This window comes from Streptomyces sp. NPDC054887 (genome assembly GCF_053610585.1).
The window spans coordinates 1-109,532 of the sequence record NZ_JBSGYQ010000016.1 but is presented as its reverse complement, the minus strand read 5'-3'; the positions used below and the strand labels follow the sequence as shown (position 1 = coordinate 109,532).

At 72.8% G+C, this 109,532-nt stretch carries 115 protein-coding genes and 1 pseudogene (1 of these 116 running past the window's edge); 58 read left to right on the top strand and 58 right to left on the bottom strand.

Annotated features, from left to right (window positions below; genetic code table 11):
* Window positions 1-157: the beginning of a PhzF family phenazine biosynthesis protein gene (locus ACWGH0_RS12340; RefSeq protein ID WP_453404107.1), read on the bottom strand. It extends 659 nt beyond the left edge of the window; the window shows 157 of its 816 coding nt (coding positions 1-157); the start codon lies at window positions 155-157; its stop codon lies off the left edge, out of view.
* Window positions 158-308: 151 nt separating this feature from the next.
* On the opposite strand from ACWGH0_RS12340, the gene ACWGH0_RS12335 reads away from it, so the two are divergent.
* Window positions 309-896 (top strand): PadR family transcriptional regulator, encoded by a 588-nt coding sequence (locus tag ACWGH0_RS12335; RefSeq protein WP_453404106.1) that lies wholly within the window; start codon window positions 309-311, stop codon window positions 894-896.
* A 106-nt stretch (window positions 897-1,002) separates the two neighbouring features.
* On the opposite strand, the gene ACWGH0_RS12330 is transcribed toward ACWGH0_RS12335, so the two are convergent.
* Window positions 1,003-1,431 (bottom strand): type II toxin-antitoxin system Rv0910 family toxin, encoded by a 429-nt coding sequence (locus ACWGH0_RS12330; RefSeq protein WP_453404105.1) that lies wholly within the window; start codon window positions 1,429-1,431, stop codon window positions 1,003-1,005.
* Window positions 1,432-1,681: 250 nt separating this feature from the next.
* On the opposite strand from ACWGH0_RS12330, the gene ACWGH0_RS12325 reads away from it, so the two are divergent.
* From ACWGH0_RS12325 to ACWGH0_RS12315, 3 genes are all read left to right on the top strand, one after another.
* Window positions 1,682-2,242, top strand: a complete 561-nt coding sequence (locus ACWGH0_RS12325) for a Clp protease N-terminal domain-containing protein (RefSeq protein WP_453404104.1) — start codon at window positions 1,682-1,684, stop codon at window positions 2,240-2,242.
* A 40-nt stretch (window positions 2,243-2,282) separates the two neighbouring features.
* The gene (locus tag ACWGH0_RS12320) at window positions 2,283-3,350 is read left to right on the top strand and encodes an EamA family transporter (RefSeq protein ID WP_453404103.1); all 1,068 of its coding nucleotides are present in this window, start codon (window positions 2,283-2,285) and stop codon (window positions 3,348-3,350) included.
* A 303-nt stretch (window positions 3,351-3,653) separates the two neighbouring features.
* Window positions 3,654-4,580, top strand: coding sequence for a DMT family transporter (locus ACWGH0_RS12315; RefSeq protein ID WP_453404128.1), 927 nt, complete (start codon window positions 3,654-3,656; stop codon window positions 4,578-4,580).
* A gap of 140 nt (window positions 4,581-4,720) precedes the next feature.
* On the opposite strand, the gene ACWGH0_RS12310 is transcribed toward ACWGH0_RS12315, so the two are convergent.
* Window positions 4,721-5,383: a pyridoxamine 5'-phosphate oxidase family protein gene (locus ACWGH0_RS12310; RefSeq protein WP_453404102.1), complete on the bottom strand. Its 663-nt coding sequence runs from the start codon at window positions 5,381-5,383 to the stop codon at window positions 4,721-4,723.
* 35 nt (window positions 5,384-5,418) lie between these two features.
* Here ACWGH0_RS12310 and ACWGH0_RS12305 point away from each other — a divergent pair, with 35 nt between their 5' ends.
* Entirely contained in the window at window positions 5,419-6,756 is a 1,338-nt protein-coding gene (locus tag ACWGH0_RS12305) for an aminotransferase class I/II-fold pyridoxal phosphate-dependent enzyme (protein ID WP_453404101.1), read from the top strand.
* A 213-nt stretch (window positions 6,757-6,969) separates the two neighbouring features.
* Here ACWGH0_RS12305 and ACWGH0_RS12300 read toward each other — a convergent pair whose 3' ends face one another.
* On the bottom strand, window positions 6,970-7,986 hold the full coding sequence (locus ACWGH0_RS12300) for a DMT family transporter (RefSeq protein ID WP_453404100.1): 1,017 nt from the start codon (window positions 7,984-7,986) through the stop codon (window positions 6,970-6,972).
* 74 nt (window positions 7,987-8,060) lie between these two features.
* Between ACWGH0_RS12300 and ACWGH0_RS12295 the strand changes: the two genes are divergently transcribed.
* Window positions 8,061-8,966, top strand: coding sequence for a LysR family transcriptional regulator (locus ACWGH0_RS12295; protein WP_453404099.1), 906 nt, complete (start codon window positions 8,061-8,063; stop codon window positions 8,964-8,966).
* 46 nt (window positions 8,967-9,012) lie between these two features.
* On the opposite strand, the gene ACWGH0_RS12290 is transcribed toward ACWGH0_RS12295, so the two are convergent.
* The gene (locus ACWGH0_RS12290; RefSeq protein ID WP_453404098.1) at window positions 9,013-9,480 is read right to left on the bottom strand and encodes a pyridoxamine 5'-phosphate oxidase family protein; all 468 of its coding nucleotides are present in this window, start codon (window positions 9,478-9,480) and stop codon (window positions 9,013-9,015) included.
* A gap of 105 nt (window positions 9,481-9,585) precedes the next feature.
* Here ACWGH0_RS12290 and ACWGH0_RS12285 point away from each other — a divergent pair, with 105 nt between their 5' ends.
* Window positions 9,586-10,251 (top strand): cysteine hydrolase, encoded by a 666-nt coding sequence (locus ACWGH0_RS12285; protein ID WP_453404097.1) that lies wholly within the window; start codon window positions 9,586-9,588, stop codon window positions 10,249-10,251.
* Here ACWGH0_RS12285 and ACWGH0_RS12280 read toward each other — a convergent pair.
* The gene (locus ACWGH0_RS12280) at window positions 10,238-10,723 is read right to left on the bottom strand and encodes a Rieske (2Fe-2S) protein (RefSeq protein ID WP_453404096.1); all 486 of its coding nucleotides are present in this window, start codon (window positions 10,721-10,723) and stop codon (window positions 10,238-10,240) included. The genes ACWGH0_RS12285 and ACWGH0_RS12280 overlap by 14 nt on opposite strands.
* A gap of 175 nt (window positions 10,724-10,898) precedes the next feature.
* Between ACWGH0_RS12280 and ACWGH0_RS12275 the strand changes: the two genes are divergently transcribed.
* The 7 genes from ACWGH0_RS12275 to ACWGH0_RS12245 all read left to right on the top strand — a co-directional run bounded on the left by ACWGH0_RS12275 (window position 10,899) and on the right by ACWGH0_RS12245 (window position 17,005).
* Complete coding sequence (locus tag ACWGH0_RS12275; RefSeq protein WP_453404095.1) at window positions 10,899-11,753, top strand: HipA family kinase; 855 nt, start codon at window positions 10,899-10,901, stop codon at window positions 11,751-11,753.
* Window positions 11,750-12,136: a DUF3037 domain-containing protein gene (locus ACWGH0_RS12270; protein ID WP_453404094.1), complete on the top strand. Its 387-nt coding sequence runs from the start codon at window positions 11,750-11,752 to the stop codon at window positions 12,134-12,136. The genes ACWGH0_RS12275 and ACWGH0_RS12270 overlap by 4 nt, the downstream gene beginning before the upstream one ends.
* 157 nt (window positions 12,137-12,293) lie before the next feature.
* Window positions 12,294-13,055 carry a 3-oxoacyl-ACP reductase FabG gene (gene fabG, locus ACWGH0_RS12265; protein ID WP_453404093.1) on the top strand — a complete coding sequence of 254 codons (762 nt, stop codon included), beginning with the start codon at window positions 12,294-12,296 and terminating at the stop codon, window positions 13,053-13,055.
* Window positions 13,056-13,093: 38 nt separating this feature from the next.
* On the top strand, window positions 13,094-13,861 hold the full coding sequence (locus ACWGH0_RS12260; protein WP_453404092.1) for an SDR family oxidoreductase: 768 nt from the start codon (window positions 13,094-13,096) through the stop codon (window positions 13,859-13,861).
* A gap of 118 nt (window positions 13,862-13,979) precedes the next feature.
* Window positions 13,980-15,560, top strand: a complete 1,581-nt coding sequence (locus ACWGH0_RS12255) for an ABC transporter substrate-binding protein (protein WP_453404091.1) — start codon at window positions 13,980-13,982, stop codon at window positions 15,558-15,560.
* 69 nt (window positions 15,561-15,629) lie between these two features.
* The gene (gene ung, locus ACWGH0_RS12250) at window positions 15,630-16,313 is read left to right on the top strand and encodes a uracil-DNA glycosylase (protein WP_453404090.1); all 684 of its coding nucleotides are present in this window, start codon (window positions 15,630-15,632) and stop codon (window positions 16,311-16,313) included.
* 218 nt (window positions 16,314-16,531) lie between these two features.
* Window positions 16,532-17,005 carry a hypothetical protein gene (locus tag ACWGH0_RS12245; RefSeq protein ID WP_453404089.1) on the top strand — a complete coding sequence of 158 codons (474 nt, stop codon included), beginning with the start codon at window positions 16,532-16,534 and terminating at the stop codon, window positions 17,003-17,005.
* Window positions 17,006-17,062: 57 nt separating this feature from the next.
* Here the strand turns inward: ACWGH0_RS12245 and ACWGH0_RS12240 are convergent, their stop codons facing one another.
* From ACWGH0_RS12240 to ACWGH0_RS12230, 3 genes are all read right to left on the bottom strand, one after another.
* Complete coding sequence (locus tag ACWGH0_RS12240) at window positions 17,063-17,572, bottom strand: hypothetical protein (RefSeq protein WP_453404088.1); 510 nt, start codon at window positions 17,570-17,572, stop codon at window positions 17,063-17,065.
* A 253-nt stretch (window positions 17,573-17,825) separates the two neighbouring features.
* Window positions 17,826-18,350, bottom strand: coding sequence for a DinB family protein (locus ACWGH0_RS12235; RefSeq protein WP_453404127.1), 525 nt, complete (start codon window positions 18,348-18,350; stop codon window positions 17,826-17,828).
* Window positions 18,328-19,011 carry a TetR/AcrR family transcriptional regulator gene (locus ACWGH0_RS12230; protein ID WP_453404087.1) on the bottom strand — a complete coding sequence of 228 codons (684 nt, stop codon included), beginning with the start codon at window positions 19,009-19,011 and terminating at the stop codon, window positions 18,328-18,330. The genes ACWGH0_RS12235 and ACWGH0_RS12230 overlap by 23 nt, the downstream gene beginning before the upstream one ends.
* Before the next feature lie 77 nt (window positions 19,012-19,088).
* Between ACWGH0_RS12230 and ACWGH0_RS12225 the strand changes: the two genes are divergently transcribed.
* Window positions 19,089-20,330, top strand: coding sequence for an FAD-dependent monooxygenase (locus tag ACWGH0_RS12225; RefSeq protein ID WP_453404086.1), 1,242 nt, complete (start codon window positions 19,089-19,091; stop codon window positions 20,328-20,330).
* A 12-nt stretch (window positions 20,331-20,342) separates the two neighbouring features.
* The gene (locus ACWGH0_RS12220) at window positions 20,343-21,251 is read left to right on the top strand and encodes a Gfo/Idh/MocA family protein (protein WP_453404085.1); all 909 of its coding nucleotides are present in this window, start codon (window positions 20,343-20,345) and stop codon (window positions 21,249-21,251) included.
* Here the strand turns inward: ACWGH0_RS12220 and lnt are convergent.
* The 3 genes from lnt to ACWGH0_RS12205 all read right to left on the bottom strand — a co-directional run bounded on the left by lnt (window position 21,172) and on the right by ACWGH0_RS12205 (window position 23,676).
* Window positions 21,172-22,743: an apolipoprotein N-acyltransferase gene (gene lnt / locus ACWGH0_RS12215; RefSeq protein ID WP_453404084.1), complete on the bottom strand. Its 1,572-nt coding sequence runs from the start codon at window positions 22,741-22,743 to the stop codon at window positions 21,172-21,174. The two genes, ACWGH0_RS12220 and lnt, sit on opposite strands and share 80 nt — an antisense overlap.
* A 133-nt stretch (window positions 22,744-22,876) precedes the next feature.
* Entirely contained in the window at window positions 22,877-23,365 is a 489-nt protein-coding gene (locus ACWGH0_RS12210; RefSeq protein ID WP_453404083.1) for a nuclear transport factor 2 family protein, read from the bottom strand.
* 137 nt (window positions 23,366-23,502) lie between these two features.
* Window positions 23,503-23,676, bottom strand: a complete 174-nt coding sequence (locus ACWGH0_RS12205; protein WP_453404082.1) for a hypothetical protein — start codon at window positions 23,674-23,676, stop codon at window positions 23,503-23,505.
* Between the two features lie 133 nt (window positions 23,677-23,809).
* On the opposite strand from ACWGH0_RS12205, the gene ACWGH0_RS12200 reads away from it, so the two are divergent.
* On the top strand, window positions 23,810-24,712 hold the full coding sequence (locus ACWGH0_RS12200) for a pentapeptide repeat-containing protein (RefSeq protein ID WP_453404081.1): 903 nt from the start codon (window positions 23,810-23,812) through the stop codon (window positions 24,710-24,712).
* A 10-nt stretch (window positions 24,713-24,722) separates the two neighbouring features.
* On the opposite strand, the gene ACWGH0_RS12195 is transcribed toward ACWGH0_RS12200, so the two are convergent.
* Window positions 24,723-25,598: an undecaprenyl-diphosphate phosphatase gene (locus tag ACWGH0_RS12195; RefSeq protein WP_453404080.1), complete on the bottom strand. Its 876-nt coding sequence runs from the start codon at window positions 25,596-25,598 to the stop codon at window positions 24,723-24,725.
* Between the two features lie 201 nt (window positions 25,599-25,799).
* Window positions 25,800-26,513, bottom strand: coding sequence for a TVP38/TMEM64 family protein (locus tag ACWGH0_RS12190; RefSeq protein WP_453404079.1), 714 nt, complete (start codon window positions 26,511-26,513; stop codon window positions 25,800-25,802).
* Between the two features lie 367 nt (window positions 26,514-26,880).
* Here ACWGH0_RS12190 and tuf point away from each other — a divergent pair, with 367 nt between their 5' ends.
* Window positions 26,881-28,062 (top strand): elongation factor Tu, encoded by a 1,182-nt coding sequence (gene tuf / locus ACWGH0_RS12185; protein ID WP_453404078.1) that lies wholly within the window; start codon window positions 26,881-26,883, stop codon window positions 28,060-28,062.
* Between the two features lie 214 nt (window positions 28,063-28,276).
* The gene (locus ACWGH0_RS12180; RefSeq protein ID WP_453404126.1) at window positions 28,277-29,122 is read left to right on the top strand and encodes a spermidine synthase; all 846 of its coding nucleotides are present in this window, start codon (window positions 28,277-28,279) and stop codon (window positions 29,120-29,122) included.
* On the opposite strand, the gene ACWGH0_RS12175 is transcribed toward ACWGH0_RS12180, so the two are convergent.
* Window positions 29,084-30,391 (bottom strand): MFS transporter, encoded by a 1,308-nt coding sequence (locus tag ACWGH0_RS12175; RefSeq protein ID WP_453404077.1) that lies wholly within the window; start codon window positions 30,389-30,391, stop codon window positions 29,084-29,086. The genes ACWGH0_RS12180 and ACWGH0_RS12175 overlap by 39 nt on opposite strands.
* Window positions 30,392-30,526: 135 nt before the next feature.
* Entirely contained in the window at window positions 30,527-31,591 is a 1,065-nt protein-coding gene (locus ACWGH0_RS12170) for a hypothetical protein (protein WP_453404076.1), read from the bottom strand.
* A 108-nt stretch (window positions 31,592-31,699) separates the two neighbouring features.
* Between ACWGH0_RS12170 and ACWGH0_RS12165 the strand changes: the two genes are divergently transcribed.
* Both ACWGH0_RS12165 and ACWGH0_RS12160 read left to right on the top strand, forming a co-directional pair.
* On the top strand, window positions 31,700-32,137 hold the full coding sequence (locus ACWGH0_RS12165) for a DUF4442 domain-containing protein (protein WP_453404125.1): 438 nt from the start codon (window positions 31,700-31,702) through the stop codon (window positions 32,135-32,137).
* 132 nt (window positions 32,138-32,269) lie between these two features.
* On the top strand, window positions 32,270-32,944 hold the full coding sequence (locus ACWGH0_RS12160; protein WP_453404075.1) for a DedA family protein: 675 nt from the start codon (window positions 32,270-32,272) through the stop codon (window positions 32,942-32,944).
* A gap of 13 nt (window positions 32,945-32,957) precedes the next feature.
* Here the strand turns inward: ACWGH0_RS12160 and ACWGH0_RS12155 are convergent, their stop codons facing one another.
* Window positions 32,958-33,488, bottom strand: a complete 531-nt coding sequence (locus ACWGH0_RS12155; RefSeq protein ID WP_453404074.1) for a gamma carbonic anhydrase family protein — start codon at window positions 33,486-33,488, stop codon at window positions 32,958-32,960.
* A 72-nt stretch (window positions 33,489-33,560) separates the two neighbouring features.
* Between ACWGH0_RS12155 and ACWGH0_RS12150 the strand changes: the two genes are divergently transcribed.
* On the top strand, window positions 33,561-34,388 hold the full coding sequence (locus ACWGH0_RS12150; RefSeq protein WP_453404073.1) for an acyltransferase: 828 nt from the start codon (window positions 33,561-33,563) through the stop codon (window positions 34,386-34,388).
* 25 nt (window positions 34,389-34,413) lie between these two features.
* Here ACWGH0_RS12150 and ACWGH0_RS12145 read toward each other — a convergent pair whose 3' ends face one another.
* Window positions 34,414-34,821, bottom strand: coding sequence for a CoA-binding protein (locus tag ACWGH0_RS12145; RefSeq protein WP_453404072.1), 408 nt, complete (start codon window positions 34,819-34,821; stop codon window positions 34,414-34,416).
* A 217-nt stretch (window positions 34,822-35,038) separates the two neighbouring features.
* On the opposite strand from ACWGH0_RS12145, the gene ACWGH0_RS12140 reads away from it, so the two are divergent.
* From ACWGH0_RS12140 to ACWGH0_RS12125, 4 genes are all read left to right on the top strand, one after another.
* Complete coding sequence (locus tag ACWGH0_RS12140) at window positions 35,039-35,593, top strand: DoxX family membrane protein (protein WP_453404071.1); 555 nt, start codon at window positions 35,039-35,041, stop codon at window positions 35,591-35,593.
* A gap of 32 nt (window positions 35,594-35,625) precedes the next feature.
* Window positions 35,626-36,252, top strand: a complete 627-nt coding sequence (locus tag ACWGH0_RS12135) for a YigZ family protein (protein ID WP_453404070.1) — start codon at window positions 35,626-35,628, stop codon at window positions 36,250-36,252.
* A 225-nt stretch (window positions 36,253-36,477) separates the two neighbouring features.
* On the top strand, window positions 36,478-37,644 hold the full coding sequence (locus ACWGH0_RS12130) for an exonuclease SbcCD subunit D (RefSeq protein ID WP_453404069.1): 1,167 nt from the start codon (window positions 36,478-36,480) through the stop codon (window positions 37,642-37,644).
* Complete coding sequence (locus ACWGH0_RS12125) at window positions 37,641-40,940, top strand: AAA family ATPase (RefSeq protein WP_453404068.1); 3,300 nt, start codon at window positions 37,641-37,643, stop codon at window positions 40,938-40,940. The genes ACWGH0_RS12130 and ACWGH0_RS12125 overlap by 4 nt, the downstream gene beginning before the upstream one ends.
* Here the strand turns inward: ACWGH0_RS12125 and ACWGH0_RS12120 are convergent.
* On the bottom strand, window positions 40,930-41,376 hold the full coding sequence (locus tag ACWGH0_RS12120) for an Lrp/AsnC family transcriptional regulator (RefSeq protein ID WP_453404067.1): 447 nt from the start codon (window positions 41,374-41,376) through the stop codon (window positions 40,930-40,932). The two genes, ACWGH0_RS12125 and ACWGH0_RS12120, sit on opposite strands and share 11 nt — an antisense overlap.
* 94 nt (window positions 41,377-41,470) lie before the next feature.
* Here ACWGH0_RS12120 and ACWGH0_RS12115 point away from each other — a divergent pair, with 94 nt between their 5' ends.
* Window positions 41,471-41,977 (top strand): rhodanese-like domain-containing protein, encoded by a 507-nt coding sequence (locus ACWGH0_RS12115; protein ID WP_453404066.1) that lies wholly within the window; start codon window positions 41,471-41,473, stop codon window positions 41,975-41,977.
* Between the two features lie 227 nt (window positions 41,978-42,204).
* On the opposite strand, the gene ACWGH0_RS12110 is transcribed toward ACWGH0_RS12115, so the two are convergent.
* From ACWGH0_RS12110 to ACWGH0_RS12100, 3 genes are all read right to left on the bottom strand, one after another.
* The gene (locus ACWGH0_RS12110; RefSeq protein WP_453404065.1) at window positions 42,205-43,125 is read right to left on the bottom strand and encodes an ATP-grasp domain-containing protein; all 921 of its coding nucleotides are present in this window, start codon (window positions 43,123-43,125) and stop codon (window positions 42,205-42,207) included.
* A 90-nt stretch (window positions 43,126-43,215) separates the two neighbouring features.
* Window positions 43,216-44,907, bottom strand: coding sequence for a DUF885 domain-containing protein (locus tag ACWGH0_RS12105; protein WP_453404064.1), 1,692 nt, complete (start codon window positions 44,905-44,907; stop codon window positions 43,216-43,218).
* 77 nt (window positions 44,908-44,984) lie between these two features.
* Window positions 44,985-45,479, bottom strand: coding sequence for an Lrp/AsnC family transcriptional regulator (locus ACWGH0_RS12100; protein WP_453404063.1), 495 nt, complete (start codon window positions 45,477-45,479; stop codon window positions 44,985-44,987).
* Window positions 45,480-45,538: 59 nt separating this feature from the next.
* Between ACWGH0_RS12100 and ACWGH0_RS12095 the strand changes: the two genes are divergently transcribed.
* Window positions 45,539-46,768 carry a trans-sulfuration enzyme family protein gene (locus ACWGH0_RS12095; RefSeq protein ID WP_453404062.1) on the top strand — a complete coding sequence of 410 codons (1,230 nt, stop codon included), beginning with the start codon at window positions 45,539-45,541 and terminating at the stop codon, window positions 46,766-46,768.
* Here the strand turns inward: ACWGH0_RS12095 and ACWGH0_RS12090 are convergent.
* The 3 genes from ACWGH0_RS12090 to ACWGH0_RS12080 all read right to left on the bottom strand — a co-directional run bounded on the left by ACWGH0_RS12090 (window position 46,668) and on the right by ACWGH0_RS12080 (window position 51,174).
* Window positions 46,668-48,149: a GNAT family N-acetyltransferase gene (locus ACWGH0_RS12090; protein WP_453404124.1), complete on the bottom strand. Its 1,482-nt coding sequence runs from the start codon at window positions 48,147-48,149 to the stop codon at window positions 46,668-46,670. The genes ACWGH0_RS12095 and ACWGH0_RS12090 overlap by 101 nt on opposite strands.
* A 107-nt stretch (window positions 48,150-48,256) precedes the next feature.
* Complete coding sequence (locus ACWGH0_RS12085; RefSeq protein WP_453404061.1) at window positions 48,257-49,957, bottom strand: alkaline phosphatase D family protein; 1,701 nt, start codon at window positions 49,955-49,957, stop codon at window positions 48,257-48,259.
* Between the two features lie 386 nt (window positions 49,958-50,343).
* Window positions 50,344-51,174: an alpha/beta fold hydrolase gene (locus ACWGH0_RS12080; protein WP_453404060.1), complete on the bottom strand. Its 831-nt coding sequence runs from the start codon at window positions 51,172-51,174 to the stop codon at window positions 50,344-50,346.
* Between the two features lie 112 nt (window positions 51,175-51,286).
* On the opposite strand from ACWGH0_RS12080, the gene ACWGH0_RS12075 reads away from it, so the two are divergent.
* Together ACWGH0_RS12075 and ACWGH0_RS12070 are read left to right on the top strand one after the other, a co-directional pair.
* Window positions 51,287-52,186 carry an RNA polymerase sigma-70 factor gene (locus tag ACWGH0_RS12075; RefSeq protein ID WP_453404123.1) on the top strand — a complete coding sequence of 300 codons (900 nt, stop codon included), beginning with the start codon at window positions 51,287-51,289 and terminating at the stop codon, window positions 52,184-52,186.
* A gap of 139 nt (window positions 52,187-52,325) precedes the next feature.
* A complete protein-coding gene (locus ACWGH0_RS12070; RefSeq protein ID WP_453404059.1) occupies window positions 52,326-53,090 on the top strand; it encodes a GntR family transcriptional regulator in 765 nt (254 codons plus the stop codon).
* A gap of 161 nt (window positions 53,091-53,251) precedes the next feature.
* Here ACWGH0_RS12070 and ACWGH0_RS12065 read toward each other — a convergent pair whose 3' ends face one another.
* The 3 genes from ACWGH0_RS12065 to ACWGH0_RS12055 form a co-directional block, all read right to left on the bottom strand.
* Complete coding sequence (locus tag ACWGH0_RS12065; protein ID WP_453404058.1) at window positions 53,252-54,409, bottom strand: ROK family transcriptional regulator; 1,158 nt, start codon at window positions 54,407-54,409, stop codon at window positions 53,252-53,254.
* A gap of 110 nt (window positions 54,410-54,519) precedes the next feature.
* Entirely contained in the window at window positions 54,520-55,170 is a 651-nt protein-coding gene (locus ACWGH0_RS12060) for a response regulator (protein ID WP_453404057.1), read from the bottom strand.
* 4 nt (window positions 55,171-55,174) lie between these two features.
* Window positions 55,175-56,365, bottom strand: a complete 1,191-nt coding sequence (locus tag ACWGH0_RS12055) for a sensor histidine kinase (protein ID WP_453404056.1) — start codon at window positions 56,363-56,365, stop codon at window positions 55,175-55,177.
* A gap of 108 nt (window positions 56,366-56,473) precedes the next feature.
* Here ACWGH0_RS12055 and ACWGH0_RS12050 point away from each other — a divergent pair, with 108 nt between their 5' ends.
* From ACWGH0_RS12050 to ACWGH0_RS12040, 3 genes are read left to right on the top strand one after another with little or no spacing between them, the layout of a single operon-like run.
* Window positions 56,474-57,406: an ABC transporter ATP-binding protein gene (locus ACWGH0_RS12050; protein WP_453404055.1), complete on the top strand. Its 933-nt coding sequence runs from the start codon at window positions 56,474-56,476 to the stop codon at window positions 57,404-57,406.
* A 2-nt stretch (window positions 57,407-57,408) separates the two neighbouring features.
* Complete coding sequence (locus ACWGH0_RS12045) at window positions 57,409-58,146, top strand: ABC transporter permease (protein ID WP_453404054.1); 738 nt, start codon at window positions 57,409-57,411, stop codon at window positions 58,144-58,146.
* A gap of 40 nt (window positions 58,147-58,186) precedes the next feature.
* A complete protein-coding gene (locus ACWGH0_RS12040) occupies window positions 58,187-58,624 on the top strand; it encodes a hypothetical protein (protein ID WP_453404053.1) in 438 nt (145 codons plus the stop codon).
* 79 nt (window positions 58,625-58,703) lie between these two features.
* On the opposite strand, the gene mug is transcribed toward ACWGH0_RS12040, so the two are convergent.
* From mug to ACWGH0_RS12010, 6 genes are all read right to left on the bottom strand, one after another.
* Window positions 58,704-59,267 (bottom strand): G/U mismatch-specific DNA glycosylase, encoded by a 564-nt coding sequence (gene mug / locus ACWGH0_RS12035; RefSeq protein WP_453404052.1) that lies wholly within the window; start codon window positions 59,265-59,267, stop codon window positions 58,704-58,706.
* 10 nt (window positions 59,268-59,277) lie between these two features.
* Window positions 59,278-60,720: an adenylosuccinate lyase gene (gene purB, locus ACWGH0_RS12030; RefSeq protein ID WP_453404051.1), complete on the bottom strand. Its 1,443-nt coding sequence runs from the start codon at window positions 60,718-60,720 to the stop codon at window positions 59,278-59,280.
* A gap of 71 nt (window positions 60,721-60,791) precedes the next feature.
* Window positions 60,792-61,571: an SGNH/GDSL hydrolase family protein gene (locus ACWGH0_RS12025; protein WP_453404050.1), complete on the bottom strand. Its 780-nt coding sequence runs from the start codon at window positions 61,569-61,571 to the stop codon at window positions 60,792-60,794.
* A gap of 38 nt (window positions 61,572-61,609) precedes the next feature.
* On the bottom strand, window positions 61,610-62,632 hold the full coding sequence (locus ACWGH0_RS12020) for a hemolysin family protein (RefSeq protein WP_453404049.1): 1,023 nt from the start codon (window positions 62,630-62,632) through the stop codon (window positions 61,610-61,612).
* Window positions 62,629-64,221, bottom strand: coding sequence for a hemolysin family protein (locus ACWGH0_RS12015; RefSeq protein ID WP_453404048.1), 1,593 nt, complete (start codon window positions 64,219-64,221; stop codon window positions 62,629-62,631). The genes ACWGH0_RS12020 and ACWGH0_RS12015 overlap by 4 nt, the downstream gene beginning before the upstream one ends.
* A gap of 203 nt (window positions 64,222-64,424) precedes the next feature.
* A complete protein-coding gene (locus tag ACWGH0_RS12010) occupies window positions 64,425-64,868 on the bottom strand; it encodes a GNAT family N-acetyltransferase (protein ID WP_453404047.1) in 444 nt (147 codons plus the stop codon).
* 91 nt (window positions 64,869-64,959) lie between these two features.
* Here ACWGH0_RS12010 and ACWGH0_RS12005 point away from each other — a divergent pair, with 91 nt between their 5' ends.
* Together ACWGH0_RS12005 and ACWGH0_RS12000 are read left to right on the top strand one after the other, a co-directional pair.
* A complete protein-coding gene (locus ACWGH0_RS12005) occupies window positions 64,960-65,187 on the top strand; it encodes an antitoxin (RefSeq protein WP_453404046.1) in 228 nt (75 codons plus the stop codon).
* Window positions 65,184-65,555: a fic family toxin-antitoxin system, toxin component gene (locus tag ACWGH0_RS12000; protein WP_453404045.1), complete on the top strand. Its 372-nt coding sequence runs from the start codon at window positions 65,184-65,186 to the stop codon at window positions 65,553-65,555. Before ACWGH0_RS12005 ends, ACWGH0_RS12000 begins: the two co-directional genes overlap by 4 nt.
* Window positions 65,556-65,679: 124 nt before the next feature.
* Here ACWGH0_RS12000 and ACWGH0_RS11995 read toward each other — a convergent pair whose 3' ends face one another.
* The 5 genes from ACWGH0_RS11995 to bioB form a co-directional block, all read right to left on the bottom strand.
* Entirely contained in the window at window positions 65,680-66,357 is a 678-nt protein-coding gene (locus ACWGH0_RS11995) for a class I SAM-dependent methyltransferase (protein ID WP_453404044.1), read from the bottom strand.
* 38 nt (window positions 66,358-66,395) lie between these two features.
* Window positions 66,396-66,758: a VOC family protein gene (locus ACWGH0_RS11990; RefSeq protein ID WP_453404043.1), complete on the bottom strand. Its 363-nt coding sequence runs from the start codon at window positions 66,756-66,758 to the stop codon at window positions 66,396-66,398.
* A gap of 18 nt (window positions 66,759-66,776) precedes the next feature.
* A complete protein-coding gene (gene bioD / locus ACWGH0_RS11985; protein WP_453404042.1) occupies window positions 66,777-67,472 on the bottom strand; it encodes a dethiobiotin synthase in 696 nt (231 codons plus the stop codon).
* Window positions 67,473-67,602: 130 nt separating this feature from the next.
* The gene (locus ACWGH0_RS11980) at window positions 67,603-68,907 is read right to left on the bottom strand and encodes an adenosylmethionine--8-amino-7-oxononanoate transaminase (RefSeq protein WP_453404041.1); all 1,305 of its coding nucleotides are present in this window, start codon (window positions 68,905-68,907) and stop codon (window positions 67,603-67,605) included.
* Window positions 68,900-70,105 (bottom strand): biotin synthase BioB, encoded by a 1,206-nt coding sequence (gene bioB / locus ACWGH0_RS11975; RefSeq protein WP_453404040.1) that lies wholly within the window; start codon window positions 70,103-70,105, stop codon window positions 68,900-68,902. The genes ACWGH0_RS11980 and bioB overlap by 8 nt, the downstream gene beginning before the upstream one ends.
* Window positions 70,106-70,248: 143 nt before the next feature.
* On the opposite strand from bioB, the gene ACWGH0_RS11970 reads away from it, so the two are divergent.
* The gene (locus ACWGH0_RS11970) at window positions 70,249-71,397 is read left to right on the top strand and encodes an 8-amino-7-oxononanoate synthase (RefSeq protein ID WP_453404039.1); all 1,149 of its coding nucleotides are present in this window, start codon (window positions 70,249-70,251) and stop codon (window positions 71,395-71,397) included.
* A 27-nt stretch (window positions 71,398-71,424) separates the two neighbouring features.
* Here ACWGH0_RS11970 and ACWGH0_RS11965 read toward each other — a convergent pair whose 3' ends face one another.
* Both ACWGH0_RS11965 and ACWGH0_RS11960 read right to left on the bottom strand, forming a co-directional pair.
* Window positions 71,425-71,667 carry a DUF397 domain-containing protein gene (locus ACWGH0_RS11965; RefSeq protein WP_453404038.1) on the bottom strand — a complete coding sequence of 81 codons (243 nt, stop codon included), beginning with the start codon at window positions 71,665-71,667 and terminating at the stop codon, window positions 71,425-71,427.
* Window positions 71,668-71,676: 9 nt separating this feature from the next.
* Window positions 71,677-72,537 (bottom strand): helix-turn-helix domain-containing protein, encoded by an 861-nt coding sequence (locus tag ACWGH0_RS11960; protein ID WP_453404037.1) that lies wholly within the window; start codon window positions 72,535-72,537, stop codon window positions 71,677-71,679.
* A 237-nt stretch (window positions 72,538-72,774) separates the two neighbouring features.
* On the opposite strand from ACWGH0_RS11960, the gene ACWGH0_RS11955 reads away from it, so the two are divergent.
* Complete coding sequence (locus ACWGH0_RS11955) at window positions 72,775-73,218, top strand: ATP-binding protein (RefSeq protein ID WP_453404036.1); 444 nt, start codon at window positions 72,775-72,777, stop codon at window positions 73,216-73,218.
* A 311-nt stretch (window positions 73,219-73,529) separates the two neighbouring features.
* On the opposite strand, the gene ACWGH0_RS11950 is transcribed toward ACWGH0_RS11955, so the two are convergent.
* The 3 genes from ACWGH0_RS11950 to ACWGH0_RS11940 form a co-directional block, all read right to left on the bottom strand.
* Window positions 73,530-74,003, bottom strand: a complete 474-nt coding sequence (locus ACWGH0_RS11950) for a C40 family peptidase (protein ID WP_453404035.1) — start codon at window positions 74,001-74,003, stop codon at window positions 73,530-73,532.
* Window positions 74,004-74,502: 499 nt separating this feature from the next.
* The gene (locus tag ACWGH0_RS11945; protein WP_453404034.1) at window positions 74,503-74,811 is read right to left on the bottom strand and encodes a hypothetical protein; all 309 of its coding nucleotides are present in this window, start codon (window positions 74,809-74,811) and stop codon (window positions 74,503-74,505) included.
* Window positions 74,812-74,819: 8 nt separating this feature from the next.
* A complete protein-coding gene (locus ACWGH0_RS11940) occupies window positions 74,820-75,461 on the bottom strand; it encodes an ATP-dependent Clp protease proteolytic subunit (protein ID WP_453404033.1) in 642 nt (213 codons plus the stop codon).
* Window positions 75,462-75,522: 61 nt separating this feature from the next.
* Between ACWGH0_RS11940 and ACWGH0_RS11935 the strand changes: the two genes are divergently transcribed.
* The 8 genes from ACWGH0_RS11935 (at window position 75,523) to ACWGH0_RS11900 (ending at window position 82,470) form a co-directional block, all read left to right on the top strand.
* Window positions 75,523-75,804, top strand: coding sequence for a type II toxin-antitoxin system Phd/YefM family antitoxin (locus ACWGH0_RS11935; RefSeq protein ID WP_453404032.1), 282 nt, complete (start codon window positions 75,523-75,525; stop codon window positions 75,802-75,804).
* A 316-nt stretch (window positions 75,805-76,120) separates the two neighbouring features.
* Window positions 76,121-76,423 (top strand): urease subunit gamma, encoded by a 303-nt coding sequence (locus ACWGH0_RS11930; RefSeq protein ID WP_453404031.1) that lies wholly within the window; start codon window positions 76,121-76,123, stop codon window positions 76,421-76,423.
* Window positions 76,424-76,439: 16 nt separating this feature from the next.
* Entirely contained in the window at window positions 76,440-76,751 is a 312-nt protein-coding gene (locus ACWGH0_RS11925) for an urease subunit beta (RefSeq protein ID WP_453404030.1), read from the top strand.
* The gene (locus tag ACWGH0_RS11920) at window positions 76,744-78,465 is read left to right on the top strand and encodes an urease subunit alpha (RefSeq protein ID WP_453404029.1); all 1,722 of its coding nucleotides are present in this window, start codon (window positions 76,744-76,746) and stop codon (window positions 78,463-78,465) included. The genes ACWGH0_RS11925 and ACWGH0_RS11920 overlap by 8 nt, the downstream gene beginning before the upstream one ends.
* 2 nt (window positions 78,466-78,467) lie before the next feature.
* Window positions 78,468-79,175 (top strand): urease accessory protein UreF, encoded by a 708-nt coding sequence (locus ACWGH0_RS11915; RefSeq protein WP_453404028.1) that lies wholly within the window; start codon window positions 78,468-78,470, stop codon window positions 79,173-79,175.
* 22 nt (window positions 79,176-79,197) lie between these two features.
* Entirely contained in the window at window positions 79,198-79,875 is a 678-nt protein-coding gene (gene ureG, locus ACWGH0_RS11910) for an urease accessory protein UreG (RefSeq protein WP_453404027.1), read from the top strand.
* A gap of 92 nt (window positions 79,876-79,967) precedes the next feature.
* Window positions 79,968-80,711, top strand: a complete 744-nt coding sequence (locus ACWGH0_RS11905; RefSeq protein WP_453404122.1) for an urease accessory protein UreD — start codon at window positions 79,968-79,970, stop codon at window positions 80,709-80,711.
* A 226-nt stretch (window positions 80,712-80,937) separates the two neighbouring features.
* Window positions 80,938-82,470, top strand: coding sequence for an alpha/beta hydrolase (locus ACWGH0_RS11900; protein WP_453404121.1), 1,533 nt, complete (start codon window positions 80,938-80,940; stop codon window positions 82,468-82,470).
* 92 nt (window positions 82,471-82,562) lie between these two features.
* Here ACWGH0_RS11900 and ACWGH0_RS11895 read toward each other — a convergent pair whose 3' ends face one another.
* Both ACWGH0_RS11895 and ACWGH0_RS11890 read right to left on the bottom strand, forming a co-directional pair.
* Entirely contained in the window at window positions 82,563-83,606 is a 1,044-nt protein-coding gene (locus ACWGH0_RS11895; RefSeq protein ID WP_453404026.1) for an NAD-dependent epimerase/dehydratase family protein, read from the bottom strand.
* Between the two features lie 64 nt (window positions 83,607-83,670).
* Window positions 83,671-84,372, bottom strand: coding sequence for a lysophospholipid acyltransferase family protein (locus ACWGH0_RS11890; protein WP_453404025.1), 702 nt, complete (start codon window positions 84,370-84,372; stop codon window positions 83,671-83,673).
* 128 nt (window positions 84,373-84,500) lie between these two features.
* Between ACWGH0_RS11890 and ACWGH0_RS11885 the strand changes: the two genes are divergently transcribed.
* The 3 genes from ACWGH0_RS11885 (at window position 84,501) to ACWGH0_RS11875 (ending at window position 87,754) form a co-directional block, all read left to right on the top strand.
* On the top strand, window positions 84,501-85,013 hold the full coding sequence (locus ACWGH0_RS11885; RefSeq protein WP_453404024.1) for a DUF6153 family protein: 513 nt from the start codon (window positions 84,501-84,503) through the stop codon (window positions 85,011-85,013).
* Between the two features lie 94 nt (window positions 85,014-85,107).
* Window positions 85,108-85,752 (top strand): DUF305 domain-containing protein, encoded by a 645-nt coding sequence (locus tag ACWGH0_RS11880; protein WP_453404023.1) that lies wholly within the window; start codon window positions 85,108-85,110, stop codon window positions 85,750-85,752.
* A gap of 178 nt (window positions 85,753-85,930) precedes the next feature.
* Window positions 85,931-87,754, top strand: a complete 1,824-nt coding sequence (locus ACWGH0_RS11875; protein ID WP_453404022.1) for a glycoside hydrolase family 15 protein — start codon at window positions 85,931-85,933, stop codon at window positions 87,752-87,754.
* A 49-nt stretch (window positions 87,755-87,803) separates the two neighbouring features.
* Here the strand turns inward: ACWGH0_RS11875 and ACWGH0_RS11870 are convergent, their stop codons facing one another.
* Entirely contained in the window at window positions 87,804-88,541 is a 738-nt protein-coding gene (locus ACWGH0_RS11870) for a class I SAM-dependent methyltransferase (protein ID WP_453404021.1), read from the bottom strand.
* A 5-nt stretch (window positions 88,542-88,546) separates the two neighbouring features.
* Window positions 88,547-89,590, bottom strand: a complete 1,044-nt coding sequence (gene galE, locus ACWGH0_RS11865) for a UDP-glucose 4-epimerase GalE (RefSeq protein WP_453404120.1) — start codon at window positions 89,588-89,590, stop codon at window positions 88,547-88,549.
* A 233-nt stretch (window positions 89,591-89,823) separates the two neighbouring features.
* Here galE and ACWGH0_RS11860 point away from each other — a divergent pair, with 233 nt between their 5' ends.
* Window positions 89,824-90,528, top strand: coding sequence for a TetR/AcrR family transcriptional regulator (locus tag ACWGH0_RS11860; protein WP_453404020.1), 705 nt, complete (start codon window positions 89,824-89,826; stop codon window positions 90,526-90,528).
* 157 nt (window positions 90,529-90,685) lie between these two features.
* Window positions 90,686-91,087, top strand: coding sequence for a subtilase-type protease inhibitor (locus ACWGH0_RS11855; protein ID WP_453404019.1), 402 nt, complete (start codon window positions 90,686-90,688; stop codon window positions 91,085-91,087).
* Window positions 91,088-91,129: 42 nt separating this feature from the next.
* On the opposite strand, the gene ACWGH0_RS11850 is transcribed toward ACWGH0_RS11855, so the two are convergent.
* The 5 genes from ACWGH0_RS11850 to ACWGH0_RS11830 form a co-directional block, all read right to left on the bottom strand.
* Window positions 91,130-91,288, bottom strand: a complete 159-nt coding sequence (locus ACWGH0_RS11850; protein ID WP_453404018.1) for a hypothetical protein — start codon at window positions 91,286-91,288, stop codon at window positions 91,130-91,132.
* A 79-nt stretch (window positions 91,289-91,367) separates the two neighbouring features.
* Window positions 91,368-92,327, bottom strand: a complete 960-nt coding sequence (locus ACWGH0_RS11845; protein ID WP_453404017.1) for a cytochrome c oxidase assembly protein — start codon at window positions 92,325-92,327, stop codon at window positions 91,368-91,370.
* A gap of 106 nt (window positions 92,328-92,433) precedes the next feature.
* Window positions 92,434-93,459 (bottom strand): 6-phosphofructokinase, encoded by a 1,026-nt coding sequence (locus ACWGH0_RS11840; RefSeq protein WP_138896665.1) that lies wholly within the window; start codon window positions 93,457-93,459, stop codon window positions 92,434-92,436.
* Window positions 93,460-93,604: 145 nt separating this feature from the next.
* Window positions 93,605-94,333, bottom strand: a complete 729-nt coding sequence (locus ACWGH0_RS11835) for a type 1 glutamine amidotransferase (protein ID WP_028811872.1) — start codon at window positions 94,331-94,333, stop codon at window positions 93,605-93,607.
* Between the two features lie 31 nt (window positions 94,334-94,364).
* Window positions 94,365-95,603, bottom strand: coding sequence for a MurT ligase domain-containing protein (locus ACWGH0_RS11830; RefSeq protein ID WP_453404016.1), 1,239 nt, complete (start codon window positions 95,601-95,603; stop codon window positions 94,365-94,367).
* A 148-nt stretch (window positions 95,604-95,751) separates the two neighbouring features.
* Here ACWGH0_RS11830 and def point away from each other — a divergent pair, with 148 nt between their 5' ends.
* A complete protein-coding gene (gene def / locus ACWGH0_RS11825; RefSeq protein ID WP_453404015.1) occupies window positions 95,752-96,297 on the top strand; it encodes a peptide deformylase in 546 nt (181 codons plus the stop codon).
* A 28-nt stretch (window positions 96,298-96,325) separates the two neighbouring features.
* Here the strand turns inward: def and ACWGH0_RS11820 are convergent, their stop codons facing one another.
* On the bottom strand, window positions 96,326-96,973 hold the full coding sequence (locus tag ACWGH0_RS11820) for a TetR family transcriptional regulator (protein WP_453404014.1): 648 nt from the start codon (window positions 96,971-96,973) through the stop codon (window positions 96,326-96,328).
* 159 nt (window positions 96,974-97,132) lie between these two features.
* Between ACWGH0_RS11820 and ACWGH0_RS11815 the strand changes: the two genes are divergently transcribed.
* Complete coding sequence (locus ACWGH0_RS11815) at window positions 97,133-98,359, top strand: acyl-CoA dehydrogenase family protein (RefSeq protein ID WP_453404013.1); 1,227 nt, start codon at window positions 97,133-97,135, stop codon at window positions 98,357-98,359.
* A gap of 69 nt (window positions 98,360-98,428) precedes the next feature.
* Here the strand turns inward: ACWGH0_RS11815 and ACWGH0_RS11810 are convergent, their stop codons facing one another.
* Window positions 98,429-98,920 (bottom strand): glutathione peroxidase, encoded by a 492-nt coding sequence (locus ACWGH0_RS11810; RefSeq protein ID WP_453404012.1) that lies wholly within the window; start codon window positions 98,918-98,920, stop codon window positions 98,429-98,431.
* A gap of 238 nt (window positions 98,921-99,158) precedes the next feature.
* Here ACWGH0_RS11810 and ACWGH0_RS11805 point away from each other — a divergent pair, with 238 nt between their 5' ends.
* Window positions 99,159-100,415 carry an amidohydrolase family protein gene (locus ACWGH0_RS11805; RefSeq protein ID WP_453404011.1) on the top strand — a complete coding sequence of 419 codons (1,257 nt, stop codon included), beginning with the start codon at window positions 99,159-99,161 and terminating at the stop codon, window positions 100,413-100,415.
* Between the two features lie 17 nt (window positions 100,416-100,432).
* Here the strand turns inward: ACWGH0_RS11805 and ACWGH0_RS11800 are convergent, their stop codons facing one another.
* Window positions 100,433-101,311, bottom strand: a complete 879-nt coding sequence (locus tag ACWGH0_RS11800; protein WP_453404010.1) for an acyl-CoA thioesterase — start codon at window positions 101,309-101,311, stop codon at window positions 100,433-100,435.
* A gap of 25 nt (window positions 101,312-101,336) precedes the next feature.
* Complete coding sequence (locus ACWGH0_RS11795; protein ID WP_453404009.1) at window positions 101,337-103,850, bottom strand: DEAD/DEAH box helicase; 2,514 nt, start codon at window positions 103,848-103,850, stop codon at window positions 101,337-101,339.
* A gap of 121 nt (window positions 103,851-103,971) precedes the next feature.
* On the opposite strand from ACWGH0_RS11795, the gene ACWGH0_RS11790 reads away from it, so the two are divergent.
* The 5 genes from ACWGH0_RS11790 to ACWGH0_RS11770 all read left to right on the top strand — a co-directional run bounded on the left by ACWGH0_RS11790 (window position 103,972) and on the right by ACWGH0_RS11770 (window position 109,274).
* Complete coding sequence (locus tag ACWGH0_RS11790) at window positions 103,972-104,763, top strand: metal-dependent hydrolase (protein ID WP_453404008.1); 792 nt, start codon at window positions 103,972-103,974, stop codon at window positions 104,761-104,763.
* A 69-nt stretch (window positions 104,764-104,832) separates the two neighbouring features.
* Window positions 104,833-106,773 carry a flavin monoamine oxidase family protein gene (locus ACWGH0_RS11785; protein WP_453404007.1) on the top strand — a complete coding sequence of 647 codons (1,941 nt, stop codon included), beginning with the start codon at window positions 104,833-104,835 and terminating at the stop codon, window positions 106,771-106,773.
* Between the two features lie 228 nt (window positions 106,774-107,001).
* Window positions 107,002-107,388: a hypothetical protein gene (locus ACWGH0_RS11780; RefSeq protein ID WP_453404006.1), complete on the top strand. Its 387-nt coding sequence runs from the start codon at window positions 107,002-107,004 to the stop codon at window positions 107,386-107,388.
* A gap of 114 nt (window positions 107,389-107,502) precedes the next feature.
* A complete protein-coding gene (locus ACWGH0_RS11775) occupies window positions 107,503-107,766 on the top strand; it encodes a hypothetical protein (protein ID WP_453404005.1) in 264 nt (87 codons plus the stop codon).
* A gap of 8 nt (window positions 107,767-107,774) precedes the next feature.
* Window positions 107,775-109,274 carry a SulP family inorganic anion transporter gene (locus tag ACWGH0_RS11770; protein WP_453404004.1) on the top strand — a complete coding sequence of 500 codons (1,500 nt, stop codon included), beginning with the start codon at window positions 107,775-107,777 and terminating at the stop codon, window positions 109,272-109,274.
* Window positions 109,275-109,341: 67 nt separating this feature from the next.
* On the opposite strand, the pseudogene ACWGH0_RS11765 reads toward ACWGH0_RS11770, so the two are convergent.
* A pseudogene (locus ACWGH0_RS11765) lies at window positions 109,342-109,532 on the bottom strand (AraC family transcriptional regulator); the annotation flags it as partial.

The window sequence follows — 109,532 nt, the reverse complement described above, 5'->3', positions numbered from 1 at the left end:
GCGGGTGCGCGAAGGCGGTCTCCGAGAGGTTGACCTCGGCCGCCACCTGCTGGAGCCAGGTGTCGTCCGGGAAGGCGTCGGAGTCCAGGAGCAGTACTCCGGCCGGGTTGCCGGCGAAGGGCCGGTCGGTGAAGGCGTCGACGATACGAATCCGCATGGACGAGAACGTACGGGGACGGCAAAGCCGCAGGCCAAGGCCAATTCCTCATGTCTGGCCCCATTCGGCGTGCGGCTATCCTTGCCGAGCGAGCCATCCCGATATATCGTTTAAGTATCGCGACAGATCAATGACAGGAAGGAGCGCGGTGATGCGTTCACATGGACATGCGGACTGCGGACCCGGCCGTCACGGTCGGGGTGAGTTCGAGGGGCGGCGTGCCGCCTTCGGTCCTTTCGGGCCGCCGTTCGGCGGGCCGTGGGGCGGCGGCGGCCGGGGCAGGGGCGGACCCAGGGGCAGGGCGCGGCGCGGCGACGTGCGCTCGTCGATCCTGGCGCTGCTGGCCGACCGGCCCATGCACGGCTACGAGATGATCCAGGAGATCGGGGAGCGCAGCGGCGGAGCCTGGCGGCCCAGCCCCGGCTCGGTCTACCCCACGCTCCAGCTGCTGGAGGACGAGGGGCTGATCGTCAGTGAGAGCGAGGGCGGCAAGAAGCTGTTCACGCTCACCGACAGCGGGCGCGCCGAGGCCGCGGTGGCGTCGCAGGCCCCGTGGGAGGACGCGGGGCGCGGCGTCGACTGGGAGGCGATGAACGAGGTGCGCCAGGCCGGGTTCGGCCTGATGGAGGCGTTCGGCCAGGTCTGGAAGTCCGGCTCCGCCGAGCAGCGGCAGAAGGCTCTGGCCGTCATCAACGAGTCCCGTAAGAAGCTCTATCTGATCCTCGCCGAAGAGGACTGACGCGGGCCGGCGAAGGTGATGCGGCAGGGCCCGGAAGGGCGGCGGCGTCCCGCGGTTGTCCGCGGGGCGCCGTGGTGCGTGGGGGATCGCGGCTCGCGTACGGCTCTCAGGTGACCAGGCCGGCGAGCCTGTGCAGCGACTCCGTCAGGGCGGCGGCCGCCGAGTCCTTGAGCTTCGCCGCCATCAGGGAGACGGCGGCGCCGGTGAACTGCGAGTCGATGCGCACTCGGGTGCCGTCCCCGTCGGGTACGAGCGTGTAGCGCATGGCGAGGGTGACGCCCATCGGGCCCCTGCCCCGGATCGCCAGCGACCGGGCCGGTTCCAGTTCCTCGACCGTCCACGCGACCTCGGCGGGGAAGCCCATGAGCTTCATGTTCTCGTCGTACGTCGCCGAGACCTCCAGCACCGCGGGGCCGCCTCCGGGGAAGCCGGTGTGGGTCGCGTTCCACTCGGTGTACGAGGTGAAGTCCGTGAGCCGCGCCCAGATCTTCTCGGCCGGTGCTGCGATGCGTGTCTCCGCGCCGGCTTCGGCCATGCGAACCACCCCTTCGTGTCGGCTGCTCCCGGCGGGCTGTGCGAGCTGACCCCGGCTGTGTGCGCGGAACGTAGCCGGGGTGGGACGAACATTCAATGCTGATGGTCCGTCAGGTCCCGTGCTTGTCCCGGTATCCCTGGTCTCATCCGTAAGGAGGAGAGCATGGGAGGGGTTGCCCGTCTTCGGTGGGATGCGCGAATGCTCCCCGGCGCGGATGCCCGGGCCGCCGGCGGCTGATGAGGTGGGAGATGTGCAAAGCCCCACTCCGCGGGTCCCCCGCCCACCCGCGCCGCAGCGTGCCGACGTCGAAGCAGGGCTCACCGCAGAGCTCGCCTCGGTGGTCGCCGGTGCGCGCCGGAGGGCGCTGCGGGACGGCGACCGGCAGATCGACACCGCGCATCTGCTGCATTCGGTGCTGGAGGCGGACCCGGAGGTCAGGTCGGCGTTCGACGGCGGCCCTGCGCAGGTCGCCAGAGTGCTCGGCTATCTCGTGCAGCGCAGCATCGGGTACGGGCTGCGCTGGCAGGGGGCGGTGGAGGCGTCCGGCTCCGGGCCGGTGACGCCGGAGCGGGCGGGCGGGTTCGCAGCGGGCCGCGCGGTCGTGGCGGGCTGGTCGCCTTCCGCCGCCGCGGCCATGGAAGGTGCCCGGACGCGTGCCGCCGCGCGCGGCGACCGGCGGGCCGGCGGGCTCGACCTGCTCGCCGTACTGGCGTCGGATCCGGGCTGCCGGGCGGTCGAAGTGCTGCGGCGCGGCGGGGTCGACACGGAGCTGCTGGCCGGGCGCCTGCACCAGCCGTCTCGACAGGTGTAACAGAGGTGAGGCTCCTGACGGCGGCTGGCATGATGTGCCGATGCATGCGTCTCAGGGAAGGAGCGCCGGCCTGGGACTAGCCCTGGCCTCGGCGTTCGCATTCGGTGGTTCAGGTGTCGCGGCCAAGCCGCTGATCGAAGCCGGGCTCGACCCGCTGCACGTGGTGTGGCTGAGGGTGACGGGCGCGGCTCTCGTCATGCTCCCCGTGGCCTGGCGTCACCGTGATCTGCTGCGGCGCAAACCAGCCCTGCTGGCCGGTTTCGGTCTGCTCGCGGTCGCCGGTGTGCAGGCGTTCTACTTCGCCTCGCTGTCCCGGATACCGGTCGGCGTCGCCCTGCTCATCGAGTACCTCGCCCCCGCGCTGGTCCTCGGCTGGGTCCGGTTCGTGCAGCGCAGGCCGGTGACGCGCGCCGCCGCGGTGGGTGTGGTGCTGGCCGTCGGGGGCCTGGCCTGCGTCGTCGAGGTGTGGGCGGGGCTGAGCTTCGACGCGCTGGGCCTGCTGTTCGCGCTCGGTGCGGCCTGCTGCCAGGTCGGTTACTTCGTCCTGTCCGACCAGGGCGGCGCCGGCGAGGACTCCGCCGATCCGCTGGGCGTCATCGCGTACGGCCTGCTCGTCGGCGCCGCGGTGCTCACCGTGGTCGCCCGCCCCTGGGGCATGGAGTGGTCGCTGCTCGCGGGCGACGCGGACATGGGCGGAACGGACGTGCCGGCGGCGCTGCTGCTCGGCTGGATCGTGCTGATCGCCACCGTCGTCGCGTACGTCACGGGCGTCGTGTCGGTGCGCAGGCTGTCGCCGCAGGTGGCCGGAGTGGTGGCCTGCCTGGAGGCGGTCATCGCGACCGTACTGGCGTGGGTGCTGCTGCGTGAGCACCTGTCCGCGCCGCAGATCGTCGGCGGGGCGGTCGTGCTGATCGGCGCGTTCATCGCCCAGTCGTCGGCGCCGAAGGCTGCGGGCGGGGCGGTGGCGGGCGGGGCGCCCGTTGTCGGAGCCGGGGGAGTGGATGCCTTGCCGGACACCGCGCCGGATGCCGCGGCAGACGCCTCGTCGGACGCCTCGCCGGCTGCTGCGTCGGACGGGGAGTTGTCCGTCGGGCGGACCGGACCGTAGGGTGCTGATCATGCTTTCGACCGTGCTTCCGCCTCCCGCCGCGTAACGCGGGCGGCACCAGCCGAAGACGAAGACCGGGCTCGGGCAGTCCCCGAGCGGTTCGTCGCTGCCCGCGTGCGGAGTCGAGCGACCACCATCTGTCCCGTCTTCACGCGGAGAAGTCACGTGTCGAAAGCTTCCTGTACTGGCTCCGGGCTGCCCCTTTCGGGTCAGGCCCCGGCCGTTTCACCGTCCGCCGCGCCGGCTTCCGCCGGTTCCGCTCCCTCGGGGCCGTCGCCCTCCGGTCCGAGTGCCGGGCGTGGGATCGTCTGTCTGATCGTCGCGGGAACGGCGTGGGGCACCGCGGGAGCAGCTGCCTCCCTCACCTTCCTCGCCAGCGATCTCGGACCGCTCGCCCTGTCCTTCTGGCGGTGCGCCGGAGGGCTGGTGCTGCTGATGGGAGTGCGTGCGCTGTTCCGGCGGCGCCGGGCATCCGCCGCCGCGCCTCCCGAGCCGCGCGGCCGGCGGCTGAAGCGGATCGTCGTCACCGGCCTCGGGCTCACCGTCTTCCAGAGCGCGTACTTCGCGGCGGTCCAGATCACCGGCCTCGCGGTCGGGACCGCAGTCACCATGGGCTCGGGGCCGGTGCTGATCGCGCTGGGTGCGCGGCTGACCCTGGGGGAGCGGCTGGGTCGTGCCGGGGGCCTCACCGTGGCCGGTGCGGTCGTCGGGCTCGGCGTGATGGTGCTGGGCGGCGGTGGCAGCGCCGTGCGGCCCCTGGGTGTCTGTTGCGCGCTGCTCTCGGCGGGCGGCTACGCGGCGATGACGCTGCTCACGCGGCGGCTCGGGCGCGCCGGCGGCGGCGCCGATCCGTTCCACACTACGGCGTGGGCGTTCGCGATCTGCTCGCTGTGCCTGCTGCCGTTCGCCGCGGTCGAAGGACTGCTGCCGCACACCGCCGAGCCGGTGCGGGTGGTGTGGCTGCTCGTGTACGTCGCCGCGGTGCCGACGGCGCTCGCGTACGCGCTCTACTTCGCCGGGGCGGCCGTGGTCCGCTCCGCGACGGTGTCGGTGATCACGCTCCTCGAACCGGTGAGCGCTGCCGTCATCGCGGTTGTTCTGCTGGGTGAGCGTCTGGCGGCGGCCACCGTGACGGGGACGCTGATGCTGCTCGCGGCCGTGACGGCGCTCGCGCTCGCGGAGGCGCGGACGGCGGCCCTGGGGCGGCGGAGAGGGGCAGCGGTCGGCTAGCGGCGGGCCGGGGGGCGTTGGCATGGCTCGGACGGGCGGTTCGGGCGGGCGGGCGTTGGCATGGCTCGCCGGGCGGCTCGGGCGGGCGGGTCCGGTTGGCCCGTCCCCTCCCGCCCACGCCTGAATCCGACGGGCGCTGCTCAGAGCGTGGCGAGGTAGTCGGGGAGGGCGACGGCCGGGTCCAGGTCCGCTGCCGGGATCGGCGCGCCGTAGCCGCGGGTCAGGGGGACCACGCCCGTCCAGTGGGGAAGTGCGGCGTCCTCGGGCTCGTCGTTGGGGCCGCCGGCGCGCACCTTCGCGGAGACCTCCTGGAGGTCGAGGCGGATCACGGCGGTCGCCGCGAGCTCCTTGGCGTTGGCCGGGCGCGAGTCGTGGGAGCGGCCGGGAACGACGTGGTCGACCAGGGCGTCGAGCGCGGTGCGGCGCTCCTCCTCACCGGTCACCTCGTGCGCGATGCCGTGGACCACCACGGAGCGGTAGTTGATCGAGTGGTGGAAGGCGGAGCGCGCCAGCACCAGGCCGTCCACGTGGGTGACGGTCAGGCAGACGGCGAGGCCGGGGTCGCTCTTGCCGGCCATGCGCAGCGGTCGGGAGCCCGTCGAACCGTGTACGTAGAGGCGGTCGCCGACGCGGGCGTAGAGCGTCGGCAGGACAACGGGCGCGCCGTCACGGACGAAGCCGAGGTGGCACACGTAACCCTCGTCGAGTATCGCGTGCACCAGGGCGCGGTCGTACGAGGCGCGTTCCCGGGAGCGGGTCGGGACGGTGCGTTCGGACGGCGCGTACGAGGTGGTGTCCTGCATTGCGTTCTCCATTGTACTAGTGCATACTTTGTTTTGTGCTAGGGCGAGAGTATCGGATCAGTGGGCGGCGCGCGTCGGAAATTGCCGCGAGTGTGGAGCACGCGGTGGGCTCCGGGGAGCTGGCCCCCGGTGAACCGCTGCCGCCCATGCGCGAGTTGGCGGGGGAGCTCGGGGTCAATCCGAATACGGTCGCGGCCGCGTACCGGACGTTGCGCGAACGGGGGGTGATCGAGACCGCGGGCCGTCGGGGCAGCCGGGTGCGTCCCCGGCCGGCCAGTACGGCGCGGGAGTCGATCAGGGTCGACGTACCGTCCGGGGTGCGGGATCTGAGCGAGGGCAATCCCGACCCGGCGCTGCTGCCGCCGCTGCACGACGCGTTCGCCGCCGCCGTGCGGCACAACGCGGAGCGGCCCGTGCTGTACGGGCAGGATCCCGTCGACCCCGACTTCGCCCGGCTCGCGCGGGCGGCGTTCGACGCGGACGGGGTGCCGGGCGGATCCGTGGTCGTCACGTCGGGGTCGCTGGACGCGATCGAGCGCGTACTGGCCGCCCGGCTCAAACCGGGCGACGCGGTGGCGGTCGAGGACCCGGGATGGGCCGGCCTGCTGGACCTCGTCCCGGCGCTCGGACTGACGGCCGTCCCGGTCGGACTCGACGACAACGGACCGCTGCCCGGTGACGTCGAACGGGCGCTGCGCGGCGGAGCCCGTGCGCTGGTGATCACCAACCGGGCCCAGAACCCGACCGGCGCGTCCGTCGGCGTGGCACGCGCCCAGGAACTGCGCGGCGTCCTGACGATGTTCCCCGGGCTGCTGCTCATCGAGGACGACCACGGGCACGCGATCGTCGATCTGCCGGTGCGGCCGCTCGCCGGCGTGACCGACCAGTGGGTGTTCGTGCGGTCCGTCGCGAAGGCGTACGGGCCGGACCTGCGGCTCGCGATGATGACCGGGGACGAGGTCACGGTGGACCGCGTGGTGGGGCGTCAGCGGCTCGGCCCCGGCTGGGTGAGCCGGCTGGTGCAGCGGGCGGTCGTCGAGCTGTGGCAGGCCGGCGCCGTGGACGTACGGGCCGTCTCGCGCGAGTACGGCGAGCGGCGGGACGCGCTGATACGTGCGCTGGAGGAGCGGGGGATCGAGGCGCACGGGCGCAGCGGGCTGAACGTCTGGGTGCCGGTCGCGGACGAGACGGGGGTGGTGGCGCGGCTGCTGCACGCGGGCTGGGCCGTCGCGCCGGGGGCGCGGTTCCGGCTGGCCGCGCCGCCGGGTGTGCGGCTGACGGTGTCCGCGATGGCGCCGGCGGACGTCGGCCCCCTCGCCGACGCCGTCGCCGCCGCGGCCGGGCCGCCGTCGGCCGGCCGACGCTACGGGTGACGCGCGGCGGGCGACGGACGGGCTCGGTCCGGTGTGTTCCCCGGCCGCCGAGGCCCCCTGGCTGTCCTCGTACGCCTGGTTGCGGCGATCCGCCGCACGCCACCGGCGGCGCCCGTTCCAGCCGGCCGGCGCGGGCAACCGGGCCACCTGCGGGCAGCTCAGGTGGTCACGGCTCGGGGCCGCCCTCGGGGTCGGCCGCGGCCGGGTGCTGTGTCAGGTGGCGGCCGTCGGCGTTGCGGGTGCCGGGGTCGTCTGTCGGGCGCGGGGGCGGCTCTGCGTCAGTGCCGCGCCGGCGAGGACGATGAGCGCGCCCACCGGAGTGTTCCAGCTGAGGTGTTCGCCGAGCAGGGTGACACCGGCGACCGTCGCGATCACCGGGATGAAGTATGTGACCATCTGGGCCGTCGTCGGGCCGATCTCGGCCACCAGGCCGTACTGGAGCAGCATCGCGAAGCCCGTGCCGAGCGCTCCGAGCGCCACCACCGCGAGCAGCGGAACGACCGGGAACGACGTCGGCAGGGTCGTGAACAGGGGCGTCACCACGGCGAGCTGTGCCGTGCCGAGCAGCAGCTGGGCGCCCGTCATGGACAGCGCCGAGTCGCCGGTGCCGCCCAGCGTGCGGCGCAGGTAGATCCAGCCCACCGGATAGCTGAGCGAGGCCAGCAGCGCCATCGTCGTACCGCCGAAGTCCAGGCCGGAGAAGCCCTGCCAGGCACCGAGCACCGTCAGTACGCCGATGAACCCCAGGCCGAGCCCCGCGACGCGGCGGCGGGTCGGGCGGTCCTCCGAGAAGGCCACCAGCGAGAGCGCCATGCCCCACAGCGGCGACGTGGCGTTGCAGATGCCGGCGAGCGTGGAGGGGATGGTCAGCTCCGCGTACGCGAAGAGCGTGAACGGCAGCGCGTTGAGGAAGAACGCGGCGACGGTCAGATGGCCCCACGTCCGGGCGCCGCGCGGCAGTCCCACCCGCTTCACCGCCATCGCCGCGGCGAGCACGGCCGTACCGAAGAGCAGCCTCCCGAGGGTGACCTGGAAGGGTGCGTACGCCTGCGTGCCGACCTTGATGAGCAGGAAGCTGAAGCCCCAGATCAGTGCGAGCACTCCGAAGCGCAGGCGCCAGTCGAGCGCGGGGCGCCGGACGGGCGCGGGTGGGCCGTCCTGGGGGGTGGAGCCGGCGGGTTGCGCCGGTACGGGCCGTGCGGCGCGGCGGAGTGGGGCGACGAAGCTCATGGTGTGTACCCTCGCGCGCCACACCTCGTAGCACAAGCGAGATTTCGTGGATCGGTTCGCTTAGTATCGCTTACATGTTGAATCTGGAGCGCCTGCGTACGCTCGACGCCCTCGCCCGGCACGGTTCGGTGAGCGGGGCGGCCGACGGCCTGCACGTGACGACCTCCGCCGTGTCCCAGCAGATGGCCAAGCTGGAGCGCGAGGTCGGTCAGCCCCTGCTCGCCAAGAACGGCCGCGGTGTGCGCCTCACCGACGCCGGGCGGCTGCTCGCCGATCATGCCGCGCGCATCCTCTCGCAGGTCGAACTCGCGCAGTCCGACATCGAGGCGCAGCGCGGCCGCGTCGTCGGCGACCTCACCGTCGCCGCGTTCCCCACCGCCGCCCGCGGGCTGCTGCCGGCCGCGCTCGCCGCGCTGCGCGTCGAACATCCGCAGCTGCGGGTGCAGATGCGGGAGATGGAGCCGGACGAATCCGTTCGCGGGGTCGTGCGCGGCGACTTCGACCTCGCCGTCGTGCTCGACTGGTACAACCGCCCGCTGTCCGTGCCGGAAGGGCTGGCGAAGCAGGAGCTGCTGCACGATCCCGCGGACGTCGCGATGCACGTCGACCACCCGCTCGCCGACCGCGACTCCGTGGAGTTGGAGGACTTCGCCGACGACGACTGGGTGACATGGGCCGAGGGCGAGTTCTGCCACGAGTGGCTGATGTTCACGCTCCGGGGCAAGGGCGTCGAGCCCCGGATCGCTCATGTCGCCGAGGAGCACGCCACCCAGCTCGCGCTGATCGCCGAGGGCCTCGGTGTGTGCGTGGCGCCCCGGCTGGGGCGCGGCCCGGTGCCCGACCGGGTCCGTGTCGTACCGGTGCGGCACGCGATGCGGCGGCACGTCTACGCCGTCTGGCGCGCCGACGCCGACCGGCGGCCTTCCATCCGCGCGGCGGTCGACGCGCTGTGCACGGCGGGCGCGGCCGTCGTCGGCTGACGGGCGCGGGCGTCCGCAGGGCTCGGCGGCGCGGGGAGCCGAAGGCTCAGGCGCCGCCGAGCTTGCGGAAGTCCCAGGACGTCACCGCGTCCGGCGTCAGCCGCAGCCAGGCGTGCCGGCCGTCGTGCGGCATCCGCGTCATGCCGAAGTACTTCCGCGGGAACAGCCGCTCCGGTACGTCGAGTTCCGGGCAGTGCTCCCCGGTGCGCGGCGCCTCGCCGACGAAGACGGCGGTGCCCGACAGCTCGATGCCGCGCAGTTCGTCGTACTCCACGCCGTCGTCGACGACCACGGCCAGGCGGGCGTCCTTGCGCAACTGGGCCCACCGGCGGCTGCGGGTGATCGAGTAGAGCCACAGGGACTCCCCGTCCCAGACGAACCACAGCGCGCCGACGTGCGGGCTGCCGTCGGCCGAGACGGTCGCCACCCGGCAGGTGCGCTGTTCGGTGAGGAACGCGTCCCGTTCGGCGTCCGTCATCATGATGCGTCGGCCTCTGCGCTGTGTGGCGCTCATCGGCGTCCCTCCAGGGATTCTGACTGGGTGTCAGAAAGCATGGGGTCTCTTCCCCCGTCGCGCAATGCCCGTTAGCCTCGCGCGCCCAGACCCGAGGGGGGAACCGTGCCGTCGTACGAACAACTCGCGGAGCAGCTCGATCCGGCGACCACCGTCCTGCTCACCGTGGAGTGCCAGGAGGGCGTCGTCGGCCCGGACAGCGCACTGCCGGAACTCGCCCGGGAGGCCCGCTCCTCAGGGGTTCTGCTGCGCATCGCGCGGCTGGTCGCCACCGCGCACGAGGCCGGCGTGCAGGTGGTGCACGCGGTGGCGGAACGGCGCCCCGACGGGCGCGGCTCCGGCGCGAACGCGCGTCTGTTCCGCGCCGCGCGGCGGCTGCCCGTACAGCAGCTCTCGGGAACGACGGCGGTGCGCGTCGCGCAGCCGCTCGAAGTCGCGGACGAGGACCTCGTCGTACGGCGGCTGCACGGCCTTTCGCCGCTCTCGGGAACGGGCGTCGACGCGCTCCTGCGCAATCTCGGCTGCCGGAGTCTGGTCGTCACGGGGGTTTCGGCGAACGTGGCGATCCCCAACGCCGTCTTCGACGCGGTCAACCTCGGTTACACGGCCGTCGTTCCCTCGGACGCCATCGCGGGAGTGCCCGCCGACTACACCCCCGCGATGATCCGCAACACGCTTGCCCTCGTCGCCACGATCACGACGACCGACGACGTGCTCGCGTGCTGGAAGCGTCCGCGCCGGGCCGGCGGGCCGGGGCTCAGGCAAGGGTGATCGAGTCGCCCTCGACCTTGATGGCGGCCGCGGGCAGCGGCTGCTTCGCGGGGCCGCCCTTCACACTGCCGTCGGTCGCGTCGAACATGCTCCCGTGGCACGGGCAGTTGATCATCCCGTCGGCCACGTCCTTGACCGCGCACCCCTGGTGGGTGCACTTCGACGAGAACGCCTTGAACTGCCCCGCGGTGGGCTGCGTGACCACCACACCCTGATCGGCGAAGACCTTCCCGCCACCCTCCGGGATGTCGGCCGTCCTGGCCAGCACCGCGCCGCCGCCCTGTCCGCCTCCGCCGCCCGCCGCGCCCTCGCCGCCGACGGGCTTGTCGGCCACGGCGCCGGACGGGCTGTCGCCGTCCGAACCGCCGCACGCCGTCAGCGCCGCGGCGACCCCGGCGGCGCCCACCGCGGTGACGACCGTACGGCGGCCGAGCAGCCGCCCTGTCTCGTGAGATCCCGTGGTGCCCGTCATGCGTGTACTCCCCTTCGGTCAACGGCTGTGCGGTGTTGTACGGGGGGCCGGGCAGCGGCGTTCACCCGCCGGGCGACTTCTTCGGCGAGTCTCGCACCGGCGGCCCGCGAGCCAGGGCAACCGGGCACGCGAATATGTGAGCGAAACCCTGTCAGGGCGGCAGTAATCTGGGGAAATGCTCTCCGAAGTCACAGCGACCCGCTACGTCACGCCCCTGCGTGAGGGCGGCTCGCTCCCGGGAATCGTCGAGGCCGACGACCTCGGCACGTACGTCATGAAGTTCACCGGCGCGGGCCAGGGCCGCAAGACCCTGGTCGCCGAGGTCGTCTGCGGCGAACTGGCCCGCCGGCTCGGGCTGCGCGTCCCCGAACTGGTCACCATCCAGCTCGACCCGGTGATCGGCCTGGCGGAGCCCGACCAGGAGGTGCAGGAACTGCTCAAGGCGAGCGGCGGACTGAACCTCGGCATGGACTACCTCCCGGGATCGATCGGCTTCGACCCGCTCGCCTACGAGGTGGACCCGGCCGAGGCGGGCCGGGTGGTGTGGTTCGACGCGCTGATCAACAACGTCGACCGTTCCTGGCGCAACCCCAACCTGCTCGTCTGGCACGGCGACCTGTGGCTCATCGACCACGGCGCCACCATGATCTGGCAGCACAACTGGCCGACCGCCGCGAGCGCCTCCGCGAAGCCGTACAACGCCTCCGACCACGTGCTCGCGCCGTTCGGCCCGGACATCGCGGCCGCGGCCGCCGAGCTCGCGCCGCTGGTCACCGAGGAGCTGCTGACCGAGGTCGCCGCCGAGGTCCCCGCCGAGTGGCTCGTCGACGAGCCCGGCTTCGACAGCACCGACGCGCTGCGCCGCGCCTACGTCGACGCCCTGCTGCCGCGCGCCGCGACCATCCACGAGCGCGTCACCGTCAGCGCGCCCACCAAGGACAAGCCGTCGCAGGCCCCCGGCTGGCTGGCGGACCGCCTGACGCCGAGGCCCCGGCCGGCCGGGCAGAGCGCGAAGGACAGCGGCGCATGAGCACCGGGCGCGATGTCTTCGAGTACGCGCTGGTGCGCGTCGTGCCGCGGATGGAGCGGGGCGAGATGTTCAACGCCGGCGTGCTCGTCTACTGCCGGGCCAAGTCCTTCGTGGCCGCGAGGACACACCTCGACGAGACCAAACTGCGGGCCCTCGACCCCGGCGCCGACGTGGCGGGCGTACGGGCCGCCCTGCGCGCCGTGGAGGGCGTCTGCGGGGGCGGCGCGGCGGCCGGACAGGCGGCGGGCGACGACCCCGGACGGCGCTTTCGCTGGCTGATCGCGCCGCGCAGCACCGTCGTGCAGCCGGGGCCGGTGCACACCGGCCTGACGGCTGATCCGGAGGCCGAGATCGAGCGTCTGCTCGACCTGCTGGTGCGGTGATCTCCGCTACTCGTGCACCGGGTGGCCCCACGGGCCGTTGACACCGGGTGCCAGGGCTTCTAGCGTCACGTCTGCTGAAGCTACTAAGCGGTTGCTCAGTGATCGGGAACTCACTCCCGGTGACACGGCGGCCGCACCGAGGGCGAGGAGAACCAGCATGTCCACCACCGAGCAGCGTGTCGCGATCGTGACCGGGGCGGCGCGCGGCATTGGCGCCGCCACCGCCGTGCGTCTGGCCGCAGAGGGCCGCGCCGTCGCCGTACTCGACCTCGACGAGGCCGCGTGCAAGGACACCGTCGAGAAGATCACCGCGGCGGGCGGCACCGCCCTCGCGGTCGGCTGCGACGTGTCCGACAGCGCGCAGGTCGAGGCGGCCGTGGCGCGCGTCGCGGCCGAGCTCGGTGCGCCGACGATCCTCGTGAACAACGCGGGCGTCCTGCGCGACAACCTGCTCTTCAAGATGAGCGAGTCCGACTGGGACACCGTGGTGAACGTGCACCTCAAGGGCGCGTTCCTGATGGCCAAGGCCTGCCAGAAGCACATGGTGGACGCCAAGTTCGGCCGTATCGTCAGCCTCTCCAGCAGCTCGGCGCTCGGCAACCGCGGCCAGGCGAACTACTCCGCCGTCAAGGCCGGCCTCCAGGGCTTCACCAAGACCCTCGCCAAGGAGCTCGGCAAGTTCGGCATCACGGCCAACGCCGTCGCCCCCGGCTTCATCGTCACCGAGATGACCGCGCAGACCGCCGCCCGCGTCGGCATGGGCTTCGAGGAGTTCCAGGCCGCCGCCGCCACCCAGATCCCCGTGCAGCGCGTCGGCACGCCGGCCGACATCGCCAACGCCATCGCCTTCTTCACGGGCGAGGACGCCGGCTTCGTCTCCGGCCAGGTCATGTACGTCGCCGGCGGCCCGCTCAACTGACGCGCCGCACCGACCAGGGATTCGAGGGACTGAGGGACATGACTGCTGAGACAGAGGCACGGGACAGCGGCAAGGTCGCGCTCATCACGGGCGCGAGCCGCGGCATCGGCTACGGCGTCGCCGAGGCGCTCGTCTCGCGCGGCGACCGGGTGTGCATCACCGGACGCAACGAGGAGGCGCTCAAGGAGGCCGTCGAGCGGCTCGGCGCGGACCGGGTGATCGGCGTCGCGGGCAAGGCCCACGACGAGGCGCACCAGGCGATCGCCGTCGAGCGGGCCATGGAGGCGTTCGGCCGCGTCGACTACCTAATCAACAACGCGGGCACGAATCCGGTCTTCGGGCCGATCGCCGAGCTGGACCTCGGCGTCGCCCGCAAGACGTACGAGACGAACGTGATCTCCGCGCTCGGGTTCGCGCAGCAGACCTGGAAGGCGTGGCAGAAGGAGAACGGCGGGGCGATCGTCAACATCGCGTCGGTCGCCGGCATCTCCGCCTCGCCCTTCATCGGCGCGTACGGCATGAGCAAGGCGGCCATGGTCAACCTGACCCTCCAGCTGGCGCACGAGTTCGCGCCGGGGGTCCGGGTGAACGCGATCGCGCCCGCCGTGGTGAAGACCAAGTTCGCCGAGGCGCTCTACGAGGGCCGGGAGGCCGAGGCCGCGGCGGCGTACCCGCTGGGGCGGCTCGGCGTTCCGCAGGACATCGGCGGAGCCGCCGCCTTCCTCACTTCGGACCAATCGGACTGGATCACGGGGCAGACATTGGTCGTCGACGGAGGTATCTTCCTGAACGCCGGCGTCGGCTGAGTCGCTTTACCCGGTTTTACTGTGGATTATGCCTAAGCGCCCTGCCGGGTCTGCCCGTTGACCGGACAGGGCGCTGCGGTATGGTCTGCCGACCCATGGCTGATCGAGGAGCGTGCACGTGTTCAACCGGACCAGATGTCTGCAGTCCGCTGCAGCCCTTGCGTCCATATCCCTGCTGAGCGGATGCGGGATGCTGTCCAGTGATCAGTCCGACACCGAGCAGAAGCTCTCTGTCGGCACGACGAGCACGCCCAGCACACTCGACCCGGCCGGCGCGTGGGACGGTTCCTGGGAGCTCTACAGAAACGTCTTCCAGACGTTGGTGAGCTACCCCACGGGGAGCACCACACCCGAGCCCGACGCCGCCGAGAAGTGCGCCTTCACGGACACCTCGAACAAGGTTTACACCTGCACGCTCCGCGAGGGCCTCACGTTCTCCGACGGGACGCCGCTGGACGCCGAGGCGGCCAAGCACTCGATCGACCGGATCACCACCATCGGGCAGAAGGGTGGCCCGAGCGGCCTCCTCTCCAGCCTCGACAAGGTGGAGACGAGCGGCGACCGGGAGATCACCTTCCGCCTGAACAAGCCGGACGCCACCTTCCCCTTCGTCCTCGCGACGCCCGCGATGTCGATGGTCAGCCCCGCGGACTACCCGAAGGACAAGCTCCGCACGGGCAACCGGCTGACGGGTTCGGGGCCCTACACCCTCGCGTCGTACCAGCGGGACAAGATGGCCGAGCTCGTGAAGAACCCCAAGTACGACGGGTTCGCCGAACTCAAGAACGACGCCGTCACGATCCACTACTACCAGGACTCCGCGGTGATGGTCGCGGCCCTGAAGAAGAAGGAGATCGACGCGACGTTCCGCGGTCTGACCGCCGAGCAGGTCATCGACCTCGAGGACCAGCCGAAGGAGAAGCAGCTCCAGGTCGTCGAGGCGACGGGCGCCGAGATCCGCTACCTGGTCTTCAACCCCAAGGACCCGAACGCGCGCAAGCCCGCCGTCCGCCGGGCCATCGCCCAGGTGGTGGACCGCGGAGCCCTCGTCGACAAGGTCTACAAGGGCACCGCGGAGCCCCTGTACTCGATGATCCCGAGCGGGGTCGCCGGCCACGCGACGAGCTTCTTCGACGCCTACGGCGAGCCGAGCGTGCCGAAGGCGAAGAACATCCTCGCCGAGGCGGGCATCACCGAGCCGGTCCCGCTGACCTTCTGGTACACCTCCGACCGGTACGGCTCCGCGACCGCTCTGGAGTTCGCCGAGCTCAAGCGGCAGCTGGACGAGTCGGGACTGTTCAAGATCACGCTCAAGCACCGCCCGTGGAACGCCTTCTACAAGGGCTACCAGAAGGGCGAGTACCCGGTGTTCGGGCGTGGCTGGTCTCCCGACTTCCCGGACCCGGACAACTTCGTCGCCCCGTTCGTCGGCGAGAACAACGCCGTCGGCACGCCGTACGACACCCCGGAGATCACGGCCAGCCTGCTGCCCAAGACGCGGCAGGAGAGCGACCGCGCCGCGGTGGGCGACCAGTTCGGCCGTGCCCAGGAGATCCTGCTGGAGGACGTACGCCTGCTGCCCCTGTGGCAGGGCAAGCTGTACGTCGCCGCATCCGACGAGATCGCGGGCGCCGAGCGGGCGCTGGACCCGCAGACGATCATGCAGGTGTGGCAGCTGCACAAGAAGACCAGCTGGTAGGAGTCCGTTGTCAGTGGCCCCAGGTAGGTTCTTTGATGAGGAACTGATCGTTTACCGGAGGTTGTTGACGTGACCGACACCGACATGCTGCCCGAGTCCTGGCGCGGCGTCCTCGGGGACGAGCTGCAGAAGCCCTATTTCCAGCAGCTCACCGAATTCGTCGAGAAGGAGCGGGCGAACGGGCCGGTCTACCCGCCGCGCGAGGAGGTCTTCGCCGCCCTGGAGGCCACGCCGTACGACCGGGTGAAGGTCCTGGTCCTCGGCCAGGACCCCTACCACGGCGAAGGCCAGGGCCACGGCCTGTGCTTCTCGGTGCGGCCGGGCGTCAAGGTGCCTCCGTCCCTGCGGAACATCTACAAGGAGATGAACGCGGAGCTGGGCACACCCGTCCCGGACAACGGCTACCTCATGCCGTGGGCCGAGCAGGGTGTCCTGCTGCTCAACGCCGTGCTGACGGTGCGGGCCGGCGAGGCCAACTCCCACAAGGGCAAGGGGTGGGAGACGTTCACGGACGCGGTGATCCGCGCCGTGGCCTCGCGGCCCGACCCGGCGGTCTTCGTGCTCTGGGGCAACTACGCGCAGAAGAAGCTGCCGCTGATCGACCAGGAGCGCCACGTGGTCGTGAAGGGCGCGCACCCCTCGCCCCTCTCGGCGAAGAAGTTCTTCGGGTCCCGGCCGTTCACGCAGATCAACGAGGCGGTGGCGGCCCAGGGGCACCAGCCCATCGACTGGACCGTGCCGAACCTGGGCTGACCGGGCCCGGCCGTAGCCGCAGGGTGCACGGGGCGGCCGGCCCCCTCGGCCGCTCGTCCACCGGGCTGCTCCGTCCGGCCGGCCCGCCCCTCCGGTCACCGGCCTGGCGGAGCGCCGTCAGGGCGCCGCCCGAGCCTGAGCCCGATTGTCGGTGCCGGGGGCTAGCGTCGTGATCGTCGGTATTGGCTTTCACGTGCGGCGGGCGAGGAGAAACGGCGATGGGGCAGCAGGGGACGTCCGACGACGTCACGATGACGCGGATCGGACAGGCGATCATGCTTCTCCACGCCGGGGACCGCGAGGAGGCGCGCAACCGCCTCGCGGAGCTGTGGACGGAAATCGGTGAGGACGGTGACGCGTTCCACCGGTGCACCCTCGCCCACTACATGGCGGACACCCAGGACGACGCCGGTGACGAACTGGCGTGGGACCTGAGAGCGCTGGCGGCCGCCGACGGGCTCACCGGCGAACGGGTGGCCCGGCACGACGCGTCGGTCGCGGTACGCGGCTTCTACCCCTCGCTGCACCTCAACCTCGCCGCCGACTACCTGAAGCTGCACCGCCCGGACGCCGCGCGCACCCACCTCGGACGGGCGCGCGCGGCGTCGGACGCGCTGGGGAACGACGGCTACGGGGACGGTGTGCGGGCGGCGATCGACCGGCTGGAGCGGAGGCTCGCGGACGCGGGGTGAGGGACGGGGAGAGGCGCAGGACGCCGGGCGACGACCGCCGGCCGGCCGTCCCGTGCGTCAACGCCCGTACGTGTCGCGGCAGATGCGGGCCTGCGGGCTGTCGTGCTGCCAGCCCCCGTAGCCCTCGCCGAGCGCGCACACGTCGGCCCCGCCGGGGACGGGCGCCGGCAGGGACGGCAGGACGCGCGGCACCGGCACCGCGGCCTTCGGCGGCGCGGGCGCGGCGGGCACGGGCCGCGCGGGGGCGGGGTCCGCCGCCGGCAGCCGGGCCGGGCGGCGGGGCGGTGCGGGCCGCGCGGTCCGGCGTACCGCCGGGGTCTCCTGCCGCTCGGCACCGGGAGCCGCCTCCTTCGGCGGCCGGAGCGCGGCGTCCAGGGCCTCGCGGGCGGGAGCCTGGACGATCTGCGGCTCCACCGCTCCGCCCCGGGGGAGGGGCGGGGCGTCGGGAGCGGGTACGGCGGCGGGGGAGGCCGGGGGCTCTACCGCGACGCAGCCGCTGACGGTGGCGGAGACGGCCGTGACCGCCACTCCCACGAGGAGCTTCACTGTGGTTCTCGTTCGGTGCACCCGCGCAACTCTGGTGGGCGCGCGGAGGTTTTCGCGTACCCGCGTGGGATATTGGCCCACACGAGTGATGCCCGGGTCCGGGCCTGACACGTCCCGCCCGGCCGCGACGCCGCACGCCACGCATCCCCGCCCCTAACCGGAGTCGCGCGAGCGCCCGGCGGGTACGGGTGCGCGCAGGACGGTCTCCCGCCGCGCGCCCGCCCGCACCGGACGCCGCGCGGGCGGGCGGGAGCCGCCGCGCGCCGGACGAGTACTAGTCCCCGGTCGTGCCGTCGATGCGTTCCCGCAGCAGGTCCGCGTGGCCGTTGTGACGGGCGTACTCCTCGATCATGTGGACGTAGATCCAGCGGAGGTTGTACGGCTTCCCGCTGCGGTGCTCGCCCTTGCCGAGGTCGTCGAGGGAGTGCTGCGCGGCCAGTTCGCGTGCCCGGCCGATCGCGTCGCGCCAGGCGGTGTGCGCCTCGGCCCAGGTGTCCCGTTCGGTCACCTGGAAGTCGCCGTCCGGGTTCTCGTCGCTGTAGTAGAGCTTCGGGGCGTCCTCGCCGCCCAGGACCCGGTGGAACCAGCCCCGCTCGACCTCCGTCATGTGCCGTACGAGCCCGAGCAGGGACAGGGTGGACGGCGGCGCGGAGGTCTCCCGCAGCTGCTCGTCGTTCAGGCCGGCGCACTTGAGCGCCAGCGTCTCGCGGTGGAACTCCAGCCAGGTCTCGAGCATTTCGCGCTCGCCGGCGGTGGTGGGGGGATCGATGCGTACGTCAGGATGCGTCATGGCGGTCATCGTCACGCACTGATCCACTCGGCGCCAGCCCGTTCCGCGCCGACCCGGGCCCGGCCCCGGGCTCCGGCGTGCCGAGCATCCCGCGCAGCAGTTCGCCGAAGCCCTTGCGCAGCTCCTCCTCGCTGGGGACCGCCGAGTGGTACGAGCCGGCGGCGCAGGAGAACATCAGCCCCTCGCACCACGCCACCAGCGACAGGGCGTGCCGCTCGGGCTCCCGCGAACCCGCCGCCGTCATCAGCGCGTTCAGGGGTTCGCGGAAGCGGCGGCGGCCCGTCGCGTCGTAGAAGTCGCGCAGTTCGGGGCGGCGGGTCGCCTCGAGGCCCAGCTCGTACCGCGCGACCAGCAGCTCGCGGTGGTGTGCCAGATGACGGTGCAGGGCCGTCGCGAACGCCCCCACGACGGCGTCGAGTCCGGCCGCCGGGGCCGGCATCTCGTCCACGGCGAGCACCCGCGCCTCGCGCTCGGCCAGCCGGCGCACCGTCGCCTCCAGCAGCGCCTGCCGCGTACGGGCGTAGTTGGAGGTCGAGCCCTGCGGCAGACCGGCGCGTTCGTCGACCGCCCGGTGGGTGAGCCCGCGCATGCCGCGCTCGCAGAGCAGGGCCAGGGCGGTGTCGGCGATCAGTTCGGGGCGGGAGCGGCCCGCTGCGGCGCGTGCGGTCATGGGACCAACCTACCGCGCTCACTACACCTGTAGTACGCTCATGGGGTTACTACAGGTGTAGTTCCCGAGGAGTGGTCATGCCCATGAATCCCAAGAGCCAGCCGCACGCCGTAGTCGTGGGGAGCGGGATCGGCGGACTGACCGCCGCCGTCGCCCTCCACCAGCGCGGCTGGCACGTCACCGTCCTGGAACGCGCCGCCTCCCTCGAAGCCGTCGGAGCCGGGATCGGCCTCGCGCCCAACGGGCACCACGCCCTCGACGTCATCGGCGTCGGCGAGGAGATCCGCGCGCTGGCCGCCTGGCAGGGCGACGGGGGCATGCGCTCCCCGGGGGGCCGCTGGCTGTCCCGCACGAACAGCGCCGCCGCCGCCGAGCGCTTCGGCGGCCCCCTCGTGCTCCTGCACCGCGCCACCCTCGTCGAACGCATCGCCGCCCGGCTCCCCGACGGCGCGATACGCACGGGGTGCCCCGCGATGTCGGCCGAACCCGGCGTCGCAGGCGGCCGCCCCGCCGTGGTCACCACCCCCGACGGGGACATCGAGGCCGACCTCGTCGTCGGCGCCGACGGCATCGGCTCCGCGACCCGCCGCGCCCTCTTCCCCGAGCACGCCGGCCCCCGCTACTCCGGCTTCACCACCTGGCGCGTCGTCGTGCCCGCCGGCGCCGTTCCCGCCTTCCCGCCGCACGAGACCTGGGGGCGCGGGACGCTGTGGGGCAGCCAGCCGCTGAAGGACGGGCGCGTCTACGCGTACGCCGCCGCCGTCGCCCCCGCCGGAGAACGCGCGCCGGGCGGTGAGAAGGCCGAACTCCTGCGCAGGTTCGGCGACTGGCACGACCCGGTCCCCCAGCTCATCGAAGCGGCCGACCCCGCCCAGGTCCTGCGCCACGACGTGCACCACCTGATCGACCCACTGCCCGCCTTCCACCGCGGCCGGACCGTGCTGGTCGGCGACGCCGCGCACGCCATGTGCCCCATGCTGGGCCAGGGCGGGAACCAGGCCGTCGAGGACGGCGTCGTGCTGGCCCACCACCTCCCGGACGCGGCCGCACTTCAGGCCGGCCTCGCGGGGTACTCCGCCGACCGGCTGCCGCGCACCACCGGCATCGTCCGCAAGTCCGCGACGGTCGCACGGCTGGTGTCGCTGCGCGGCGCCCCTGCCGTGGCCGTGCGCGACACCCTGATGCGGCTGGCCGCGTTCGGCCCCGGCCCCGGCCTCGCCCTGCGCACCTTCGACGGCATCGCGAACTGGCGGCCGCCGCAGCGCACGTATGCTGCCGGGGCACGGGACCGCGAGGTCCGCGATCAGGCACAGCGTTAAGGGAGACCCTCCGTGAAGGTCGGCGTCATCGGGCTCGGAGACATCGCGCAGAAGGCATACCTGCCCGTACTGACCGCCCGCCCGGGCCTCGAACCGCACCTCCAGACGCGCACGCCGGCCACCCTCGCGCAGGTCGCCGCGACCTACCGGATCCCCGCGCCGCAGCGCCACACGAGCCTCGACGCGCTGCTCGCGCAGGGTCTGGACGCCGCCTTCGTGCACGCGCCCACCGCCGTGCACCCGCAGATCGTCACCCGGCTCCTGGAGGCGGGCGTCCCGACGTACGTCGACAAGCCGCTCGCCTACGAACTGGCCGAGTCCGAGCGGCTCGTACGGCTCGCCGAGGACCGCGGGGTGAGCCTCGCCGTCGGCTTCAACCGGCGGCTCGCTCCCCCGTACGCGCAGTGCGCCGAGCATCCGCGCGACCTGATCATCATGCAGAAGAACCGCGTCGGCCTGCCCGAGGACCCGCGCACCCTCGTCCTCGACGACTTCATCCACGTCGTCGACACCCTGCGCTTCCTCGTGCCCGGCACCGTCGACCACGTCGACGTACGGGCGAAGGCCGTGGACGGACTGGTCCACCACGTCGTCCTCCAGATGTCGGGCGACGGCTTCACGGCCATCGGCACCATGAACCGCATGAACGGCTCCACCGAGGAGATCCTCGAAGTCTCCGGCCAGGACACCAAGCGCCAGGTACTCAACCTCGCCGACGTCGTCGACCACAAGGGGCAGCCGACCGTCCGGCGGCGCGGCGACTGGGTGCCGGTGGCGCGCCAGCGGGGCATCGAGCAGTCCGTCGACACGTTCCTGGACGCCGTACGCGCGGGGAAGCGGATCAGTGCCCAGGACGCCCTGCTGACGCACGAGTTGTGCGAGCGGGTGGTCCTGGCGGTCGAGGAGCAGCGGGCCGTCTGAGGGCGCGTACGCCCGTCACCGCGCCCAGCAGCACCAGTACGGCGAGCGCGCCGTGCACCGCCCAGTCGCCCGCCCGGACGTACACCGTCGAACCCCCGGCGAGCGGAACGTCGTACACCGCCGAGGTGCTCTCCTCCGTCCCCAGCGGCGGGCCGACGCGTTCGCCGCCGGCGGCGTACACCGCGCTGACGCCGGTGAGCGTCGCGTGCACCACCGGCCGGCCGCTCTCGGCGGCCCGCAGCGCCGCGAGCGAGGCGTGCTGCTCGGGAGCCCAGCTGTGCTGGAACGTCGAGGTCGCCGACTGGGTGACCAGCACCTGCGCGCCCCGGCGGGTCAGCTCCCGGCTCATGTCGGGGAACGCCGACTCGAAGCACACCAGAGGACCGACGCGCAGCCCGTCGGCGAGCGTCATCACCACGGGGCTCGTGCCGCGCCTGCGGTCCTCGCCCGCGGCCTTGCCCACGGAGGTGGCCCAGCCGAGCACCGACCGGGCGGGGACGTACTCGCCGAAGGGGACCAGGCGCATCTTGTCGTAGCGCTGTCCGTCGACGCCGTTCGCGCCGACCAGCACCGAACTCTTGAAGATGCCGGGCCGGTCCGAGCGCCGCGCGTCGACGTTGACCAGGACGTCGGCGCCCACCAGCCGGGACAGGTCCGCGAGCCGGGCCGCGAGGTCGGGCCGGGCGGCCAGGTCCGCCCCGACGCTGCTCTCGCCCCACACCACCAGGTCCGGCTCCCGCTCCGCGAGATCGCGGGTGAGCGCCTCGCTCACCGCGAAACGCCGCTCGGGGCCGCTGACGACACCCGGCTGTACGACGGCCACGCGCACCCGGCCGGTCTGCTCGGGACGCGGCGCCCACGCCCAGACGGCGCCCACCGCGACGGCGCAGGCGGCCAGCGCCGCGACGACGGGCCTGCGGGCCGCGGGCACGGCCACCAGCACCACGACGCCGGTGTTCACGGCCACGACCAGCAGGCTCACCAGCCAGACACCGCCGACCGACGCCACCCGCAGCGCCGGGGCGACCTCCCACTGGCTGGAACCGAGCAGCCCCCACGGGCCGCCCAACCCCTGCCAGGACCTGACCAGTTCCGCCATCAGCCAACCGGACGGCACGACGGCGAGCGCGGCCGTCGCCCGGCGGGCCGACGGCGTCCCGCCCAGCATCGACCCGACCAGCCAGCCCCAGGGGAGCCACAGAAGTGCCAGCAGGGCAGCCAGGACCACGATGAACACATGGAGGCTCGGCATCAGCCAGTGATGTACGGCGATCATGAATCCGGTGGCTCCGAGCCAGCCGTCCAGCGCCGCCCGCCGGCACGTCGGCGCCGAGCGGATCAGCAGCATCCACGGCACGAGGGCGACGTACGCGAACCACCAGAGGGAGGGCGCGGGGAAGGACAGCGCGGGCAGCGCTCCGAGCACCACCGCGGCGGCGCCGCGCCACCAGGGCGACGACAACCGGTCCAGCAGGCCGGCCGGCATCCGCATACGCGCGCCTCCTCGTCCCGCCGACTGCGCCCCCGAGGGGAGCCCGGGAGCGGTCCCTGCTCCCAGTGTGGGGCAGCGCGGCGATCGCGGACAGTGTGCCCGCGACGGGCCCGGCCTAACAGATTCCCGCACGTCAGGGGGTGGTGCGCCGCCACTTCTCGCGAACGACCACCGAACTGAGCCGCCAGCCGTCCTCCATACGCAGCAGCCCGAACGCGTAGCGCCCGCCGGACACGAAGTCGGGCTCGTTCCACGGCCGAGAGACGTCGCCGGACGAACCGTCACCGGGTGCCGCTTCCCGCCTCATCGGGTTCACGTAGTCGGCCTGGACGGCCGCGCGGTCCCCGGCGGCGCCGCTCGAATGCTCCAGCCGCAACCGCCTGTTGACGATGAGGTGCTGGCGCACGGAGAAGAGGCGCATCGCCCGCGCGAGCCAGTCGGCGACCTCGGCAGCCGGCCCCTCGATGCCTCCGGCGCTGCGGTAGTCGGCCCGCCCGCCCGGAGTGAACAGGGCGCGGTACGCCGCCCAGTCGGCGTCGTCCACGGCCACCGCGTAGCCGGTGACGACCGCGTCGACGGCGAACCGGTCGATGAGGGTGGCGACCTCTTCCCGCTGCGTCATCGGCCCAGTCTCCGGCAGCGGGCGGCCCACGCCAAGAGCCCGTACGGGCCGGAGGTGCCCCGTACGCACGGACGAGGGCAACGGGCGGCCGTCGGGCGGTGCGGCACCGGCGAAGGGCAGACCGCTCAACGCCTGTGTCAGGCCGCCTCGACGACCTCGCCGCGCACGGCCGCCGCCCACTGGAGGAGCAGCGTCTCGTACTCGTCCGCAGGCCATGCCTCGTCGGCGCGCGACTCCACCAGAGCGCGAATCGCCTCATTCGCCTCGGTCAGAGGGCGCACGGATCCAACCGGCGGGGGTGTGCGGTACATGCGATAAGACTACGTCCAAGCACTGACAGTGAGCACCCGATCGGCAGTGTCGTTCCTCGCACTACAGTTGATCGTCCTGCGCCGGGCGAGGACGCCCAGCCGGTCACCCGCAGTCACCAGGAGAGAGAACACCTTGTCCGAGCAGCGCGTTTCCGCGGAATCCGTCCCCGGCCGAGGCGGCCCGGACCTGCGCGCCGACTGCGCGAACTGCTTCGCACTGTGCTGCGTCGCACTCGCCTTCACGGCCTCCGCCGATTTCGCGGTCGACAAGGACGCCGGCGACCCCTGCCACAACCTCCGTCCCGACTTCCGCTGCGGCGTCCACGCCCGCCTGCGGTCCGAGGGCTTCCAGGGCTGCACGGTGTACGACTGCTTCGGCGCGGGCCAGCGGATATCCCAGGTCACGTACGCCGGGCAGGACTGGCGCCGGGCCCCGGACACGGCGCGGGAGATGTTCGCGCTGCTCCCCGTCGTGCGGCAGCTCCACGAACTGCTCCAGTACCTCACCGAGGCGCTGGCGCTGGAGCCGGCCCGCCCGCTCCACGAGGACCTGCGCGGGGCGGTGACCAGGATCGACAGCCTCGCCCAGGGCACTCCCGACGAGATTCTCGCCCTGGACGTGGCGGCGCACCGGCAGGAGGTCAACGTGCTCCTGCTGCGGACGAGCGAACTCGTGCGGGCCGGTGCCACCCGCGCGGCGGACGGCCCCGCGGGCAACGGCCGCAACGGCGGCAGGAAGAGCGGCAGGCGGGGCGGGGCGAAGAAGAACCGCCGGGGCGCGGACCTCATCGGGGCGAACCTGCGGGGCGCCGACCTCCACGGCGCCGACCTGCGGGGCGCGTACCTGATAGGGGCCGATCTCAAGGGAGCCGATCTCAGGGTGGCCGACCTGATCGGCGCGGACCTGCGCGACGCCGACCTGTCGGGGGCCGACCTCACGGGCAGCTTCTTCCTCACCCAGTCGCAGCTGAACGCGGCGAAGGGCGACGCCGGCACCAGGCTCCCGCCCGGGCTGGCTCGCCCTTCGCACTGGTGAGGAGTGCCGGTCAGCCCGCCGACTCGCCCGCGTGGGGGCTCAGCGTGTCCGTGCCGACCAGGATGAACAGCGCGATGCCCAGGATGATCCGGTAGATCACGAACGGCATGAAGCTCTTGGTGGTGATGAACTTCATGAACCAGGCGATCACCGCGTAGCCGACGACGAAGGCGATCAGCGTCGCGAAGATCGTCGGTCCCCACGAGACGTGGCCGCCCTCGCCCGCGTCCTTGAGCTCGAAGAGCCCGGACGCCAGCACGGCGGGGATGGCCAGCAGGAACGAGTAGCGCGCCGCCGCCTCGCGGGTGTAGCCCATCAGAAGGCCGCCGCTGATCGTCGCGCCGGAGCGGGAGACGCCCGGGATCAGGGCCATGGCCTGGCAGACGCCGAAGATCAGGCCGTCCCGTACGCCCAGTTCCTTCAGCGTCTTGCGCTCCCGGATCGCGCGGTGCTTGCCGCCGGTCTCGTCGCGGGCCGCGAGGCGGTCGGCGACGCCGAGGACGATGCCCATCACGATCAGCGTGGTGGCGATCAGGCGCAGGTCGCGGAACGGGCCCTCGATCTGGTCCTTGAACGTGACGCCGAGCACGCCGATGGGAATGGAGCCGACGATGACGAGCCAGCCCATCTGCGCGTCGTGGTCACTGCGCATCGACCGGTCGACCAGCGACCGGCACCAGGCGGAGACGATCCGCGCGATGTCCTTGCGGAAGTAGATGAGGACGGCCGCTTCGGTGCCGATCTGGGTGATCGCCGTGAAGGCCGCACCCGGGTCGTGCCAGCCGGCGAAGGCCGCCGTCAGCCGCAGGTGGGCGCTCGACGAGATCGGCAGAAACTCGGTGAGCCCCTGGACGAGTCCGAGGATGAATGATTCGAACCAACTCATGGGGCTAAGGCCGTCCCGATGTATTTGTGCAGCGGCGTGCAGCGTGCAGGCAGTCAAGGTCAGTCGGTGGGCAGCGTATCGCCCGAAGATGTCGGCGCTGCGGGAACCCCCGGCTGCGTACCCGATCAGGGGGAGACGGGCTTCCGTGCGCCCGGCCGGGCACCTTCCTCGCGCGCGCTGCCGGGGGCCCGCCGACGCGTTTCAGGCGCCGGTTCGGTCGCCGCGCAGGCGGTGGCGCTTGCGCCAGGCGACCACGGCCGCGGCCAGGCCCGACAGCGCGATGAAACCCGTCGCGATCAGGAACGCGGGGGAGGTGGGCGACGAGGCGCTGCTCCCCGCGATGACGTACGCCGCCGTGTTGGGGATCGAACCGATGCCCGTGGCCAGCAGGAACGGCGGCCACCCCATGCGGGAGATCGCGGCGCAGTAGTTGGCGGCGGCGAACGGCACACCGGGGAAGAGCCTGATCGCCAGCATCGTGCGGAACCCGTGCCGGCTCAGCTGGCCGTCCGCCGCGAGCAGCGCCCGGCCCCGCAGCAGCGGCCGCAACGCGCCCTGCCCGAGGGCGCGGCCGAGCCCGAAGGCGATCCCGGCGCCGACGACCGTACCCGCCACGGCGGCGGCGAGCCCGGCCTGCGAACCGAAGAGGGCGCCCGCGGCCAGGTTGAGGATCGGGCGCGGTACGAACGCCGCCGTGCACAGCCCGTACGCGGCGGCGAAGAGCACCACGGCCCCCGCGCCGCTCAGGTGCGGCGGCCAGCCCGCGCTCAGGAGCCGCTGCGGCTCGAAGACCAGCACGGTCGTCACCGCCGCCGCGAGCACCAGCACGAGGAACGAGAGCCGGGACCACGGGGAGAGCAGCGTCCTGGTGCAGCGGACGGCGAACCCCGCGGGCGGGGCGGCGGTGTCGAGCATCCGGGGAGACTAACCGACAAGCACATGTGATCGCCGTAACGTGCACCGCACGGAGCCGCCCGCAGTGATAAATCGTTCGACGCGCGGGCGGTCGTGGGCGAAGATCGGCGCATGAACGGGTACGCCTTCCTCGCAGCACGGACCGCAGTCGCGGCCGCGCCGAAGGCTGCCCCGTCCGCCCTCTCCGCAGCGGCGGCATCCATTGCAGTCGCCGCAGTCGCCGCAGTCGCCGCAGTCGCGACTGCCGCAGCGCCGCTCGGCGGCGCCCGAAGCTGACCCTTCCCGGATCGTCCGGCGGACCCCACAGGGGGAGGGTCGGCAAGGCCCAGGGGTCCCCACCACGCTTCGAGCTTCCGAGGAAGTCACCATGCCGAAGACGGCATACGTGCGCACCAAGCCGCACCTCAACATCGGCACCATGGGCCACGTCGACCACGGCAAGACCACCCTGACCGCCGCCATCACCAAGGTCCTGAGCGAGCGCGGGACCGGCACCTTCGTGCCGTTCGACCGCATCGACCGGGCCCCCGAGGAGGCGCTGCGCGGCATCACCATCAACATCGCGCACGTCGAGTACGAGACCGGCACCCGGCACTACGCGCACGTCGACATGCCCGGCCACGCCGACTACGTGAAGAACATGGTCACCGGCGCCGCGCAGCTCGACGGGGCGATCCTCGTCGTGTCCGCGCTCGACGGGATCATGCCGCAGACGGCCGAGCACGTCCTGCTCGCCCGCCAGGTCGGCGTCGACCACATCGTCGTCGCGCTCAACAAGGCCGACGCCGGCGAGGAGGAGCTGACCGACCTGATCGAGCTGGAGGTGCGCGAACTGCTCTCCGCGCACGGCTACGGCGGCGACACGCTGCCGGTCGTGCGGGTGTCGGGCCTGCGGGCGCTGGAGGGCGACCCGCGGTGGACGGCGGCGATCGAGGCGCTGCTGGACGCGGTGGACACCTACGTACCCGTCCCGGAGCGGTACACCGACGCTCCCTTCCTGATGCCGGTGGAGAACGTGCTGACCATCACCGGGCGCGGCACCGTCGTCACCGGCGCCGTCGAGCGCGGCACGATCAGGGTCGGCGACCGCGTCGAGGTGCTGGGGGCGGACGCCGGTCCACAGGCCAGTACGGTCACCGGTCTCGAGACCTTCGGCAAGCCGATGGAGTCCGCCCAGGCGGGTGACAACGTCGCGCTGCTGCTGCGCGGCATGCCGCGCGACGCGGTGCGCCGCGGTCACGTGGTGGCGGCGCCCGGCAGCGTCACGCCCAGCCGTCGCTTCACCGCGCAGGTGTACGTCCTGTCGGCGCGGGAGGGCGGTCGTACGACGCCCGTCACGACGGGGTACCGGCCGCAGTTCTACATCCGTACGGCGGACGTCGTCGGGGACATCGACCTCGGCGCGACGGCTGTCGCCCGCCCCGGCGACACGGTCACCGTGACCGTCGAACTGGGCCGTGAGGTACCGCTGGAGGTGGGACTCGGCTTCGCGATCCGCGAAGGCGGGCGCACGGTCGGCGCGGGCACGGTGACGGACCTGCTCGCCTGACCCGCCACGCCCACCCGGCGACCGGGGCGGCTCCCCGCCCCGGTCGTCCCTCGGCCGTGCGTCGCCCGCCGGACCCCTGCTGCCGGGGCCCGGCGGCGGCGCGGGCCGGGTCCGACGCCTGGCGCCGGCGTGGTCGGGGCCGGTGCGGCGGGCGGCGCACAATGGTGGCGTGGACGAGCAAGGGGTGGACGAGCAAGGGGTGGACGAGCAAGGGGTGGACGAGCCGATACCGGTGTTCCGGGACGTGGACGGGGGCACCGCCAAGCTGATGCCCGACGTGGACCGGCCGCGAGCCTGGCTGCTCACGGTCGACGGGGCCCCGCAGTCGTACGTCGACCTGGACGCCCCCACCCACCTGGAGTTCGAGTACGCGCGCCGGCTCGCCCACGTCGTCGACTGCGCGGCGGAGGAGGGCGCGCCCCTCGACGTACTGCACCTCGGGGGCGGCGGGCTCTCGCTGCCCCGCTACACCGCGGCCACCCGGCCCGGTTCGCGCCAGGACGTGGTGGAGGCCGACCGCGGCCTGCTGGCGCTGGTCGCCGAGCATCTGCCGCTGCCCGACGGCTCCGGCGTGCGGGTGCACGGCGCCGACGCGCGCCAGTGGCTCGAAAGCGCCCCCGCCGCGTCCGCCGACGTACTCGTCGCCGACGTCTTCGGCGGCTCACGGGTGCCCGCGCACCTGACGTCCGTGGAGTACGCCCGCCTGGCCGAGCGCGTGCTGCGCCCCGGCGGGATCTACGCCGCCAACCTCGCGGACGGCGCGCCGTTCACCTTCCTGCGCTCCCAACTGGCCACCTTCGCCGCCGTCTTCGGGGAGCTGGCGCTGATCGCGGAACCGGGCGTGCTGCGCGGCCGCCGCTTCGGCAACGCGGTGCTCGTCGCCTCCCACGACCCCATCGACACACAGGCCCTGGCCCGCAGGACGGCCGCCGACGTGTTCCCGGCGCGCGTGGAGAGCGGCCCGGCCCTGGCGCGGTTCACCGGGGGCGCGGCGCCCGTGCGCGACGAGGACGCGGTGGAGTCACCCGAGCCGCCCGGGGGCGCCTTCCACGTCGGTTGACACGGCCAGCGCCCCGTCCGTGCGGGCCACTTCACGCGTACGGCGCGTCAGGCGCCGTACGTCCGGCACGCACAGCACCGCGGCCGTCACGAGCACCACCAGCGCCGCGCAGCCCCACAGCGCCTCCTGGCGGCCCACCAGGTTCTCGACCGGGCCCGCCACCGCCGTCGCGACCGGCAGCATCGCGACCGACCCCAGCCAGTCGTACGCCGACACCCGCGAGAACTTGTCCTCCGGAATCTCCTGGTGCAGCGCTGTCATCCAGGAGACGCCGAACACCTCGATCGCGACGCCGCTCACGAACATCACCGCGGCCAGACCGGCCACCGGCAACGGCACCGCGAGCGCCGCCGACGGCAGGGCGAGCGGGAAGACGCACAGCGTCCCGGCGAGCAGCAGGCGCCGGGGCCGCCACCGCATCATCATGAGCGCGCCGCCGACCGTGCCGACGCCGAACGCGGCCAGGGCCAGCCCCCAGGGCGCCGCGCCGCCGAGCTCGTCCCGGGCGACCAGCGGCCCGTACACCGCCTCGGCGGCTCCGACCACGGCGACGACCACCGAGAACTGCGCCACGACGGCCCACAGCCAGGGCCGCCCGACGACCTCCTGCCAGCCTTCCCGCAGGTCGGCCAGCATCCCGCCGCCGGGCTTGCGGGGCGGGATGTGGCGCACGTCGAGGAAGGCGCGCAGGGCGCCGGCGAAGGCGAACGCGACGGCGTCGACGGCGAGGACCCAGCCGGGTCCCACGGCGGCGATCAGCGCCCCGCCGAGCGCCGCGCCGCCGATGGCCGCGCCGTGCATCGCCATGCGGAAGAGGGCGAACGCGCGGTTGGCCTGCTCCCCGCTGACGCTCGACAGGAGCATGCCCTCGGCCGCCGGGTTGAAGAACGCCTGGCCCGCGCCGCAGAGCCCGGTCAGCAGCATCATCTGCCACAGCTGGGGGTCGCCCGTCAGCACGAGGAGCGCGAAGGCGGCCTGGGACACGCAGTTGACGGCGTTGGCGGCCACCATCACGCGGTGCCGGGGAACGCGGTCGGCCACCGCGCCGCCTATGAGCAGGAACAGGACGAGCGGCAGGGTACGGGCGGCGGCCACCATCCCCACGTCGCCGCCGTCGCCGCCGGACTGGAGAACCGCGAACGCCGACGCGATGAGCGCGCCGTGGGTTCCCAGGTTCGTCACGATCGCGGCGGCGGTCAGCAGTACGTAGTTGCGGTCGGCCCAGTCGGGGCGGCGAACACGGCGGGGGGCGGTGGGGGCAGTTGTCACCTCGGGACTATCGCTGCCGTGCCCCGCTCTTGCCAAACCGGCCGGGCGGCGGACCGGCCGGAACCGGCCGGACCCGCCGTGACCAGCGGAGAGGCGGGACGAGCGAACCGGCCGGGACGAGCGGCCGGGCCGGGATCAGCCGGCCAGCCGGACCGTGCCGAGGATCCGCTTGACGGTCGCCTCGGGCAGCTCGTCCTTGACGCCCTTCGAGGTGAACAGGCTCCACACGGCGAAGTCACCGTTGGCGTTCTCGAAGGCGAAGGCGATCGACTTGCCGTCGGTGTCACACTTGGTCGCCTTCTTGACGCCCGTGACGGTGGCCACGGAGACGCTGCCCCTGAGCCCCGATCCCGAGGTGTAGGGCGTCGCCTTGGAGACCTTGACCGTGCCGGTCTCCTTCTGGTCGTACCCGCCGAAGACCCACGCGGCGGCCACGTTCTCGGCCTCGGGGCCCGTCTTGCTCGCCCCGTTCGCACCACGGGTCCCGGCCGCGCCGAGGATCGTGTTCTTGCCGCACCAGCCGCTCTTGAAGTACGCCGGGGACGACATGGAGATGAGCGGCTTGTCCTCGTCGTCCGAGAAACTGACCGTCAGACCGGGCGACTTCACCTCCCACTCGGGCGGTACGTCGAAGGCGGTGCCGTACTTCGGGTTGGTGACGACCTTCCAGCCGGGAATCGTCGGCTTGGCCCCCTCGACCGAGCCGCCGCGCGGATTCTCGGTGGCGGAGGCGGGAGGGGAGGGTGCCTCCTTCGTGGGGGACGGCGGCGCGGAAGAACCTCCGCCGCCGGCGCGGGGGGCGTCGCCCTTGTCGTCGCCGCCCATGACCACCACGGCGGTGACGACGGCCGCGGCGACGACCGCGGTGGCCACGACGACGGCGAGGACGGTCTTCCTCCTGCGGCTGCCGTCCGGGCTGCCTCCCGGCGGCATGCCGGGCGGGGCGTACTGCGGCGCGGCCGGCTGCTGCGGGTAGGGGCCGGGCTGCTGATACCCCGGCTGGTGGTGCCCGGGCTGAGGGTGACCCGGCTGACCGTATCCCGGCTGCTGCCCGCTCTGCGGGTGTCCCGGGTACGGCTGCCCCGCCGGTGGCTGCCCCTGCTGGGGGTACGGCTGCTGACCGCCAGGCTGCCGGTACGGGTTCTGGTGCGCGTCCTGCGGGTTCTGCTCGCCCCCGGGCGGCTGCTGTCCTGGCCACATGACCGGTAACGATAGAGGGCTGCGCCCGCCCCTGCGACGTCCGCCCCCGGAGGGATGGCCAACGTAGCCTACTGGTGGGTAACATCGCGTCCCATGAGCGCAGATCAGATGTCCGTCGGCGAGATGCTCGTCGCGACGGTTCCCATGGCCCGTACCCTCAACCTCGAGTTCCTCGAGACCACCCCGGAACGCGCCGTGGTCCGCCTGCCCGACCAGGCCGACTACCACAACCACGTGGGCGGCCCGCACGCCGGCGCCATGTTCACCCTCGCCGAGTCGGCGAGCGGCGCCATCGTCATCGCCGCCTTCGGCGACCAGCTGGGGCGCGCCGTGCCGCTCGCCGTCAGGGCCGAGATCGGGTACAAGAAGCTCGCCATGGGCGAGGTCACCGCGACCGCGACGCTCGGCCGCCCGGTGGCGGACGTGGTGGCGGAGCTCGACGCCGGACAGCGCCCCGAGTTCCCCGTCGAGATAGCCATCCGGCGTGAGGACGGAGCGGTGACGGGCGAGATGACGGTCGTCTGGACCCTGCGCCCCAACAGCTGATCCGCCTCCCCGTGTGACGGGTGCGACCTCCCGCACGCCGTCACGCCACGACGAGGTGCGGGTAGGCTGCCCGCCGTGTGCCACGGGGGCGCACGGCGGGCAGCCGCACCTTTTCGACGACAGGATTCGGCGTTGCACATCACGGAGTGGCTCGAGACCATCCCCGCGGTCAGCATTTACCTCCTGGTGGGGGTCGTCATCGGGCTGGAGAGTCTGGGCATTCCGCTGCCGGGCGAGATCGTTCTCGTCAGCTCGGCCCTGCTCGCCTCGCAGCACGGCGACATCGATCCGTACGTCCTCGGCGCCTGCGCCACGGCCGGCGCGATCATCGGCGACTCGATCGGGTACGCGATCGGCCGCAAGGGCGGCAGGCCGCTGCTGGCGAAGCTGGGCCGCAAGTTCCCCAAGCACTTCAGCGAGTCGAACATCGCCATGGCGGAGCGCTCGTTCGAGAAGTGGGGCATGTGGGCCGTCTTCTTCGGCCGCTTCGTGGCGCTGCTGCGCATCTTCGCCGGGCCGCTCGCGGGCGTGCTGCGGATGCCGTACTGGAAGTTCCTGATCGCCAACGTCTTCGGCGGCATCCTGTGGGCGGGCGGCACCACCGCCGTCATCTACTCGGTGGGCGTGGTCGCCGAGGCGTGGCTCAAGCGCTTCTCGTGGCTGGGCCTGGTGGTCGCCCTGCTCTTCGGCCTCACCTCGATGCTCGTGCTCAAGAACCGCGCGAAGAAGGCCGCCGCGCTGGCGGAGGCGCAGGCGCGGGACGAGGCCGCCGCACCCGAGAAGGTCGCGGCGGCGGCCACCGACTGACGGCTCCCCGCCGCTAGCCGGCGTGCGCCTCGCGGTGCCCCTTCGCCAGCTCCAGGTACATCGCGGCGTTCAGCCTGATGCCCTCGCGCTCCTCGTCCGTCAGCTCCCGCTTCACCTTGGCGGGTACGCCGGCGACCAGCGAGCCCGGGGGCACTCGCATGCCCTGGGGCACGAGCGCCTGCGCGGCGATCAGCGAGCCGGCGCCGATGTGCGCGCCGTTGAGCACCGTGGCGCCCATGCCGACCAGTACGTCGTCCTCGACGGTGCAGCCGTGCAGCACGGCGTTGTGGCCGACCGAGACGCGGTCGCCGACCGTCACGGGGAAGCCGGGGTCGACGTGCACGGTGCAGTTGTCCTGGATGTTGCTGTCGGCGCCGAGGACGATCGGGCCGCAGTCGGCGCGCAGCACGGTGTGGTACCAGACGCTGGCGCCCGCGCCCAGGGTGACGTCCCCGATCACGACGGACGTGGGCGCGGCGAAGGCCGACGGGTCGATGTGCGGCTCCTTGCCGCCCACGCCGGTGATCAAAGCCTGCTCTGCCATCGCGTGCTCCTCGGTGCTTCGCTGCTGTCGGTCGCGCCAGGGGAACCGTAAGCGACGCCCTCCGCTCCGGGGATGCCGGGTGGGGCGAACGTCACAGCCGCCGCGACGGGCGCCCCGCGCGCGGCCGACTACCGTGAGCGGGTGCCGAAGAACAGAAACACGTTCTCACCGTTGACCGCGTTCGCCGCCTGGCGCCGCCGCCTGGTGACCGGCGCCGTGCACGGCGGCTGGCGCTGGGTGCAGCGGGCCGGTGCGGTCAGTGCCGAGACCCCGGGGCGGCTGCGCTTCGGTGCGATCGGCGCCGGTACGAAGCTCGCCTTCCCGCAGGGGACCGTGTTCGGCGAGGGGTGGATCCACCTCGGCGCCCACTGCATCATCGGCGAACAGGTCACGCTGACGGCCGGCATGATGCCGGGCCTCGACCTCGGCCCCGACCCCATCCTGCGCCTGGGCGACGGCGTGGTCCTCGGCCGGGGCAGCCACGTCATCGCCGACACCGCGGTGACCATCGCGAACGACTGCTACTTCGGCCCCTACGTGTACGTCACGTCCACGAACCACAGTTACGACGATCCGGCCGTCCCCGTCGGCAAGCAGTGGCCGCGCACCGCGCCGGTGGAGATAGGCCCCGGCTGCTGGATCGGCACGGGCGCCGTGATACTCCCGGGCGCCCGCCTCGGCCGCAACGTCGTCGTCGCCGCGGGCGCGGTCGTACGGGGCGAGGTGCCCGACCACGCGGTGGTGGCCGGTGCGCCCGCCCGCGTCGTACGCAGCTGGGACGCGGTGAAGGGCTGGCAGCCGCCGCTGCGGACGCCCGCGCCCGTACCGATCCCGGACGGCGTCACGCCGGAGCAGCTCGTGGCGCTGGCCGAGCTGGAGGCGGAGACCGCCGCCGAGTGAGCGGCCGGGCCGCCCCGTGGCGGCCTCAGCCGATGCGGGGAATCTCGATCGCCGGGCAGCGGTCCATGACCATGTCGAGGCCGGCCGCGCGCGTGCGCTCGTACGCCGCCTCGTCGATCACCCCGAGCTGGAACCACACCGCCTTCGCGCCCACCGCCGTCGCCTCGTCCGCGACGCCGCCCGCCAGGTCGCTGTTGACGAACACGTCCACGACGTCGACGGGGAACGGGATGTCGGCCAGAGAGGCGTACCCCTGTTCGCCGTGGACCGTCTCGGCCTTGGGGTGCACCGGCACCACGCGCTTGCCGTAGCGCTGGAGGACCTCCGCGACGCCGTACGCCGCCCGGGCCCGGTTGCCGGAAAGGCCCACGACCGCCCACGTGTCGCCGGACTGCGTGAGGATCTTGCGGATCGTTGCCGGGTCGCCGTACACGCCCTGCCTCCTGAGGTCGAAGAGTCGCTGACCGTGACCAACAGACGGTGTCGCGTTGTCATTCCCGTCGCGTTGTCATTCCCCGGAAGGCGCACGTGCCGTTCACGGGCGCGTTGTTGTTCAACGTTGTACTGATGTGTATCGTCGCCACCTGTGACTTGAAGTTTCAAGTAACACGCCACCGGCCCCATTCAGGCAACAGGAGAGAGCCCCTCACATGACTCCCCCCACCAGCACCCTCGGCGTACCCGCCGTCAGCGGCGCCGCAGCCGGCCGCACGTCCTCGCTCCGCGGCTACGACGCCGGCCTCCTCGTGCTCCGCCTCGCCCTCGGCCTCACCATGGCCGCGCACGGCGCGCAGAAGCTCTTCGGCTGGTTCGGCGGCGGCGGGCTGGAGGGGACAGGGCAGTTCTTCACCGCGAGCGGCTACCCGGCGGGCGAGGCGCTGGCCGTCGTGGCCGGTCTCACCGAGACCCTGGGCGGCCTCGGCCTCGCGCTGGGCCTGCTCACCCCGCTGGCCGGCGCGGCCGTCCTCGGCACCATGGTCAACGTGCTGGCGGTGAAGTGGGGCGGCGGCTTCTTCGCCCCCGCGGGCGTGGAGTACGAGGTACTCCTCACGGCGGCCGCCGCGGCGCTCACGCTGACCGGACCCGGCCGCTACGCCGCCGACCGCTTCCTGCCCGGCCTGCGCGAGCACCGCCCGGCGTACGGAGCCGCCGCCGTGGCCGTCGGCCTGCTGGTCGCGGGCGCGACCCTGCTGCTCCGGAAGTAACGCTCCCACGGCCTGCGCATAGGGTGGGCCGAATGCAGGAGCAGTACCGGACCGTCGCCCGCGCGGGCGTGCACGAAGCCGAGATCAACCGATCGCGCTTCCTGTGCGCGCTCGCGCCCGCGGCGACCGAACGGGAGGCGCAGGACTTCGTCGCGCGCGTCCGCAGGGAACACCCGACGGCGTCGCACAACTGCTTCGCGTACGTCATCGGCGCGGACGCCTCCGTACAGAAGGCGAGCGACGACGGCGAGCCCGGCGGCACGGCCGGCGTCCCCATGCTCCAGATGCTGATGCGCCGCGAGGTCCGGTACACCGTCGCCGTCGTCACCCGCTACTACGGCGGTGTGAAGCTCGGCGCGGGCGGGCTCATCAGGGCGTACGGGGGTGTGGTCGGCGAAGCGCTGGACGCCGTCGGCACGATCGTCCGGCAGCGGTTCCGGCTCGTGACCGTCACCGTCGACCACCAGCGTGCCGGAAAGCTGGAGAACGACCTGCGGGCGACAGGGCGCGCGGTGCGCGACGTGCGGTACGCCGAGGCGGTCGTGATCGAGGTCGGCCTGCCCGAGGCGGACGTCGAGCCCTTCCGCGCGTGGCTGGCCGACACCACGGCGGGCAGCGCGCGGTGCGAGGTCGGCGGCGAGGCGTACGGCGACGCCTGAGCCCGCCGCGAACCGGCCTGGCGTACGGCGGCTCCTGCGCGTCCGGTGAACCGGCCGGGCGTACGGCCACGTCTGAGCGCCCCGGCGAAAACCGAGGTCCGTGGTAAGCGGGGTGCCGGACGGCGCTAACGTGGTCCGAGCTGACATTCAGGTCCGCGGCGATCCGGTGCGACCGGAGCGGACCAAGGGGGCGGAGGAAGTGCGCATGCGGGTCGGAGCCGTCACGTGAGGATCCTGCACACCTCCGACTGGCATCTGGGGCGGTCCTTCCACCGGGTGAACCTGCTCGACGCCCAGGCCGCCTTCCTCGACCACCTGGTGGCGACGGTCCGCGAGCGGGACGTCGAAGCCGTACTGGTGGCGGGTGACGTGTACGACAGGGCGGTGCCGCCGCTCGCCGCCGTCGAACTCTTCGACCGGGCCCTGCACCGGCTGGCCGCCGCCGGCGTGCCGACGGTCATGATCTCCGGCAATCACGACTCGGCCCGCCGTCTCGGCGTCGGCGCCGGGCTCATCGACCGGGCCGGAATCCATCTGCGGACCGACCCCGCCGGTTGTGCGACGCCCGTCGTACTGCGCGACGCGCACGGCGACGTCGCCTTCTACGGTCTGCCCTACCTGGAGCCCGCTCTCGTGCGCGACGAGTTCAAGGTCTCCCGGGTCGGACACGAAGCGGTCATCGGCGCTGCGATGGAGCGCGTACGGGACGACCTCGCCGGGCGGCCCGCGGGCACCCGGTCGGTCGTTCTCGCGCACGCCTTCGTCGCGGGCGGCGAACCGAGCGACAGTGAGCGCGACATCACGATCGGCGGCGTGGCCTCCGTACCCGCCGGCGTCTTCGACGGCGTCGACTACGTGGCGCTCGGCCACCTCCACGGCTCCCAGGCCCTCACCGACCGGGTGCGGTACTCGGGCTCCCCGCTCGCGTACTCCTTCTCGGAGGCCGACCACCGCAAGACGATGTGGCTGATCGACCTCGGACCCGGCGGGGAGATCGAGGCGCAGCGGCTCGACTGCCCCGTGCCGAGGCGGGTCGCGCGCATCCGCGGCCGGCTGGACGAACTCGTCGAGGACCCCGCGCTGGAACGGCACGAGGAGTCCTGGATCGAGGCGACGCTCACCGATCCCGTCCGCCCGGCGGAACCCATGGCACGGCTCAGCGCGCGCTTCCCGCACACCATCAGCCTGGTCTTCGACCCCGAGCGCGCCCCCGACGACCCACGGGCCTCGTACGCCCAGCGGCTCAAGGGGCGCGACGACCAGCAGATCGCCGAGGACTTCGTGGCCCATGTGCGCGGCGGCAGCGGACCGGACGAACGGGAACGCTCCGTCCTGTACGGCGCGTTCGACGACGTACGGGTGGACGACACGGCCCGCGAGGTCGCCCGGTGAGGCTGCACGCCCTGGACATCACGGCCTTCGGTCCCTTCGGCGCCACCCAGCGCGTCGACTTCGACGCGCTCGGCTCCGCCGGGATCTTTCTGCTGCACGGGCCGACCGGCGCGGGCAAGACGTCCGTCCTGGACGCCGTCTGCTACGCCCTGTACGGGGCCGTGCCCGGCGCCCGGCAGAGCCCCGGAGCCTCACTGCGCAGCGACCACGCCCCGCACGACCTGCCGACCGAGGTGCGGCTCGAACTCACCGTGGGCGGACGCCGCCTGGAGATCACCCGTCGGCCCGCGCAGCCGCGCCCCAAGAAGAAGGGCGCCGGTTTCACCACGGAGAAGGCGCAGAGCTGGCTGCGCGAGCACCGGCACGACACCGGGTGGAAGGCGCTCAGCCGCTCCCACCAGGAGATCGGTGAGGAGGTCACCCAGCTCCTCGGCATGAGCCGCGAGCAGTTCTGCCAGGTGGTGCTGCTGCCGCAGGGCGACTTCGCGCGCTTCCTGCGCGCCGACGCCGAGGCGCGCGGCAAGCTCCTCGGCCGCCTCTTCGACACCCGCCGTTTCGCCGCCGTCGAGGACCGTCTCGCCGAACTGCGGCGCTCGGCGGAGCAGCGGGTGCGCGCGGGCGACGAGCGGCTGCTCGCCGTGGCGCAGCGGATGGCGCAGGCGGCGGGCGACAGCGCGGACGCGCGCGCCTGGCCGCTGCCGGACGCGCAGCCGGGCGACCCCGGGCTCGCCGGAGCCGTACGGGAGTGGGCCGCGGTCGCGCGCGGCGGCGCGTACGAGCGCCTCGACATCGCGGAGTCGGCCGTCGCGGCGGCCGGCAGCCGCCGCGACGCTGCCCGGCGCACCCTGGACGCCGAACGCGAACTGGCCGCCCTCCAACGGCGTTACGCGGACGCCCGACGCCGCGCCGACGCACTGGAGGCGCGTCGCCCCGAGTACGAGCGGCTGCGCGAACGGCACGACCGCGCCCGCCGGGCCGAGCGCGTCGCCCCGGCCCTGTCCCTGCGCGACGACGCCGAGCGGGAGCACCGCGCGGCGAGTTCCGCCCACGAGCGCGCACGGACCGAACTGCCGCCGGACCTCGCCGACGCGGGCGCCGAGCGGCTCGCCGCGCTGGAGCGGCGGCTGCGGCAGGAACTCGGCGGCCTCGAAGCGGCCCGCAGGGCGGAGCGGCGCGGGGAGGAGATCGTCAGGGAGCGGACGGCGCTGGAGCGTCAGGCCCGGGCCGACGAGGAACTGCTGCGGGACGCCGCCGACTGGCTGGGCGGCTGGGACGCGACCCGTCGCCGGTGCCAGGAGCGCATCGAGGCGGCGCGCGACGCGGTGGCCCGTGCGGAGCACCTGGCCGGGCGGCTGGAACCGGCCCGCCGCCGGCTCGACGCCGCTCGCCGGCGCGACGCGCTCGCCGGGCAGGTCACCGCCGCCGAGGACAGGCTGCGAGCGGCGCGCGAAGCGGCCGTTGCTGCGCACGAGAGGTGGCTGGACCTGAAGGAGCGCCGCCTGCGGGGCATCGCCGCCGAGCTGGCGGCCGGCCTGCGCGACGGTGCGCAGTGCGCGGTCTGCGGCTCCACCGAGCACCCCAGGCCGGCCCGCGCGGCGGCGGACCAGGTGGACCGTACGGCTGAGGAAGCGGCGTACGAGGCCCACACCAGGGCGGATGCGGCGCGCGCCGCAGCGGAGAGCGAGCTGGCCGCCGTACGCGAGGGCCACGCGGCGGCCCGTGCCCAGGCGCGGGGCTCCGACGCCGACGTGGTGGCGCACCGGACGCCGGGGTACGCCCCGGCCGACGCGCACGCCGGCGCGGCCCCGCACGCGGCGGCCGCCGGCTTCGGCGGCGGTGACATGGGGGGCCCCGGTTCGCAGGGCGCCCGGCGGGTGGGCGCCGGCTCCCCGGGCGGCGCGGAACCCGTGAGCGGGTCCAACGCCGGCGTGCGGGGGCTCCCGGCGCAGAACACCGGGCCCGGGGCCGCGCCGCGTCCCGCGGGTGACGCCTCGGCGGACGGCGTCGGCGCCTCGCACGACGCGGGCGTCGGGGAACTGTCCGCCCTCGTCGAGGAGCTGGACCGGGAACACACCCGGGCGCGCGCCACCGCCGCGGGCCTGCACGCGGCCCGCGAGGCGCTGGACCGGGCCGAGCAGGAGTACGCGCTGCGCGTCGACGCCCAGCGACAGGCCGAGCGCCGGGCCGCCGCCCGCACCTCGCAGCGCGAAGCGCTCGACCGCGAACTGGCGTCCCTAGAAGCCGAGTTGACGCAGGCCCGTGGTGAGGAGCGCAGTGTCGCCGAGCACGCCGCGCTGCTGGAGCGCCGTGTCCGGCTGCTCGGTGAGGCCGCCGAGGCGGTGCGGGCGGTCGAGGCCACCGCCCAGCGCCTGAAGGAGGCCGACGACCGGCTGGCCGCAGCCGCGTTCGACGCCGGATTCGACACACCGCGGGCCGCCGCCGATGCGCTGCTCGGGGACGCGGAGCAGCGCGACCTCCAGCGCCGGATCGACGAGTGGCAGCACGAACAGGCCGCCGTCGCGGACCGGTTGGCCGAGTCCGCGACCGCCGCGGCCGCCGAGCGACCCGAGGCCGCGCCGGAGCGGGCCCAGCGAGCGTTCGACGCCGCCGAGCGCGCCCTGCTCGACGCGTCGTCCGCGCTCGACGCCGCCCGCGAGCGCCGCGACGCACTCGCCGCACTGTCGCGGCAGGCCGCCGAGGAGACCCGGCGCCTCGGCCCGCTGCGCGAGGAGTACGAGCGCGTGGCGCGCCTCGCCTCCCTCACCGCCGGCACCTCCGCCGACAACGAACGCAAGATGCGGCTGGAGTCGTACGTCCTCGCGGCCCGCCTGGAGCAGGTCGCGGCCGCCGCCACCGCCCGCCTCCAGCGCATGTCGGCCGGCCGCTACACGCTCGTGCACTCCGACGCCAGGTCGGGCGGACGCGGCCGCTCCGGCCTCGGTCTGCACGTCGTCGACGCCTGGACGGGCATCGAGCGCGACACGGCGACCCTCTCCGGCGGCGAGACGTTCTTCGCCTCGCTCGCCCTCGCGCTCGGGCTCGCCGACGTGGTCACCGACGAGGCCGGAGGCGTGCGGCTGGACACGCTCTTCATCGACGAGGGCTTCGGCAGCCTCGACGACCAGACCCTGGACGAGGTCCTCGACGTACTCGACTCCCTGCGCGAACGCGACCGCAGCGTCGGCATCGTCAGCCACGTGGCGGACCTGCGGCGCCGCGTCACCACCCAGCTGGAGGTCGTCAAGGACCGGCACGGATCCGTGGTGCGCCACCGCACCGCGGGGGTCAGCGGCTGAGCGCGCGCCGCGGCAGCGGCGAGGAGTACACGACGCTGGTGGTGACCGAGCCGAGCGTGCCGAACCGGCCCGAGACCTCTTCCAGGTGCCGCATCGAACGCGCCGCGACCTTCATGACGAAGCAGTCGTCGCCCGTCACGTGATGCGCTTCGAGCACCTCGGTCGTCACGTCGAGCAGGTCGTGGAACGGCTTGTAGTTGCCGTGCGGATAGCGCAGCCGAACGAAAGCCAGGATGGGCATGCCCAGGCGCTCCTGCTCGACGACGGCCGTGTAGCCCGAGATCACCCCCGCCTCCTCCAGCCGCCGCACCCGCTCGGTCACGGCGCTCGCCGACATGGACACGGTGCGGGCCAGTTCGGCGAACGTCGCCCGGCCCTCCCGCTGAAGGGCCTCCAGGATGCGCCAGTCCGTGGCGTCCGGTGAATGTCCGGTCATGTCCCCGAGACAACAGGGAATCCACCGGCGGATCAAGACGGAAGCCGGGGAATCCCACTTCAGCTCGATGATCACCCACCGTAGATTCTTGTGCATGACCACGACACCGATCACCCCCGTCCGTACGCCCGCCACCAGCGCGAACGCCGTACTGCGCGTCCCGCCGGCCGCCCCCGCCGAGGCCGCCGCGTACTTCGGCGCGAGCCTCGCCTTCCACGCCGACGTGTCCGACGTCGCCTCCGTCCTGGCCTCCGGTGAGGACCCCGGTTTCGTGGTGGTGGACACCCGCTCCACCGAGTCCTGGGACCAGGGGCACGTCCCCGGGGCGCTCCACCTGCCGACGGCCCTGATCCCCGCCCGTGCCGAGGGGCTCCTGGACAAGACCGTGCCGGTCGTCACGTACTGCTGGGGTCCCGGCTGCAACGGCGCCACCCGCGCCGCCCTCGCGCTGGCCGAGCTCGGCTTCCCGGTCAAGGAGATGCTCGGCGGCATCGAGTACTGGATCCGCGAGGGCTTCGAGGTCGAGACCCACCGGGGCCGCGAGCGCCGCGACGCCGACCCGCTGACGGCCCCCCTGACGGCCGACGACTGCGGCTGCTGACAGCCGGTTCACCGTACGGCGTGCCGCCCGCGCCGCAGAAGTGGCGCGTCCCGGGGCCCCGCCTCGGCCAACGGGCGGGCCGCCCGCAGCACCACGTCGAGCGCGGCGTCGCTGTCGCAGGCCTAATGACCGCTCGCCCACGCCGCATTGGCCTCCCAACCGCCCGGGCCCCGCCCACGGGAACAGGGCGAGTGTGCGTGAGGGCGTGGGCACGAGGCAGCGGTGCCTCATGCGGCGGGGGCGGGCCCATCGGGTTTCCGGCCGCCGCCGGCTGCCGCACGGCTCCCGGCGCGGGTCAGCGCGTCGAAGAGCGGGGAGGGGTCCGCGCCGGCCGGCAGGCCGCTGACCTGGCCGTCGCCAACCTCCACCACCCGCCACACCCCGTCCTCGCGCAACGCGAGGTCGGTCGTCACCCAGCGGCAGCCGAGTGCCCGCACGGCCGGGCGTACCGCGCCGAGGTCGGGTGCGGGGAGCTCGGCGGGGGAGTCGGGGTGCGCCGTCGTGAGGACGGGCTCACCGTCCACCCACCACACACGCGCCTCGCCGCCCGCCACGAACGGCTCGTACTCCCGCACCACGAGGCCGCCCGCCAGCGAGTCCTCCTGGAGCTCGAAGAAGCGGCGTACGACGGCGGCGAGCCGGGCGGTGTCGGCGAGCGCGGGGACGTAACAGGCCGCGTCCCACTCGTGCTTGCGCGACTTCACGTAGTCCTTCACGACCGCGGCGCCCTGACCGAGCGGGGCGGTGAGCGCGGCGAGTTCCGACGCGGACGGCGGCCGGCCCGGGGGCAGCGCCGCCCAGACACTGCGCGGGGTGAGGCCCGCGAACGTGTCGTACCACCCGGGGAGTTCGTGGGCGCGGCCGAAGCCGGCGGGCGGGGTGAGCAGGGCGCAGCCCCGCGCGCGCAGGCCGCGGGCCAGCTCCCCGTACCGGGAGACCGGGACCATCCAGCCCCGGTACCAGTACGGCCCCGAGCCGCGCGGCACGCGGGCGAGCGCCGCCTCCGTGTCCCCGGCGAGCAGCGCGTCGTGATCGAGGAGCGCCACCTCCCCGCCGGTGAGCCGCGCGCACGCCGCCTCCGCGGCGAAGACTGGGTCGGTCCGCCGGCCGCCGAGCGGGTCGGAACAGAAGAGATAACCGGTACCCATGGAACGCACTCCCCGTCGCACCTGCCAGAAGACGGCCGGACCCGTCGAACCGCCCGAGCCCGGCCGCCGTACCACCCCGCGCGTGCGCGGTCAGAGCTTCGACAGCTCGTCCACCAGGTCGTCCAGGCCCAGCGACCCCTGGGACAGCGCCGCCATGTGCCAAGCCTTCGCGTCGAACGCGTCGCCGTGCGCCCTGCGGGCGTTCTCCCGCCCGAGGAGCCACGCCCGTTCGCCCAGCTTGTAGCCGATCGCCTGGCCCGGCATGGACAGGTAGCGGGTCAGCTCGCTCTCCACGAAGTCCGCGGGACGGCCGCTGTGCATCCCGAAGAACTCCTGGGCGAGCTCCGGCGTCCACCGCTCACCCGGGTGGAACGGGGAGTCCGCCGGAATCTCCAGTCCCAGGTGCATGCCGATGTCCACGATGATCCGCGTCGAGCGCATCATCTGGGCGTCCAGGTAGCCGATCCTGCGCTCCGGGTCGCCGAGGAAGCCCAGCTCGTCCATCAGCCGCTCCGCGTACAGCGCCCAGCCCTCGGCGTTGGCGCTCACCATGCCGACCGTCGCTTGGTAGCGGGAGAGCCGGTCCGCCACGTGCACCCACTGCGCGAGCTGGAGATGGTGGCCGGGAACGCCCTCGTGGTACCAGGTCGACGTCAGGTCGTACACCGGGAAACGGGTCTCGCCCATCGTGGGCAGCCACGTGATGCCCGGCCGTGCGAAGTCCTCCGAGGGGGTGGTGTAGTACGGCGCCGCCGCGCTGCCGGGCGGCGCGATGCGGGACTCCACCTTCCGTACGCGCTCCGCGAGTTCGAAGTGGGTGCCGTCGAGCGCCTCGATCGCCTCGTCCATCAGGCTCTGCAGCCAGGCCCGGGTCTCCTCGACCCCTTCGATGTGCGTGCCGTGCTCGTCCAGCCAGGACAGCGCCTCCCACGGCGTCGCCGCGCCCGGCAGGATCTTCTCCGCCTCGGTGCGCATCTCGCCGAGCAGGCGGTGGTACTCCGCCCAGCCGTACGCGTACGCCTCGTCCAGATCGAGGTCGGTGCCGTTGAAGTAGCGCGACCAGCGGGCGTAGCGCTCCCGGCCCACCGTGTCCGGCGCTTCCTTGACGGCGGGGCCGTACACGTCCCGCATCCAGTCGCGCAGCGCGGCCACCGCGCCCGTGGCGGCGCCGGCCGCTTCGTCCAGCTCGGCGCGCAGCGACTCGGGCCCCGCGGCGGCGAAGTCCTCGAACCAGCCGCGCCCGTCACCCGCCCACTCGGTCAACTGGCCGGTGAACGTCTCCGTGGCGCGCGGGCCGGCCGGCAGCCCCCGCTCCAGGCCGAGTGCCAGTGACGCCCGGTACCCCTCGAGGGCGGCCGGCACCGCGCGCAGCCGCCGGGCGACCGCCGCCCAGTCGTCGTCCGTCTCGGTGGGCGTCACGGTGAAGACGCCGCGCACGCTGTGCGCGGGGGAGTGGATGTTGCTGACCGTCCGCAGGTTCTCGTCCGCCTCGTGCACGGCGAGTTCGGCGGTCAGCCGCTCGCGAAGGAGCCGGGCGCAGCGGCGCTCCGCGTCGCTGTCCGCGCCCGGCAGGCCCTCCGCCTCGTCCAGCAGGGCGAGCGTCGTACGGGCCAGCTCGGCGAACGCCTTCTGCCCCTCGGGAGAGAAGTCCGGCAGGCTGCCGGAGCACTCCTTCACTCCCAGGTACGTACCGGTGATCGGGTCGAGGGCGACGAGGGCGTCGACGTACGCGTCGGCGACCTGGCGGGGGAGGGCGAGCGGGCTGCTCGGGGTGACTGACATGCGGACATCCTCGTACGCCGGGGGCCGCTTCGTCACTACCGTCGGGCCCCGGTGGCCTGACGCGGCCGGTTCCGCGTTCAGCGCCCGGCGGGCGCCTTCGCGGGCGGCGGCAGCAGCGGTCCGCAGTCCCACGCCTGGAAGATCAGCCGGGTCTCGACGCGGGCGACCTCGCGCCGCGAGGTGAACTCGTCCAGAACCAGCCGCTGGAGGTCCGCCGGGTCGGCCACCGCCACGTGCACCAGGTAGTCGTCGGGGCCGGTCAGGTGGAAGAGCGCCCGGGTCTCCGGCAGGGCCCTGACACGGTCCACGAAGGGGCCGATGAGCTCCCGCCGGTGCGGGCGCACCTGTACCAGCAGCAGGGCCTCAAGACCGCGGCCGAGTCTGGCGGGGTCCAGCCGCAGTTGATGGCCGAGGATCACCCCCGACCGGCGCAGGCGGGCCACCCGGTCCAGGCAGGTCGAGGCCGCCACGCCGACCTCGGCGGCCAGGTCCCGGTAGGTCGTCCGCGCGTCGTTCTGCAACAGGCGCAGAATGTGGAGATCAACCGGGTCGAGTGCGACGGATTCGGCCATGGCCCGAACGTAACACGGAGTTCCCGGCCTACTTCCCGGTAGCTGTTCAGAGTCCTGTCATGAACACCGACGCCTCGACCACACCCAGGGCCCTGGCCACCGAAGCCGTGCACGCCGGCCGCGAAGACCTCGCCGCGCTGGGCGTGCACTCCGTGCCGCTCGACCTGTCGACCACCTATCCGTCGTACGACAGCCGGGGGGAGGCGGCCCGGATCGACGCCTTCGCCGCCACCGGCGCGCGGCCGGACGGCCCGCCCGTCTACGCCCGTCTCGACAACCCGACCACCGCCCGCTTCGAGGACGCCCTGGCCCGGCTGGAGGGCGCCGGGAGCGCCGTCGCCTTTGCCAGCGGGATGGCCGCGCTCAGCGCCGTACTCCTCGCCCGGGCGAGCGCGGGGCTGCGCCACGTCGTCGCCGTACGGCCGCTGTACGGATGCAGCGACCACCTGCTGAACGCCGGACTGCTCGGCACCGAGGTGACCTGGGTCGATCCGGCGGGCATCGCGGACGCGATACGCCCCGACACCGGCCTCGTCATGGTCGAGACGCCCGCCAACCCCACGCTCGCCGAGGTCGACGTCCGGGCGGTCGCCGCGTCCTGCGGGCAGGTGCCGCTGCTCGTGGACAACACCTTCGCGACACCCGTGCTCCAGCGGCCCCTGGAGCAGGGCGCGCGGTTCGTCCTGCACAGCGCCACCAAGTACCTCGGCGGGCACGGCGACGTACTGGGCGGAGTCGTCGCGTGCGACGAGGAGTTCGCGCGCACCCTGCGCCAGGTGCGGTTCGCGACCGGCGGCGTACTGCACCCGCTGGCCGGATACCTGCTGCTGCGCGGCCTGTCCACGCTGCCCGTACGGATGCGGGCCTCGTCGGCGACGGCCGCCGAACTGGCCCGCCGGCTGGCCGCCGACCCGCGGGTGGCGCGGGTGCACTACCCCGGGATCGGCGGCGCGATGGTGGCGTTCGAGGTGTACGGCGATCCGCACGCGGTGATCGGCGGTGTACGCCTGATCACTCCGGCCGTCAGTCTCGGCAGCGTCGACTCGCTGATCCAGCACCCGGCCTCCATCAGCCACCGCATCGTGGCCGAGGGCGACCGCCGGGCGTCGGGTGTCAGCGACCGGCTGCTGCGCATGTCCGTCGGGCTCGAGGACGTGGAGGACCTGTGGCGGGACCTGTGCGAGGCGCTCAGTGGTGCCGGGGCCGCCCGGCCTGTGTCACTGCCTGCGTCGGAGCCTGCTGGGGCGCCGCCGCACGGGCGGAACCCGGTCGCCGGTCCGGCGCGGTGAGCCGGGCGGTGACCACGAGCGTGCCTTCCTCGATCTGGTAGTCGAGGGGCAGGCCGAGTCCCCGCATGGCCGCGACCATGCCGGTGTTGGACGACTGGGTGACGGCGTACACGCTTTCGCAGCCCGCCTCGACGGCGAGCGCCACCAGGCGTTCCAGCAGCTCCGAACCGATGCCGCGGCGCTGCCACGCGTCCTCCACGAGCAGCGCCACCTCGGTCTCGTCGCCGTCCCACAGGAGGTGGCCGAGGGCGACGAGGCGGCCGGACGCCGTCTGTACGGCGAGGGTGCGGCCGTAGCGGGGGCTGAGCAGGTGGGCGAGGTAGCGGTCGGCGTCGCCCACCGGTCCGTGGTAGCGCAGGCTCAGGGTGCGGTCGCCGCAGCGGTCGTGCATGGCGCGGGCGGCTCGCAGGTCGTCGAGTCCGGCCCTGCGTACGGTGATCTCGTTGCCCTCGGGGAGCGTCAGGACGTCCGCGCTGCGCGGGATGCGGGGGCCGAGCCGCGCGTCGAGCTCGACGAGGGCCCGTGCGCGGGCGAACTCCGTGGGCGTGAAGGGCAGGTAGTGGCGCTCGACGGTGATCGCGCCGCCCGACGGGTCGCGCAGCTTCATGACCGTGCCGTCGAGCACGCCCTCGACCGGTGCGCTCGCGCCGGTGGGCCGCCCGGTGAGGGTGGTCGCCGGCAGCGAGTGAATGGTGCAGCGGCCCAGCAACTGGCGCAGCGCCAGCGGAAGTTCGGCGGCGTCGAGCGCGGTGCGGGTGGCGAGGCCGAGCACCCGGGTCGGGGCGTCGACCAGGTCGTGGGCGTCGGCCCGCTCGAGCCAGGTGTCGCTGCCGCCCGCGGCGGCGGTCTCACGGGTCAGCTGGGCGGCCTGGAGGGTGGCGGGGGCGCGCAGCAGCAGCTCGTCGACGGTGCCTTCGGCGAGGGGGTGGGTCTGGAGGGTGAGGATGTCCACGCCGTGCCGGGCCAGCGCGGTGCACAGCAGCGCGAGGCTGCCGGGCTCGTCCCTGACGGTGGTGCGCATCCGCCACAGCGCGGTGTCGGGAGAGGCGGCCGTGGCGTCGCCGCCCTGCCCGCCCTTCGACGCCGCCGCACGGTGCGTGCCCGTACGCGCGGGGACCGTATGGTGCGACGCCGGCGGCGGGGCATGGCTGTGCCTGCGGGCCCACCAGGTGTGGAAGCCGGCCGTGGCGGCCAGCGCCACGGCCGAGATCACGAGGAGGTACGGCCCGTCGGGCCCGTGCACGATCATGTTCGCGACGGCGTCGGCGACGGCCACCGCCGTGAACAGCGCGGCGAGTTCGACGAGGTCCCGCCGCCAGTGGTGGGTACGGCGGGTCCTCGTCGGGTTCTTCGCGGACACCGGCCCGGTCACTTCAGTCATGTCGGTCATGGCACCACTGTGACCGACCGGTGTTGCGTGATCGCGAACGCTTTGTGACTGATGGGTTAAGTGCACTTCTGGGCAATTAAGGCCCATTTTCAATCACTTCAGAGCCCCACCCGACCCGGCTGAAGCACCTTGCTGAACAGCACCGCGCCGCCCTCGGCCCGCAGGCGTACCGTCAGCTCACCGCTGCCGCCGTCGATCTCGACTTCGCCGAAGTTCTGCGGCGACTCCATCGGCGACACGTTGGCCCGGGTCGGCGCCTGCACGAAGACCTGGTCCGGGCCGAAAGTGGCGTCGAGCCGGCTCGCGGGGAATCCGCCGGCGGCCAGCGGCCCGGACACGAACTCCCAGAACGGCGCGAAGTCCTTGAACGCCGCACGGGACGGGTCGTAGTGCTGGGCCGATGTGTAGTGCACGTCGGCGGTGAGCCACACGGTGCCGGTGATACGTGCGTGCTTGATGTGACGCAGCAGCTCCGCGATCTGGAGCTCCCTGCCCAGCGGCGCTCCGGGGTCGCCCTGCGCCACGGCTTCGAAGTTCGCCGCACCGTCCGGGACGACGATCCCCAGCGGCATGTCCGAGGCGATCACCTTCCACACGGCGCGGGAGCGCGACAACTCGCGCTTCAGCCAGGCGAGCTGCTCCGCGCCGAGGATCCCGGTCGCGTCGTCGGTCTGCCGGCCGGGCGAGTTGGCGTTGCGGTACGTCCGCATGTCCAGCACGAAGACATCGAGCAGAGGGCCCTGCCTGACCACCCGGTAGATCCGCCCGTCGTCCTCGCGACCCTCCCCGCGGCCGCGCGCGGGAAGCGTCGAAACGGGGAAGTACTCGCCGAACGCCCGCATCGAGCGCGCCGCGAGTACGTCGACGTCCTTCTCGGTGTAGCGGGCGTCGTCGAGGATCTGACCGGGGTACCAGTTGTTGCGCACCTCGTGGTCGTCCCACTGCACGATCGAGGGCACCTGCGCGTTGAAACGGCGCACGTTCTCGTCCAGCAGGTTGTAGCGGAAGTTCCCGCGGAACTCGTCCAGCGTCTCGGCGACCTTCGCCTTCTCCGGCGTGGTGAGGTTGCGCCAGATCCGCCCGTCCGGCAGCGTCACGGACGGCTTGAGGACGCCGTCGGCGTAGATGGTGTCGCCGCTGCACAGGAAGAAGTCGGGGTCCAGGCGGCGCATCTCCTCGTACACGCGGTAGCCGCCGATGTCGGGGTTGATTCCCCAGCCCTGTCCGGCGATGTCACCGGACCACAGGAAGCGCACCCCGTCGCGCCGCTTCGCGGACGCCGTACGGAACGTTCCCGGGATCGGCTCCCCGGTGCGCCGGGGATCGTCGGGATCGGCGAGGATCACCCGGTAGTGCACCTGCTCGCCGGAGGGCAGGCCGCGCAGCGCCGTCGTACCCGTGAAGTCCGTTCCTGGGCCTAGCAGCGGGCCGTGCCATCTGCGCGCGCGGTGGAAGGACTCCGTGGCGGAGGTCTCTACGATCATGCGGGCGGGGCGGTCGGACCGCACCCACACCAGGCCCGACGACGACGTGACATCGCCCGTCTGTACGCCCCAGGCAGCCCGCGGGCGTCCGGAGAGCGCCTGGGCCGGGGCCGCCGTCGCCGTCGCTCCCGCGGCGAAGGCCGGCAGGGTGAGCGCGGCCGAGGCCGCCAGCGAACCGCGCAGGAGGGTGCGCCGGTCGGGGGACTGGCCGAGGGGCGCGTTCCCCGGCACGTTCCCCGTGGGGTTCTCCGTGCGGCTTTCCGGATGGTTCTCCGTGCGGCTCTCCGTGCGGCCCTGCGGTCGGCGGTACGGCATCGATGCGCCTCCAGTGACGGTGTTGTCGGGGTGCTCCGGGTGCTCCGGTGTGCGACGCCATGCCTAGTCGCCGGCCACGGCGATCACACGAACCACAAGTGAACAACCGGCCGCCGTTCCGGGGAACGGGCTAGCGGCTGTTCCCGGGAGCGGTCCGCTGTCGTTCCCGGGAACGGTCCGCGGTCGTTCTGGGGAACGGCTTAGTGCTGTTCCCCGGGGACGGTGTGCGGTCGTTCTGGGGAACGGCTCGGGGGCGTTCCCGGGAACCGCTGTGCGGCCGTGCGTGCCTCGGGCCAGTGCTCAGCGTCGGCATGGGACAGGCGTCGTGCAGGGCGCGCCCCGTGGGCGTTCCGTTTCCTCCGCGAAGGGACGCGCTCCGCGTCGTGTCAGCTGCTCGTATCGAGGATGACGCGGGCCACGAGAGCGGGGTCGTCGTTCATCGGTACGTGCCCGCAGCCGGGCAGACTGACCAGCCGTGCCCCGGGGATGGCCTGCTTCGCCCTGACCCCCTGGCGGCGCAGCAGCAACCGGTCGCGGCTGCCCCACGCGACCGTCACCGGGATGTCCGGCACGTCGTCGGTGAACAGGACGGAGCGGCCGGCCAGGAGCGTCTCGGCGAACCCGGGCGCCTGCCGCAGCGCCAGCGTCTCAGCGACGACCGCCTCCGGCGAACGCCACCCCGGCCGCGCGTAGATGGTGCTGGTGAGCGCCGTTCGGCCGGCGGCCGTCCGCGCCATGCGCTCGACGACAGGCGTCGGCAGCGTCCGCGCCCCCCACCGCATGCCCCGGAGCGTGCCGAAGGCGTAGCGTCGCTCACTCTCCGTCCAGAAACCGGCGGGTGAGAGCGCCGTGACCGACCGTACGAGGTTCTCCCGGCCCAGCTTCAGCGCCAGCAGGCCGCCGAGTGAGTTCCCCGCGACGTGGGGGCGTTCGACGCCCAGCGCCGCGCACAGGGAGCCCAGGACGGGAACGACCGTCGCCAGGTCGTAGGCGAAACCGTGGGGGAGCGCGGTCGAGCGGCCGAACCCGGGAAGGTCCACGGCGATCACGTCGCGTTCGGCGGCCAGCGCCGACATCACGGGCTGCCACGCCTGCCAGTGATGGCCGATCCCGTGCAGCAGCAGAAGCGGTTCGCCGGCGCCCCTGCGTTCGTACGCGACGGAGAGCGTGTGGCTGCCCGTGGGGGACTCGACGCTGAAGGAGACCTGTGCGGCCATGCTGCTGCTCCCTGAGTAGGGGTGTCGCCAGATGATGCGTCAGCAATAACTACCGTTGAGTAGGGTGGAGTTCAAGAGGTCGTACGGCTCCGGCGTTCGCCCGTCCGCCTCGATGTGCTGGGATGGACCGGTGACCGCAGAAACGCTGACCGAGCTCTTCGAGGAACACCGCCCCCTGCTGACCGGAGTGGCGTACCGGATGCTCGGCCGGGTCGCCGACGCCGAGGACGTCGTGCAGGAGGCGTGGCTGCGCTGGTCGGCCCAGGCACGCGACGACGTACGGGAACCGCGGTCCTACCTGGTACGGATCACGACCAGGCTCGCCGTCGACCGCTTGCGGCACGTGCAGGCGCGACGCGAGGCGTACGTCGGACCGTGGCTGCCGGAGCCGCTCGAAACCGACTTCGGGGCGACGGTGGAGGACACCGCGGAACAGGTGGTGCTCGCCGAATCCGTCTCGCTCGCGGTCCTCGTCGTTCTGGAGACGCTGTCGCCGCTGGAGCGCGCCGTGTTCGTGCTGCGCGAGGCGTTCGGCTTCCCGTACCAGGAGATCGCGGCCACCCTGGAACGCTCGGAGGCCGCCGTGCGGCAGCTCGCGGGACGTGCCCGGCGGCACGTCGGTGAACGCAGGCCGCGGTTCGACGTGGACCCCGCCGAACGGCAGGACCTGACCGAACGGTTCCTGGCCGCCGCGTCGGGCGGGGACCTCGACGCACTCCTCCGGCTGCTCGCGCCGGACGTCAGGCTCGTCGGTGACAGCGGTGGCAAGGCCAAGGCGCCGTTGCGTGTCATCGAGAGTGCCGACAAGGTGGGCCGCTTCCTGTTCGGGGCGGCCGGGCAGGCCGCTCCCGACAGCGAGTTCCGTTTCCTGGAGCTCAATGGCGGTCCCGCTCTGCTCGTCCTTTCCGGCGGGAAGCCCGACGCGGTCTTCCAGGTGGACGTCGTGGACGGTCTCATCCAGTGCGTCTATATCGTCCGAAACCCCGACAAACTCATCACTCTCGCCCCTTAAGGGCGGCATCCGCACCGCGTCGATTGGTCTTGACCAAGGCAGACGCCGGACTTATGGTCGCAGAGTTAGTGCAGGAACCTTTAATAAACAAGGGCGTGGAAACTCGCCCCGGGGACCAGGCCGATTGCGGAGGATCAGGGTGGGGACCACGCAGCTCGATACGGTGCCGGAGCCGAAGTACTGGCACCTCAAGACCGTGCTCAGCGAGGCACTCGACTCCGATTTCGCGGTCGGTGAGATCCTGCCCAACGAGCGCGAGCTCGCCGCCCGCTTCGGCGTCGCCCGCGCGACCCTCCGCCAGGCGCTCGAACAGCTGGAGCTGGAAGGCCGGTTGCAGCGCCGCCGCGGTGTGGGTACCACCGTCGCCCCGCCGCGCGTCGGCGTGGACGTGGGTGCCTCGCAGCACGGCTGGCCCGGCGCGGCCGGCGACTCGTGGCAGCCCGTCGACTGCGTCAGCGCGCCCGCGCCCGTCGCGGTCGCCCGCATGCTCGACGGCGGCGCGGGGGACGATGTGCACACGGTGCGCCGGATCCGCGTGAGCCACGGCCAGCCGGTCGCCGCCGAGCTGCTGTACGTTCCGGTGGTCTCCGTACCGGACCTCGCGGCCATCGAAGCCCCTTCGGGCCCGGCTCGCGCACGGGGAGTACTGCGGGAACTCCAGCGCCTCGCGATGGACGGCCAGGACCGCGCCGTGGAGCTCGGCTCGGCCCGCGCGGACGACGCGAAGGAACTCGACCGGCTGCCGGGCGCGCCCGTCCTCGTCGTCACCACGCGCTACTTCGCCGAGGGCAGGACCGCCGCCGTCTCCGTGGCCACCTACCGGGCGGACACCTGCCGCCTCACGTTCGGCGACTCCGGCGACCTGGAGATCAGCCACCACGCACAGGAGCGCCAGGCCTCCTGACGGCTCCGCCGCACGGCACGAGCCGCGCTACGGCATGGCATGGCGAGACGTCGCACCGCGGCCGCGTCGTACCGGCACAGTCGGTCGAACGGACGTGGCGCCGGCGCGCGTCAGGCCGGGGCCCGTCGTACGGCCGGCTTCTCGAACCGGCACCGCCGCACTCAGCGGCGGGCCGTCACCGTTCCCTCGACGGCGAAGAGCTGCTCCTCGACATGGTCGAGCGCGAGGCGCAGCGCACCGGTCGCCACGGCCGCCTCACCGAGCAGGGACAGCGCCACCTGCGGCGGACGCAGACAGTACCGTGCCAACTCGCCGCGCAGCGGCTCCAGTACGCCGTCGATGCCGGCCGCCCATCCGCCGATCACCACCAGTTCCGGGTCGAGCGCCAGGACCAGCGCCGCCACGTCGTGCACGAGCCGCTGGATGAACCGCTCGACGGCCTCCTGTGCGGCACGGTCCCCGTCCCTGGCCCGCCGGAAGACAGTGGCCACGGCCTGCTCGTCCAGCGGGAGCACCGGCTCGTCCGTCGTCGACAGCAGCATCTCCGGTGTGACCTCGCGGCCCAGCAGATGCAACGCGCCGATCTCACCGGCCGCGCCACCGAACCCGCGGTGCAGCCGCCCGCCGATCAGCGAACCCGCACCCGGGCTGAGCCCGGCCAGGACGAACACGATGTCGTCGGAGTCGACGGCGGAGCCCTTCCAGTGCTCGGCGACCGCCGCCGCGTTGGCGTCGTTCTCCACGAGCACCGGGCAGCGGAAGGAGCGGCGCAGCCGCTCACCGAGCGGCAGCCCGGTCCAGTCGGGGAGGGCCGTGCCCAGCCGTACGGTGCCGTCGGCCTCCACGATGCCCGGAGTCCCGACCCCGACCGCGCGCAGGGAGCTGCGCGGCACGCCGGTGCGGCGCAGCACGTCCGCCACCATGGCGCGGACCCGGTCGAGCCGCTCGTCCGCCGAGGCGGTCTCGGACACCGTGCGCGAACCCGCGCCGATGACACGGCCGTCCAGGCCCGACAACAGAGCGGCGATCCGGTGGGGGCCGATCTCGACGCCCATCAGGTGCCCCGCCTCGGCGCGGAACCGAAACCTCCGGGCCGGTCGCCCCTGCCGTCGCGCCTCGCCCTCCTCGGGCGGGGCCTCCACGACGAGCCCGGTCTCCATGAGCCCTTCGACAACTCCCTCGACCGTCGGCCGGGACAGTCCGGTCACCCGGGTGAGGTCCGTGAAGGTGGGCGAATCGGCGCCGCGCAGCGCGTGCAGCACCACGGCGGAGTTGATGCGCCGCAACAGAGAGGGGTCCCCGCCGGTCAACCGCCCCACGGTGTGTCCTCCCAGCTCGCGCGCTTGTTCTGCCGGATCGTACTCGCTGGTCGGTAACCCAGCGAGGCCGGACCCGCCGCAGCCGCCTCCCGCGCAGCGCCGGGGCAAGGTCAGCGGGGGGTGACGAAGCCGGACTCGTACGCGGCGATCACCGCTTGGGTGCGGTCCCGGGCGCCCAGCTTGGCGAGCACCGCGCTGACGTGCGTCTTCACCGTCTCGGTGCCCACGACGAGGCGCGCCGCGATCTCGGAGTTGGACAGACCCCGGGCCATGAGACGCAACACCGCAGCCTCTCGTTCCGTGAGTGCGGCACGGTCCATCGCCTCGCGGGCCGAACTGCTGCCGTACTCGGCGGCCAGCGCTCGGACCGCGGCGGGGAAGAGCAGCGACTCGCCCTCGGCGACGAGGCGGACGGCGTGCACGATCTCGGCGGGACGAGAGCGTTTCAGCAGGAAGCCGTCCGCCCCGGCGCGCAGCGCCTCGTACACGTACTCGTCGTTCTCGAAGGTCGTGACGACGAGAATCTTCGGCGGAGCCTGCACTGTGCGCAGGACGGCCCGGGTCGCCTCGATGCCGTCCATCAGCGGCATCCGCACATCCATTGCCACGACATCCGGCCGCAGTTGCCGTACGAGGGGAATGACCGCGGCCCCGTCGGCGGCCTCCCCGACGACGCTGATGTCGCTCTGGGCCTCCAGGACAGCTCGCAGACCGGCGCGGACAAGGGGCTCGTCGTCGACCAGGAGAACGGTAACCGGCATCCGCTCACCCTAGGCCGTCCAGAGGCAGCCTCACGCACACCCACCACTCGCCCTCGTGCGCCCCCGCGTGGGCCTCGCCACCGAGCAGAGCGGCCCGCTCCCGTATGCCCCGCAGGCCGTTGCCGTCGACGCCCGCCGCCGGCACGGAACCGTCGAGCGGATTGGTCACGTCCAGTTCGAGGCGACCCGCGAGGACCGCTATACGTACCCGAACGGGCACCGAGCCGCTGTGCCGCAGCACGTTGGTCAGCGCCTCCTGAAGGATGCGGTACCCCTCCCGTGAAACCGGCCCGGCGATGCCCTCCAACGCACCCGATACGTCCGCGTCCACCTTCGCGCCGGCCGCCCGGGCCGAATCCAGCAGACGGTCCGCCTCGGTGAGCGTCGGGCTCGCCCCCGGAGTACGGCCCGACTCCCGCAGTACGAGCAGTACGCGCTCCAGGTCTTCCAGCGCCGCCCGGCCCGTCTCCTCAATGGCAGCCAGGGCCCGGTCGGTGAACTCCGCGCTGTTCGCGGCGCGGGCGGCCCCCGCCTGCACCACGGCCACGGTCAGAGCGTGACCGATCGAGTCGTGCAGCTCGCGGGCGATGCGATTGCGCTCCAGCAACTGCTCCGTGCGCTGTTCCAGCAAGGTGAGCCGGTCGGCCGGGGAGGGCCCGAGCAACCGCCGGGCGATGAGAGTGATCAGCTTGCCCGCACCCACCACAACGGCCATCAGAACGACCAGAGGCAGCGGCGACAGCAGGGCGTGCCACCAGCGGCCCGTCGTCAAGGAGCCCAGAAGTATCGACTCGGCGACGGAACCGCCACTCGCCATGACGACCAGGTCCACCGACGCCATCGGCAACTGGACGGTGAGCATTGCCACCAAACACCCGAGCACAAGCCGCGCCTGGAGCCACACGACGGTGCGCCAGCGGTCCGCCCAGGACGACGACGGCGCCGCGACGACGGTCACGTCGTCCTGGCCGTCGCCTTCAGCCAGCAACAGCAACCGGGCCTGCACGCCTTCCACCAACCGCACCCACGGAACCAGGCCGGCCAGTGCCACCAGCACCACGGGTACGTACAAGTGGGACGTGTCGATGAACATCCACAGGCCGATCACCACCACGGCGATCCACAGATGCAACCAGCGGGTGTAGGTGACCGGTCGGGTCAAAGGGCGCAGGAGTCTCGATACGGAGTGGCGCATGACGTCATCGTCGCAGTGGTGCTCGCGCCAACGGCTCCCCCGTGCGGGGGAGACGATCCCCTCGGACGGGGGAGGACCGGACGGTACCGCGGAGGCCAGCCTGAAGCCATGAACAGCATCGACGTCCAAGAGCTCACCAAGCAGTACGGCGCCACACGCGCCGTGGACCGGCTCACCTTCAGCGTGCGGCCAGGCCGGGTCACCGGCTTCCTCGGACCCAACGGCGCCGGCAAGTCCACCACCATGCGACTCGTCCTCGGCCTCGACCGGCCCACGTCAGGCTCGGCCACCGTCGGCGGACGGCGGTACGCGGAGATCCGGGAGCCGCTGCGCCGGGTGGGAGCCCTGCTCGACGCCCAGTCGGCGCACGGATCGCGCACCGCCCGCGACCACCTCCGCGTCCTGGCGGCGAGCAACCGCATCGCAGTGCGCCGCGTCGATCAAGTGCTGGAGGAGTCCGGTCTGGCAGCGGTAGCGGGGCGACGGATCAAGACATTCTCGCTGGGCATGCGCCAACGCCTCGGCGTCGCAGCAGCGCTGCTCGGTGATCCACCGGTGGTGATGCTCGACGAGCCGTCGAACGGACTCGACCCGGAAGGCATCATCTGGATAAGAGAACTGATGAAGAGCCTGGCCCGCGAGGGCCGCACGGTGCTCGTTTCCAGCCACCTGATGAACGAGACGTCGTCGTTCGCCGACCACCTGGTGGTGCTCGGCCGGGGCAGGCTGCTGGCCGACACCTCCATGCGGGAGTTCCTCGAGGCGCGCAGCCGCCCCAGGGTCCTGTTGCGGACCACCGAGCCACACCGCCTGCGAGCCGCAGTCGCCCGTATGGGGCGCGTACTCGTGCCGTCGGAAGACGGGCGCTGGAGCGTGGACGGCGCGAAGGCCGGGGTGATCGGCGCGACAGCGGCGCGGGAGGGCATCACGATCCTCGAACTCTCCGACGCGCAGCCCTCGCTGGAACAGGCATACCTCGATCTCACCGCGTGCGAGGCACAGTTCGCGTCCGCGCGCCCCACCGCTACGAGGGAGGTTTGACCATGCTCTCCACCGCTGCGCTGCACTGCGAGTGGCTCAAGATCAGATCCATGCGGTCCATCGCCGGCTCACTGGCCGCCGTCTTCGCCGTCACGACGGGGATCACCGTCCTGGTGAGCGCCACGGTGGGGCAGGCGGAGGCCGGCACGGCGGACTTCGACCCGGTCTTCGGTGCCTTCTACGCCGTGAACCTCGGCCAGATCGCGGCCATAGCCTTTGGCGCCCTGGTGGTTTCCTCCGAGTATGTGAACGGTGCCCTGCGGATCTCGCTCGCCGCCGTTCCCGACAGACGACGGTTCTACGCCGCCAAGATGGCCCTCGTGGCGGGACCGGCGCTGGCCGTGGGGGTGGGGACGGGGTTCACAGCGTTCCTGGCGGGCCAGGCGTTCATGGGCGAGTACGCGATAGGGCTGGGGCACCCGGGCGCCCTGCGCGCGTGCGTCGGCTCCGGCGTCTACCTGTCCCTGATGGCTCTCCTCGCGGCCGGCCTGACCACCGTGCTGCGCAGCGGAGTCGCCGTGCTGAGTCTGCTCATACCTTTCATCCTGATCGTCTCGTTCGTGATCGGCGATGTCGCGGGAGGAGCCGCCGCGTACCTGCCGGACCGGGCCGGGCAGTTGGTGATGCGGCAGGGACCCACCGGGAGTCTGGGGCCATGGACGGGACTCGGGGTGACTGCCCTCTGGGCAGCGGCAGCGGTGCTCGCGGGATGGTGGACGCTGCGGCGTCGCGACGCCTGACAGAAGGCCAGTTGTCAGTGCCGGGAGGTTTACTGACGACATGAGCACCGCACGGTATCTCGCCCTCATAGACCTCTTGCGCGCCCGGGAGTTCCCGGCCCGGCGCGGCAGGTCGGACAGCGGTTTCAGCGGACCCGGCTACCACACGGCGGCGCTGCGGGCCGCCGGTGAGCCGGCGGACGAGGACGCCGTGAACCGTCTTCTGGCGCGGGAACAGTGCGTGGCCGAGCACGACGCACTGGTGGCCGTGCTGGGCGGAAGGTGGGGCGAGCCGCAGGTGTTCAGCCTCTGGAGCGTGCTGGAACGGAGCATCCGGGGCGAGGACATACCGGCGCCCTGGGACGAGCTGAGCGCGGGGTTCGGCAGTCTGCACCTGTGGCGGACCGACGGCAGATGGATCGCCCTGGGACTCGCGCTCGAGGACGAGGGGCCGGCGTACGAACTGGCGGTGGTCGTCACCGACGTCGACCCGCCGTAGGAGCGGTCGCCGGAGTCCCGGCTCCTCGACCTGGCGGCCGGCGCCCCGCACGCCGGCACCGCACGCGGCGGCCGCGCCGTCAGCTCCCGGCTTCCGGGCTCCGGGCGGAGTCCTCGGAGGCGATCCGCAACCGGGCGAACTCCTCGGCCATGGTCTGTGCGGTCCAGTGGGCGTTGAGTCCGCTGGGGTTGGGCAGGACCCAGATCCGGGTGTCGCCGATCGTCCGCTCCTGCGGCCCGACCGTGGCCTTCCGCTCGGCGAACGCCGTGCGGTAGGCGGTGATGCCGACGACCGCGAGCCACTTCGGCCGGAGCAGCTCGACCTTCTCCGTCAGAACGCGGCCGCCTTCGCGGAACTCCTCGTCGCTTATCTCGTCGGCCCGCGCGCTCGCCCTGGCCACCACATTGGTGATGCCCAGACCGTAGGAAAGGAGTTCGCCCTGCTCCGCCGGCTTCAGCAGGCGGGGGGTGAAGCCCGAGAGGTGCAGAACCGGCCAGAAGCGATTGCCGGGGCGGGCGAAGTGGTGGCCCGTGGCGGCCGACATCAGCCCGGGATTGATGCCGCAGAAGAGCACCCGCAGACCACCCGCGACCACATCGGGGACGAGGCGGTCGCGGGCGGCCAGGAGCTCTTCGGGTGTCATGCCGCGCGGATCAGAGGATCGACCCGGGGGTGTACCCGGCGGCGTCGGGGTGCTGCTTGACGATCTCCTCGATGCGGGAGACCACGGCACCGACCTGCTGGGCCGCCGCCCCGGTGAAGGACAGCTTGTCGGCCATCAGCTCGTCCAGCTGCGCCCGGTCCAGCGGGATGCGCTCGTCGGCCGCGAGCTTGTCCAGCAGCTCGTTGCGCTCGGCACCCTGCTCACGCATCGCCAGCGCCGAGGCGACGGCGTTCTCCTTGATGGCCTCGTGCGCCAACTCGCGGCCGACCCCGGCCCGCACCGAGGCCATGAGCACCTTCGTCGTGGCGAGGAAGGGGAGGTAGCGGTCGAGCTCGCGGGCCACGACGGCCGGGAAGGCGCCGAACTCGTCGAGCACCGTGAGGAAGGTCTCCAGAAGGCCGTCGAAGGCGAAGAACGCGTCGGGCAGTGCGACACGGCGCACCACGGAACAGGAGACGTCGCCCTCGTTCCACTGGTCGCCCGCCAGCTCGCCCGTCATCGAGGCGTAGCCGCGCAGGATCACCATGAGGCCGTTCACACGCTCGCAGGAGCGGGTGTTCATCTTGTGCGGCATCGCGGACGAGCCGACCTGGCCGGGCTTGAAGCCCTCGGTCACCAGCTCGTGGCCGGCCATCAGCCGGATGGTCTTGGCCACGGAGGAAGGAGCACCGGCCAACTGCACCAGCGCGGTGACGACCTCGTAGTCGAGGGAACGCGGGTAGACCTGGCCGACCGAGGTGAAGGCCTGCGAGAAGCCGAGGTGGACGGCGATCCGCTGCTCCAGGTCCGCCAGCTTCGCGGCGTCGCCGCCCAGCAGGTCCAGCATGTCCTGGGCCGTGCCGACCGGCCCCTTGATCCCACGCAGCGGGTAGCGGCCGAGCAGCTCTTCCAGTCGCCCGTACGCCACCAGCAGCTCGTCGGCCGCCGTCGCGAAGCGCTTGCCGAGCGTCGTGGCCTGGGCCGCGACGTTGTGCGAGCGGCCCGCCATGACGAGTTCCGCGTACTCGCCGGACAGCTTGCCGAGGCGGGCCAGAACGGCGACCGTACGGTCGCGCATCAGCTCCAGCGACAGCCGGATCTGCAGCTGCTCGACGTTCTCGGTGAGGTCGCGGGAGGTCATGCCCTTGTGGACCTGCTCGTGTCCCGCGAGCGCGTTGAACTCCTCGATCCGCGCCTTCACGTCGTGGCGCGTGACCTTCTCGCGCTCGGCGATCGACGCGAGGTCGACCTGGTCGAGCACGCGCTCGTAGTCGGAGATGGCCTCGTCGGGCACCTCGATGCCGAGGTCCTTCTGGGCACGGAGCACCGCGAGCCACAGCTGGCGCTCCAGCCTCACCTTCTGCTCGGGGGACCACAGGACGGCGAGTTGCGCGGAGGCGTAGCGGCCGGCCAGGACATTGGGGATGCGAGGCTTCGCAGGAGCAGCAGTCACGTGACCAGATTCTACTGGCGGTTTGTGCAGGCCAGCGCCGCGGTCCCCTTTGTGGCTTGCTACGAGAGGCGCTACTGGTGAGGAACCTCGTACGGCAGCAGTTCGGGCCGTTTGGCCGGGCGCCCGTCGCCCGAGGAGCGCCCCGTCACGCGCCGTCCGATCCACGGCACCAGGTGCTCGCGCGCGAACCGCAGGTCGGCGCCGCGCCGCGCCACCCATCCCGGCAGTACGCCCGGTGCCAGCGGGGCCTGCCAGTCCTCCTGCGCGGCATGGCCGAGCGCCTGCCACACCGCCTCGGCGACCCGCCGGTGCCCCTCCGCCGTCAGATGCAGCCGGTCGACGTGCCACATCCGCGGGTCGGCGAGCACGGGTGCGCCGTACAGGTCGACCACCAGCGCGCCGTGCCGCGCCGCCAGTCCGTCGATGAACTCGAACAGCTGCTCCATGCGCGGCCGGAAGCGTTCCATCACCGGCCCGTTGCGGCCGGGGCTGCGCATCAGCACCAGCTGCTTGCAGGAGGGTGCGAGTTTCCCGGCCGCCTCTTCCAGGAGCCCGCACACCCGGCCCATGTCGACCTTCGGCCGGAGGGTGTCGTTCAGCCCACCCACCAGCGTCACGACGTCCGCCTGCATCGCGGCCGCGACATCCACCTGCTCGGTGACGATCTGCCCGATCAGCTTGCCGCGCACGGCCAGGTTCGCGTAGTGGAAACCGGGCGTGTTCGCGGCGAGGCGTGCCGCGAGCAGATCCGCCCAGCCCCGGTACGAGCCGTCGGGCAGGGCGTCCGACATTCCCTCGGTGAACGAGTCGCCGACCGCGACGAGACTGGTGTATGTGGCATTCAGTTCCATGGCGGAGCGATCGTATCCCGTCCGGGCGGGACGCCGGGCTAGGACTGCCTCTGGTCCGGCCGCCCCACCAGCTCGCGCAGCACGTCCTCCATGGTGACGAGCCCTGCCGGATCGCCGTCCTCGCCCAGCACCGCGGCCAGGTGCGTCCGGCTGCGCCGCATCGCCGTCAGTACGTCGTCGAGCGGCGTGGCCGCCCGCACCCGCGCGATGGGCCGCAGCGCGGAGACCGGGAACGGCACGTTGCGCGGCGCGGCGTCCAGCGCGTCCTTGACGTGCAGGTAGCCCAGGATCCGCAGGCCCTCCAGCACCGGGAACCGGGAGAAGCCCGACTCGGCCGACAACCGCTCCAGATCCTCCGGCGTCGTTCCCATCTGGGCGAACACCACCCGCTCCACCGGCATGACCACGTCCGCGACCGGACGCCGGCCCAGCTCGAGCGCGTCGTGGAGCCGCTCGGCCGCGCGGTCGTCGAGCAGACCGGCATGGCCGGCGTCCGTGACCAGCCGCGCCAGTTCGTCGTCCGTGAACGTCGCGGAGACCTCGCTCCTGGTCTCCACGCGCAGCAGCTTGAGCAGTCCGTTGGCGAACGCGTTGATCGCGAAGATCACCGGTCGCAGCGCCCGGGCCAGCGCCACCAGCGGCGGTCCCAGCAGCAGCGCGATCCTGACCGGCTCGGCCAGCGCGATGTTCTTCGGCACCATCTCACCGAACAGCATGTGCAGATACGTCGCCGCCGCCAGCGCGATGACGAACGAGATCACGTGCGTCAGGCCGTCCGGCACGCCGACGGCGTGGAAGAGCGGTTCCAGCAGGTGCGCGATGGCCGGTTCGGCGACCACGCCGAGTACGAGGGTGCACAGCGTGATGCCGAGCTGGGCCGCCGCGAGCAGCGCCGCGACGTGCTCCAGGCCCCACAGGACGCTGCGCGCCCGCCGGTTCCCTTCCTCCGCGACCGGCTCGATCTGGCTGCGGCGTACGGAGATCAGGGCGAACTCCGCGCCGACGAAGAAGGCGTTGACGACCAGCGTGAGCAGGCCGATGAGCAGTTGGATCACGGTCATCGCCCGGCCTCCTCTTCGCCGGCCCCGGACCCGGCCCCGGAGCCCGACCCGGCCCCGGACTCAGACCCCGACCCCGCCCCAGACCCCCGACCCGACCCGGATCCAGAACCCGACTCAGGCCCCGACTCGGTCCGCGGCTGGGTCCGCGACTGGGACCGCCCCCCGGCCCCCGGCCCACGACCGTCACCACGCACGCCGGCCGAACCACTCGGCCGGCCGGCCGTGCCCGAGCCGTTCGCCGAACCGTCCGCCGAACCGTCCGCCGATCCGTCCGCCGATCCGTCGGGCGGCGGCGCGTGCATCAGCACCCGGGCCGCGCGCCGCCCCGCCGCGTCCACCACGTCCAGTCGCCACCCGGCCAGTTCGATGCGGTCACCGACGGCCGGAATCCGGCCCAGTTCGTGCGCGACCAGCCCGGCGAGCGTCTCGTACGGACCTTCGTGCACCCGCAGTCCGACCCGCTCCAACTGGTCGGTCCGCGCCGCACCGTCCGCCGACCACAGTTCCCGCCCGTCGGCGTCCTCACCCGCAGGCGCGAGGTCTGGCGTCTCGTGCGGATCGTGTTCGTCGCGCACCTCGCCGACGACCTCCTCGACGATGTCCTCCAGCGTCACGACGCCCGCCGTGCCGCCGTACTCGTCGATGACGACGGCCATGGTCTGCTTGCCCGACAGCCGGTCGAGGAGACGGTCCACGGTCAGCGACTCGGGTACGAGCAGGGGATCGCGCAGCAGCGCCGAGACGGGGTGCGACGGCCTTCGCTCGGCGGGCACGGTCAGTACGTCCTTGATGTGGGCGATGCCGACGACCGAGTCGAGGCTGTTCCGGTAGACGGGGAAGCGCGACAGCCCGGTGGCGCGCGTCGCGTTCGCGACGTCCTCCGCGGTGGCCTGCACGTCGAGAGCGGTGACCTGCACGCGCGGTGTCATCACGTTCTGCGCGCTCAGCTCGGCCAGGTTCAGGGTCCGTACGAACAGCTCCGCCGTGTCGGCCTCCAGCGCTCCCTCCCGCGCGGAGTGCCGCGCCAGGGCGACCAGTTCCTGAGGGTTGCGGGCCGACGCCAGTTCCTCCGCCGGCTCCATCCCGAAGCGCCGTACGATCCGGTTCGCGGAGCCGTTGAGGTGGCTGATCAGCGGGCGGAAGGCGAGGCTGAAGATCCGCTGCGGGGCGGCCACGACCTTCGCCACGCCCAGCGGCGAGGAGATCGCCCAGTTCTTCGGCACCAGCTCGCCCACGACCATCAGCACCACGGTGGACAGCGCCGTACCGATGACCAGCGCCACCGACGACGAGGTCGCGGGGGACAGGCCGAGGTCCTGGAGCGGCCCTTGGATCAGCTTGCCGATGGAAGGCTCGGCGAGCATGCCGACGAGCAGGTTGGTCACGGTGATGCCGAGCTGGGCGCCGGAGAGCTGGAACGTGAGGCTGCGTACGGCCTTCAGGGCGCTGGCAGCCCCGCGCTCGCCGCGCTCCACGGCGCGTTCCAGCTCTCCGCGCTCGACCGTGGTCAGCGAGAACTCCGCCGCGACGAAGGCTCCGCAGGCGAGCGAGAGCAGCACGGCCACGGCGAGCAGAAGCACTTCGGTCATCGGTTCACCTCCGTCCCATGGTCGGGCAGGGCGGGAAGGAACGCGCGACGTCGACTGCGGGGAGGCTCGCCCATGGGCGGACGCTCACACCTTTCGGAGGAAGAGGTGGCTGCTGGCGGTGACTGCTGGGGTGAATGATCCGCCCATGGTAGAGGCCGAGCAGGCCGCCGCCGAGGGCGTCCGCCCGCTCGGTCCGCCCGCGTTCATCGCACGAACGGTTTGACCCATCGCCGCCACTGCGGCTGGGGGGCGTATCCGGCGGCCCGCCAGGCGTGATGCGCCCGCTCGTTCTCCGTCAGCACCATCGCGTCGCCGCGCCGCCCGCCCAGCGCCCTGAAACGTTCCTCCGCCGCGGCGAGGAGCGCGGAGCCGACGCCCAGCCGCCGGCGGTCCGGACGCACTGCAAGCCGGTACAGATGGCAGCGCCAGCCGTCGAAACCCGCGATCACCGTGCCGACGAGCTCGGCGTTCCCGCCGCCGTCCGCCGCCAGCTCCGCCAACAGCAGCGCGTTCGGGTCCCGGGCGACGAGCCGCTCCACCCCCGCGCGGTCGTCGCTGATACTCGTGCCCTCGGCGGCGTCCTTCCAGAAGGCCAGCACCGCGTCGAGGTCGTCGGGCGTCGCGGCCCGTATCCGAAGATCATCCATGCGGGGCATCCCACCACCTCCCGCCCCGGGGCGTCGAGCCCGTTCCCCGCTCCTCTTGCCGGTGCTAGCGCTGCCGCGCTAGCTTGGTGGTGTGGCAAAGACTCAGCTGAACGTACGCGTGGACGAGTCCACCGCGGAGGCGGCGCGACAGCGCGCGCTCCAGCGGGGCATGAGCGTGAACCGCTACATCGAGGAGCTGGTCCGGCAGGACGCCGGGGAGGTGGGGCGTACGTTCGTCGAGGCCGCGTCCGACTTCATGAAGCAGTACGAGTCGGTCTTCGCGGAGGAGTTCGGCACGGAGCGCGAAGGCAAGCGTTGAGTCTCAGGATCGATCTCGCCTGGCTTCTCATGATCGCCGAACACAAGACCCCGGGCGACCCGCAGGTCGTCGACTGGGGCGCGCTCGTCGCCGCCGTCGCCCGGCACGAGGCCGAGATATTCGGCATCCCCGTCTACAGCGATCCGCCCGCCCGCGCCGCCGCGCTGCTCCAGTTGCTCCTGCACGTGCCGGCTCTTGAGCGTTCGAACGCGATGTTCGCCTCGGCGGTGGCGTACGGCTACCTCGTCGCCTGCGGGCTGAAGGTCGTGACCTCGCCGGAGCAGGTGCGTGACCTGGCGCGACTCGTGAAGGAGGGCAAGGCGGACGTCCACGCGATCGCGGACGAGCTGCGTCAGTGGAGCCTCTGACGGGGCGAACCGCACAGCACCGTGCCTCGGCCCATCGCAACAGGCGGACCGCACAGCACCGTGCCCGGCCCATCGCAACAGGCGGACCGCACCACGCCCCCATCCAGCCGCGAGCCCCGCCCCATCACCCCTCGACACGCGGCCGGTGCGCCACCCCCAGCACGCAGAAGGACGACGGCAGGCGCGGGCCCTTCTCCGGCACGGTGAGCCGCCGGTACGCGCCGAGGTCGAACCCCGCCGCCGTGATGCCCGCGAGCGGGTCGCGCGCGGTGTGGCACCCGCCGAAGAGCACCGGCCACACGGTCTTGTCCAGTGCCCGCTGGGCCGTCACCATGGCCCGGCCCCCGCCCCGGCCGTGCTCGAAGAAGCGCAGCTCACCGCCGGGCCGCAGGACGCGCCTGATCTCGGCCAGGGCGCGCGGCACGTCCCGCACGCTGCACAGCACCAGGGAGACGACCGCCGCGTCGAACGCCTCGCTCTTCACCGGCAGCGCCTCCGCCGCACCCGGCACCACGTCCACCGGGACACCGGCGTCCACCGCCGCCCTCAGCGCCAGCCGGCGCAGGCCGCGCTCCGGTTCGATGGCCACGACCTCCGAGACGGCCGACGGATAGTGCGCGAAGTTCAGCCCGTTGCCCGCGCCGATCTCGACGACCCGGCCCGAGAGCCCGGCGAGCAGCTCGTCGCGGTACGCGGCCACCCCGCCTCTCAGGTCGGCCGCCACACTCAAGCGGGCGTAGAAGCGGGCGAAGAGCGGGTGGTGCACGGCGTCCCGGGGAACCCTGCTGCGGCGTTCGGGCATCGCGGACCCTCCTCCGGTGTGCGTACGTACCGCGATACCTACCCCGCCGGGCGGCTCACGGCGCGCACGAAGCAGAACTCGTTGCCTTCCGGGTCGAGGAGCACCTGGAAGGAGCCGTGTGTGTCCTCCACGATGCGGCCGGTCCTGGTCGCGCCGAGCCGCTCCGCCTCGGCCGTCGCCGCGGAGATGTCGCCCGCGTCGAGGTCGAGATGCAGCCGGTTCTTGGCCGCCTTCCCCTCGGGTACGCGCTGGAAGGCGACGCGGGTCCATTCCGGCGGGTCGACGTAGGACCAGTCCGGGCTCCGGTCGACCGGTTCGCCGCCCAGCAGGGCGGCCCAGAAGCGGACCAGTACGGCGGGTTCCGCGCAGTCGAAGACGATCTCGTCGATACGTGCTCGCATGACGACGACCCTACGGCTTCACGGAGTCCAGGTCCCGCCGAGCGCCGGTGCGAGCCAACGGGTGGCCGCACGGCGGAAGTCGGCGGGGTCGAGGGCGCCCGCGCCCTCGGGGACGGCGCCGAGCAGGGGAGCCCCGCCGGCCGCCACCGGCAGATCGGCCACGTTGCAGCGCTCGGCGAGGCCCGGGCTGCCGGGCCAGCTGCCGATGACGACCCCGAGCATGTCGATGCCCCGGGCGCGCAGGGCCTCGGCGGTCAGCGCCGTCGAGTTGAGCGTGCCGAGCCCGGCGGGCGTGACCACCAGCACCGGAGCGCCGAGGAGACGCGCGGCGTCGGCGAGGGTGGCGCCGTCGCCGTCGAAGCGGACGAGGAGTCCGCCGGCGCCCTCGACGAGCACGAGGTCGTACTTCTCGGCCAGTTCCGTCGCCGCGGCGGCGACGTCGTGCGGCCGCACAGGGGGCAGCCCCGCGCGCCGGGCGGCGGTGTCCGGCGCCAGCGGCTCAGGGAACCGCGCCAGTTCGACCCCCGTGACGCCGTCGCCCGCGAGCCGTACGACCTCCTCCGCGTCCCCCGGCTCTCCCGGAGCGAGACCGGTCTGGGCCGGCTTGAGCACGGCGACGGTACGGCCCTGCGCCCGGGCGACGGCCGCGACCGCTGCCGTCACGACGGTCTTGCCGATCTCGGTGCCGGTGCCACTGACGACGATGACGGCCATGCGGTCTGCTCCTGCGGTAGGGGTACGGATTCCTGTCGTGCCGGGTACGCGTCGTGTCCGTACGCGGGGGGCTTCTCCCGCCCGCCCCGGAGGCACGTCGCCCCCAAAGGGCGGGCCGGAGAAGGACCCGCTAGGCGCCGGCGGTCGCCGCCGCCCGCACGGCCGCGCAGACGCGGCCCAGGTCGGCGTCGTCGGTGACGTACGGCGGCATCGTGTAGATCAGGTCGCGGAACGGGCGCAGCCACACGCCCTCGCGGACCGCCGCCTCCGTCGCCGCCGCCATGCCCTTCTCGTCCAGCGGGCGCGCCAGCTGCACGACCCCGATCGCGCCCAGCACGCGTACGTCGCGGACGCCCGGCAGCTGCGCCACCTCGGCCAGACCGTCGCCCAGCCCCGCCTCGATCCGCTTGACCTCGCTCACCCAGTCCTGGCCGAGCAGCAGCTCGATCGAGGCGCAGGCCACCGCCGACGCCAGCGGGTTGCCCATGAACGTCGGGCCGTGGGCCAGGACCGGCAGTGCGCCGCGCGAGATCCCGTCGGCCACCTCGGACGTGCACAACGTCGCCGCCATCGTCAGGTAGCCGCCGGTCAGCGCCTTGCCGAGGCACAGGACGTCGGGCGAGACCGACGCGTGCTCCGCGGCGAAGAGGGCGCCCGTACGGCCGAAGCCCGTCGCGATCTCGTCGAAGATCAGCAGGACGCCGTGCTCGTCGCACGCCTCCCGCAGCACCCGCAGGTACGCGGGCGAATGGAACCGCATCCCGCCCGCGCCCTGCACCACCGGTTCCACGATCACGGCGGCCAGTTCGTCCGCGTGGCGGGCGATCAGCGCGCGCAGGTGATCGGCGTACGCCGCGTCGTACTCCGCAGGCGGCGCGTCCGCGAAGACCTGGCGCGGCAGCACCCCCTGCCACAGCTCGTGCATGCCGCCCTGGGGGTCGCACACCGCCATCGGCTGCCAGGTGTCCCCGTGGTAACCGCCGCGCCAGGTCAGCAGGCGCTGCTTGCCCGGCCGGCCCACCGACCGCCAGTACTGGAGGCACATCTTGACCGCGACCTCGACCGACACCGAACCGGAGTCGGCCAGGAACACGTGCCGCAGCGGCTCCGGCGTGATCTCCACCAGCTTCGCGGCCAGGCGCACGGCCGGCTCGTGCGTGAGCCCGCCGAACATCACATGGCTCATCCGGTCGAGCTGGCCGCGCGCCGCCTCGTTGAGGACGGGGTGGTTGTAGCCGTGGACCGCCGACCACCACGACGACATGCCGTCGATCAGCTCGTCCTGCCCGTGGGCCGGCCGGGCCAGGCGCAGCCGTACCCCGGACGCGGACTCCACCAGCAGCGGCTCCGCGCGGCCCGGCATCGGACCGTACGGGTGCCAGACGTGCTCCCGGTCGAGCCGCAGCAGCTCGGCCGGGGACAGCGGCTCAGGCATTGGGCGCGAGGTCCGTTCCGGCGCCCCTCCGGCGCACGGACACCAGGTCCGTACGGGCGGCCGGGATCTCCGGGGCCTCCGCCGCCGGCTCGTCGGCGGCCGGCTCGCCGCACACCGAGGCACAGCCGCCACCGGCGTGCTCATCGCCGTCCTTCTCGCCGTGCCCGCCGCACGCCGAGGCGCAGCCGCCACCGCCGCGGTGCTCCGGGAGCGTCGTCGTGCCCGCCCCCTCCACCTCGAAGCCGGCGTCCGCGATCATCTCCAGGTCGGCCTGGCCGGCCTGGCCCTCACTGGTCAGGTAGTCGCCGAGGAAGATCGAGTTGACCAGGTGAAGCGCCAGCGGCTGCATCGTCCGCAGGTGCACCTCGCGCCCGCCCGCGAGCCGTACCTCCACGTCCGGGCAGACGAACCGCACCATCGCCAGGATGCGCAGGGCGCGCTGCGGCGTCAGGTTCCACTCCTTGGCGAGCGGCGTCCCCTCGAACGGGATCAGGAAGTTCACCGGCACCGAGTCGGGGTCGAGTTCGCGCAGTGCGAAGACCACGTCCACGAGGTCCGCGTCGCTCTCGCCCATGCCCGCGATCAGGCCCGAGCAGGCGGACATGCCCGCCGCCTGCGCCTGCTGGACCGTCTCCACACGGTCGGCGTAGGTGTGGGTGGTGGTGATGGCCCCGTACGTCGACTCGGAGGTGTTCAGGTTGTGGTTGTACGCGTCGGCGCCCGCCGCCCGCAGCCGCTCGGCCTGCCCGTCCGACAGCAGCCCGAGGCAGGCGCAGACCTCGACGTCCTCGTTCTGGTCCTTGATCGCCTCGATCGTCTTGGAGACGCGGTCGACGTCCTTGTCCGTCGGTCCGCGCCCGCTCGCGACCAGGCACACCCGCTTCGCCCCGCCCGCGACTCCGGCGGCCGCCGCCTTGGACGCCTCGTCCGGCTTCAGCCAGGTGTACTTCAGGATCTCGGCCTTCGAGCCGAGCCGCTGCGAACAGTACGAACAGTCCTCGGGGCACAGGCCCGACTTGAGGTTGACCAGATAGTTGAGTTTCACCCGCCGTCCGAACCACTGGCGGCGTACCTTTCCGGCCGCGGCCACCACATCGAGCAGCTCGTCGTCGGAGGTCGCCAGCACGGCGAGCGCTTCTTCGCGGGTCGGCAGCTCGCGCCGCAGCCCCTTCTCCACCAGCGTGTTCAGCAGGTCCATGGTGCCGATCCTGGCCTACGGCACCGCCTGCGGCCAAGGAGGAACCGCACAAGAGCGGCCTCATGAGGTGTGGGTATCGCCACACCCTGACCTCGCGCGGGCCCGGCTAGTGTCTGTGGGCTGCCTACAAAAGGGACTCTTCCATGCCCCAGGGACCGTTCGACTGGATCGACGAGCAGGCGGCGGTACGCGCGAAGGCCGGGCTCGTCAGAACCCTGCGCCCGCGCCCCGCCGAGTCCGCCCAGCTCGACCTCGCGAGCAACGACTACCTCGGGCTGGCGCACCGGCCCGAGGTCACCGCCGCCGCCGCGGAGGCCGCCCGCCGCTGGGGCGCCGGGGCCACCGGATCGCGGCTGGTCACGGGCAGTACCGAGCTGCACGCCGAACTTGAGCGGGAATTGGCCGATTTCTGCGGCTTCGAGGCGGCCCTCGTCCTCTCCTCCGGTTACGCCGCCAACCTCGCCGCGCTCACCTCCCTCGGCGGCCACGGCTCGCTCATCGTCTCGGACGCGCTCAACCACGCCTCGATCGTCGACGGCTGCCGGCTCGCGCGCGCCACCACCGCCGTCGTGCCGCACGCGGACCCCGACGCCGTGCGCAAGGCGCTCGACGCGCACGGCGGCCGCGCCCTGGCCGTCACCGACTCGGTGTTCTCGGTGGACGGCGACGCGGCGCCCCTTCCCGCACTCGCCGCCGCCTGCCGTGCGCACGGCGCGGGCCTGCTGGTCGACGACGCCCACGGTCTCGGCGTCCTCGGCGAGGGAGGCAGGGGAGCGCTGGACGCGGCGGGCCTGGCGGGCGCGGACGGCGTCGTGGCCACGCTCACCCTGTCGAAGTCGCTCGGCAGCCAGGGCGGAGCGGTGCTCGGCCCGGCCCGGGTCGTCGACCACCTGGTCAACACGGCCCGTACGTTCATCTTCGACACCGGTCTCGCACCGGCCGCCGCGGGCGCCGCGCTGGCGAGCGTCCGGCTGCTGCGCGGCGAGCCGGAACTGGCCGGGCGGGCGCGGACGGTCGCCGCTTCGCTGCACCGGGGGCTGACGGACGCGGGACTGTCCGCCGTACGCCCGGACGCGGCCGTGGTGTCGGTCCTGGCGCCCTCGCCCGCGCAGGCGCTGCGGTGGGCGGCCGACTGCCGGGCGGCCGGCCTGGTCGTGGGCTGTTTCCGCCCGCCGTCGGTGCCGGACGGGATCTCCCGGCTCCGGCTCACCGCACGCGCGGATCTGACGGACGCGCAGGTCGGGGCGGCGGTGGCCACGGTCGTGCGGACCGCTCCCGCCGCCGCGTTCTGAACGCCGGGCCGCTCGACGCCGGCCGCCCTACGGCCGGCCGCCCTCCCCGAGCGCCTCGTCGCGCACGGCGGAGAGGAACGACGTCCACGTCTCCGCCGCGAAGAGGAGGGCGGGCCGTGCGACGTGCTTGGAATCGCGTACGGCCAGCAGGCCGTCGTCGAGGCGGGCCGTCTCGACGCAGTTGTTCATCCCGGTGCTGCGGCTGCTGCGCCGCCACCGGGCTCCGCTCAGGGACGTGCTGGACGGGACGTGCGCGAGGGGTTCGGACATGGTGCCTCCCTACCGGGCATCACCGATGCGGGCGATGAGAGCGGATGATTCCTCGGGTGAAAGGGCCTGTGCCTGAAGCGCGTTGAACGCGGCGTCGTACGCCTTGAGGTCTTCTTTCCGTTCGAGATAGAGGCTACTCGTCAAGTGGTCGATAACGACCACATCCAGATCAGCCATGTTCGGAAAGGAGAAGATAATGAAAGAACCCGTGAGCCCAACGTGGGCTCCGGACGCGTACGGCAGTACCTGCAGACGGACGTGGGGCAGTTCCCCCGCCTCCAGCAGCCGCCCCAACTGCTGTTTCATGACCTGCCGGCCGCCCACGGACCGGTGCAGCACGGCCTCGTCCAGCACCGCGCTCAGCTCCAGCGGTCTCGCGGCGCCCAGCACCTCCTGGCGGGCCGTCCGCACTTCGACCAGCGCATCCACCTTCGCCGCCGGCATCCCCGCCAGCGCCGCCCGGGTCACCTCCCGCGCGTAGTCCGGCGTCTGGAGCAGCCCGGGCACCACGGCGGTCTCCAGCGTGCGCGCCGCACCCGCCTGCGACTCCAGGCTGATCAGGTCGCGGTACTGGGGCGGCAGCAACCCGCGGTACGCGTGCCACCAGTGCTTCCCGCCCGCGTCGGCCGACGGGCCGGTCAGCGCGTCGACGAGCTCCCGCAGCCGGGGGTCCGTCACTCCGTACACGTCGAGCAGCCGGGTCACGTCGGACGGCTTCACCGTGCTGCGCCCGGTCTCGATCCTGCTCACCTTCGACTGGTGCCACCCGACCAGGCGGGCGGCCTGGGGACTGGTCAGCCCCGCCCTGTCGCGCAGCCTGCGCAGTTCCTCCCCGAGCTTGCGCCGACGCACCGCGGGACTGTGCCGCATGTCCGCCTCCTTCCCATTCCTCCCAACGGGCCAGGATGCGCCGGTGGAAGTCCGCGCGGGGGCTCACCTGCCAGATTTCACCGCTTCGAGCGACAGATATATGCACATCTCGGGGGATCACGCCCTGCTGCGACACCGTGAATGGCACTCTGGCGCGAAGCACAGTCCGAGGCCGTCCTCGAAGTTCATCCGCTACGAGTCGGAGTCCGGCCCCGGTGGGAAAGGGACAGCGTCGCCATGGCAGACCACCAGGAAGCATCCGTCACTCTGCCGAGCGAGCCAGCCTCGGTCTCCGCCGCGAGGAGATACGTCGCGCGCATCCTCGGCGAGTGGGGCATGACGCCGGGATCCGACGCCGCCGAAACCGTACGGCTGATCGTTTCGGAGCTGGCCACCAACGCCGTGCAGCACACCTTCGGCCAGTCGCCGACCTTCACCGTCGACGTACGGCTCGACCGGTGCGAGCAGCTGCGCATCGGAGTGACCGACAGTCACCCCCGCTGGCCCCGGCGGCTTCCCGCCGCCGTCCAGCAGGACAACGGGCGCGGCATAGTGATCATCCGGTCCCTCACCGCCGAGTGCGGCGGACGGGTCTCGGTCCAGCCCACCCGGGAGGGGGGCAAGACCGTGTGGATCGAACTGCCGTGGACCGCCCCCGTACAGCAGCCCGTCGGCCCGTAGCCGAGGACGCCGGCCCACGGAGGCCGGTCCCGGAACGACCGTCCCGACGTGCATCGGGAACGCGAACCCCGACGTCCCGGCGACCGCCCCGGCGGCATCCGGCACGCCGCCCGCCCCCGCCCCGCGTTCGGACGGGGTCGGACATGCCACCGCTCCTCGGCACCGCGCTCCGCACAGAACTCGTTGCCCCCGGGGCCGGCCACGACGGCCCGGACCGTCCTCGACGCGCTGGTCGCCGACCGTGCGCGCGCCGAGGCGGGAAGGTCCTGGTCGCGGACGTATCTGCCAGGACCGACAGTCGGCCGGAAAGGTCAGCGCACCCGGCCGTACCAGACGCTCTTGGACCAGATCTTCTCCAGCCTGACCACGGAGCCGGACTTGGGGGAGTGCCAGATCTTGCCCTTCCCCGCGTAGATGCCCACGTGGTAGACGCTCGGGCCCGAGTGGAAGAAGACCAGGTCTCCGCGCTTGCGGCTCGAGGCGGAGATGTGACGGGTCTTGTTGTACTGGGACTGGGCGGTGCGCGGCAGCTTCTTGCCGGCCTTCTTGTACGAGTAGAGCGTCAGCCCGGAGCAGTCGAACCGGCTCGGACCCGCCGCCCCGTACTTGTACGGAGCGCCCTTCTTCGACGCGGCGACATCGAGCGCCTTCGTCAGGTGCGACGCGGCGTGTGCCTCGGGGACGGCCCCCGGCGCCAGCATCGTGCCGCCGATGGCGGCGAGGGTGAGAGCCGATGCGGCTCCCGCCCGGGACAGCACGGACGGAACATTCTTGTGCGCGGTCATGCGCAACCCTTCGTCAGCCGCCTGTGAAGGATGACCTGTCGGGTTCGGACAGGCGAAGATGCCCGGCCACGTGATGCGGCTTCACCCCGAGGGACGACCGTCTCCGGTCACCCCGTACTGCTTGGGTCCTCCACTCCTGCCGATGCACTCCTGTCGACCAGTCATCCGGGACAGCGGCAGGACTCGGCGTCCGCCCGGACCGCCCCGCCGCGGTGGCGGGGGCTTGTCGTCCCAGGGATCTTGACTCATGAACCACCGGATTTCCGAGCCGAAACGGCGTTTTGTGAGGCTCCTCACCGATGACCCGTTCGGGTGGACAGGCGGATTCACGCCGGACGGCGCGGGTGCCCGGCGAGCCTCGTACCAGCGGCGGAACGGGTCATTCCGCTCGACGCGTAGGCGTGTCGCGCAAGTTGGGGCGTACCGCTGATCGGGTATTTCCTACCCCGTTCGGATGAGCCTTTCTCGTACGCCAATGGGGTATGCGGTCGGGCGTGCCTCAACTCGCCGCAGTGGGCGGAAGGGTGACGCGGCGTGCCCTGCGCTCTCCGTCGAGCACCTTAAGCGCCCGTGTGAGCGTGGTCGCGTGCAGGCGGCTCTCGCCCCGTTCGTGCATCAGGGCGAGGGCGTCCCGCAGGCCGGCGGCCTTCCCGGCGAGGGCCTGCGCGGCCCGCAGGGCGCCGTAGGTGTCCGGGCCGTGTGCCGGGTTGACCCTGCCCAGCAGATCGAGGACCTCCAGGTAGCGGTCGACGAAGTCGCACACGGCGCGCGTCAGCGCGGGCAGCGGCGGCGGCTCGGGCGGCAGCATGCCCGGGTTCACCTCGGCTCCGCGGGCGCGAGGGAGGACTTGCGGCTCGGGACGACGTGGTCCACCAGCCCGTACGCCGCCGCCGCTTCGGCCGTGAACACCGTGTCCCGCTCGATGTCCCGGCCGACGCGCTCGGCGCTCTGACCGGTGTGACGCGCGAGGAGTTCGGTGAGCAGCTCCCGCATGCGCGTCAGCTCCCGCGCCTCGATCTCGAGGTCGGAGGGCCGGCCGTACACCGGCTCGTCGACGGAGGGCTGACTGAGCAGCACCCGGGCGCCCGGCAGAGCGAGGCGCTTGCCCGGGGTGCCCGCCGCGAGGAGCAGAGCGGCCGAGGCGGCGGCCTGGCCCAGACAGATTGTCTCGACGTCGCAGGCGACGAACTGGATCGTGTCGTAGATCGCGGACATCGCGGTGTGCGATCCGCCGGGGGAGTTGATGTAGAGCGAGATGTCCCGGTCGGGAGCGGCGTGTTCGAGGTGCATGAACTGCGCCGTCACGTCGTTGGCCGCCGTGTCGTCGACGGCCGTCCCCAGGAAGACGATCCGCTCGTCGAGCAGCTTCGCGTACGGATCGACCGTGCGGCTGCCCGTGCTGGTGCGCTCGGTGAACTGGGGGAGTACATAGCGGGCGGTGCGGATGTGCCAGTGCATGGCGATGCCTCCGAGTTTCTGTAAAAAATGTACAGGACGTACAGCTCGTACTATGGGGAGCATGGCGTACGAGATTCCGGTGACGCAAGCCCGGGCAGAACTGGCGGAGCTGATCAACCGCGTCGTCTACGGCGGCGAACGCGTGGTCGTGACCCGGCACGGGAAGCCGCTGGTGGCCCTGGTCTCCGCCGCTGACCTGGCGCGACTGGAGGGTGATGCGGAGGCCGCGGACGAGCCGGTGATCAGTTCCGTCTCCCGGATCGGCCCGGCCACGTCCGCTCCCGGCGAACGGCGCCGCTTCGGCATCGCAGCCGAGCACCGGGGCGAGACCCCCGAGAACTGACGCGGTGGCAGGAGAGGTCCCGGCGCGCCCGTATACGGCCGGGCCCCGTTCCCGCGGGCGCGGCGCGGGTCCGCGCGGGTGAATGTCCATGGCCGTGCAAAGCGCCAGTTAACGCGTTGGAAAAACTTCCGCTCTAACGTGCAATGCCTGGCCGTGCGGCCAGAAAACGCAGGTCAACAGAGTGTTGAAGTTGGATAGGGTCCCGCTGCGCCCGAGGTGGACGCGGCGGTTCCGCATCCGTCCTCGGCCTCGTCGGCGCGTTGGATCCGCCTGCCCCCGTCCGGGAGGCCGGGCGGCTGGACTGGAGGTAGCACGCGTGCAACTGACCCCGCACGAGCAGGAACGACTGCTCATCCATGTGGCGGCGGACGTGGCGGAGAAGCGCCGCGCGCGCGGCGTGAAGCTCAATCACCCGGAGTCGGTGGCCCTGATCACCTCGCACATCCTCGAGGGCGCCCGCGACGGCCGCAGCGTCGCCGAACTCATGTCGTCGGGCCGCCGGGTGCTCACCCGTGACGACGTCATGGAGGGCATCCCCGAGATGATCCACGACGTGCAGGTCGAGGCGACCTTCCCGGACGGCACCAAGCTCGTCACCGTCCACGAACCGATCGCCTGACGGGGAGACGCGGCCGATGATCCCCGGAGAGATCCTGTACGCCGACGAACCCGTCGCCCTCAACGCGGGCCTCGCCGTCACCCGCCTCACCGTCCTGAACGCGGCCGACCGGCCGGTCCAGGTCGGCTCCCACTACCACTTCGCCGAGGCCAACCCCGGCCTCGACTTCGACCGCGCCGCCGCCCGCGGCCTGCGGCTGAACATCGCCGCGGGCACCGCCGTGCGCTTCGAGCCCGGCATCCCCGTCGACGTCGAACTCGTCCCCGTCGGGGGCAGGCGCGTCGTCGCCGGTCTGCGCGGGGAGACCGGAGGCCCCCTCGATGCCTGAGCTTTCGCGCCCCGTGTACGCCGACCTGTTCGGCCCGACCACCGGCGATCGCATCCGCCTCGCCGACACCGACCTGCTCGTCGAGATCGAGGAGGACCGCTGCGGCGGGCCCGGACGCGCCGGCGACGAGGCGGTGTTCGGCGGCGGGAAGGTCATCCGCGAGTCCATGGGCCAGGCCCGTACGACCCGGGCCGAGGGCGCGCCCGACACCGTCGTCACCGGCGCGGTGATCCTCGACCACTGGGGCGTCGTGAAGGCCGACGTGGGGCTGCGGGACGGGCGGATCACCGGCATCGGCAAGGCCGGCAACCCGGACACCATGGACGGCGTGCACCCCGACCTCGTCATCGGCCCCGAGACCGAGATCATCGCCGGCAACGGCAAGATCCTCACGGCCGGCACCATCGACGCGCACGTCCACTTCATCTCGCCGACCGTCGTCGAGCAGGCCCTGTCCTCCGGGATCACCACGCTCGTCGGCGGCGGCACCGGACCCGCCGAGGGCACGAAGGCCACCACGGTCACGCCCGGCGGCTGGCACCTGGCCCGGATGTTCGCATCGCTCGAGCACTACCCGGTCAACATCGGCCTGCTGGGCAAGGGCAACACGATGTCCCGCGACGCGATGCACGCCCAACTGCGGGGCGGCGCACTCGGATTCAAGATCCACGAGGACTGGGGGGCCACCCCCGCCGTCATCGACGCCTGCCTCGGCGTGTGCGAGGAGACCGGCGCACAGCTCGCCATCCACACCGACACGCTGAACGAGGCCGGATTCGTCGGGGACACCCTCGCCGCCATCGCCGGCCGCACCATCCACGCGTACCACACCGAGGGAGCCGGCGGAGGGCACGCCCCGGACATCATCACGGTCGTCTCCGAGCCGCACGTCCTGCCCAGCTCCACCAACCCGACCCGGCCGCACACCGTCAACACCATCGAGGAACACCTCGACATGCTGATGGTCTGCCACCACCTCAACCCCGCCGTGCCGGAGGACCTCGCCTTCGCGGAGTCCCGCATCCGGCCCTCCACCATCGCGGCCGAGGACATCCTGCACGACCTCGGCGCCATCTCGATCATCTCCTCCGACTCGCAGGCGATGGGCCGTGTCGGCGAGGTCGCGCTGCGCACCTGGCAGACCGCGCACGTCATGAAGCGGCGCCGCGGCTCCCTGCCGGGCGACGGGCGCGCCGACAACCACCGCGCGCGTCGCTATGTCGCCAAGTACACGATCAACCCGGCCGTCGCGCAGGGCCTCGACCACGAGATCGGCTCGGTGGAGAGTGGGAAGCTGGCCGACCTCGTGCTGTGGGACCCGGCCTTCTTCGGCGTCAAGCCGCAGCTCGTCATCAAGGGCGGCCAGATCGCGTACGCGCAGATGGGCGACGCCAACGCGTCCATCCCCACCCCGCAACCGGTGCTGCCCCGGCCGATGTTCGGTGCGCTCGGCAGGGCGCCCGCCGCCAACTCGTTCAACTTCGTGGCCCCGGCGGCGATCGAGGACGGGCTGCCCGAACGCCTCGGCCTCGGCAAGCGGTTCGTCCCCATCGGCAACACGCGCCGGGTCACCAAGGCCGACATGCGCGAGAACGACGCCCTGCCGCGTGTCGAAGTCGACCCCGACACCTTCACGGTCACGATCGACGGCGACGCGGTGGAACCCGCCCCCGCCGCCGAACTGCCCATGGCGCAGCGTTATTTCCTCTTCTGACCATGGACACCTCCACGTACGGTACGCACCCCGGGGCGGCGCGGGCCGCCCTCCTCGTCCTCGCGGACGGGCGGTTCCCCGCCGGGGGCCACGCCCACTCCGGAGGCGCCGAGGCCGCGGTCTCGGCCGGCCGGATCCGCGACGCCGCGGACCTGGCCGCCTTCTGCCGGGGCCGTCTGCACACCACCGGACTGACCTCGGCGGCGCTCGCCGCCGCGGCGGCCGCCGGTGTGGACGCGCTGGCGCTCGACGAGGCCGCCGACGCCCGCACGCCGTCACCCGCCCTGCGGGCGACCGCGCGCAAGCTCGGCCGGCAACTGATGCGCGCCGCCCGCGCCACCTGGCCGTGCGACGCTCTAGACGCGCTCGCCGCCGCGCGCCCGCGCGGCGCGCACCAGCCCGTCGTGCTCGGCGTGACCGCCCGAGCGGCGGGTCTCACGCCCGGGGACGCCGCGCACTGCGCCGCGTACGAGAGCGTCGGCGGGCCGGCCACCGCCGTCGTACGGCTGCTCGGCCTCGACCCCTTCGAGGCCACCGCCGTCCTGGCGCGCCTCGCCCCGGAACTCGACCAGGTCGCGCGGCGCGCGGCCGAGGCCGCCGGCCGGGCCCTGACCGAGGGCGCCGACGCGCTTCCCGCGGCGTCCGCGCCGCTGCTCGACATCACGGCGGAGGCGCACGCGGCCTGGCCCGTACGCCTCTTCGCCTCGTAACACCGCCTAGGAGCCGCACATCATGCACCTCGACCACACACACGACAGGGCCACGGCGGTCGGCGCCGACGCCGCCCGCCCCGACGGCACCCGGCGCGCCCTGCGCATCGGGCTCGGCGGACCGGTCGGCTCGGGGAAGACCGCGACGGTGGCGGCCCTGTGCCGCGCGCTGCGCGACGAGTTGTCCATCGCCGTCGTCACCAACGACATCTACACGCGCGAGGACGCCGAGTTCCTGCTGCGCAACGCCGTCCTGCCGCCCGAGCGGATCCAGGCCGTCGAGACGGGAGCCTGCCCGCACACCGCCATCCGCGACGACATCTCCGCCAACCTCGAAGCGGTCGAGGACCTGGAGGACGCCGTCGGACCGCTCGACCTCATCCTCGTCGAGTCGGGCGGCGACAACCTCACCGCCACGTTCTCCAAGGGGCTGGTCGACGCGCAGGTGTTCGTCATCGACGTGGCGGGCGGCGACGACATCCCGCGCAAGGGCGGCCCGGGCGTCACGACGGCCGACCTGCTGGTCGTCAACAAGACCGACCTCGCCCCGTACGTCGGCTCCGACCTCGGCCGCATGGCGAGGGACGCCGCGGCGCAGCGCGGTGAACTCCCCGTCGCCTTCACCTCGCTGACCTCCGGCGACGGCGTGCGGCCGGTCGCCGACTGGGTACGCGCGCGGCTCGCCGCCTGGTCCGCGTGACCATCGCGGCGCAGGCCCGCACCGCGGCGCCGGCGGGCACCGCGGCACCGGCGGGCACCGCGGCGCCGGCGGGCACCGCGGCGCCGGCGGGCATCGCGGCGACGGCCAGGATCAGCGCCGTCCCCGACGGCCTCGGCGGCACCCGGCTGCCCGTGCTGGAGAGCGACGGCCCGCTGGCCCTGCGCCGCACGCGCGGTGCGGCCGGCGGCGCCCGGGTCACCGTCGTCGGCGCGATGAGCGCGCCGCTGGGCGGGGACCGGCTCGCCGTCGAGGCCGTGGTGGGCGACGGGGCCGAGCTCACCGTGGACGCGGCCGCGGCCACGGTCGCCCTGCCCGGGCGCGGCGGCGGACACGCCCGCTACGACGTGCGGCTCACGGCCGGAGCCGGCGCGTGCCTGCGCTGGCTGCCGGAGCCGCTCGTCTCGGCGCGCGGCAGCGACCTGCGCGTGACCACCCGCGTGCGGCTCGCCGCGTCGGCCCGCCTGGTACTGCGCGAGGAGCAGATCCTCGGCCGGTACGGCGAGGAGCCCGGCACGCTGACCACCCGTCTCACCGTCCACCGGGCCGGCCGCCCGCTGCTGGACCAGGAACTGGCGTACGGCCGGGGGGCGCCCGGCGGGTGGGACGGCGGAGCGGTGCTCGGCGGGTTCCGGGCCGTCGGCCAACTGCTTGTCGTGGACCCGGATTTCGAGCACCATCCGCGCGAAACGGCCCTTCTGGGCGACAACGCGGTGCTCACGCCGCTCGCAGGACCCGCCGTGCTGGTCACGGCGGTGGCGGACGACGGGCTGAGGCTGCGGCGCGTACTGGACCGGGCACTTCAGACATTTGGGTGACGGCCAACTGCACCGCTCAGCGGGACACGGGTCTCCGGTTATGGGATTGGTAAAGAACGCCGGTACAGCCTGTCGCCCAGGACCCTCCAGACGACAGGATTCGCCCGTACCCGTACGGACCCATGACCACTGGCGTCACGTACGCCACAACACTCACAGGGGGAGGCACCACTTGAGACGTACAGCAGCGCTCGGCTCCGCCGGCACTCTCATAGCGGGCACCTTGATGGCCGGCGCGCTGGCCGCGCCGGCCGCCGGCGCCGAGGGCCGCAGCACCAGCACCACCAGCACGTCCGAGGCGCGCGGTGTCCAGATCGCCGCCCAGCGTGCCGCCAAGGCGGGCGTCGACTGGGGCGACTGCCCGGCCGGCTGGGGCTTCGACAAGCCCATCCAGTGCGGCTGGGTCACCGTCCCGGTCGACTACGCCAAGCCCAACGGCCGCACGATCAAGATCGCCGTCGACCGCGTCGGCAACACCGGCTCCCCGGAGGACCGCCAGGGAGCGCTGCTCTACAACCCGGGCGGCCCCGGCGGCTCGGGCATGCGGTTCCCGACCCGTGTCACCAAGAAGAACCCGATCTACACGAAGCTGGCCAAGGCGTACGACTTCGTGGGCTTCGACCCCCGCGGCGTCGGGCACTCCTCGCCCATCTCGTGCGTCGACCCGCAGGAGTTCGTGAAGGCGCCGAAGCTCGACCCGGTGCCCGACAGCGAGGCCGACAAGCGCGCGCAGCGCAAGCTCGCCGCCGAGTACGCGGACGGCTGCCAGGAGCGCAGCGGCTGGTTGCTGCCGCACATGACCACCCCGAACACCGCACGCGACCTGGACGTCCTGCGCGCCGCGCTCGGTGAGCGGAAGCTGAACTTCCTCGGCGTCTCCTACGGCACCTACCTCGGCGCGGTCTACGGAACCCTGTTCCCGAACCACGTCCGCCGCATGGTCGTCGACAGCGTCGTCAACCCGTCGAAGGAGAAGATCTGGTACCAGGCCAACCTGGACCAGGACGTCGCCTTCCAGATGCGCTGGGACGACTGGAAGCAGTGGGTGGCGGAGAACGACGCCGCCTACCACCTCGGGGACACCCCCGAGAAGGTCGAGGAGCAGTGGCTGAAGCTGCGCGCCACCGCCAAGAAGAGCCCCATCGGCGGCGTCGTCGGCCCCGCCGAGCTCGTCGGCTTCTTCCAGAGCGCGCCGTACTACGACTCCGCCTGGGCGCACACCGCCGAGGTCTGGAGCAAGTACGTCGCGGGTGACACGCAGGCCCTCGTCGACGAGATCGCGCCCGACCTGTCGGACACCGCGGGCAACGCGGCGTCCGAGAACGGCAACGCCGTCTACACCGCCGTCGAGTGCGCGGACGCCAAGTGGCCCACGAGCTGGAAGACGTGGGACCGGGACAACACCCGGCTGCACAGGGACCACCCGTTCATGACGTGGGCCAACGCCTGGATGAACCTGCCCTGCGCCACCTGGTCGTCCAAGCAGCAGACCCCGCTGAACGTCAAGTCCGGCAAGGGACTGCCGCCGGTCCTGATCGTGCAGGCCGAGCGCGACGCCGCCACTCCGTACGAGGGCGCCGTCGAGCTGCACAAGCGCTTCAAGGGCTCGCGCCTGATCACCGAGAAGGGCGCCGGCTCGCACGGCGTCACCGGGATCGCGAACCCCTGCGTGAACGACCGGGTCGACACCTACCTGCTCACCGGCAGGACCGACAGCCGCGACGTGACGTGCGCCCCGCACGCCACGCCGAAGCCGTGACGGCACGACCCGCCTGACCGGGTGACAGGGGGGCGGCCGGAACTCCGGCCGCCCCCTTCGCCGTCCTCCGGCAGCCGTCGGACGGCCGCCGGTCAGCCGCCGGCCAGCCAGGCGTCCTCCGCCGCGTAGTCGAACGGGCCGCCGGCCGGGCCGTAGCGCTGCGCCAGTCTCGGAAACGCCTCCCGCCAGTCCCGGCCGCGCAGCGCCTCCGCAAGCCATTCCACGGTCGCGGGCAGCGACTCGGCGTACCGCGTCACCGGCGTGTACCCCAGCTCTCGCTCGGCGGCCGACATGTCGAAGACGACGGGGTGCTCGCCGCCCCACGGCGTCTCCCCGATCTCGGGGGCGGGCGGGGGGCCCTCCACGATCACCAGCTCGCTCCGGGCACCCATCACCGCGTCGATCGCCGCACTGATCTCCAGGACGGTCGGCACGTCGGGGTCGCCGCCGTTGAGCACCCGTGCCCCCGGCCGGGCCGCCGCGAGCCGGATCAGCTCGCCGAGGTTCGACACGTGCACCGGGTGGAACCGGCTGCGCCCGCCGTGCGCCAGGATCCGCACCTTCCGTCCGTCCAGCACCCGCTTGACGAAATGGATCTCGCGGGGCGTCCGGCAGTACGGGCCGTGGACCGCGCCCGCCCGCAGCACCGTCGTGGGCAACCGGTCGGCGGACGCCAGCAGCCGCCGTTCGATCGCGGCCTTCCTGGTCCCGTACGTCGCGTCGCCCGGCGCCACGGTGGCCAGGCTCTCCGGGATCGGCACGGGGTAGCGCGGGAACCCGTCGGGCTCCGCCTGGGTGTCGAAGCTGCGCCCCCTGTCGTCCTCGTAGACGGCGCCGCTGGAGATGACGACCGCGGAACCGATCCGGTCCGCGAGCCCCAACAGCTGCTCCGCGTGGCGCTCCTCCATGGCGACCATGTCCACCAGTACGTCGCAGCCGTCGCCGAGGGCCGCGGCCAGCGCGGCGTCGTCGTCCCGGTCCAGTGCCACCGTCCGCACGTCCGGCGACCAGGACGCGTCACGGCCGCCGCCCCGCGACGCCGCCGTCACCTCCCACCCGTCCTCGGCGAGCGCCCGTACGGCCGCCCGCCCGATCTGTCCCGCAGCTCCGACGACGAATGCGTTTCCCTTGGTCATACGAGCGACGTTAGGCGCGCGGCGACGGCCACCGGGGCACAGTTCGCCGTCCGCTGATACGCCGTCAGCGCAGGAGCCTCGGGAACTTCTTCGCCTGCTCCGCCTTGACCTCGGCGGCGTACCGGTCGACGTATTCCTGGCCGGATAGTTCGAGGATCGCGTACATGATCTCGTCGGTGACCGCGCGCAGCGCCGCCTTCTGGTTCTCCAGGCCGGCGTAGCGGGAGAAGTCCAGCGGCTCCCCGAAGCGGATGGCGACGCGCTTGATGCGCGGCACGACCTGTCCCGGGGGCTGGATCTCGAACGTGCCGACCATCGCGCACGGGATCACGGGCACCCCCGCCCGGAGTGCCATCGCGGCCACCCCGACCTTGCCCTTGTAGAGGCGGCCGTCGTGCGAGCGGGTGCCCTCCGGGTAGATCCCCAGGAGCTCGCCCTTGCTCAGCACGCCGAGTCCCTCGCGGATCGCCGCCTTCCCCGCCTCCTTGCCCGACCGGTCGACCGGGATCTGGCCCGCGCTGCGGAAGAACGCGGCGGTCAGCCGGCCCTTGAGGCCCGGGCCCGTGAAGTACTCGGCCTTGGCCAGGAAGGTGATGCGCCGCTTGATGATCGCGGGCATCAGGAAGTGGTCGGAGAACGACAGGTGGTTGCCCGCCACGATCGCGGCGCCCTCGTCGGGGATGTGCTCGAGCCCCTCGATCCTCGGCCGGAAGAGCAGTCTCAGCAGTGGCCCGAGAATGACGTACTTGAGCACGTAGTAGAACACGGGGCGGCTCCTCGTTCTGCCGGGTCGACGACAGGGCTCGGGCCATGGCTGGCCCCCTTCGACTCTACTGACTTGCCATCAGTCACGGCACTGGGCGTCCCGTCCCGGGCGCTGGTTAGGATGCCGGTATGAGTCGGCAGGCGTGGTGGACGGTCCGGCCCCTCGGGGTGCGGCTGTACGCGCTGCTCGTGCCGGCCCTGCTCGCGGGCCTGATCGCCATGCACGGACTGGGCCCCGCCGTGCCCCCGGAGCGGGCCTTCGCCGCGGCGGACATCCGCCACGCGGCCCCGTCGCACCCGGGCCCCGCCGCCGGCGACTCCGCGGCCCACGGGGCCCACGCGGCCCCCGCGGCTCACGGCGCGGGCACCTCCCACGCTCCCCACGGCCGGGCACCGTCCCCCGTCGGCCACGACCACGCCCGGGACTGCCTCCACGGCGAGGGCGGCGCCGGCGGACACGTCGAGCACGCGGACTCCACCTGCGCCGCCGGCGGTACGAGCGGAGCCCCCGTACTGCCCGCCCCGGCCCCGGCCGGCGCGCCTTCCGGCGCGCCCGCGGACGGTACGGCGGTGGCCCCCGCGGCGCCGCCGGGCGAGCGGGCCCCACCCTCACTGAGCGAACTGCAACTCCTGCGCATATAGGCGGCCCCGGGCGTTCCCCCCGGCCGCAGCGGCCGGTCGCGACGCCTCCCGCAGCCGTGTCCCGATCCATGCGCACCACAGGAGCAGCACCACCATGACCGCACACCGTTCCATGATCCGCCGGGCCGCCGCAGTGGCGGCCGGGGCCACCGCCGCCGTCGTACTCGCCGCCTGCGGCGGGGGAGACGGCGCTTCCTCCGGCCACACCGGCCACGACAAGAGCGCCTCCCCGACGCCGTCGGCCTCCGCCTCCGCCTCCGCCGCGCCGGGCGAGGCGAACGCCGCCGACGTCACGTTCGCGCAGGGGATGATCCCGCACCACCGGCAGGCCGTGGACATGGCCCGGCTGGCGGCGACCCGGGCAGGGTCCGCCGAGGTCAAGAAGCTGGCCGCGGAGATCGAGAAGGCTCAGGAGCCGGAGATCCGGACGCTGTCCGGCTGGCTCACCGCCTGGGGCGAGGAAGTTCCCGAGGAGGGCGCGGCGGACGAGCACGCCGGGCACTCGACGGCCGGAATGATGACGGCCGGGCAGATGGAGGAGCTGGAGAAGTCCTCCGGCGAGGCGTTCGACACCGCGTTCCTCACGATGATGACCGAGCACCACGAAGGGGCGGTCGCGATGGCCCGGACCGAGCGGTCCGACGGCGCCCACCGGCCGGCCAAGGAGATGGCCGCCGGCATCGTGACCTCACAGAGCGCCGAGATCGCTCGCATGAAGAAGCTGCTCGGCGAGAACTGACCGCCGGGGGCACCGGAGCGGGGGCCGCCCCCGCTCCGGTGCGCCTTCCTCGCCGGAGGCCGGACCCGCTCCGTACGACACCGGTCGGCCCGTGTCTCGCCGGACGGACACCGCGCCGCCCCGGCCCGCTGCCGTACAATTCAAGGAGCGGCTCTGTGTACGACGGCGTACTTCGATCATGAGCAATCCCATCGAGGACTACGCCCTCATCGGTGATCTCGAGACTGCCGCGATGCTGGGCAGGGACGGGTCGATCGACTGGCTCTGTTTCCCGCGCTTCGACTCCCCCGCCTGCTTCGCCGCACTGCTCGGCACCGGGGACAACGGTTTCTGGCGCCTCGCCCCCGTCGGCGGAGGGGCCTGCGCGCACCGGACCTACCGCCCGGACACGCTCGTGCTCGATTCGTACTGGCGGACCGCGACCGGCACCGTACGCGTCACCGACTTCATGCCGCCGCGCGGACAGATGCCCTGCGTCGTACGGACCGTCGAAGGCGTGTCGGGGACCGTGCCGATGCGCAGCGAACTCAAACCGCGCTTCCACCAGGGCCGAGTCGTGCCCTGGGTGCGGGCCACCGACAGCGGCACGGTCGCGGTCGCCGGGCCCGACTCGGTGTGGCTGAGCGCCGACGGGCCGGTGCGGCGGGTCGACCGCACGGACGCGATCGTCGGCGAGTTCGACGTCACGGCGGGCCGTCGGCTGACCCTGATGCTGGTGTGGACGCCCTCGCACCTCACCACGCTGCCCGCGCCCCTGTGCGTACCGCCCGAGACGGCGCTCAAGGCGACCACCGACTTCTGGCGCGACTGGACCGCCCAGTGCCGCTACCGGGGGCCCTGGCGCGAACCGGTCGTACGGTCCCTCATCACCCTGAAGGCGCTCACCTACGCCCCCACCGGCGGCATCGTCGCCGCTCCCACCACGTCGCTCCCCGAATGCGTGGGCGGCGAGCGCAACTGGGACTACCGCTACTGCTGGCTGCGCGACTCCACCCTGACCCTCTCCTGCCTGCTGCGCAGCGGTTACCGGGACGAGGCGACGGCCTGGCTCGACTGGCTGCTGCGCGCCATCGCGGGCGAACCGGCGGACCTCCAGGCGGTGTACGGCATCGAGGGCCACCGGCACCTCCCCGAGACGGAAGCCCCCTGGCTGACCGGATACGAGGGCGCGCGGCCGGTCCGGTTCGGCAACGCCGCGGTCGAGAAGTTCCAGCTGGACGTGTACGGAGAGGTCCTGGACACGCTCTACTGGTCACTGCGCGCGGGCATCCCCCTGCAACCGCACATGTGGAGCCTGGTCAACTCCCTCATGAGCTATCTGCGGGCGCACTGGCGCGACGCGGACGAGGGGCTGTGGGAAGTCCGCGGACCCCGTCGCCAGTTCGTCCACTCCAAGGTCATGACGTGGGTCGCCGCCGACCGCGCCCTGCGCATGGGGAGCATCCTCGGCAGGAACGGCTCCTCGGGGCAGTGGCGCGCCATGCGCGACGCGGTGCACCGGGAGGTCTGCCGCGAGGGGTGGGACGCGCGGCAGCGCTCGTTCGTCCAGTCCTACGGTTCCCCCGCCCTCGACGCGTCGGCCCTGCTCATGCCCAAACTCGGATTCCTGCCGCCCGGCGACACGCGTGTGCGCGACACCGTCCGGGCGATGCGGGCGCTGGAGCACGACGGGTTCGTACGGCGTTACGCGCAGGACGGGAGGGACGGGCAGGGCGGCGACGGTGTGCACGGCGTCGACGGCATCCGCGGCTCCGAGGGCACGTTCGTGGCCTGTTCGCTCTGGTACGCCGACGCCCTGGCGGCGACGGGCCACCACGACCGGGCGCGAGAGGCCTTCGAACGGGTCCTGGGCATCCGCAACGACGTGGGGCTGCTCTCGGAGCAGTGGGACCCGGGCGGCCGGCGGCAACTGGGGAACGCCCCGCAGGCGTTCAGCCACATCGCCCTGGTGGACACGGCGTTCGCCCTCCGACGGGCCGGTGTCCGTCCGGACGGCGTCTGACCGCTGCCGGCCCGCCGCCGGCCGGGCCGGGCGATCTGCGCCCGGCGGCTCACCTGACCGCCGTCAGGAGCACCATGCCCGAGTCCCCGTAGTCGGGCAGCGTGGGGTCGGCGTCGATCCGGCTGACGGTGAGCCGCCGGGTCAGCGGCTCGAAGACCTCCGCGACGACGGCCGGGTCCACCGGACAGCCGGGCCACCGCGACGCGGGACCGACGCGGTACGTCGGCATGTTCTCCATGAACGCCGCCACCACACCACCTCCCGGGTGCACCGAGCGTACGAGGCGGGCGCAGAGGTCAGCGAACTCCTCGCGGTCCTCGGTGACCCCCTCGGCGACGAAGTTCATCGACGCGATGCCGTACGCCCCGGGCGGCACCTGCCGGGCGTCCGCGTGGACGACCCGTACCGGTGCGAGGGCCCCGGGCAGCGTCGCCGGAAGGCGGGGATCGAGCCGCCGGCACAGGGCGTGGAAGGGCAGCCAGCTGTCGTCGGGGCCCTGGGCGAGCTGCCGGGTCAGGTACGCGACGCCCGCGGCCCCGGCCTCCACGGCGTCCACGCGGCGGCTCGCCGAGGCGGCGAGCATGAGCGGATACAGGTTCGGGCCGGCCCCGAACTCCACGGAGCGGGCCACACTGCCCGGCGCGAAGCGGCGGTAGAACGCCGAGTGGTGGGCGATGACGGCGGCGTCCGAGGGGTGCAGCTCACGGTAGTTCTCCGCGAGGTAGTCCTGGACGGGCCAGCGGTCCCAGTCCACGTCGTCGTTGCGGGTCGGCGGACGCGCGGCCACGGCCCTCAGCCCCTCGGGCGCAGGGCGAAGCGCTCGGACAGCCGGGTCAGCGCGGCGTTGAGCCGGCTGATGTCCTCGTCGGAGTTGAGGGCCGTGTCGGCCAGGCCCCTGGTCGGGCGCCACCCCCAGGCACGCCGGACCGCCGAGGCGTCAGCGACGACCTCGGGCACGTCCCCCGGGCGGCGCGAGACGATGTCGTACGGGACGGGCGTGCCGCACGCCGCACTGAAGGCGGAGACGACCTCCAGGACCGACCGGCCCTCCCCGAGACCCAGGTTGTACGTCCGCATGCCGGGGCCGTCGGCGAGGTGGTCGAGCGCCAGGCGGTGCGCCTCGACGGTGTCCATCACGTGGATGTAGTCGCGCACCCCCGTACCGTCGGCGGTGGCGTAGTCGTCGCCGAAGACGCGGAGCCGGTGCCGCCGGCCGACCGCCACCTGGGCGAGGCACGGCATCAGGTTCTCGGGGGTGCCGCTGGGGTCCTCGCCGAGCAGCCCGCTGGGATGGGCGCCGACCGGGTTGAAGTAGCGCAGGGCGACCACCGTGAACTCGGGGCGCCGGCGGCACACGTCGCCGAGGATCTGCTCGCAGGCCCACTTGGAGGCCGCGTACGGATTCGCCGGCCGGGCGGGGGTCGCCTCGTCCAGCGGCCCGCGCCCGGCGTCCCCGTATATGGCGCTGGACGAGGAGAACACCATCTGGTGCACTCCGTGTTCGTGCATCGCCCGCAGCAGCGAGGTGGTGCCGCCGATGTTGGTGTCGTAGTACTCGACGGGCATCCGCATCGACTCGCCCACGGCCTTGTGCGCGGCAAAGTGCACGACGGCGTCCACGGAGTGGCGGTCGAAGACGGCCGAGAGGGCGCGTCGATCACGGATGTCCAGTTCGTACACGGCTCCGACGAACCGGCCGGCGATCCTTTCCACGCGGGCGAAGACCTGCGGTGTGCTGTTGGAGTAGTTGTCGACGACGATCAGCTCGTAGCCGTGGTCGAGCAGCTCGACGCAGGCGTGGCTGCCGATGAAGCCGGCGCCGCCGGTGACGAGCACGGTCGACGGTGCGCCGGGTGGCTGCCGGCTCGCTGCGCGGGCCGGCGTGTCCCGGGTGGTCACCGGTTCCGGCTCGCTGTGCGCCATGACCGGACGCTCCTGAGTGAGACGACGCTGTACGCTGCTTATGTGCGTTTACGGCGTATACGTCGACTTTGCTCCGGTTGTCAGTGGGAGTCAAGACCCGGCCGGACGGCAGACGGCGACGCCGAGCGACGAGCCCGGAGGCGGACATGCCGAAAGACGAGACGGGGGACGGCCGCGGCAGGCGCGCCGGCGACCGGGGGCGCTACGGGCGGCTGAGCAGGGAACGGGTGCTCGCGACGGCCCTGGAGGTGGTCGACCGCGACGGCCTGTCCGGCCTCAGCATGCGCGGGCTCGGCGCGGAGCTGGGCGTCGAGGCCATGGCCCTGTACCGGTACGCCCCCAGCAAGGACGCGCTGCTGGACGGGCTGGTCGAGACGTTCTGCCAGGAACTCCACCTGGACCTGGACCAGGACCCGGCGGCGCGGCCGGATCCGGCCGACTGGCGCGGCGAACTGCGCCGCGTCGCCCTCGCCGCCCACGGCGCCGCCCTGCGCCACCCCCATGTCGTACCGCTGCTCGCCACCCGTCTGCTGTCCACGCCGATGGCCCGCCGGCCGCTCCCCGTCCTGCGCGTCGACGAGCGCGTCCTCGAGCTCCTGCACGGCGCCGGACTCGGCGAGCGCGAGGCCGTGGAGACCCACCGGGCCTTCACGGCCTGGCTGCTCGGCTACCTCCTGGTCGAGCTGCGGGCCATGGACGACGACCCGAGCGAACCGGAGCCGGCCTTCCGGCTCGGCCTGCACCGCCTGCCCGCCTCGGAACTGCCGCGCCTGCGCGCCACCGCCGCGGCCATGGCGGTCCGCGGCGGCCCCGGCGGCCTGGCGGCCGGTCTGGACGCCCTGCTGGGGTGAGTGCGCGGCCCCGGCCGCGCGGTCCGCCGTACGGAGCAGCGCGCGCGCTCGTGAGCGGGACGCGGCGGCGCGGTCGCTTGCCCGCGGACGCCGGCGGGCGGTGGCCTGGCTTGCGCCGACACCCCGTCGCCAGGCACCCCAGCCCCAGGAGGTCCGGATGCGCTCCCCAGCCGCCGTCACCGCAGTCGTCCTGCTCGCCGTCGCGGCCGCGGCCCTGCCCGCACGGGCGTCGGACGCCCCCGGTGGTCCCAAGCCGCCCAAAGGGCTCTTCCTGACCGTCTCGGGGTCGTCGAGCACCTGGATGCGGGGCGTCCTCCTCGAGTGCGCGCCGAAGCCCTCGGGGCCCCACCCGGACGCCGCCGGCGCGTGCGAGGCGCTCGGCAGGGCGAACGGCGACTTCGACAAGCTCCCGGGCAACCCGCGGGCCTGCACCAAGCAGTACGAGCCCGTGACCGTCAGCGCCGGCGGCACGTGGCGCGGGGCGCCGACGAGCTGGCGCAAGACGTACCCGAACGCGTGCGTGCTCGACACCGCGACGGGGGCGGTCTTCCGCTTCTGACTCCTGCCTGTGCCAGGCGCTCAGCGGTTCACCGGATGCGGCTCACCGGCCGCGTGACGCGGCCATCCCGACCGTGACCAGACCCAGCACGACCCAGCCGAACCACAGCCAGCCGTTGCTGCCGAGCGCCGCCGTGTACGCCGATATGACGATCAGCGTACTGACGGTGAGCACCCCCATCGACTTCGTGGAACCGGGCATGCGCACCCCCTCCTTCTGGTGGAGGGCCATCGTCACCCCTGCGAGGCTCCCGCGCTACTGTCCCGACGTTACCGGCGACCTAGCGCCCGCGCGCCTGGAGCGACGCGAGATACGCGTTGTACGCCACCAGCTCCTGGTCGCCGTCGCGGTCCGCCGCCCGGTCCGCGCGCCGCGCGACCCGCTGCTCGGACCGGTACCACTGGAAGACCAGCGCGATCAGCACCAGCACGGACGGGATCTCCGAGAACGCCCAGGCGATGCCGCCCGCCCAGTTCTGGTCGGTCAGCGCGTCGATGCCCAGCGACGTCGGCGGGTTCTTGTACGTACCGATCATCGGCTGGCTCGCCATCATCAGCGCGATGCCGAAGAACGCGTGGAAGGGCATGCCGGCGAACAGCTCCAGCATCCGCATCACGTACCCCGGGCGGTGCGGCCCCGGGTCGACGCCCATGATCGGCCAGAAGAAGACCAGGCCGACCGCGAGGAAGTGGACCATCATGCCGAGGTGGCCCGGCCTGCTCTCCATCAGGAAGTCGAAGACGGGCGTGAAGTAGAGCGCGTACAGGGAGGCGATGAACAGCGGGATCGTGAACGCCGGGTGCGTGACGATCTTCATGTACCGGCTGTGCAGCAGCATCAGCAGCAGCTCGCGCGGCCCCTTGCGGTTCCCGCGCCCCGCGACCGGCAGCGCCCGCAGGGCCAGCGTCACCGGCGCGCCGAGCAGCAGCAGGATCGGCGACAGCATGCTGATCACCATGTGCTGCACCATGTGCACGCTGAACATGACCATGCCGTAGTCGTTCAGCTTGGTGCACATCACCAGTGCCACGCTCAGCACGCCCACGACGAAGAAGACCGTCCGGCCGACCGGCCAGCCGTCGCCGCGGCGCCTCAGCCGCACCACGCCCCACCCGTACAGGGCCAGCGCCAGGACGCAGCCCACCAGGAAGAAGAGATCGGGGGAGAACTCCAGCCCCCGCCCCAGCGTGAACGGCGGCAGATCCATGTCCATGCCGCTGCCGTGCCCGCCGTGATCCATCTGCGTACTCCCGAGGACTGCCCATTCGTAACGGTTGTCCGGTACAGAGTAGAACTGCCCCCGGCCGCGCTCGCGGCCGGGGGCAGTTCGTCGTACGCCTACGAGGTCAGAGCACGCACTCGGCCTCGGCGTAGCGCTCGCCGGGGACGGTCTTCAGGGTCTCCACGGCCTCGGCCAGCGGGACCATGACGATGTCCGTGCCGCGCAGCGCCGTCATCATGCCGAACTCACCCCGGTGCGCCGCCTCCACCGCGTGCCAGCCGAAGCGGGTCGCGAGGACGCGGTCGTACGCCGTCGGGGTGCCGCCGCGCTGGACGTGGCCGAGGATGACGGGCCGCGCCTCCTTGCCGAGGCGCTCCTCCAGCTCGACGGACAGCTGCCGGGCGACGCCGGCGAAGCGCTCGTGCCCGTACATGTCCTTGCCGCCGATGTCGAACTCCATGGAGCCCTCGCGCGGCTTCGCGCCCTCGGCGACCACGACGATCGCGAACCGCTTGCCGGCCGAGAACCGCTTGCCGACCAGCTCGGTCAGCTCGCCGATGTCGAAGGGCCGCTCGGGCACGACGATGGCGTGCGCGCCGGCCGCCATGCCGGAGTGCAGCGCGATCCAGCCGGTGTGCCGGCCCATGACCTCGACGATCAGCACGCGCTGGTGCGACTCGGCGGTGGTCTTGAGCCGGTCGAGGGCCTCGGTGGCGACGCCGACGGCCGTGTCGAAGCCGAAGGTGACGTCGGTCGACGCGATGTCGTTGTCGATGGTCTTCGGAACGCCGACGATCGGCAGGCCCGCCTCGGACAGCAGGTTCGCCGCCTTCAGCGTGCCCTCGCCGCCGATCGGGATGATCGCGTCGAGACCGAGGTCGGCGACATGGCCGCGCGCCCGCTCGACGCCGTCGCGCAGATGCGCCGGCTGGACCCTGGACGAGCCGAGGATCGTGCCGCCGCGGGCCAGGATGCCGCCCACCGCGTCGAGGTCCAGCTTGCGGTAGTCGCATTCCAGAAGGCCGCGCCAGCCGTCGTGGAAGCCGATGACCTCGTCGCCGTGGTCGACGACGGCGCGGTGCACGACGGAACGGATGACAGCGTTCAGGCCGGGGCAGTCGCCGCCGGAAGTGAGTACACCAATACGCATGCCCGGAATACCTTTGCAACGTGGGCCGGAGACCGGACCACGTCGTCCGGTTGGATCCCCGTCACCCTACTCGCGCGGGGTGACGGGGCCGAACCGGCAGTCCGTCAGCTGGACACCGCAAAGGCGGACGAACCGCGACAGCGCGTCAGGCCGGCTGCGTCGCGGAGGCGATGCGTTCGGCGCGCAGCGCCTCGTACCAGCGGTCGTCGGTCGGCGGCAGCGCGTTGACATCGAGGGCCAGCTTCAGCAGCAGGTCCGCGATGAGCGGGTTGCGGGCCAGGACGGGACCGTGCATGTACGTGCCGAAGACGGTGTCGTTGTACGCGCCCTCCGTGCCGTCGCCGGTTCCGTTGCCCTTGCCGATCCGCGTCCGGGCGAACGGCCGCGCCGTCGGGCCCAGATGGGTGATGCCCTGGTGGTTCTCGAACCCCGTCAGCGGCGGCAGGCCCAGACGCTCGTCGATGTCGCCGAGGACGTCGCCGACGCACCGCTCGCCCTCGCCGCGCGTGCTGACGACGTCGAGCAGCCCGAGGCCCTGCTCGCGCTCGCCGAGGTCGTTGATGAACTCGTGACCGAGGATCTGGTACCCGGCGCAGACCGAGAAGACGATCGCGCCGTTGGAGACCGCGCGCTCCAGACCGCCGTCGCGGCGCAGCCGCTCCGCCGCGAGGCGCTGCGGCCGGTCCTCGCCGCCGCCGATCAGGTAGATGTCGCCCGAAGTGGGGATCTGCTGGTCGCTGCGCACGTCCACACGGTGGACGTCGAGGCCGCGCTGACGGGCCCGGCGCTCCACGACGAGGGCGTTGCCCTGGTCGCCGTACGTGCTCAGCAGGTCCGGGTAGATCCACACCAGGCGCAGGCTGTTGTCGCTCATGCTTGCTTGTCCTCTTCCGGTGTACGCGGGCCTAGTTGCCGACGCGGCGGCGCAGGTCCTGGAACGCGGTGTAGTTGGCGATCGTCTCGATCAGGCCGGGCGGCGCCAGCTGCACGGCCTCGTCGAGCGTCTCGCAGACCCGGAACTCCAGGTTCGCGACCTCCAGGCGCACCGCGAGGTCCAGCTTGCGGTCACCGAGCACGAAGATCGGGTGGCCGGCGAGCCGGGTGTAGTCGACGTCCCACAGCCAGGAGGTGTCCGTGCCGTCCGCGCCGCGCGCGTTGACGGCCAGGATCACCGGCGTCGGCGGCGGGTTGATGAGAGAAAACGTTTCGAGCCAGCCCGCCGGGTTCTTCGCGAGCAGCAGCCGCAGCTCGCGCTCCTGGAACTGGACCACGTCGTACCGGCCGGCCACCGCCTGCACCTGGTACATGCGCTCCAGTGCCACCTGCGGCGGCACACCGAACACGGCGGCGACGGCGGCGGAGGTCGCGGCGTTCGCCTTGTTGGCGCGGCCGGGCAGCTGGAGGTGGATCGGCCAGGCCGAACCGTGCGGGTCGACGACGTGGTCGCCGCTCAGCACCCAGCTGGGGGCGGGGCGGCGGAAGCCGCACTCGCCGCAGAACCAGTCGTCGCCGGGGCGCTGCATCACACCGCCGCAGGACGGGCAGGACCAGGCGTCGTCCTTCCACTCCTGGCCGGCCGCCACCCACACCACGCTGGGCGAGGAGGACGCGGCCCAGACGATCAGCGGGTCGTCGGCGTTCGCGATGACGACGGCCTTCGTGCCGGACAGGCCCTCGCGCCACTTCTCGGCGAGCATCCGGGTCTCGGCCGCGCGGTCGAGCTGGTCGCGGGAGAGGTTGAGCAGGGCGATCGCCTTCGGCGTCACGTCCCGGGCGACGCCCGCGAGGTACTTCTCGTCGACCTCGATCACGCCGTACTTCGCGTCCGAGCCGCCCGCCAGGGCGGAGGTGATGCCCGCCGGCATGTTGGCGCCGAGCGCGTTGGAGACGACCGGGCCGCTGGCCCGCAGTGCCTCGGCGATGAGCCGGGTCGTCGTCGTCTTGCCGTTCGTGGCGGACACGAGCACGACGTCGAGATGCTGGGCGAGCCGCCCGAGCAGGTCGGGGTCGAGCTTGAGCGCCACCTTGCCGCCGATCACGGATCCGCTGCCGCGTCCCGCGGCGCGGGACACCGCCGCCGCGGCCTTGCCTGCCGTCACGGCCAGCTTGGCCCGCGGCGACAACGGCTCCGTGTTGCCTGCCATCGTCACTGATCCTCCTTGCATCCGGCGCCGCAATTGCCCCAGGTCCACCGGTCAACGTCGGGGCTCAGCCTATCGAGATCCGGCCGGGCCCCCACACCCCGGCACCACCGGGGGCGCCACGGGCCCGGCGGAACGTACGCTTGCCGCCATGCGACACCGCCCGATTCCCGGCAGTTCCGGGCTCGTACGACCCATGACCCTGCTCGGCGATCCGGCGCTGCACGCGCCCTGCGAGACGGTGAGCGACTTCGGTCCCTCGCTCGTCCGCCTCGTCGAGGACATGTTCGCGACGATGTACGCCGCCGAGGGGGTCGGCCTCGCGGCCAACCAAGTCGGCGTACCGCTGCGTGTCTTCGTATACGACTGTCCGGACGACGAGGATGTCCGGCATGTCGGTCACATCGTCAACCCACGCCTGGTCGAGGCCGACGGCATCACCGTACGCGGTCCCGAGGGGTGCCTGTCGCTGCCGGGCATCGAAGCGGGTACGGAGCGCTTCGACCGGGCGGTGGTGGAGGGCGTGTCGCTGACGGGCGATCCGGTGCGGGTCGAGGGCACCGGGTTCTTCGCCCGCTGCCTCCAGCACGAGTGCGACCACGTGTCCGGCCTGGTCTACACGGACCGGCTCACCGGCTGGCGCCGGTCCAGGGCGCTGCGGGCGGCGCGCCGGGCGCCCTGGGGCGGCCGGGGCTGAAGCAGGCCAAGGCGCACCCCCGGCCGCGTCAGAAGCCGGGGCCGTCCTCGCGGTCGCCCGCGGCGGCGAGCCGGCCCCACAGCAGGTCCGCGAGGCTGGACACCAACTGCTGCCGGGAGCAGGGGCGTTCGCCCAGCCACCAGTCGCCGGCCGCGTGCATCATCCCGACGATGCCGTGCCCCCACACCCGCGCGAGCTGCTCGCTGCCGGGCCCCAGGTCCACGCGTTCGGCGATCACCGTGGCCAGCTCCTCGCCGAGCCGCCGCAGCAGCGGCGCGGAGTGGCGGCCGACGTCGAAGCCCTGCTCGGGCTGGTGGGCGTCCTCCGCGGGGTGCATCAGGAACCGGTACACCTCCGGCAGCGCCTCGATCGCGGCGAGGTAGGTGTCCAGGGTCGCCTCGACCCGCTCCCGCCGCTCGGCGGGCGCGTCCAGCGCGGTCCGCAGGGCGGACAGCAGCGCGTCGGTGTGGCGCTTGGCCAGCGCGCGGTACAGGCCGCCCTTGTCGCCGAAGTGCCGGTACAGGATCGGCTTGGTGATCCCGGCCTCGGCGGCTATGGCGTTCATGGAAGCCTGCGGGCCGTCCCGCAGCACCACGCGGTCCGCCGCTTCGAGCAGTTCCCGCCGGCGCCGTGCGGCAGCGGAGCGCTGCTGCTGGTCCGAGTGTGTGGTGTCCATGGTGTTTCTCCCCGCCCGAAGCGATTCTGTGACGCCTGGGAAACGTAACACCAAGGCCGGGCGGCGCGCTGCCGCGGTTGACATGGCCTACTTACCGGTAACAGACTCCGGTTACCGCAAGTAACGCCTGAGCTTTTCGCAAGCAGTGCTGGAGGGGACATGGCCGAGTTCACGCTCGAACTCAACGACGACCAGAAGCAGGTCCGCGACTGGATCCACGGGTTCGCCGCCGATGTGATGCGCCCGGCCGCCGCCGAGTGGGACGAGCGTGAGGAGACCCCCTGGCCCGTCATCCAGGAGGCCGCCAAGGTCGGCATCTACTCCCTTGACTTCTACGCGCAGCAGTTTTTCGACCCCACCGGCCTCGGCATCCCGATGGCGATGGAGGAACTGTTCTGGGGCGACGCGGGCATCGGCCTGTCCATCGTCGGCACGGGCCTGGCCGCCGTCGGCGTCCTCGCCAACGGCACCGAGGAACAGATCGGCACCTGGATCCCCCAGATGTACGGCGACCCCGACGACGTCAAGGTCGCCGCCTTCTGCTCCTCCGAGCCGGACGCCGGCTCCGACGTGTCGGCGATGCGCACCCGCGCCGTGTACGACGAGGCCAAGGACGAGTGGGTCCTGAACGGCACGAAGACCTGGGCGACCAACGGCGGCATCGCGAACGTCCACGTCGTCGTCGCCCTCGTCGACCCCGAGCTCGGTTCCAAGGGGCACGCTTCCTTCATCGTCCCGCCGGCCACGCCCGGCCTGTCCCAGGGCCAGAAGTTCAAGAAGCACGGCATCCGCGCGTCGCACACCGCCGAGGTCGTACTGGAGAACGTACGCGTCCCGGGCCACTGCCTGCTCGGCGGCAAGGACAAACTCGACGAGCGCCTCGCCCGGGCCCGGGAGCGCGCCCGCCAGGGCGGCGAGCGCGTGAAGAACGCCGCCATGGCCACCTTCGAGGCGTCGCGCCCGGCCGTCGGCGCGATGGCCGTGGGTACGGCCCGCGCCGCGTACGAGGTCGCCCTGGACTACGCGAAGACGCGGGAGCAGTTCGGGCGTCCGATCATCGACAACCAGGGCGTCGCCTTCCAGCTCGCCGACATGCGGACCCGGATCGACGCGGCGCGGCTGCTGGTGTGGCGGGCCTCGTGGATGGCGACCACCGGCAAGCCGTTCACCTCGGCCGAGGGCTCGATGTCGAAGCTGTTCGCCAGTGAGACGGCCAAGGAGGTCACCGCGCAGGCCGTGCAGATCCTCGGCGGCAACGGCTACACGCGCGAGTACCCGGTGGAGCGCATGCACCGCGACGCCGCCATTTATACGATCTTCGAGGGCACCAGCGAGATCCAGCGCCTCGTCATCGCCCGCACCCTCTCGGGCATGCCCATCCGCTGACCCGCGCGCCGCGGTACGCCGAAGGCGCCGTCACCCCGCGTACCGGGGGACGGCGCCTTCGGCCTGCCGTCAGGCGGAGGGGAGCTGCGCCTCGATGGCCGTCACGACCTCCGGGGCCTCCGGCTCGACGCGCGGGCGGAACCGGCCGACGACCTCGCCCTTCGCGCTGACCAGGAACTTCTCGAAGTTCCACTGGACGTCCCCGGCCTCGCCGGCCTCGTCCTTCGCCGCCGTCAGCTCGGCGTACAGCGGGTGGCGGTGGTCACCGTTGACCTCGATCTTCTCCAGCAGCGGGAACGTCACGCCGTAGCTCGCCGAGCAGAAGGTCCCGATCTCCTCGGCGCTGCCCGGCTCCTGCCCCGCGAACTGGTTGCAGGGTACACCGAGGACCGTGAAACCGCGCTCCTCGTACGTCTTCTGGAGTCGCTCCAGGCCCGCGTACTGCGGCGTCAGACCGCACTTGGACGCCACGTTGACCACCAGCACCGCCCTGCCCTCGTAGGCCGCCAGGCTGGTGGGCTCGCCGGTCAGGGTGCGCAGGGGGATGTCGTACAGGCTCATCGCCGTCTCCTATGGCTGGGGGCGGCCGGACACGGCCGGCCGTCGGTCACTGCTCCGTACTGTTCCAGAGACCGGCCGGAAGGCGGCCGACGGCCCTGGTTTCCGTCCCGGCGGCGTTCAAGGCAGCCGCCGTATCGGCCGAGGACGCTTGTACCACCGTGTGGTGGCGCCGCGCGGCTCTCCCGGTTCCGGGCGCCGTCGCGGCGGCCATTCTCCCCTCCTGGGAAGGAACCGCGCCATGACCGGCCTCACCACCCCCGTACTCCTGCACAACGGACTCCTCGTCGACGGCACGGGCGGCGAGCCGGTCACCGACGGGGCGGTGCTCGTCGAGGACGGGCTCGTCCGCTGGGCCGGCCCGGCGGCAGAGCTGTCCGCCGTGCCGGACCTGCCGTCGCCGGCGCGCCGCGTCGACGTGCGCGGCCACACGATCCTGCCGGGCTTCATCGACTGCCACGTCCACATGGCGGCCCCCGGAGGCGCCCTCAGCCACGCCGAGATCGCGGCCATGCCCGCCTCGCTGCGCGTCTTCCTCGCCGCGCCGCGCATGAAGCTCACCCTGGAGGCGGGCGTCACCACCGCCCGTGACCTCGGCGGCGCGGACGCCGGCCACCGGGAGGCCGTCGCTTCGGGGCTGCTGCCGGGGCCCCGCCTGCTCGTGGCGATCGCCATGCTCAGTCCGACCGGCGGCCACGGCGACTTCCGGGCGGCCCACGACAGCGGCCCGAACGACCCCGTCATGGGCCGGCTCGCCGACGGCGTCACCGGTTGCCGCAGGGCCGTGCGCGAGGTCCTCCGGCAGGGCGCCGACTGCGTGAAGATCGCGGCCACCGGCGGGGTGTGGAGCCCGACGGACCAACCGGGCGACGAGGGCTTCCTGGAGGACGAGATCCGGACGATCACCCGGATCGCGGCCGGTCACGGGGGACGCAGGGTGGCGGCCCACGCCCAGGGGCGCCGCGGCATCCTGAACGCCGTACGCGGCGGAGTGGCCAGCGTCGAGCACGGCTACGAGATCGACGACGAGGCCGTCGACCTGATGCTGGAGCGCGGCACCTTCCTGGTGCCGACGCTCACCACCGCCCACACCGACCCCGACCCGCAGAAGGCGGCGGGCTGGGCGTACGCGAAGAAGAAGCACTGGCAGGCCGTCGCACGCCGGCACGTCCCGCGCGCCGTCGCGCGCGGGGTGCGCGTCGCGATGGGCACGGACTGCGGCATCGCGGAGCACGGCACCAACCTGCGGGAGCTGGAGCACCTCGTCGACTGCGGGATGACACCGATGGGGGCGATCCGCGCCGGCACCGCCGAGGCCGCCGAACTCCTCGGCCTGGCCGGGGAGATCGGCACCCTCGAAGCGGGCAAGCGGGCCGACGTCGTCGTGGCCCGGGGCAACCCGCTGCACGACATCACCGTTCTCGGCACGCCCGCCAACGTCCTGCTCGTCATGAAGGACGGGGTGACGTACAAGGACCTCGACGGCCTCATGCCCTGAGGACAGCGACCGCCGGCTCAGGCGGACGGCAGCCGGCGGAACAGTCCCTCCTGCACCACCGACACCAGCAGGTTGCCCGCGCGGTCGTAGATCCGCCCCCGCGCCAGCCCGCGCGCGCCGGTCGCGACGGGGGACTCCTGGTCGTACAGGAACCACTCGTCGGCCCGGAACGGCCGGTGGAACCACATGGCGTGGTCCAGCGACGCGATGTCGAACGTGCGCGGCCCCCAGAGCGGCTCCACCGGGATGCGGACCGCGTCCAGCAGGGTCATGTCCGACGCGTACGCCAGCGCGCACGTGTGCACCAGCTGGTCGTCGCCCAGCGGCCCGACCGCGCGCATCCACACCGCGCTGCGCGGGTCCGCCTCCTCGACCTCCTCGGCCGTCCACCGCAGCCGGTCGACGTACCGGATGTCGAACGGCTGGCGCCGGGCCATCCGCTCCAGCGACTCGGGCAGCTCCCCGAGGTGCTCGCGGATCTCGTCCACCACCGTCGGCAGCGTCTCGGGGTCCGGGAAGTCCAGGCGGGGCGGAAGCTGGTGCTCGAACGCGGCCTCCTCCGGCTGGTGGAAGGAGGCGGTCAGGTTGAAGATCGTGCGGCCCTGCTGGACGGCCGTGACCCGCCGCGTGGTGAACGAGCGCCCGTCCCTCACCCGCTCCACCTGGTAGACGATCGGCACGCCGGGACGGCCCGGCCGCAGGAAGTAGGCGTGCAGCGAGTGCACCGGCCGGTCGCCCTCGGTCGTACGCCCGGCGGCGACCAGCGCCTGGCCGGCGACCTGCCCGCCGAACACGCGTTGCAGGGACTCCTGCGGGCTGCGGCCGCGGAAGATGTTGACCTCGATCTGCTCCAGGTCGAGCAGGTCGACGAGCCGTTCGGCGGGGTTCGTCGTCACGGGACGGTTCTCCTTGGTTCTTTTCCTACAGCTGACCGACCGAGGTGACGCGGACGACCGCCCGCCCCTCCTCGTCGGAGGCGGCGAGGTCGACCTCGGCGCTGATGCCCCAGTCGTGGTCGCCGTTGGGGTCGGCGAACGTCTGCCGGACGCGCCACAGGCCGTGGGCGGCGTCCTCCTCGATCATCAGCAGCTTCGGGCCGCGGGCGTCCGGCCCGGTGCCGAGGTCGTCGTACTCGTCCCAGTACGCGTCCATGGCCTCGCCCCACTTGTCCTCGTCCCAGCCGGACTCGCCGTCCAGCTCCCCCAGTTCGCGGACGTTGTCCAGGGCGGCCAGCTCCACGCGGCGGAACATGGCGTTGCGTACGAGCACCCGGAAGGCCCGCGCGTTCGCCGTGACGGGCTTGACCTGGTCGGCGCGCTCCTGCGCCTCCTCGGCCGTCTCCACCTCGGGGTTGGCGAGCTGCTCCCACTCGTCGAGGAGGCTGGAGTCGACCTGGCGCACCAGCTCGCCGAGCCAGGCGATCAGGTCCTCCAGGTCCTCGGACTTGATGTCGTCGGGGATGGTGTGTTCCAGCGCCTTGTACGCGCCCGCCAGGTACCGCAGCACGATGCCCTCGGTGCGGGCGAGCTCGTAGTGCGAGGTGAACTCCGCGAACGTCATGGCCCGCTCGTACATGTCGCGGACCACGGACTTCGGGGACACCGGGTGGTCGCCGACCCACGGGTGGCTCTTGCGGTACACGTTGTACCCGTGCCACAGCAGCTCCTCCAGCGGCTTCGGGTACGTGATCTCCTGGAGCCGCTCCATGCGCTCCTCGTACTCCACGCGGTCCGCCTTCATCTGGCCGACCGCCTCGCCGCGCGCCTTGTTCTGCTGGGCGGCGAGGATCTGGCGCGGGTCGTCCAGGGTCGACTCGACCACCGAGACCATGTCCAGGGCGTACGAGGGGGACTCCGGGTCCAGCAGCTCGTACGCGGCGAGCGCGAATGTCGACAGCGGCTGGTTGAGCGCGAAGTCCTGCTGGAGGTCGACGGTCAGCCGCACGGTACGGCCGTCGGCCTCCGGGGTCTCCAGCATCTCCACGACGCCGCCGTCGAGCAGCGAGCGGAAGATCGCGACGGCCCGCCGGATGTGCCGCAGCTGCGCCTTGCGCGGCTCGTGGTTGTCCTCCAGCAGGTGGCGCATCGCCGCGAAGGGGTTGCCGGGGCGGGCGATGACCGACAGCAGCATGGTGTGGGTGACCCGGAAGCGGCTGGTCAGCGGCTCGGGGTCGGATCCGATCAGCTTGTCGAAGCTGGACTCGGACCAGGCGACGAAACCCTCGGGGGCCTTCTTGCGGACCACCTTGCGGCGCTTCTTCGGGTCGTCGCCGGCCTTGGCGAGCGCCTTCTCGTTCTCCACGACGTGCTCGGGCGCCTGGGCGACGACCAGCCCCGCCGTGTCGAACCCGGCCCGGCCCGCGCGACCGGCGATCTGGTGGAACTCGCGGGCGCGGAGCGTGCGTACGCGGGTGCCGTCGTACTTGGTGAGGGCGGTGAACAGCACCGTGCGGATGGGGACGTTGACGCCGACGCCCAGGGTGTCCGTACCGCAGATGACCTTCAGCAGACCCGCCTGCGCGAGCTTCTCCACGAGCCGGCGGTACTTGGGCAGCATGCCGGCGTGGTGCACGCCGATGCCGTGCCGCACGAACCGCGAGAGGTTCTTGCCGAACTTCGTGGTGAAGCGGAAGTTGCCGATCAGCTCGGCGATCCGGTCCTTCTCCTCCCGCGAGCACATGTTGATGCTCATCAGCGACTGCGCCCGCTCGACGGCCGCGGCCTGCGTGAAGTGCACGATGTAGACCGGCGCCTGCCGGGTCTCCAGGAGCTCGGTCAGCGTCTCGGTGATGGGGGTGAGGCGGTACTCGTACGACAGCGGGACCGGCCGGGTCGCGGAGCGCACGACCGAGGTCGGGCGGCCGGTGCGCCGGGTCAGGTCCTTCTCGAACATCGAGACGTCGCCGAGGGTCGCCGACATGAGGACGAACTGCGCCTGCGGCAGTTCGAGCAGCGGGATCTGCCAGGCCCAGCCGCGGTCCGGCTCGGCGTAGAAGTGGAACTCGTCCATCACGACCTGGCCGATGTCGGCGTGCTTGCCGTCGCGCAGCGCGATGGAGGCCAGCACCTCCGCCGTGCAGGCGATCACCGGGGCGTCGGCGTTGACGGACGCGTCGCCGGTCAGCATGCCGACGTTCTCCGTGCCGAAGAGCTTGCACAGGTCGAAGAACTTCTCCGACACCAGGGCCTTGATCGGCGCGGTGTAGAAGGTGACCTTGTCCTGGGCGAGGGCGGCGAAGTGCGCGCCCGCCGCGACGAGGCTCTTGCCGGAGCCGGTCGGCGTGGAGAGGATCACGTTCGCGCCGGACACCACCTCGATCAGCGCCTCCTCCTGCGCGGGATAGAGACTGATGCCCTGGCCCTCGGCCCATGAGGTGAAAGCCTCGAAGAGGGCATCGGGGTCGGCGGTCGGGGGCATCTGATCGATAAGGGTCACGCCCCCATCTTGCCTGGCTTCGCCCCGGAACACGGAACCGGTCGGCCGTTCGAAGATCACGACCGATACGCTGCCGTGTCAACGGGGGCACACCACAAGAGCAAACGGGCGGGGAACGACCATGATGGGACCGGCGCACTCACTGTCCGGAGCGGCGGCCTGGCTGGGGGTGGGTGCGGCGGCGGCCGCGGCCGGACACCCGATGCCGTGGCCCGTGCTCGTGGTGGGAGCCCTGATCTGCGCGGGCGCGGCCCTCGCGCCGGACCTCGACCACAAGTCGGCGACCATCTCGCGCGCCTTCGGCCCCGTGTCGCGCGGCCTGTGCGAGATCGTCGACAAGCTGTCGTACGCCGTCTACAAGGCCACGAAGAAGCAGGGCGACCCCCGCAGGTCCGGCGGTCACCGCACGCTCACCCACACCTGGCTGTGGGCGGTCATGATCGGCGGCGGCGCGTCGCTCCTGGCCTTCACCGGTGGCCGCTGGGCGGTGCTCGCGCTCCTCTTCGTCCACCTGGTGCTGGCGGTGGAGGGCCTGCTCTGGCGGGCCGCCCGGGTGTCCAGCGACATACTGGTGTGGCTGCTCGGCGCGACGAGCGCGTGGATCCTGGCCGGCGTACTGGACGAACCCGGCAACGGCGCGGACTGGCTGTTCGCCGGCCCCGGCCAGGAGTACCTGTGGCTCGGCCTGCCGATCGTGCTCGGCGCGCTGGTGCACGACATCGGTGACGCGCTCACGGTCTCCGGCTGCCCGATCCTGTGGCCCATACCGGTCGGCCGCAAGCGCTGGTACCCGATCGGGCCGCCGAAGGCGCTGCGGTTCCGCGCGGGGAGCTGGGTGGAGATGAAGGTGCTGATGCCGGCGTTCATGCTGCTCGGGGGAGTGGGCGGCGCGGCGGCGCTCAACTTCATCTGACGCGGTTTCGTTCGGGTGAATCCGGCGTCCGGCCCACTGCCCCGGACGCCGTGCGCCGTTTGAGGGATCATGGAACCCTTAGATGTGACGCGTCGTCAATTCACCGCCGCGGCCGGGACGGTGGCCGCTGCCGCCGCCGTCACCGCCGTCACCGGGGCGGACGCGGCCGCCGCGCCCGCCGCTCCGCTCTCCACCGCCGACCGGCAGAGGTGCCTGGAGGTCGCCCGCGCCCTGCTGGTCGTCGACGAGGACAACCAGCCGCTGATCCCCCGGTACGAGAAGATCCTCCTCGGCGGGGGGCTGCCCCGGACCGGCGCGGCGCCCAGGGACGTGCTCGTCGTCGGCGCGGGACCGGCCGGCATGGTCGCCGCCTCCCTGCTCAAGCGCGCGGGCCACCGCGTCACCGTCGTCGAGGCCAACGGCAACCGGGCGGGCGGGCGCATCAAGACCTTCCGCACCGGCGGTCACGAGAACGCCAAGCCGCCGTTCGCCGACCCGAAGCAGTACGCCGAGGCGGGCGCCATGCGCATCCCCGGCAGCCACCCGCTGGTCATCGGGCTGATCGACCACCTCGGCATCGAGCGCCGCCCGTTCCACTACGTCGACGCCGACCCGGACGGGAAGCCGGCGTACCGCACCTGGATCCGCGTCAACGGGATCAGGACGCGGCGCGCCGACTACGCGAAGAGCCCGGTGGCGGTCAACCGCTCCTTCGGCGTGCCCCGGAAGTACGTCAACGTACCGGCGGCCGAGATCGTCCGGCAGGCCCTGGACCCGGTGCGCGACGAGTACAGCACCCGCCGCCCCGACGGCACCCGCGTCAACAAGCCGATGCCCGAGCTGGTCGAAGGCTGGGCCCGGATCGTCCAGCGCTTCGGCGACTGGTCGATGTACCGCTTCCTCACCGAGCACGCGAAGCTCGACACCCGCACGATCGACCTCGTCGGAACGCTGGAGAACATGACCTCCCGGCTTCCGCTGTCGTTCATGCACAGCTTCATGGGGGCGTCCCTGATCAGCCCCGGCACGCAGTTCTACGAGCTGACCGGCGGCACGGCGGTCCTCGCGGACGCCCTTCTCGACGACGTACGCGACGAGGTGCGTTTCGACCGGCGCGTCACCCGCGTCGAGACGCGCCCCGAAGGAGCCCCGGGGCCCCGCGTGCGGCTGCACGCCGTCTCCGAGGGACGCGACGGGCGCGTGGTCCGCGAGGAGTTCTCCGGTGACGCCGCCGTCGTCACCATCCCCTTCTCCGGTCTGCGGCACGTGCAGATCTCGCCCCAGCTCTCGTACCGCAAGCGCCGGGCCGTGAGTGAAATCCACTACGACAGCGCCACGAAGGTCCTGCTCGAATTCAGCCGCCGCTGGTGGGAGATGAGCGAGGACGACTGGAAGCGCGAGCTGGACGCCATGGAGCCCGGGCTGTACGACGCCTACCGCAAGGCCGCGGTGCCGGACGACGGGCGGCTGCTCGGCGCCCACCCCTCCGTGCCGCCCGGCCACCTCTCCGAGCAGCAGCGCACGCACTACGCGGCGCACTGCTGGGTCTCCCGCGACCAGCCGGAGGCGGCGCGGGTCGTCGGCGGCGGATCGGTGACCGACAATCCGAACCGCTTCATGTTCAACCCGTCCCACCGGGTGCCGGGCAGCGACGGCGGCGTCGTGCTCGCGTCGTACAGCTGGGCCGACGACGCCCGGCGCTGGGACGCCTACGACGACGAGGCCCGGTACGCGCTCGCGCTGCGCGGCATGCAGGAGGTGTACGGGCAGCGACTCGAGGTCTTCTTCACGGGCGTCGGCCGCACCCAGAGCTGGCAGCGCGACCCGTACGCGTACGGCGAGGCGTCCGTACTGCTCCCCGGACAGCACACCGAGATCTTCCCGGACACGCGCACCCCGGAGGGTCCGCTGTACTTCGCCGGCTGCCACACGTCGCTGAAGCCCGCCTGGATCGAGGGCGCGCTGGAGTCGGCGGTCCGCGCGGCGCTGGAGGTCCACGGCGCACGCTGACGGCGGCGGCAGGTGACGCTCGGGGACACCGGCCCCACCCGGCCGGTGTCCCCGGGCGTCCGGCCCCGGGCGCGATCCGGCCACGTTCGCGAAGAGTTAACGCCTTTGTAAAGTGCCGAGTTGCCATCCGGGGCCCGTACCTGAACACAATGGCGGCGGTACTCGACACCATGCCGCGCCGCACATCGCAGATGCGACGGCGCGAAGACGCCCGGGGGAGGAGGGACCGTGCTGCGGATCACCGCGGCCGCCAAGGCGCTGCTGCTGGCGGTGTTCGCCCTGCTGTCCCTCACGGCCGCCACCGGCGACGCCTCCGCGACGCCCTCCACCGCCGGGCCCGCGCACGTCACCGCGCTCGGGACGGCGCCGCCCGTGGCCGGATCCGGCTCCTGCTCGCCCGCCGAATCGGACGTCGAGACCCGCGCCGGCCACGCGCGCCGCGCGCAGCGGCCGCAGGACGCGCCCCAGACGGCCCTCCACGCGGCGAGCGCCCCGCCCGCCGCGCCCGTCGGACTCCCGCACCGCGCCCTGCCGGACGACGGCGGAGCGCCGCACCCGCACGCGCCCTCCAGATCCGGGGACCTCCCGGTGGCCCTCCAGGTCTTCCGCTGCTGACACGGCCGTACGGACGACCGAAGTCCCGTACCCGCTGAGCGGTACGCGACGGTTTTTCGTATTGCGCACCGGTACGTTCACGGCACTGCACTCGCTCCTGGAGGCGATCCCCCCATGCAGACCTTCATCGACCATGCCCGCTCGCCGGGCGAACGCACACCGGGACTCGAAGGGCGGCGCGAGTGGTTCGCGCGGCCGGCCGCCCAGGCGCCCCGGGCGCTGTTCGTCGGCCGCCCCAACTCCCGTGTCGTCCCCGCACTGACCACCGGGGCGCGCCCCGGCGAGGCCGGACCGCGGCCGCACGGCTGGTTCCGCGCCGCGGACACCGGGCCGGTCCTCGCCCACCGGCCCGCCGTCGACGCCTTCCTCCCGCTGTGAGCGCCGGCGTGAACCCCGTGACCCGGACCGTCGGCAAGCTCTTCGGCCGACGCCGACCCGGTGACCTGCGGGCCGACTTCACCGCCTCGCTCGTCGTGTTCCTGGTGGCCGTGCCGCTGTGCGTGGGCGTGGCCGTCGCCTCTGGCGTACCCGCCGAACTCGGCCTGGTCACCGGCATCGTGGGCGGCCTCGTCACCGGGCTGCTGCCCGGCAGCTCCCTCCAGGTCAGCGGCCCGGCCGCCGGCATGACGGTGCTCGTCTACGAGGCCGTGCAGGCGTACGGGCTCGGCGCCCTCGGCGTGATCGTGCTGGGCGCGGGGGTGCTGCAACTCGCCATGGGCGCGCTCCGGCTCGGCCGCTGGTTCCGGGCGATCTCGATCGCGGTGGTGCAGGGCATGCTCGCGGGCATCGGACTCGTGCTCATCGCGGGCCAGTTGTACGCGCTGGCCGACGCCGAGGCGCCGGCCGGCGGGCCTGCCAAGATCGGCGGCCTGCCGGAACTCGCGGCCGGCACCCTCACGTCGGGACCGGCCCTGGCCGCCCTCGCCATCGGGGCCGGCACGGTGGCGGTCCTCGTACTGTGGCCGAGGATTCCGGGCGCGGCCCGGGTGCTGCCCGCCCCGCTGGCGGCGGTCGCCCTGGCGACCCTGGCCGCCGTCGTCCTCGACCCGCCGGTCGCCCGGGTCGAGGTGAAGGGCCTGCTCGACGCCGTGCAGCCGCCCGGCGCCGCCGACCTCGGCCGGCTCGCCGAGGTCGGTCTCCTCGGCACGGTGATCGCCTTCACGCTCATCGCCTCCGCCGAGAGCCTGTTCAGCGCGGCGGCCGTGGACCGGCTGCACGACGGCCCGAGGACCGACTACGACAAGGAGCTCGTCGCCCAGGGCGCCGGCAACGCCGTGTGCGGCATGCTCGGCGCGCTGCCGATGACGGCGGTGATCGTACGTAGCTCGGCCAACCTCCAGGCAGGGGCGCGCACCAAGGCGTCCCGCGTGCTGCACGGTGTGTGGCTGCTCGTCTTCGCCGCGCTGTTCCCCGCCGCGCTGGGGGTGATCCCGGTGGCGGCACTCGCCGGTGTGCTGGTGCACGCGGGCTGGAAGCTGATCCCGGTCAAGGAGCTGGTCCCGCTGTGGCGGGAGCACCGCGGCGAGGCGGTGGTGCTGGGGGCCACGGCCCTCGCCATCGTCGTGACCAACATGTTCGAGGGGGTGCTGATCGGCCTGCTGCTCGCGGTGGCGAAGACGGCGTGGGAGACCTCCCACGTCCATGTGGAGGTCAGCGCCGGTGAGGAGGGCTCGACGGGCCCGGTCCGCGTCCGGGTCCTCGGCAACGCCACCTTCCTGCGCCTGCCCAAGCTCCTCGACGCACTGGAGGCGCTGCCGCGCGACCGGCCGATCGAACTCGACCTGACGGGCCTGCGGCACATGGACCACGCGTGCGGAGCCGCCCTGACGAGCTGGACCGACCGCCACAACGAAACGGGCGTGGAACCGGTACGCGTCGCCGCCTGACCGGCCCGCCCTCTCACCGATGACCGCGTCCCGGTCCTGCGGCGCCCCCCACCGGGGCGCGCCGCAGGCGCAGGGCGTCGAGCAGGTCCTCGGGGTACTCGCGGTCCACGAACGCCTGGCCTGCGGGAACGGTGATGAGGTCGGCCTCTTCGAGCCGGTCGAGGCCGTACGGAGTGGTGATCGTGAACCCGGCGTGATTGCTCAGCGGCCCGCTCTCCGCGGCGACCACCGCGAAGTCGTACGCGGGAAGGCCCGCGT

Coding starts and splice junctions, on each gene's coding strand:
- ACWGH0_RS12335 (WP_453404106.1), top strand. CDS start 309: ATGCGTTCACATGGACATGCGGACTGCGGACCCGGCCGTCACGGTCGG.
- ACWGH0_RS12330 (WP_453404105.1), bottom strand. CDS start 1,431: ATGGCCGAAGCCGGCGCGGAGACACGCATCGCAGCACCGGCCGAGAAG.
- ACWGH0_RS12320 (WP_453404103.1), top strand. CDS start 2,283: ATGCATGCGTCTCAGGGAAGGAGCGCCGGCCTGGGACTAGCCCTGGCC.
- ACWGH0_RS12310 (WP_453404102.1), bottom strand. CDS start 5,383: ATGCAGGACACCACCTCGTACGCGCCGTCCGAACGCACCGTCCCGACC.
- ACWGH0_RS12300 (WP_453404100.1), bottom strand. CDS start 7,986: ATGAGCTTCGTCGCCCCACTCCGCCGCGCCGCACGGCCCGTACCGGCG.
- ACWGH0_RS12295 (WP_453404099.1), top strand. CDS start 8,061: ATGTTGAATCTGGAGCGCCTGCGTACGCTCGACGCCCTCGCCCGGCAC.
- ACWGH0_RS12290 (WP_453404098.1), bottom strand. CDS start 9,480: ATGAGCGCCACACAGCGCAGAGGCCGACGCATCATGATGACGGACGCC.
- ACWGH0_RS12280 (WP_453404096.1), bottom strand. CDS start 10,723: ATGACGGGCACCACGGGATCTCACGAGACAGGGCGGCTGCTCGGCCGC.
- ACWGH0_RS12275 (WP_453404095.1), top strand. CDS start 10,899: ATGCTCTCCGAAGTCACAGCGACCCGCTACGTCACGCCCCTGCGTGAG.
- ACWGH0_RS12270 (WP_453404094.1), top strand. CDS start 11,750: ATGAGCACCGGGCGCGATGTCTTCGAGTACGCGCTGGTGCGCGTCGTG.
- fabG (WP_453404093.1), top strand. CDS start 12,294: ATGTCCACCACCGAGCAGCGTGTCGCGATCGTGACCGGGGCGGCGCGC.
- ACWGH0_RS12260 (WP_453404092.1), top strand. CDS start 13,094: ATGACTGCTGAGACAGAGGCACGGGACAGCGGCAAGGTCGCGCTCATC.
- ACWGH0_RS12245 (WP_453404089.1), top strand. CDS start 16,532: ATGGGGCAGCAGGGGACGTCCGACGACGTCACGATGACGCGGATCGGA.
- ACWGH0_RS12235 (WP_453404127.1), bottom strand. CDS start 18,350: ATGACCGCCATGACGCATCCTGACGTACGCATCGATCCCCCCACCACC.
- ACWGH0_RS12230 (WP_453404087.1), bottom strand. CDS start 19,011: ATGACCGCACGCGCCGCAGCGGGCCGCTCCCGCCCCGAACTGATCGCC.
- ACWGH0_RS12225 (WP_453404086.1), top strand. CDS start 19,089: ATGCCCATGAATCCCAAGAGCCAGCCGCACGCCGTAGTCGTGGGGAGC.
- lnt (WP_453404084.1), bottom strand. CDS start 22,743: ATGCGGATGCCGGCCGGCCTGCTGGACCGGTTGTCGTCGCCCTGGTGG.
- ACWGH0_RS12210 (WP_453404083.1), bottom strand. CDS start 23,365: ATGACGCAGCGGGAAGAGGTCGCCACCCTCATCGACCGGTTCGCCGTC.
- ACWGH0_RS12205 (WP_453404082.1), bottom strand. CDS start 23,676: ATGTACCGCACACCCCCGCCGGTTGGATCCGTGCGCCCTCTGACCGAG.
- ACWGH0_RS12195 (WP_453404080.1), bottom strand. CDS start 25,598: ATGAGTTGGTTCGAATCATTCATCCTCGGACTCGTCCAGGGGCTCACC.
- ACWGH0_RS12190 (WP_453404079.1), bottom strand. CDS start 26,513: ATGCTCGACACCGCCGCCCCGCCCGCGGGGTTCGCCGTCCGCTGCACC.
- tuf (WP_453404078.1), top strand. CDS start 26,881: ATGCCGAAGACGGCATACGTGCGCACCAAGCCGCACCTCAACATCGGC.
- ACWGH0_RS12170 (WP_453404076.1), bottom strand. CDS start 31,591: ATGTGGCCAGGACAGCAGCCGCCCGGGGGCGAGCAGAACCCGCAGGAC.
- ACWGH0_RS12165 (WP_453404125.1), top strand. CDS start 31,700: ATGTCCGTCGGCGAGATGCTCGTCGCGACGGTTCCCATGGCCCGTACC.
- ACWGH0_RS12155 (WP_453404074.1), bottom strand. CDS start 33,488: ATGGCAGAGCAGGCTTTGATCACCGGCGTGGGCGGCAAGGAGCCGCAC.
- ACWGH0_RS12150 (WP_453404073.1), top strand. CDS start 33,561: ATGCCGGGTGGGGCGAACGTCACAGCCGCCGCGACGGGCGCCCCGCGC.
- ACWGH0_RS12140 (WP_453404071.1), top strand. CDS start 35,039: ATGACTCCCCCCACCAGCACCCTCGGCGTACCCGCCGTCAGCGGCGCC.
- ACWGH0_RS12135 (WP_453404070.1), top strand. CDS start 35,626: ATGCAGGAGCAGTACCGGACCGTCGCCCGCGCGGGCGTGCACGAAGCC.
- ACWGH0_RS12120 (WP_453404067.1), bottom strand. CDS start 41,376: ATGACCGGACATTCACCGGACGCCACGGACTGGCGCATCCTGGAGGCC.
- ACWGH0_RS12115 (WP_453404066.1), top strand. CDS start 41,471: ATGACCACGACACCGATCACCCCCGTCCGTACGCCCGCCACCAGCGCG.
- ACWGH0_RS12110 (WP_453404065.1), bottom strand. CDS start 43,125: ATGGGTACCGGTTATCTCTTCTGTTCCGACCCGCTCGGCGGCCGGCGG.
- ACWGH0_RS12105 (WP_453404064.1), bottom strand. CDS start 44,907: ATGTCAGTCACCCCGAGCAGCCCGCTCGCCCTCCCCCGCCAGGTCGCC.
- ACWGH0_RS12100 (WP_453404063.1), bottom strand. CDS start 45,479: ATGGCCGAATCCGTCGCACTCGACCCGGTTGATCTCCACATTCTGCGC.
- ACWGH0_RS12095 (WP_453404062.1), top strand. CDS start 45,539: ATGAACACCGACGCCTCGACCACACCCAGGGCCCTGGCCACCGAAGCC.
- ACWGH0_RS12090 (WP_453404124.1), bottom strand. CDS start 48,149: ATGACTGAAGTGACCGGGCCGGTGTCCGCGAAGAACCCGACGAGGACC.
- ACWGH0_RS12085 (WP_453404061.1), bottom strand. CDS start 49,957: ATGCCGTACCGCCGACCGCAGGGCCGCACGGAGAGCCGCACGGAGAAC.
- ACWGH0_RS12080 (WP_453404060.1), bottom strand. CDS start 51,174: ATGGCCGCACAGGTCTCCTTCAGCGTCGAGTCCCCCACGGGCAGCCAC.
- ACWGH0_RS12075 (WP_453404123.1), top strand. CDS start 51,287: ATGTGCTGGGATGGACCGGTGACCGCAGAAACGCTGACCGAGCTCTTC.
- ACWGH0_RS12060 (WP_453404057.1), bottom strand. CDS start 55,170: ATGCCGGTTACCGTTCTCCTGGTCGACGACGAGCCCCTTGTCCGCGCC.
- ACWGH0_RS12055 (WP_453404056.1), bottom strand. CDS start 56,365: ATGCGCCACTCCGTATCGAGACTCCTGCGCCCTTTGACCCGACCGGTC.
- ACWGH0_RS12050 (WP_453404055.1), top strand. CDS start 56,474: ATGAACAGCATCGACGTCCAAGAGCTCACCAAGCAGTACGGCGCCACA.
- ACWGH0_RS12045 (WP_453404054.1), top strand. CDS start 57,409: ATGCTCTCCACCGCTGCGCTGCACTGCGAGTGGCTCAAGATCAGATCC.
- ACWGH0_RS12040 (WP_453404053.1), top strand. CDS start 58,187: ATGAGCACCGCACGGTATCTCGCCCTCATAGACCTCTTGCGCGCCCGG.
- mug (WP_453404052.1), bottom strand. CDS start 59,267: ATGACACCCGAAGAGCTCCTGGCCGCCCGCGACCGCCTCGTCCCCGAT.
- ACWGH0_RS12025 (WP_453404050.1), bottom strand. CDS start 61,571: ATGGAACTGAATGCCACATACACCAGTCTCGTCGCGGTCGGCGACTCG.
- ACWGH0_RS12020 (WP_453404049.1), bottom strand. CDS start 62,632: ATGACCGTGATCCAACTGCTCATCGGCCTGCTCACGCTGGTCGTCAAC.
- ACWGH0_RS12015 (WP_453404048.1), bottom strand. CDS start 64,221: ATGACCGAAGTGCTTCTGCTCGCCGTGGCCGTGCTGCTCTCGCTCGCC.
- ACWGH0_RS12010 (WP_453404047.1), bottom strand. CDS start 64,868: ATGGATGATCTTCGGATACGGGCCGCGACGCCCGACGACCTCGACGCG.
- ACWGH0_RS11995 (WP_453404044.1), bottom strand. CDS start 66,357: ATGCCCGAACGCCGCAGCAGGGTTCCCCGGGACGCCGTGCACCACCCG.
- ACWGH0_RS11990 (WP_453404043.1), bottom strand. CDS start 66,758: ATGCGAGCACGTATCGACGAGATCGTCTTCGACTGCGCGGAACCCGCC.
- bioD (WP_453404042.1), bottom strand. CDS start 67,472: ATGGCCGTCATCGTCGTCAGTGGCACCGGCACCGAGATCGGCAAGACC.
- ACWGH0_RS11980 (WP_453404041.1), bottom strand. CDS start 68,907: ATGCCTGAGCCGCTGTCCCCGGCCGAGCTGCTGCGGCTCGACCGGGAG.
- bioB (WP_453404040.1), bottom strand. CDS start 70,105: ATGGACCTGCTGAACACGCTGGTGGAGAAGGGGCTGCGGCGCGAGCTG.
- ACWGH0_RS11970 (WP_453404039.1), top strand. CDS start 70,249: ATGCCCCAGGGACCGTTCGACTGGATCGACGAGCAGGCGGCGGTACGC.
- ACWGH0_RS11965 (WP_453404038.1), bottom strand. CDS start 71,667: ATGTCCGAACCCCTCGCGCACGTCCCGTCCAGCACGTCCCTGAGCGGA.
- ACWGH0_RS11960 (WP_453404037.1), bottom strand. CDS start 72,537: ATGCGGCACAGTCCCGCGGTGCGTCGGCGCAAGCTCGGGGAGGAACTG.
- ACWGH0_RS11955 (WP_453404036.1), top strand. CDS start 72,775: ATGGCAGACCACCAGGAAGCATCCGTCACTCTGCCGAGCGAGCCAGCC.
- ACWGH0_RS11950 (WP_453404035.1), bottom strand. CDS start 74,003: ATGACCGCGCACAAGAATGTTCCGTCCGTGCTGTCCCGGGCGGGAGCC.
- ACWGH0_RS11945 (WP_453404034.1), bottom strand. CDS start 74,811: ATGCTGCCGCCCGAGCCGCCGCCGCTGCCCGCGCTGACGCGCGCCGTG.
- ACWGH0_RS11940 (WP_453404033.1), bottom strand. CDS start 75,461: ATGCACTGGCACATCCGCACCGCCCGCTATGTACTCCCCCAGTTCACC.
- ACWGH0_RS11935 (WP_453404032.1), top strand. CDS start 75,523: ATGGCGTACGAGATTCCGGTGACGCAAGCCCGGGCAGAACTGGCGGAG.
- ACWGH0_RS11925 (WP_453404030.1), top strand. CDS start 76,440: ATGATCCCCGGAGAGATCCTGTACGCCGACGAACCCGTCGCCCTCAAC.
- ACWGH0_RS11920 (WP_453404029.1), top strand. CDS start 76,744: ATGCCTGAGCTTTCGCGCCCCGTGTACGCCGACCTGTTCGGCCCGACC.
- ACWGH0_RS11915 (WP_453404028.1), top strand. CDS start 78,468: ATGGACACCTCCACGTACGGTACGCACCCCGGGGCGGCGCGGGCCGCC.
- ureG (WP_453404027.1), top strand. CDS start 79,198: ATGCACCTCGACCACACACACGACAGGGCCACGGCGGTCGGCGCCGAC.
- ACWGH0_RS11900 (WP_453404121.1), top strand. CDS start 80,938: ATGGCCGGCGCGCTGGCCGCGCCGGCCGCCGGCGCCGAGGGCCGCAGC.
- ACWGH0_RS11895 (WP_453404026.1), bottom strand. CDS start 83,606: ATGACCAAGGGAAACGCATTCGTCGTCGGAGCTGCGGGACAGATCGGG.
- ACWGH0_RS11885 (WP_453404024.1), top strand. CDS start 84,501: ATGAGTCGGCAGGCGTGGTGGACGGTCCGGCCCCTCGGGGTGCGGCTG.
- ACWGH0_RS11880 (WP_453404023.1), top strand. CDS start 85,108: ATGACCGCACACCGTTCCATGATCCGCCGGGCCGCCGCAGTGGCGGCC.
- ACWGH0_RS11875 (WP_453404022.1), top strand. CDS start 85,931: ATGAGCAATCCCATCGAGGACTACGCCCTCATCGGTGATCTCGAGACT.
- ACWGH0_RS11860 (WP_453404020.1), top strand. CDS start 89,824: ATGCCGAAAGACGAGACGGGGGACGGCCGCGGCAGGCGCGCCGGCGAC.
- ACWGH0_RS11855 (WP_453404019.1), top strand. CDS start 90,686: ATGCGCTCCCCAGCCGCCGTCACCGCAGTCGTCCTGCTCGCCGTCGCG.
- ACWGH0_RS11850 (WP_453404018.1), bottom strand. CDS start 91,288: ATGCCCGGTTCCACGAAGTCGATGGGGGTGCTCACCGTCAGTACGCTG.
- ACWGH0_RS11845 (WP_453404017.1), bottom strand. CDS start 92,327: ATGGATCACGGCGGGCACGGCAGCGGCATGGACATGGATCTGCCGCCG.
- ACWGH0_RS11840 (WP_138896665.1), bottom strand. CDS start 93,459: ATGCGTATTGGTGTACTCACTTCCGGCGGCGACTGCCCCGGCCTGAAC.
- ACWGH0_RS11835 (WP_028811872.1), bottom strand. CDS start 94,333: ATGAGCGACAACAGCCTGCGCCTGGTGTGGATCTACCCGGACCTGCTG.
- ACWGH0_RS11830 (WP_453404016.1), bottom strand. CDS start 95,603: ATGGCAGGCAACACGGAGCCGTTGTCGCCGCGGGCCAAGCTGGCCGTG.
- def (WP_453404015.1), top strand. CDS start 95,752: ATGCGACACCGCCCGATTCCCGGCAGTTCCGGGCTCGTACGACCCATG.
- ACWGH0_RS11820 (WP_453404014.1), bottom strand. CDS start 96,973: ATGGACACCACACACTCGGACCAGCAGCAGCGCTCCGCTGCCGCACGG.
- ACWGH0_RS11815 (WP_453404013.1), top strand. CDS start 97,133: ATGGCCGAGTTCACGCTCGAACTCAACGACGACCAGAAGCAGGTCCGC.
- ACWGH0_RS11810 (WP_453404012.1), bottom strand. CDS start 98,920: ATGAGCCTGTACGACATCCCCCTGCGCACCCTGACCGGCGAGCCCACC.
- ACWGH0_RS11805 (WP_453404011.1), top strand. CDS start 99,159: ATGACCGGCCTCACCACCCCCGTACTCCTGCACAACGGACTCCTCGTC.
- ACWGH0_RS11790 (WP_453404008.1), top strand. CDS start 103,972: ATGATGGGACCGGCGCACTCACTGTCCGGAGCGGCGGCCTGGCTGGGG.
- ACWGH0_RS11785 (WP_453404007.1), top strand. CDS start 104,833: ATGGAACCCTTAGATGTGACGCGTCGTCAATTCACCGCCGCGGCCGGG.
- ACWGH0_RS11775 (WP_453404005.1), top strand. CDS start 107,503: ATGCAGACCTTCATCGACCATGCCCGCTCGCCGGGCGAACGCACACCG.